Origin of the sequence: Aeromicrobium marinum DSM 15272 (assembly GCF_000160775.2) — a bacterium.
In the GTDB taxonomy this organism is placed as follows: Bacteria; Actinomycetota; Actinomycetes; order Propionibacteriales; family Nocardioidaceae; genus Aeromicrobium; species Aeromicrobium marinum.
Genome location: NZ_CM001024.1, coordinates 1,600,748 through 1,712,517, shown reverse-complemented (window position 1 = coordinate 1,712,517; position 111,770 = coordinate 1,600,748). Strand labels below are relative to the sequence as shown.

Genomic DNA, 111,770 nt, shown 5'->3' with positions numbered 1-111,770 from the left:
GCGGACGGCGTGGAACGTGGCCGGCCGGGTGCAGGGGCAGACCGACACCTCGCTGGACGACGTGGGACGTGAACAGGCTGCGGCTGCGGCCCGCCGCTTGGCGTCGCTCGCCCCCCACCGGATCCTGTGCTCGGACCTGGAGCGGGCCCGTCACACCGCCGAGGCGCTGGCGGAGCTGGTGGGCGTGCCGGCCGAGCCCGACCCGCGCCTGCGCGAGATGGACTTCGGTGCGCGGGAGGGGCTCACGTGGCAGGAGGCGTGGGACCGCTACCCCGACGGCATGCGCGCGTGGATGGAGGGTGACGAGACCCAGATCCCGGACTCCGAGACCCACGCCCAGGCGGGGGAGCGGTTCGCTGCCGGTGTGCGTGAGGCGCTGGAGGTCCTGCCCGCCGACGCGACGATGGTGGTGGTGGCGCACGGCGCGGTCATCCGCACCGGCGCCTGCACCTTCCTCGGGTTCCCCGAGGAGCACTGGCGGACCTTCGGTGCGCTGTCCAACTGCTCCTGGGCGGTCCTCACCGAGAGCGGACCGCCGCACCAGCGGTGGTGGCGGCTGACGGAGTGGAACGCGGGCAGTCTGCCCGAACCGGTCATGTCCGACGACTCCTGACCCGGTTTGTCGCCCGTCCCGGGCACGTACTAAGATCGGTGATCGGCCTTCGGGTCAGCACCCGCGGGGCATTGGCGCAGTTGGTAGCGCGCTTCCATGGCATGGAAGAGGTCAGGAGTTCGAATCTCCTATGCTCCACATCGACGAAGGAGGGTCCGGGCCATCGGCCCGGGCCCTTCGTCGTTCCCTGCGCCCCCGCTGACCGAGCCGAATCTTGCGTGGGGGTCGCCTCGGGCTCCGCCCTCACGGTCGCTGCGCTCCCTGGCGACCGCGCGCGGCTCCGTGTTCGCCAGCCCGAGCTGGCGAGGGCGTGAGCGCAGCGAGGCGAACCTCGCGTGAGGGCCGCCTCGGGCTCCGCCCTCACGGTCGCTGCGCTCCCTGGCGACCGTAGGCACCGTTCGCCAGCCCGAGGAACGAGGGCGTGAGCGAAGCGAGGCGAACCTTGCGTGAGGGTCGCCTCGGGCTCCGCCCTCACGGTCGCTGCGCTCCCTGGCGACCGCAGTCTCGCGCGCCACGGTCAACTGGCGCGGCCTGTGTTCGCCAGCCCGAGCTTGCGAGGGCGTGAGCGGAGCGAGGCGAACCTTGGGTGAGGGTCGCCTCGGGCTTCGCCCTCACGGTCGCTGCGCTCCCTGGCGACCGCAAGGGGGCGTGGTTTCGAGGCTGCTCGTTCCTCGCAGCACCTCAACCACCGAGATCGCTCGCGAGCTGGTGTTCGCCAGTCCGCGAGGGACGAGCGGACGTGAGCGCAGCGAGGCGAACCTTGCGCGAGGGTCGCCTCGGGTTTCGCCCTCACGGTCGCTGCGTTCCCTGGCGACCGCCAGCCAGCGCAGCGAGGCGAACTCGGTGTCCGGTCGACGTCGAGGTATACCGTGTGCGCGTGTCCTGGCCGAGTCTGCGTACGACGTTCGTCGCGGCCGCCGTGGTCACGGCCGGTGTCCACCTGACGGCGGTGACGATGGAGTCGCTGCCGCCGAACCGCTACTCCGCGGCCGTCGCCGACCAGACCGGCTACCTCGACCCGTTCTTCACTCAGAACTGGCGACTGTTCGCGCCGAACCCGGTCTCGGAGGACCGCGCAGTCCTGTTCCAGGGCGCCTACCGCGACGAGGACGGCGACATCGTCGAGACCGAGTGGATCGACTGGACCGAGGTCGAGCTCGACCTCGTCCGGCACCAGCTCGTGGGCGGCCGGGCCGGCTACATCACCAACAAGCTGTACTCCCCGCTGCGTGCCCGATTCGGCGCGCTGCCGCCGGACCAGCAGCAGGTCGTCGACGCCACGTCGGTCGAGGATCCGCCGGAGTGGGCCGAGCTCCGACTGGACCTGGCCGAGGACGGTCGGGTGTCGCGGGCCGCCGACTCCTTCCTGCGGTACGAGCGCGCCACGGCCCAGCTGGCCACCAACGTGCTGCTGTCGCGCCACCCCGGTCGTGAGTTCGTCGCGGTCCGGTACGCCACGCGCAGCCAGGGTGTCACTCCCTACGACGCCCGGAGTGGTGACGACGAGGAACGGGCCGCAGCGCGACCGCCGGCCTCGCAGAGCACCGGCGGCTGGCGGGTGCCGACGCCGGGCTCCGACGCCGAGCGCCGGGCAGTCGCGGACTTCGATGCGAGGCACCGATGATCGGCGCCGGCCTGCAGTGGCTGACCGAGGACAAGCGCTCGACCTACGGGCTGGCCGTCACCCGGATGATCCTGGGCTTCATCGTCGCCAGCCAGCTGATCACCAACTGGCCCGACCGCAGCTACACCTGGGGCGACGGCGCCGACTGGACCGACCAGGTGCGCCAGACGCGGGCGTGGCCGGAGTTCCTCGGCCTGTTCCAGCAGCTGTCCGGACCGGCGTTCGACCTGGCCTACGTGGTGACGATCCTGTTCGGCCTGGCCCTGATGGTCGGATTCTCGACCCGCGCCTCCACGATCATGACCTTGTTCCTGTGGATGTCGCTGTACGTGACCGACCCGTTCGTGGGGTCCGGCGGCGACTCCGTCCTGCGGATGGTGCTGTTCTACCTGTGCTTCACCGACGCGGGCCGGGTGTGGTCGGTCGACGCCCGGCTGCGCAGCCGTCGCGGTGAGGTGCGCCCGTGGTTCCCGGTCTGGTTCCCCGCGACGTTGCACAACCTCGCGACGATCTTGATCATCCACCAGGTCGTGATGGTCTACGTGGCCTCGGCGTTGTGGAAGGTGCAGAGCTCGGTCTGGCTCGACGGGACAGCGGTGTACTTCCCGCTGCAGACCGATGCCTACTCACCCTGGGGCGACTGGTTGCAGCCGCTGATCTCCAACGGCCCGGTCATCGCGGCGTCGACCTACCTGGCGATCGCCATCCAGCTGTTCTTCCCCGTGCTGCTGATCTATCGGCCGACCAGACTGGTGGCGCTGGTCCTGGTGACGGGGATGCACGTGGGCATCGGCGTCCTCATGGGCATCCTCTACTTCTCGCTGGTGATGATCGCCGTCGACATGATCCTGGTGAGCGACGCCTCCTGGCGCAACGGCCAGCGGATGGTCTCGCGCTGGTGGCAGCACCGTCGTGCCCGATCGCGCAAGACCATCTCGGTGTGACGTACCCGATACGCCTGTTGGCCGTCCGATGACGCCGGAGTGTGCGGCGAAACCTGAGAGTGTGGTTAGAATGGCGACCGGCAGTCCACGACTGCCCTCAGTCGTGTGCGGGGGAGACACCGTCATGGCGGGACACACACCACAGTTTGCAAGGAGTAGTCCTCGATGAAGAACAAGCTCGCCAAGAATTCCTTGGCTCTCGGGCTGACGACGTTGATCGTCACGACGGGCCTGTCGTTCTCGGCCAACAGTGCGCCGGGCGACGTCATCGCACGGGCCGAGTCCAGCGCCATCACCGCGACCGGTCTGACCGGCATCGTCGACACCTCCGTGTGCCGCGTCGAGTCCACCGGCCCGGCCACCGAGGGCACCCTCGACATCTGCGGCACGGGCCTCGCGACCCAGGGCACCGGCACCTTCAACCAGACGGCGTCGACCGGTCTGGACGGGATCAACGGCACCTCGACCGCGAGCTCGTCGGTCGAGTCCATCGACATCCCCGCCCTGACCACGATCGACCTGTCGACCCTGGGTGGCGATCTCGACGCCATCAACACCGGCACGATCCTCGACGACGTGCTCGCCGGGCTCGACCCGATCACCGGCCCGCTGTTCGAGCTGGCGCTGACCCCGCTGCTGGCCGGCATCCAGGACGCGGCTCTCAGCCCGATCCTGGAGGCGCTCCAGGGCGCCATCCCGGTCTCGATCGAGATCGGCGCCGTCAGCAGCACCTGCTCGGCCGTGGCCGGAAGCCCCGCCACCATGAGCTCCTCGGTCGCCGGCATCGACATCGTCGTCGGCCCGTCGGACGACCCGCTGCTGGTCGTCCCGATCCAGCTCGGCACCGACCCCAACTCCCCGCTGGTCGGTCAGGTCGCCATCTCGCAGCTCGCCACCGGCGCGCTCGAGGGCATCGAGGCCACGCTGCGCGAGAGCTTGGGTGGTGCGCTCGGCACCCTCGCCGACCTCGTGCCGCTGATCGAGGACATCCTGGTCGAAGGCGTCCTCGCGGCGCTCGGCCCGGTCATCGACACCCTCGGTGAGGCGATCGTCCCGATCCTCACCGGCACCGTCAACGGCCAGGTCACCAACCCCGACGGCTCGGTGGAGGTCACGGCGCTCAGCCTCGACATCCTCGGCACCGTCGCCACCCTCGACGTGGCCCGCTCGGCCTGTGGCCCCAACGGCTTCTTCGAGGTCGCCGACGACAACAACGTCGACGCCGTGAGCGACGCCGACGCGGTGGCCGACGCCGACGCGGTGGCCGACGCCGACGCGGTGGCCGACGCCAACGCCGACGCGGTCGCCGACGGCAACGCCGACGCCCAGGGCGGGTTCATCGACAGCCCCGTCGACACCCTGCCGGCCACCGGCTCGGCCAACCTGACGCCGTTCTGGCTGCTGGGTCTGGCGCTGATGATGTTCGGCGGCGCCGTGCTCATCAACGAGAAGCGACGCATGAGCAGCCTGGACGTCTGATTCCGGACTGACGACGACTGCCGGTGACCCTCGGGTCACCGGCAGTCGTCTGTTCCCAGCACCTTCGACGGCCCACCTAGGATGATCCCCATGCCCGAAACCGCGACGCCGCCCCGCGCGTGGCAGCGGTGGCTGATGCTCGTCCTTGGTGGTGCCGTCGTGGTGCACTCCGCCGTGGTGGGTCTCTGGCTCTCGCCGGACAACCCGATCCGGGAGTCCGTCGGCGGGCGGACCCTCGCGGCGTACGTCAACCCGTACTTCCAGCAGTCACCGAGGGCACTGGACCCCGGCGCCCAGTTCGCCGACGAGTCACTGGAGCTGCGCGCGCGGATCCGTGGGGAGTCCGGAGAGCTGGAGGAGACGGCCTGGGTCGACCTCACGGCCGAGGAGCTCGAGCGTCACGGGACCGTCGGCCCGCGCATCCTCCGTGCACCCCGCTCGCTCGCGACCAACCTCAATGCCGCGGTGCGCGAGATCCCCGAGGAGCTGCAACCGCTGCTGGCCGAGGACTACGGCGAGATCGACCTGGTCGAGCTGGAGGGCCTGCTGTTCGAGGGCGGCGCCACGTCCGACGAGACACGCCGGTACTTCGCCTCCCACTTCATGGCCACGCGGTACGGCACGCTCTACGCGACGGCGCGATGGGGTGGCATCGTCGAGCAGATCCAGGTGCGGATCGGCCTGCGCCGGGTCCCCGACTACGACGAGCGGGGAGACACCGAGCTCACCGACCTGGAGTTCGAGAGCATCGACCTGGGCTGGCGACAGGCCGTGCCCGCCGGCGAGGGAGCCCAGAGGGCGTTCAACGACTACGTGGAGAGGGAGACCGCATGAATGCCTGGTGGGCCCTGCTGGACCTCCTCACGCGCCTCCGCGAGGGTGCGGAGGAGTGGCTGTTCACCGAGCGGCACGCCTCGTTCGCCCTCGCGCTGTGCCGGATCGGGCTCGGGCTGTCCGTCCTGGGCGTCCTGGTGGTCAACTTCGGCGACCGGGCCCTCTGGGTGGGCGAGGCCTCGGTCTGGGCCGACCCCGCACGCGACGTCAGCGACTTCCCCGAGCTGGCGCTCATGCGTGACGCGAGCGACGACGTCGTCACGCTGGTCTACGGGGCGACCCTGCTGGCCTCTGCGGCGCTCGTGGCGGGGTGGCGCACCAGGGCTGCCAACCTGGTGACCCTGGTCGGGTTCATCGCGATCGTCGGCCAGAACCCCATGGTCGGCAGCCCCAGCGACAACGCCGTCCGGCTGTCGCTGCTGTGGCTGCTGCTGACCCACGCCGGTGCAGAGCTGTCCCTGGACTCGCGCCGGGTGGCCCGGTCCGAGGCGCGGGGTCGCGACTGGTCGGCCGAGGCTGCGCTGCCGCCGTGGCTGTTCACGGGGTTGCACAACATCGGCCTCCTCGGCCTGCTCGTGCAGACGGTGCTGCTGTACACCACGGCCGGTCTCGACAAGATCGCCCGCAGCGTGTGGCGGCAGGGCGAGGCGTTGTACGCCACCACGCAGCTGCCGGAGTTCCGGCCGTTGCCGTGGCTCTCGGACCTGGTCAGTGCCAGTCCCGTCGTCCTGGCCGTCCTGACCTACACCGTGCTCGTGGTCCAGCTGTTCTTCGCCCCGCTGCTGCTCACCCGCACCTCGCGGATCATCGTCGGTGTGCTGGCGATCGGCACGAACGTCTTCTTCGCGGTGGTGTTCGGCTCGGTCACCGCCTCCCTCGCGATCATCGCGGTGACCCTGCTGGTGGTGCCCGAGGACGTGCTGGACCGGTGGTTCTGGTGGTGGGTCGACCTGGTCTCGCCGGTGACCGACCGCCTGAGTCCGGTGACCGATGCGGTCACCGACCGCGCCTACACCCTCGTCGACGTCGGGACCGACGCCAGGGCCAGGGTGCGCGACTGGGTCCGGCACGACCTGCTGAGGCGCTAGTCAGGCCACCCGGTCGGCGGCGGCCAGCTCGGCCGCTGCACGCCGTCCGGCGAGCACCAGACCCGCCACCGGCAGGGTCAGGGCCGCCGCGGCGGCGTTGAGCGCGCCGAAGCCGCTCCATGCCATCACCAGCCCCGCCAGGAGCCCCCCGCCGGCACCCGCGAGGTTCATGGCCAGGTCGGCGAAACCCTGTACCGCGGGCCGGGCCTCGGCGTCGACCACGAGCGTCAGCAGGGCGGCGCCGGCGATGACCGACGCGGACCAGCCCAGGCCGAGCAGCACCAGACCGATCGTGACCCAGAGGTGGGAGTCGCCGGCCGTGCCGGCCACGGCCACCGCGAGGACCAGGACGATCTGGCCGGCCACGATCATGGGCACCGGTCCGAGGCGGTCACTGAGCCACCCGAACACCGGGGACAGGGCGAACATGCCGGCGATGTGCAGACTGATCGTCAGACCGATCAGCTGCAGCGACGCGCCGTGGTCGGCCAGGTGCACGGGGGTGAGCGACATGACGCCGACCATCACGGCGTGGGAGGCGGCGATGGCGCCGACCGCGGTGAGCGCGGGACCGTGGAGGTGGTCCAGCGCACGGACGCGTGGTCCCCGGTCGGCGGCGGTGCGCCGCACCAGAGGGTCCGGTCGCAAGGTCAGGAGGGTCAACATCCCGGCGAGGCCGAACGCGGCGACGGAGAACAGCATGGGGCCGGCGAGGTCCGGCACACCCACGCGCGCGGCGACCGCGGCGCCCGGTCCGGTGAGATTGGGGCCGGCGACCGCCCCGACCGTGGTCGACCAGACCACGATCGACAGCGAACGGCCCACCGTCGAGGGTGCGGCGCGGTCCACGGCGGCGAACCGGGACTGCAGGGTGGCGGCCGTGCTGGCACCGAAGAACAGCAGACCGAGCAGGACCAGCCACAGCGAGGCGCGGTCGGCCGCCATGACGGTGACGGCGGCACCGGAGGCGCCCAGCAGCCACCCGGTCGCGAGCGCCGGTCGCCGACCGGCCCTGACCGCGAGGCGTGACAGCGGGATGGTCGCGGCGGCGGCCCCCAGCGTCAGCATGACGGTGGCGGTCCCGGCCCATCCGGACGAGCCGCTGATGTCCTTGACGAGCAGGGCGCCGACGGCCAGGCCGGCGCCGTTGCCGATGCCGCCGACGACCTGGACGAGCGAGAGCACCGACAGGGTCCGGGCCTGGGGGAACTCCCGCAGGTCGGTGGTCATGGCCGTCGGGGCGTCATGACGACCAGACCGTGACCCGCAGCTCCGGGTCGAGCCAGAGCGCGTCGTCAGGGGTCACGTCGAAGGCGTCGTAGAAGGCGTCGAGGTTGCGGACCACCTGGTTGCAGCGGAACTCCGGCGGGGAGTGGGGGTCGACGGTGAGTCGCCGCAGGGTCTCCGCCGGCCGCACCTTGCTCTGCCAGGCCTGCGCCCACGAGATGAAGAACCGCTGGTCGGGGGTCAGGCCGTCGACCGGCTCGTCGGCCGGTTCGGTGAGCCGGAAGGCCCGGTGGGCGATCGACAGTCCGCCGAGGTCGCCGATGTTCTCGCCGATCGTGAGCGCACCGTTGACCGTCCTGCCGTCGACGCCCTCCGGGGTGAGGCCGTCGTACTGGGCCACGAGGGCCGAGGTCAGCTCGTCGAAGGCCGCACGGTCGGCGTCGGTCCACCAGTTGCGCAGCGCGCCCGTCCCGTCGTAGTGCGAGCCCTGGTCGTCGAACCCGTGACCGATCTCGTGACCGATGACCGCGCCGATGGCCCCGTAGTTGACGGCGTCGTCTGCGTCGGCATGGAAGAACGGCGGCTGCAGGATCGCCGCCGGGAACACGATCTCGTTCATCGTGGGGTTGTAGTACGCGTTGACGGTCTGGGGCGTCATGTACCACTCGTCGCGGTCGATCGGTGAGCCGATCTTCGCCAGCTCCCGTGCGGTCTCGACGGCGAGGGACCGGCGGGCGTTCCCGAGCAGGTCGGTGGGGTCGGTCACCAGGTCGGCGTACGACTTGAACCGCTCGGGGTGACCGATCTTCGGGGTGAACGCCTCGAGCTTCTCCAGCGCCCGTGCCTTGGTCTCGTCGCTCATCCACGGCAGCTCGGTGATGCTCTGCCGGTAGGCCTCGATCAGGTGGGCGATCAGGTCGTCCATGCGGGCCCGCGACTCCGGCGGGTACTCCGTCCGCACGTACAGACGACCGACGGCCTCGCCCATCGCCGACTCCACGAACCCGACGGCGCGCTTCCACCGGGGCCTCAGCTCGTCGGTGCCGCTCAGCGTGCGGCCGTAGAACTCGAAGTTCGCCTCGACGAACGCGTCGGACAGGTACGGCGCGCTGCTGTGGACGACCTGCCACCGCAGCCAGTCCAGCCAGTCGGGCAACCGGTCGACGGTCAGCAGCTGCTCCAGACCGGAGAGGAAGGACGGCTGGGCCAGCACGACCTCCGCGAGAGCTGCGTCGGGGACGTCACCGGCCTCGGCCCAGCGGGCGAGGTCGAACGTGGGCACGAGTGCCTGCAGGTCGGGCCGTGTCAGCAGGTTGTAGGTCTTCTGGGCGTCACGGCAGGCGACCCGGTCCCAGTGGTGCTCGGCGAGGGCGGTCTCGAGATCGAGCACGTTCGCGGCGCGGCCGGCCGCGTCCTCCAGACCCGCGAGGTCGAGCATGGTGGCGACGTGCTCGACGAACGCCGCGCGGAGCTCGGCGGAGTCGTCGCCGGAGTAGTAGGACTCGTCGGGCAGGCTGAGCCCGCCCTGGAACACGTGGGTCACGTAGCGGTCCGGCCGGCCGCGGTCGGGCGCCACGTAGAGGCCGATCACCCCCCGGGTGCCGGTGCGCTCGAGGTCGCCCAGCAGCCCCACGAACTCGTCGATCTCGCTGACCCGCGAGATGCGGTCCAGGTCGTCGGCCAGCGGCGTGGCGCCCAGCGCCTCGATGCGGTCGGGGTCGAGGAAGGAGGTGTACAGGTCGCCGATCTTGTCCGCCTCGCCCGTCTCGTCCTCGACCTCGCCGGCCACACAGGCCTCGATGATGCGACGGACCGTGACCTCGGCCTCGTCGACCAGGGCCACGAAGGAGCCGGCGGTGGCCCGGTCGGGCGCGATCGGTGCGTCGCGGAGCCAGGGCCCGTTGACGTGGCGGAAGAGGTCGTCCTGCACGCGGACACCCTGGTCGAACTGCGTGATGTCGATTCCCGGATTCACGTCAGTAGGCTACACAGCATGGGACACGGCAATCTGGCGCTGGGCGACACGCACCCGGGCGACGGGGCCGTGGCATGACGACCGTCGCCGTCCTGCTCGCGGGCGGCACGGGCACCCGCCTGGGCGCCGGTCGCCCCAAGCAGTTCCTTCCCCTGGGTCCGCACACCGTGCTCGAGCAGTGCCTCGAGGTGTTCGGTGGGTGCTCCGCCGTCGACGAGATCGTGCTGGTGATGGAACCGGACCATCTGGCCGAGGCGCGCCGGCTCGTGGGCGGTGGGGCCCACCCCCGGGTCGCGGCCGTCGTGGCCGGGGGAGCGACGCGTGCCGAGAGCACTCGTCAGGCCCTGGCCGTGATCGGCGAGGACGTCACCCACCTGCTCGTGCACGACGTCGCCCGACCGCTGGTCAGCCGGGCGCTGGTCGAGGCCTGCCGGACGGCGCTGCGGGAGTTCGGTGCCGTGACCCCCGTGGTCGCTCCGGCCGACACCGTGGTCGAGGCCTCCGCCGACGGTCGGACCCTCGAACGGGTGCTCGTGCGGGACCGCGTGCGACGGGTGCAGACCCCGCAGGCCTTCCGGGCCGAGGTGCTGCGAGCCGCCCACGCGGCCGCCGTCCGTGAGGGCGACGACACCGCGACCGACGACTGCGGGGTCGTGGCCCGCCATCTGCCGGACGTGACGATCGGCCTGGTCGACGGCGAGGAGACGAACCTCAAGATCACCCTGCCCGGCGACCTGGAGCTCGCGGAGCGTCTGCTCGCCGGTCGCTCCCCGGTGGTCCCGTGACCGGCCCCGCCCGCCCGACCCGGGTCGCCGCCGTCGTCGTCTCGTACAACCGGGGGCCGCTGCTGGCCGAGACGCTGGAGGCCCTGGCCGCCCAGACGCACCGGCCGGCGGCGGTCGTGGTCGTCGACAACGCGTCCACCGACGGGTCCGCCGAGGTCGCCGAGCGCGACGGGGTCGACCTCGTCCGGCTCGAGGTCAACACCGGCGGTGCGGGAGGCTTCGCCACGGCGATGGCGACCGCCCTGGCCCGGCACGACCCGACCTGGATCTGGGTCATGGACGACGACGTGGTGCCGGCCCCGGGAGCGTTGGCCGCGCTCCTGGCCGCCGCCGACGCCAGCGCGACGCCGGTCGACGCCCTGTGCTCGAGGGCCGAGTGGACCGACGGGCGCGAGCACCCGATGAATACCCCCCGGCCCTGGGCCCTCGCGTCCCGGACGGCGCGGGAGAACGCGAGCGCCGCAGGCGGTGTCGCGGTGCGGTCCGTCTCGTTCGTCTCCTCGATCTACCGGGTCTCGGCCGTCCGGGAGCGAGGGCTGCCCATCGCCGACTACTTCATCTGGAACGACGACTTCGAGTACTCGACCCGGATCATCGCGGGCTCGCTCGGTCTGGCCGTCCCGGCCAGTGTGGTCCTGCACCAGACCGCAGCGCTCGCCGACACCGATGCCGATCCGGGGCCGCGCTTCTACTTCGAGGTCCGCAACAAGCTCTGGGTGTTCCGCCACGCCCGCGGACTGCTGCCGCGCGAGAAGGCGGTGTTCGTGCTGTCGACGGCCCGGCGGTGGATCCGCACCTGGCGACGCTCGCAGGACCGCGCCGTCATCGCCGACGGTTGGCGGCGGGGGGTCGGCGACGCACGCAGCCGTCCGCCGCGCCCCAACGCGGTCGTGCTGGCCGGGGCCGGTGTCCCGCCCGACGTGCTCGACGTGGTCGCCGAGCTCGATCGGGTGCAGCAGGCCTGGGAGCACGGGCGATGAACGCCGATCTGCCGTCCTTCAGCGTCCTGATGCCGTTCTACGCCGGGGACAGGCCCGAGCAGGTCGAGCAGGCCTTCAGGAGCGTCACGGTCGACCAGCACCTGCGACCGGACGAGGTCGTCCTGGTCCAGGACGGGCCGGTCGGCGACGACCTGTCCGCCACCGTGGCCGGCATCGTCGCCGGGTCCGTCGTCCCCGTGCGGCTGGTGACCCTGTCCCGCAACAGCGGGCTCGCCGAGGCCCTGGCCGCGGGACTCGCCGAGGTCGCCCACGACGTGGTCGCGCGGATGGACGCCGACGACGTGTCGGTGCCCGAACGGTTCGCCGTCCAGATCCCCCGGATCGCGGCCGGGCTCGACGTGGTGGGCAGCGCCATCACCGAGTTCGGCGACGCAGCCGGCACGACCCGGACCCGACCGGTCCCGCAGGGTGCCGAGGCGATCGCGCAGCAGGCGCGGCTGAGGTCGCCGTTCCACCACCCGTCGGTGGTGTACCGGGCGAGCGCCGTCGCGGCAGCCGGCGGCTACCGCGACCTCGCGATGCTCGAGGACTACTGGCTGTGGGCGCGGATGCTGATGGCCGGCGCGCAGGTCGACAACGTCCCGGACGCGCTGGTCCTCTACCGGATCGGCGACGGGGCCTACGGCCGGCGCGGCGGCTGGGCCCTGCTGCGGTCCGAGCTGGCCCTGCAGGCCGCCTTCGCGCGGATCGGGTTCACGACCCCTGTCCAGCGCTGGCGCAACGTGGCCGTGCGGGGGATCTACCGGCTGGTGCCGGAACGGCTGCGCAAGCTGGCCTACCGGGCCGCCTTCGCCCGACGGTCCGGCTGACGGTCGGTCGGGCGTGCCGAGCGACGGGCTGGGGGATCCTGCCACGTCGACCCCGGGTCCGGTGTAGCGTCGCGGTGTGCGTCGACCGGCTATCCCGGCCGCGATCGCCCATCCGGTCCGGCTGCTTCCCCTGAGCTTCCTGGCTCTCATCACCCTCGGCACCCTGCTGTTGCTGATGCCGTTCGCCCGGTCCGGCGGCGGTGGACCGGAGTTCATGCCCGCGTTGTTCACCTCCACCTCCGCGGTGACCATCACCGGGCTCGCCTCGGTCGACACCTCCACCTACTGGTCGCCCGCCGGGCAGGGCATCATCCTGTTCCTCGTGCAGGTGGGAGGCCTCGGCATCGTGGCGATGGCCACCGTCCTCGGCCTGTTCATCGGCGGCCGGTTGGGTCTTCGCACCCAGATGGTCGCGCAGGTCGACATGCACGTGGTGAGCCTGGGGGAGGTGCGCCCGCTGTTCCGACGGGTCGCCATCACCATGCTGCTGTTCCAGACCGCGGTCACGATCATGCTGACGGCCCGGTACCGGGCGACCTACTTCGACGACTTCGGCACCTCCCTGTGGCACGGCGTGTTCCACGGGGTGATGGCCTTCAACAACGCCGGATTCTCGCTGAACAGCGACAGCCTCGTCGGGTACGCCGGCGACGGACTGATCATCCTGCCGATCTGCGTGGGGGTGTTCTTCGGCGCCATGGGTTTCCCGGTGCTGGCCGAGCTGTTCCGCGGGTGGCGACGACCGAGCCGGTGGACGATCCACGCGCGGTTGACGGTGTGGGGATCGCTCTTCCTGCTGGGGTCCAGCGCGGTGGCCTTCCTGCTGCTGGAGTGGGGCAACCCCGACACGCTGGGCCCGCTGTCGTGGGGACAGAAGCTGGTGTCCGGGCTCGAGGGGGGCATCATGCCGCGCTCGGGTGGCCTCAACAGCTTCGACTGGGGTGGTGTGCGGGGCGAGACCCTGACCCTGGGCACGATCCTGATGTTCATCGGCGGAGGCAGCGCCAGCATGGCCGGGGGCATCAAGATCACCACCTTCCTGCTGCTCGCCTACGTGATCCTGGCCGAGCTGCGCGGTGATCCCGACGTGACGGTCGGCGTCCGCCGGATCAGCGCACCGGTCATCCGCACGGCCCTCACGATCGCCCTGCTCGCCGTCATGTTGGTGACGTCGGCGACCATGGCGGTGATGCTGCTGTCCGGCGGCACGTTCGAGGACGTACTGTTCGAGTGCACGTCCGCCTTCGCGACGGCCGGGCTGAGCACCGGACTCACACCTGACCTACCCGCGAGTGCCCAGATGGTGCTCGTGGTCCTGATGTTCGTGGGACGCGTCGGTACGATCGCGGCAGCGTCGGCATTCGTGCTGCGTCGCCGGGTGCCGCGCTACCACCTTCCCGAGGAGCAACCGATCATTGGCTAAGTCAAAGGACACCTCACCCACCGCACCGGTCATCGTGCTGGGGCTGGGCCGGTTCGGCTCGGCGGTGGCGCGTTCGCTCGTGCAGCTGGGCCACGACGTGCTGGCCGTCGACGAGCGGGCCGACATCGTCCAGAAGTACGCCAGCGACTTCACGCACGTGGTCGCGGCGGACACGACCGACACCGAGGCCCTGCGCCAGATCGGTGCCGACCAGTTCAGCATCGCGGTCGTCGGCATCGGTACCGACATCGAGGCCAGCGTCCTCACGGTGCTGGGCCTGCTCGACCTCGGGGTCCAGGAGGTCTGGGCCAAGGCCATCAGCGGCAAGCACGCGGCGATCCTGGAGCGGGTCGGGGCGACGCACGTGATCCGGCCCGAGTCGCAGATGGGCAAGCGGGTCGCCCACCTCGTCACCGGGACGATGACCGACTTCATCGAGTTCGACGACGGCTTCGCCATCGCACGCACCAAGGCGCCGGAGTGCACGACCAACCGCACCCTGACGGAGTCCAACGTCCGTCAGAAGTACGGGGTGACGGTCGTGGGCCTCAAGACGCGGGGCGAGGACTTCACCTACGCGAAGGCCGACACCTACGTGACGGTCGGGGACGAGCTGATCGTGTCGGGGCCGACCCCGAAGGTCGAGGCATACTGCGCCCTGAGCTGACCCCCACCCCCCAGACCCCGACCCAGAAGTGCTCCCGAATCAACCGTTCTGACAGCGCGATCGGTTGATTCGGGAGCACTTCTGGGTCGGGGTGGGGGTCAGCGGGCGCGGAGGTGCTCGACCGCCTCGGTGGCGTCGCCGTCGAAGACGACCCGGCCCTCGCGCAGCACCACCCCGCGGTCGCACAGCCGCGCGACCATGTCCAGGTCGTGGCTCACGACCACGAGGGTCTTGCCGGCGTCGTGCAGCTCGCGGATGCGGGCGAGGCACTTGGCCTGGAACGGCTCGTCGCCCACCGACAGGATCTCGTCGACCAGCAGGATGTCGACCTCGGTGTGGATGGCGACCGAGAACGCCAGGCGCAGGAACATGCCCGAGGAGTAGTGCTTGACCTCGGTGTCGATGAACTTCTCGATCTCGCTGAACGCGACGATGTCGTCGAAGCGTTCGTCGATCTCGTCTCGACCCATGCCCAGGATCGCCGCGTTGAGGTAGATGTTCTCGCGGCCCGACAGGTCGGGGTGGAACCCTGCCCCGACCTCGATCAGACCGGCGATGCGACCGCGGGTGCGGATGCTGCCCGCGTCGGGGCGCAGGACGCCCGAGATCAGCTTCAGCAGGGTCGACTTGCCCGAACCGTTGAACCCCAGCAGCGCGACCGACTCACCCTCGCGGACGGTCACGTCGACCCCCTCGAGCGCGTTGAACGTCGAGCTGATCTGCTTCTTGCGGATCAGCGCGATGAACGACTCCTTGAGCGAGTGCGTGTGGCGCAGCAGGAAGGTCTTGCGCACCTCGCTCACGACGATGCACGCCCGGGGGTCGGTGACGACCACGGGCGCGTCAGAGGTCTTGGGCAAAGCGACCCTCCAGACGACGGAAGACGTACTGACCGGTCGCGAGCACGAGCAGCGAGGTCGTGAGGCCGATCGCCGCGAACAGCGCCGTGTCGGGTGCCGCGGTGCTGGCCTCACCCGTGGTGGGCTCCCAGAACCCCGAGTGCATCAGGTTGACCGCCGACGTGATCGGGTTGAGCTGGTACAGCGTGAACAACCACTGCGGCACGACGTCGCGCACCATGCTCCACTGGTAGAGGACCGGCGACGCCCACGGGGCGACCATGACGATCAGCTCGACGAAGTTCTGGGAGTCGCGGAACGAGACGTTCGCCGCGCCGAACAGCATGCCGAGCCCCAGGGCGAAGATCATGATGATCAACCCGGCGAGGAACAGACCGGCCACCTGACCGACGCTGGGGTCCCAGCCGTTGAACAGGCACACCCCCAGCAGGATCAGCATCTGCGGCAGGAAGTTGACCAGCGCCACGACGATCATGGACACCGGGAAGAGCTCGCGGGGCAGGTAGATCTTCTTGATCAGGGCCCCGTTGTCGACCAGCGCCTTGGTGGCGTTGGAGAACGCCTCGCTGAAGAAGTTGATGAGGATCAACCCGGAGAACAGGTAGATCGGGTAGTTCTCGATGCTCTGGTTGAGCCGCAGGAACACGCCCAGGGCGAAGTAGAACACCGTGAACTGAGCAGCGGGCTTGACGAACGACCAGGCCCATCCGAGCACCGAGCCGCGGTACCGGACCTGGACGTCCTTGCGGATCAGCAGGCTCAGCAGGTAGCGCCGACGCACCACGTCGACCAGCCCCGCACCGCGTCCCGGGTCGACGAGCTCGGTCGTGCCGGGTGTGGTTCGTTCCACCAACAGGGACTCCTGGGCTGCGTGGCTGCGGGACGTCGAGGCCCGCGGGATCGGAGCGAGTCTAGCCGGGGAGACCGTCCGGTACGGTGGTGCGTCGCGGTCCGATCCGGTCTGGGCCGCCCTCATGTCGTCGACGCAGCAAGGATTCACTCGTGGTCTCAGCAGATCTTCTCGTCGTGGGGTCGGGCTTCTTCGGTCTGACCGTGGCCGAACGGGCCGCCGAGCGTGGGCTGAAGGTGCTCGTGATCGACCGGCGCGACCACCTCGGCGGGAACGCCTACAGCGAGACCGACCCGGAGACCGGCATCGAGGTCCACCGGTACGGTGCGCACCTGTTCCACACCTCGAACGAGCGGGTCTGGGAGTACGTCAACCGGTTCACCGACTTCACCGACTACGAGCACCGCGTCTACACCACCCACCGCGGCGAGGTGTTCCCGCTGCCGATCAACCTGGGCACCGTCAACCAGTTCTTCCGCAGCGCCCACGGCCCGGACGCCGCGCGTGCGCTGCTGGCCGAGCAGGCCGACGAGTTCGACTCCTCCACGGCGCGCAACCTCGAGGAGAAGGGCATCAGCCTGATCGGCCGCCCGCTCTACGAGGCGTTCATCCGCGACTACACAGCCAAGCAGTGGCAGACCGACCCCACCGAGCTGCCGCCGGAGGTCATCAGCCGCCTGCCCGTGCGCTACACCTACGACAACCGGTACTTCAACGACACCCACGAGGGCCTGCCGGTCGACGGTTACACGGCCTGGCTGGAGCGGATGGCCGACCACCCGGGCATCGAGGTGCGCCTGTCGACCGACTTCTTCGACGAGGGCCAGGAGGCCAACAAGTCGGCCACCGTCGGCGTCGTGCCGGTGGTCTACACCGGACCCGTCGACCGGTACTTCGACTACGCCGAGGGCCGCCTGTCGTGGCGCACGCTCGACTTCGAGTCCGAGGTGCTGCCGATCGGTGACTTCCAGGGAACGCCGGTCATGAACTACGCCGACTCCGACACCGCCTACACCCGCATCCACGAGTTCCGGCACTTCCACCCCGAACGGGACTACCGGTCGGACAAGACCATCATCATGCGCGAGTTCTCCCGGTTCGCCGAGGGCGACGACGAGCCGTACTACCCGGTCAACACGCCGGAGGACCGCGAGCGGCTGCTGGCCTACCGGCGCCGCACCGAGAGCGAGTCGGGGGTCCTTTTCGGTGGCCGGCTGGGCACGTACCAGTACCTCGACATGCACATGGCGATCGGCTCGGCGCTGTCGATGGTCGACAACCAGCTGCCGGACCTCCTGCCGTCGCTCGCGGGGGACTGAGCCCGCGCCGGGGTCGCCGGCCGCGTCGATAGGATCGACCGGTGACCACCCCGCCGATGTCGTCCGTCCCGTCGCCGCAGCGCTACACCGCCGAGCTGGCCGCCGAGATCGAGGCGCGCTGGCAGGACCGCTGGGAGGCCGAGGGCACCTTCCACGCCGCGAACCCCGTGGGTGACCTCGCGGGCGACGCCTCGGCCCCCAAGTACTTCCTGATGGACATGTTCCCGTACCCCTCGGGCGCCGGACTGCACGTCGGGCACCCGCTCGGCTACATCGCGACCGACGTCGTCGGCCGTCACCGCCGCATGCTCGGCCACAACGTGCTGCACGCGCTCGGGTACGACGCGTTCGGACTGCCGGCCGAGCTGCACGCGATCTCGACCGGCGAGCACCCCCGTGCGAACACCGAGGCCAACATGGCCAACATGCGCCGGCAGCTGCGCCGGCTCGGACTCGGTCACGACGACCGTCGGTCGTTCGCGACGATCGACCCCGACTTCGTGCGGTGGACGCAGTGGATCTTCCTGCAGCTGTTCGGGTCCTGGTTCGATCCTGATCAGCAGCGTGCCCGCCCCATCGCCGAGCTCGTCGACCAGCTGGGGACCGACGACCCCGACGTCATCGACGGCCACCGGCTGGCCTACGTGAGCGACTCGCCGGTCAACTGGTGCCCCGGTCTCGGCACGGTGCTGGCCAACGAGGAGGTCACGGCCGAGGGCCGGTCGGAGCGCGGCAACTTCCCGGTCTTCAAGCGACGGATGCGGCAGTGGAACCTGCGCATCACGGCCTACGGCGATCGCCTGATCGACGACCTCGACCGCGTCGACTGGCCCGAGTCCGGCAAGCAGATGCAGCGCAACTGGATCGGTCGGTCGCGCGGCGCCGAGGTCGACTTCGCGACCTCGGTCGAGCCGGTGCGCGTGTTCACCACCCGACCGGACACCCTGTTCGGTGCCACCTACCTCGTGCTGGCCCCGGAGCACGAGCTGGTCGACGCCCTCGTCGCCGACGCCTGGCCCGACGACACCGACCCACGCTGGACGGGTGGCGCGAGTGATCCGGCGGAGGCCGTCGCGCAGTACCGGGCCCGCGCCGCCGCCAAGACCGAGGTCGAGCGGCAGGAGAACCGCGAGAAGACCGGCGTGTTCACCGGTTCGTTCGCCACCAACCCGGTCAACGGCGAGCAGGTCCCGGTCTTCGTGGCCGACTACGTGCTGACCGGCTACGGCACCGGGGCGATCATGGCCGTCCCCGCCCACGACGCGCGCGACTTCGAGTTCGCGACCGCCTTCGGGCTGCCCATGCCCGTCGTGGTCGACGGTGGCGACGGCTCGTTGCCCTGGATGGGCGACGGCGTCGCGACCGGGTCCCGCCACGGCGATCTCGACCTCGACGGACTGGCCGTCGCCGACGCCAAGGCCACCGTCGTGCAGTGGCTGGAGACCCACGGCCACGGCACCGGCACCACCACCTACCGGCTGCGGGACTGGCTGTTCAGCCGCCAACGCTACTGGGGCGAGCCGTTCCCCATCGTGTACGACGCCGCCGGGCACCCGGTCGCCCTCCCGGAGTCGATGTTGCCGGTGGAGCTGCCGGAGGTGCCGGACTACTCGCCCCGCACCTTCGAGCCCGAGGACGCGGGCAGCGAGCCCGAACCGCCGCTCGGCCGGGTCCGTGAGTGGGTCGAGGTCGACCTGGACCTCGGCGACGGCGTCCAGCGGTACCGCCGCGAGACCAACACCATGCCCAACTGGGCCGGCTCCAGCTGGTACGAGCTGCGCTACACCGACCCGCACCACCCCGACCGGATCGCCGACCCCGAGAACGAGCGGTACTGGATGGGCCCCCAGACCGACCGGCGGCCCGACGACGCCGGAGGTGTGGACTTCTACATCGGCGGCGTCGAGCACATGGTGCTGCACCTGCTCTACGTCCGCTTCTGGCACAAGGTGCTGTTCGACCTCGGCCACGTGAGCAGCGAGGAGCCGTTCCAGCGGCTGTTCAACCAGGGCTACATCCAGGCCTACGCCTTCACCGACGCCCGGGGCGCCTACGTGCCGGCCGACGAGGTCGAGGAGCACGTCGCCGGCGACGGCACGACCACCTGGACCCATGAGGGCAGTCCGGTGCAGCGCGAGTACGGCAAGATGGGCAAGAGCCTGAAGAACGTCGTGACCCCCGACGAGATGTACGAGGCCTACGGCGCCGACACGTTCCGGGTCTACGAGATGAGCATGGGTCCGCTCGACGTGTCCCGCCCGTGGGACACCCGCGCCGTCGTCGGGGCCCAGCGCTTCCTGCAGCGGGTGTGGCGCCTCACGGTCGACGAGGAGACGGGGGAGTCGGTCGTCACGGACACCGACACCGATCCCGCGACGATGCGGGTCGTCCACCGCACGATCGACGGGGTCGCGGCCGACATGGAGGCCCTGCGCTTCAACACCGCGATCGCCAAGCTCATCGAGCTGACGAACCACCTCACCAAGGTCGGCGGCGCGACCCGGGGTGCCGTGGAGCCCCTGGTGCTGATGCTGGCGCCGTTCGCCCCCCACCTCGCCGAGGAGCTGTGGGCGCGACTCGGGCACCACGACTCGCTCACCCGGGAGCCGTACCCGGTGGCCGACCCCGCCCTGCTGGTCGAGGACACCGTGACCTGCGTCGTGCAGGTCCGGGGCAAGGTGCGGGCCACGCTCGACGTCGCGCCCGACGCCGGCGACGACGAGCTGACCGCGCTGGCGCTCGCCGAACCGAACGTGCAACGGGCGATCGACGGCCAGGAGATCCGGCGGATCATCGTCCGCGCGCCGAAGCTGGTGAACGTGGTCGTCTAGGGGGCGCGACTCGCAGGCTCGCCGCACCACCGGCTCGTTCCTCGCCGGTGCTCAGGCTCGCCGCACCACCGGCTCGTTCCTCGCCGGTGCCGGGCTTCGCCCGGGCCCCTGCCTCGCTGCGCTCGGCCCATGGTCGCGTCGGCGTGGTCGCGTGGGCTGTGCACGCTCGGCCCGTGGTCGGGTTCGGTGGATCAGGTGCGTCGTGCTCGCTCGCTAGACTCCTCGCATGGCCGGGCGACGACGTACCCAGAAGTCCTCCGCGTTCCCCGGGGGAGTCGCGGTGGTCACCGACTCCACAGCGTCACTGTCGGCCGAGGACGCCCGGCGCGAGGGCATCGTGGTGGTGCCGCTGCGCGTCATCGTGGGTGCCAACACCTTCACCGAGGGTCACGACGTCTCCGCCGACGTCATCGCCGCAGCCCTGAAGGACTTCCTGCCGGTCAGCACGTCCCGGCCGAACCCCGAAGAGTTCGGCGAGGTGTACCGGCGGCTCGCCGACGACGGTGCGACGTCGATCGTCTCGGTGCACCTGTCCAGCCGGATGTCCGGCACGCTGGACTCCGCCGTGCTGGCCGCCAAGGATGCCCCCGTGCCGGTCACGGTGGTCGACTCCCGCCAGGTCGGACTGGCGACGGGATTCGCGGCTGGCCGCGCGGCCCGCGCCCGGGGTGAGGGAGTCACGCCCGAGGAAGTCGCCGAGGTCGCCCGGGCCGCCGGCGCGGCCTCGACCGCGCTCATCTACGTCGACACCCTCGACTACCTGCGCCGGGGCGGCCGCGTCGGCGCCGCTGCAGCGCTGCTCGGATCGGCGTTGGCCGTCAAGCCGCTGCTGACGATCTCCGACGGACTCGTGGTGCCGCTGGAGAAGGTGCGCACCAGCACGCGAGCGATGGCCCGCATGGAGGTGCTCGCCACCGAGGCAGCGGGCGACGGTCCCGCCGACATCGGTGTCCAGCACCTCGCCAACCCCCAGGTGGCCGAGGCCTTCGCGGCGCGTCTGGCCACATCGCTCGGGCGTGAGTCGGTGCCCGTCGACGAGGTGGGTGCCGTCATCGGGGCGCACGTCGGCCCGGGCACGGTCGCCGTCACCGTCACTCCGCACTGACCCGCTGAAGTTCGGGCCGTTGTCCTCAGGAGCGACCGCCCGCCAGACTGTCCACAGGCCGGCCGAGGGTCGTGGCCCCGAGCGTTGCGGAGGCCTAGCGTCGACCGCGTGTTCAGCGAACCGGAGGAGACCCGAGCCGAGGTGGCGCGGCGCCGGTTGGCCCGGCTCGCGGCGTCGTTCGACGCCCAGCTGCCGCCGCCGGACGACGAGGCGCCTGTGCACACCGACGAGCAGGTTCGCCGACGACTGACCGGCGGCCACGTCCGGGCGGTCGGGGTGCTGGCGACCGCGGCGGGCGTGCTGCTGGCGTGGCACCTGCTGGCCGGGCGCCCCAGCGAGGAACCGGCCGGGGGTCCGGTGGCGTTCGCGAGCTCGTCGGGCACGGTGGCCGAGTCCACCACCGCGGGCCCGACAGCTGCCGCGGGTCCCGACCTCGTCGTCGACGTGGTCGGCCGCGTCGCGCGGCCGGGCATCGTGACCCTGCCGCCGGGTTCCCGGGTCCACGAGGCGCTCGCTGCCGCCGGGGGAGTCGTCGGCGACGTCGACACCACCGCCCTGAACATGGCGCGGGTCCTGTCCGACGGCGAACAGCTGCTGGTCGGCATCGACCCGGTCGTGCCGGTGGTGCCCGGCGGAGGGCCTTCCGGCGCCACCGGTCCGGTGAACCTCAACACGGCCACGGCGGCCGACCTCGACGAGCTGCCCGGAGTCGGACCCGTCACGGCCGAGTCGATCCTCACGTGGCGTGCCGAGAACGGTCGGTTCACCTCCGTCGACGACCTGCTGGACGTCAGCGGCATCGGCGAGGCCACGCTCGACCGGCTCCGCGACCTCGTCACGGTGTGAGCACCGACCTGCGAGTGGTCGCGCCGGCCGTCGCCGGCTGGCTCACGGCGGCGCTGCTCGTCGGACCGGCAGGACCGTCCTCCCGCACGGCGGTGCTGGTCGCCGTCGTGGCGCTGCTCGTGGCGGGAGTGGCCGGTCGGCGCCCATGGCTCGTCCTGCTGTGCCTCGTGGTCACGGTGGTGGCCGCCTCGACCGGTTGGCGGTTGGCGACCGTCGAGTCCTCACCGGTCAGCGAGCTGGCATCGGAGGGCCGCGTCGTCACGGCCGAGGTGACGGTGCGACGCGACGCCCGGGTGTTCGAGGGCCAGGGTCGGCCGGGGGTGGTGGTGGGCCTGGTGGTCGATCGGGTGAGCGTCGACGGACGCACGATCGACGTCGACGGACGGGCGACCGGGTTCGGAGCCGGCGGCCCGGCAGGCCTCACAGCCGAGTCGTGGGTGGTCGGTCGGCGTGGTGTCGTCAGGGCCCGGCTTGCGCCGTCGGACTCGAGCGACGAGGTCGCCGTCCTGCGCGTCCTGCGGGCCGACGCCCCGCGGGACGCCCCCTGGTGGTGGGAGGGTTCCGAGCGGGTGCGCGAGGGGATCCGGCAGGGCATGTCGGCCGCCCCTGCCGGCCCTCGTGCGCTGGTGCCGGCGCTGGTCGACGGAGACGACTCGGCGGTGCCCGACGACCTCTCCGAGGACTTCCGGCGCAGCGGGCTCACCCACCTGCTGGCGGTCTCCGGCACCAACCTGACGATCGTGCTCGGTGCCGTGCTCGTGCTGGCCCGTCTGGCCGGTGTGCGGCGCCGGCTCCTGTGGCCGGTCGGCGTGCTCGCGATCGTCGGGTTCGTCTGTCTGGCCCGTCCCGACCCGAGCGTCGTCCGAGCGGCCGCGATGGGCGCCGTCGGGCTGGCCGCCCTCGGCTACGGCAGCCGAGGTGGCCTCCGCGCGCTCGGCTGGGCCGTGATCGCCCTGGTCTTCCTCGACCCCTGGTTGTCCCGTTCGGCCGGTTTCGTGCTGTCGGTCAGTGCGACCGCCGGGATCCTGGTGCTCGGACCGTCGCTGACGACGCGGCTCGCTGCCTGGCTGCCACGCTGGCTCGCGGTGGCCGTCGCCGTCCCGACCGCCGCCCAGCTGGCCGTGACGCCCGCACTGGCCCAGCTGACCGGCGAGGTGTCCCTGGTCGCCGTGGCGGCCAACCTCGTCGCCGGGCCCTTCGTCGCGCCGACCACCGTCCTCGGCCTCCTCGCCGGCCTGGTGGCCGTGGTGTCGGTTCCTGTCGGCTCGGCCATCGGGTGGGCGGCCGCGGCCCCGGCGGCGGCCATCATCGGGGTCGGTCGCGCCGCATCGGCGCTCGACGGCGCCTCGGTCGCGTGGCCCGGCCCGTGGTGGACCCTGCTGCTCGTCACTCCGGTGGCGGGGGTGGCCCTGTGGTGGACGGCCCGACGCCCGGTGCTGCTGCTCGGCCTCGCCGGCGGGCTGGCCGTGGCCCTGTGGCGACCGCCCGACCCCGGCTGGCCGCCGCCCGGCTGGTCGGTCGTGAGCTGCGACGTCGGCCAGGGCGACGCCACCGTCGTCGCGACCGGACCGGGCGAGGCCGTCGTGATCGACACGGGCATGGAGGACCGGCCGGTCGACCGGTGCTTGAGCCGACTGGGTGTCGAGCGGGTCCGCGCCCTGGTGCTCACCCACGCCGACGCCGACCACGTCGACGGGTGGGCGGGGGTGACGACCGGCCGGCAGGTGGACCTGGTGCTGGTGGGCAGCTCCGGCGGGCCCGAGGTCCCTGGCGTCCCCCGGCGTCCGGTGGCGGCCGGGGACGCCTTCACCGTCGGTGGGGTGCACTTCCAGGTCCTGTGGCCCCGCCCCTCGACGACCGGCCGGCAGGTCGACGCCGACCGCAACGACGTCAGCGTCGTGCTGTCGGTGACGGTCGACGGCACCCGCTTCCTGCTGACCGGCGACGTCGGGCCCACGGCCCAGCGAGCGCTCCTGCGGTCCGGGGTCGACCTCGCCGCCGACGTGCTGAAGGTGCCGCACCACGGCTCGGCCGACCAGGACCCGGGATTCTTCCTCGCGACCGGCGCGCGGGTCGCCCTGTTCAGCGCCGGTCGCGACAACACCTACGGACACCCTGCCCCGGCCGCCGTCGACCTGGTGGACGACCACGGCATGTCGTGGTGGCGCACCGACCGTCAGGGCGACGTGGCCGTGGTGGTGCACGACGGCGAGCTGGGTGTCCGGGCCCGCGGCTAGGATCACGACGTGGCGACGGTCTTCGGCAAGGTGCTCCTCATCTCCGGCAATGCCGAGTTCCTCGCCGAACGCACCAGGCGCCGCGCCGTCGACACGATCCGTTCCCAGCAGGCCGACTGCGAGATCGCCGAGTCCTCGGCCGCGGGGCTCGGGCCGGGGGAGCTGGCCGGGCTCACCAGTCCGTCACTGTTCAGCTCCGCCAGCGCGTTGGTGCTCACCGACCTGCAGGACCTGCCCGAGCAGCCCCAGGCCGAGCTGTTGGCCTACGTGGCCGACCCGTCACCCGACATCGCGGTCGTCCTCGTCCACGGCGGCGGCGCCAAGGGGCGCGGTCTGCTCGACAAGCTCCGCAAGCACCCGGCCGTGACCGAGGTGAAGGTCGAGGCACCCAAGTACGAGCGCGACGTCGTCCGGTGGCTCCGCGAGGAGCTGCGGGCGCTCGGAGCGGTCATCGACGAGCAGGCGGCCACGGTCCTGGTCACCTCGGTCGGACAGGACCTGCGCTCCTTGGCGGGGGCCGCCGACCAGCTCATCGCCTCGGTGCCGCCGGGGTCGGAGATCTCCGAGGAGGTCGTGCGCCGGTACTTCGGGGGACGGGCCGAGGTCCGCGGCTACGAGGTCGCCGACGCCACGCTGGACGGGCGCATCGACATCGCCATCGAGCGGGCGCGATGGGCGGCCACGGCGAAGGTCGCGCCGGTGCTCATCACCTCGGCCATGGCCGCCGGGCTGCGTCAGCTCGTCAAGCTCGCGACGGCGCCACCGGGTCTGCGAGACGCCGAGCTGGCCGCGCACGTCGGTGCACCGCCGTTCAAGCTCCGTGCCCTGCGCGGACAGCTGCAGACCTGGGATCCTGACGGGCTGCGCCAGGCCCTCGACCACGTGGCGCAGGCCGACCTCGACGTCAAGGGCGCGTCGGCCGATCCGGCCTACGCGGTCGAACGGATGGTGCTGCGGATTGCCGCCCTGCGCCGGCGTCCGGCCCGGGGCTGACCGGCCGGCCGGGGGACGACGAAGGCGCCGCCCCCCTCGCGGGTGACGGCGCCTCGTGCGGTGCGGCGGTGCTCAGAGAGCGGCGGCCCGCTTGGCGATCGACGACTTGCGGTTGGCCGCCTGGTTCTTGTGGATGACGCCTTTGCTGGCGGCCTTGTCGAGCTTGCGCGTGGCCTCGGCGGCCAGGACCTTGGCGTCCTCGTTGCCGGCGTCGGCGGCCTCGGTGAAGCGACGGATCGACGTCTTGAGCGCCGAGCGGACCGACTTGTTGCGCTCACGGGCCGCCTCGTTCTGGCGGTTGCGCTTGATCTGCGACTTGATGTTCGCCACGGGGCGTACCTGCTTCTTTCGTCTGGTGACTCGTCTGATGGAACTGCTGGGGTGAAGAGAGTGGGCGTGCGCGGGCACGCGACCGCTCACGTTATCACCCGCGGCGGTGGCGCCTCAAATCGACAGGGCACCTAGAATCAGGCCGTGGCCACCTTCTACGACGTCCTCGTCATCGTGCACATCCTCTGCTGGTTGGGTGCGCTCGTGCCGTGGGTGATGCGCCTTCGCGCGCCGCGGGTCGCCCCCGGCATGTGGCACGCCATCGCCGCAGCCCTGGTCACCGGCCTTGCGCTCACCGGGATCGCCTCCGCCAGCGACGTCGTGGCCGACCCGAACAACGCCAAGGTCGCGGTCAAGCTCGTCATCGGCACGGCGGCGATGGTGCTCGCCATCCTCGAGCAGAACAAGCCCGCACCCAACCCGCGGGTCCACGTCGTCGCCGGACTGGTCGTCGTCAACGTCGCGATCGCCCTGCTGTGGTGAACCGGAGCGCACCGGCGCCGGGATCGACCGACCCGTCGATCATCCGCAACTTCTGCATCATCGCGCACATCGACCACGGCAAGTCGACGCTGGCCGACCGGATGCTGCAGCACACCGGGGTGGTCGACGGTCGCGACATGAAGGCGCAGTACCTCGACCGCATGGACATCGAGCGTGAGCGCGGCATCACGATCAAGAGCCAGGCCGTGCGGATGCCGTTCACCAAGTCCAGCGGCGACGACGCCGGCACCGTGTACGTCCTGAACATGATCGACACCCCCGGTCACGTGGACTTCACCTACGAGGTCAGCAGGAGCCTGGAGGCGTGCGAGGGCGCGGTGCTGCTCGTCGACGCCGCGCAGGGCATCGAGGCGCAGACCCTCGCCAACCTGTACCTGGCGATCGACGCGGACCTCGACATCATCCCGGTGCTCAACAAGATCGACCTGCCCGGCGCGCAGCCGGAGAAGTACGCGGCCGAGATCGCCGGCATCATCGGCGGCGACCCCGACGACGTGCTCCGCGTCTCGGCCAAGACCGGCCAGGGCGTCGAGGAGCTGCTCAACCTCATCGTCGACGAGGTCCCGCCACCGAAGGGCGACCCCGATGCCCCGGCCCGCGCCCTGATCTTCGACTCCGTCTACGACACCTACCGGGGCGTCGTGACCTACGTGCGGGTGGTCGACGGTTCGCTCAGCCACCGCGACCGCATCAAGATGATGTCCACCGGGGCGGTGCACGAGATGCTCGAGGTCGGCGTCATCTCGCCCGAACCGGTCAAGTCCGCCGAGATCGGCGTCGGTGAGGTCGGCTACCTCATCACGGGCGTCAAGGAGGTCCGCCAGTCACGGGTCGGCGACACGGTGACCTCCGCGGTGCGGGGCGCGTCCGAGCCGCTCGGCGGGTACAAGAACCCCAACCCGATGGTGTTCTCGGGCCTCTACCCGATGGACGGCGACGACTACCCGACGTTGCGCGACGCCCTGGAGAAGCTGCAGCTGAACGACGCCGCGCTGGTCTACGAGCCGGAGTCCTCCGGTGCCCTCGGCTTCGGCTTCCGCATCGGCTTCCTCGGCCTGCTGCACCTGGAGATCGTCCGCGAGCGGCTCGAGCGCGAGTTCAACCTGTCGCTCATCTCCACCGCTCCGAACGTGGTCTACCGGGTCCGGATGGAGGACGGCTCGGAGGAGGTCGTCACCAACCCCTCGGAGTACCCCGGGGGCAAGATCGACCAGGTCTTCGAGCCGGTCGTGCGGGCGACGGTCCTGAGTCCCACCGACTACATCGGCACCATCATGGAGCTGTGCCAGGCCCGGCGCGGCCAGCTGATCGGCATGGACTACCTGTCGGAGGACCGGGTCGAGATCAAGTACACGCTGCCCATGGGCGAGATCATGTTCGACTTCTTCGACGCGCTGAAGAGTCGCACCAAGGGGTACGCCTCCCTGGACTACGAGCCCACCGGCGAGCAGGCGTCGGACCTCGTGAAGGTCGACGTGCTCCTGCAGGGTGAGGTGGTCGACGCGTTCAGCGCCATCGTCCACCGCGACAACGCCTACGCCTACGGCGTCTCGCTGGCGTCCAAGCTCAAGGAGCTCATCCCGCGGCAGCAGTTCGAGGTCCCCATCCAGGCCGCCATCGGTGCCCGGGTGATCGCCCGCGAGAACATCCGCGCGATCCGCAAGGACGTGCTCGCCAAGTGCTACGGCGGTGACATCAGCCGCAAGCGCAAGCTGCTGGAGAAGCAGAAGGAGGGCAAGAAGCGGATGAAGATGGTCGGTCGGGTCGAGGTGCCGCAGGAGGCCTTCATCGCGGCGCTGTCGACCGGCGAGACCGCCAAGAACTGACGCCTCGTGCCCGCATCCCTGGAGTCGGTCAACACCGGCGTCGTGCGACCCGTGCCGTGGGGGACCCTGCGCCGCTCCGGCATCGACAAGCGTCCGGTGGCCGGTCCGGTCCTGGTCGGCGAGACGGGCCTGGACGGCGACGGCATCGCCGACACCCAGCACCACGGCGGGCGTGACCAGGCGGTGTACGCCTACGCCCGTGAGGACCTCGACGACTGGGGGCGGGAGCTCGGTCGGCAGCTGCCCGCGGGGACGTTCGGCGAGAACCTGACCACTTTGGGTCTGGACGTCCAGGGCGCCCGACTGGGGGAGTGCTGGACCATCGGCGACGTCGTCCTGCAGGTCAGCGGGGTCCGCATCCCGTGCAGCGTGTTCCAGGGGTTCCTCGACGAACCCCGGTGGGTCCGGCGGTTCACCGAGCGAGGGGTCCCGGGCGCCTACCTGCGGGTGCTCCAGGGTGGCCGGATCTCGGCCGGCGACCGGGTCGACGTCACCTCCCGGCCGGCCCACGAGCTCACGGTCGGCCATGCCTTCCGCGCCCTCACCACCGAGCGTGGGCTGCTGCCCGGACTGGCCGAGGAGCCCGCGATCTCCGGAGCGATCCGTCGCGCGGTCGATGCGCGACGCAACGACTGATCGGTCGTCCGAGGGGTACGTTAGGGTGTTCTGCACCACATACCCCCCGTACGTTTTGGTGAGGATTTCATGACGGTCAACGTCCACACGCCCGAGCAGATCGAGCTCGTCCGCAACCGCGCCCGCAGCATCGGCGAGATGTTCTTCAACCGGGTCAAGGAGACTCCCCACCGGGAGGCCTTCCGCTACCCGGACGCCGACGAGAACTGGCACTCCCTGACGTGGGCCGAGACCGGTGACCACGTCACCCGTCTGGCTGCCGGCCTGGTGTCGCTGGGCATCGGTGCCGAGGAGCGCGTCGCCATCGCGTCGGGCACCCGCTACGAGTGGATCTTCGCCGACCTGGCCATCAACGCCGCCGGTGGCGCCACCACCACGGTCTACCCCACCACCGTGGCCGGCGACGTCGCCTACATCCTGGCCGACTCCGGCAGCAAGATCGTGTTCGCCGAGGACGACGAGCAGATCGCCAAGCTGGTCGAGCAGAAGGCCGAGCTGCCCGCGGTCGAGAAGGTCGTCACCTTCGACGGCGCCACCGACGGTGACTGGATCATCGGCCTCGACGACCTCGAGAAGCTCGGCGAGGCCTACCTGAGCGAGCACCCCGACATCGTCACCGAGCGGGTCGCGGCCACCGAGCCGAGCTCCCTGGCCACCCTCATCTACACCTCCGGCACCACCGGCCGTCCCAAGGGCGTCCGGCTGAGCCACGACGGGTGGACCTTCGAGGGCGCGTCGGTCGCGTCGCAGGGCATCCTCAGCGTCGAGGACCTGGAGTTCCGCTGGCTGCCGATGGCCCACTCGTTCGGCAAGGTGCTGCTCTGCACCCAGCTGCAGATCGGTTTCGCCGCCGCGATCGACGGTCGCGTCCCCCGGATCGTCGACAACCTCGCCGTCGTGAAGCCGACGTTCATGGGTGCTGCCCCGCGCATCTTCGAGAAGGCCTACGGCCGGGTCGTCGGCATGATGGAGGAGGAGGGCGGGGTCAAGCTCAAGCTCTTCCGCTGGGCCGAGAAGGTCGGCCTCGAGCACTCGCGTCTCGTCCGGGCCGGCAAGCCGGTCCCGAAGGCCCTGGCGATCCAGCACGGCATCGCCGACAAGCTGGTGTTCAGCAAGGTGCGCGACCGTTTCGGCGGTCGGGTCCGGTTCTTCATCTCCGGAGCGGCCGCGCTGTCGTCCGACGTCGCGGAGTGGTTCCACGCCGCGGGCGTCCTGATCCTCGAGGGCTACGGCCTCACCGAGACGTCAGCCGGTGCGTTCGTCAACCATCCCGACCGCTTCAAGCTCGGCACCGTCGGACACCCGTTCCCCGACGTCGAGGTCAAGATCGCGGGCGACGGCGAGATCCTGATCAAGGGCCCCAACGTCATGCTCGGGTACCACAACCTCGAGGCCGCCAGTGCGTCCGCGCTCGTCGACGGCGGGTGGCTCGCCACCGGCGACATCGGCGAGATCGACGCCGAGGGCTTCCTGCGGATCACCGACCGCAAGAAGGACCTGTTCAAGACCTCCGGCGGCAAGTACGTCGCCCCGTCGCACGTCGAGGGCGTCTTCAAGGGCGTGTGCCCGTTGGCCAGCCAGATGATCGTCCACGGCAACGACCGCAACTTCTGCTCGGCGCTCATCACGCTGGACCCCGACGCCGTCGCCATGTGGGCCGAGAGCCACGGCAAGTCCGGCCAGTCCTACACCGACATCGTCCTGTCGCCGGAGATGGAGAAGGTCGTCGACGGGTACGTCAAGGAGCTCAACTCCAAGCTCAACCAGTGGGAGACCATCAAGAAGTGGGCCATCCTGCCGAACGACCTCTCGGTCGAGGGCGGCGAGATCACCCCCAGCCTGAAGGTCAAGCGCAAGGTCGTCGAGGAGAAGTACGCCGACATCCTGAACGGCTTCTACGCTTAGGGCGTGAACCTTGACGAACGGCCGCCCACCCGACCCGGTGGGCGGCCGTCCGTCGTCGTGGGGCCGTCGGTAGCCGCCTTCGGCGTCGCGGAGCCTTCGGTAGCCGCCTTCGGCGTCTACGTCCACATCCCGTTCTGCACGGTCCGGTGCGGGTACTGCGACTTCAACACCTACACGGCCGACGAGCTGGGCGAGGGGGCGACGCGCGCGTCCTACGCCGACACCGCGATCGCCGAGATCCGCCGGGCCGCCGCCACCACCGGACCGCGGGAGATCAGCACCGTCTTCTTCGGTGGTGGAACGCCGACCCAGCTGCCGGCCGCCGACCTGGTCCGAGTCCTGCGGGCGATCGACGAGGCCTGGGGACTGGCCGACGACGTGGAGGTCACCACGGAGGCCAACCCCGACTCGGTCGACCCGCAGGCGTTGCAGACGCTGCGCGCCGGCGGGTTCAACCGCATCTCGTTCGGGGTCCAGTCCGCCGTCCCGCACGTGCTGGCGGTCCTGGACCGGACCCACGACCCCGCCCGTGTGCCCGACGCGGTGCGGTGGGCCAGGGCAGCGGGGTTCGAGCAGGTGAGCGTCGACCTCATCTACGGCAGCCCGACGGAGTCGGTCGACGACTGGCGACGCACCCTCGACCACGCCGTCGACCTGGCCCCCGACCACGTCAGCGCCTATGCGCTGATCGTCGAACGGGGCACGGCCTTCGCCCGGCGGGTCGCGCGGGGCGAGCTGGTCATGCCCGACGACGACGAGACGGCCGACAAGTACCTGCTGGCCGACGACGTGCTCGGTGCAGCAGGCCTGTCGTGGTACGAGCTGTCGAACTGGGCCCTCGACGACGCTGCCCGCTGCCGTCACAACGAGCTGTACTGGAACGGGGGCGAGTGGTGGGGCATCGGTCCCGGTGCGCACTCCTTCCTGCAGGGGAGGCGGTGGTGGAACGTCAAGCACCCCGCGGCCTACGCCCAACGGCTGGCGGCAGGGGAGACGGTCGAGGCGGGATCGGAGGCGATCGACGCCGACACGGCTCGCCTCGAGGACGTCATGCTCCGGATGCGGCTGCGTGAGGGCATCGCAGCCGACGGTCTGATCGGCGTCGACCAGCTGGTCCGGGACGACCTGCTGGAGCGACAGGGTGACCGCGTCACCCTGACGCTGACGGGCCGACTGCTCGCCGACCACGTCATCCGCACCGTCACCGCCTGACCCCCACCCAGATGTGCTCCCGAATCAACCGTTTCATGTCCGAAAACGGTTGATTCGGGAGCACATCTGGGTGGGGGTCAGGTGGGGGGAGCGGTGACGAAGTCGATGAGCTCCTCGACCCGGCCCAGGAACGACGGCTCGAGGTCGGTCCAGGAGTCGACCTGACGCAGGATCTGCTGCCACGCCCGGGCGATGTCGGCCTGCTCGGCGTGCGGCCACCCGAGGGCGGCACAGATGCCCTTCTTCCACTCCACCGAGCGGGGCACCTCCGGCCACTGCCGAAGACCGAGCCGGTCCGGCTTGACCGCCTGCCAGACGTCGACGTACGGGTGACCGACGACCAGCACGTGGGGGACACCCCGCAGGCCCGCGGCGATCCGGGACTCCTTCGAGCCGGGTACGAGGTGGTCGACCAGCACGCCCAGTCGGCGCCGGGCGGTGGGGGCGAAGGTCGAGACCTCGGCGGCCAGGTCGTCGATGCCGCCGAGGAACTCCACCGCGACCCCCTCCAGCCGCAGGTCGTCGCCCCACACCTTCTCGACCAGCTCGGCGTCGTGGCGGCCCTCGACCCAGATGCGGCTCGGCAAGGCCACCCGGGCCCGTTCGCCGTGCACCGCGACGGAGCCGGACGCCGTGCGGGAGGGCCGGCGCTCGGTCTTCGCCGGCGGGCGCAGCGCGACCGGTCGGCCCTCCAGCAGGTAGCCCGGGCCCATGGGGAAGCTCCGGCGGGTGCTGCGGCGGTCCTCCAGCACCACCATGCCCATCTGCGGATCGATGCCGACGACCTCACCGCGGAATCCCGTGGTGGCGTCCTCGACCACCTGACCGAGCTCGACGACGACGTCGGTGGTGCGCCCGCGCGACGGTCGGCGCCAGTCCCCGGCGAGGACGTCGCCGCCGTAGCGGTCAGGCATGCAGCGCACCGAGGAGCAGCTGGTGGAAGTCGACCAGCTCGTCGCGGTCGACGGGACCTCCCGTGGCGAGCACCCGGGTGCCGGGGCCGACCATGCCGATCAGCAGGTCGACGGCCACCGGCCAGGTCGGGTCGATCCGCTCGGGCAGCTGGGGCAGGTACAGGTCGCCGACCAGCACCTGGTCGGCGTCGGGCACCACCACGACGAGCTCGCCGCCCACGGGCCCGTGCCCGAGGTGCACGACCTCCACGAACCGGTCGCCCAGGTCGACCGCCCAGACCGAGGCCATCGATCCGCCGCGGGACTCGTGGGCCACCCAGGTGCCGTCGTCGAGGGTGACGCGCCGCGGCCGGTAGGTGAGTCGACGTTCGGCGCCGTCGACCACGACGGTGTCGCCGACCCTCCGGATCTCCCTCACCTCGCTAGACTGGCACCCTGCCACCGCGAGTGCCAGACCGACGCGCCGAAGGGAGACCCGATGTCCGACGAACGCCGCCTCGACGTGCTGCGCGCGATCGTCGAGGACTACGTGGCCACCCAGGAGCCGGTCGGCTCCCGGGCGCTCGTCGAACGTCATCACCTGGGCGTCTCGTCGGCCACGATCCGCAACGACATGGCGGCCCTCGAGGACGACGGCTACATCACCCAGCCGCACACGAGCGCCGGCCGGATCCCCACCGACAAGGGCTACCGGATGTTCGTCGACCGGTTGGCCACCGTCAAGGCCCTGTCGCCCCCGGAACGCCGGGCCATCGAGCAGTTCCTGACCGGCGCGGTCGACGTCGACGACGTCGTCCAGCGCAGTGTCCGGGTGCTGGCCCAACTCACCAACCAGGTCGCCATCGTGCAGTACCCGACCCTCACCCGGTCGACGGTCCGTCACATCGAGTTCGTGAGCCTCGAGGGCACCCGGGTGCTCGTCGTCGTCATCACGAGCTCCGGCCGGGTCGAGCAGCGGGTGGTCGAGCTCGCCGAGCCGCTGACCGACCACCTGTTGGCCGACCTGCGCTCGCGGATCGTGGCGGCCACGGTCGGCCGGCGTCTGGCCGAGGCCTCGCTCCAGCTGGCCGACCTCATCGCGGAGTTCGAGCCCCGCGACCGACCCGTGGTCACCACGATCGTCACGACCCTGACCCACGTGTTCTCCAACGAGCGCAGCGACGAGCGCATCATGGTCGGCGGCACCGCCAACCTCGCGCGGTACGGTGCCGACTTCGACTCGTCGATCCGCCCCGTGCTCGAGGCCATCGAGGAGCAGGTGGTCCTGCTGAAGCTGCTCGGCGAGGCCAGCAGCGGCCTGACCGTCCGCATCGGTGGCGAGACCGGCCACGAGGGACTCAGCGGCACCGCGCTCGTGGCCTCGACCTATGGTGGAGAGACCTCGCTGGCGACCCTCGGCACCGTCGGTCCCACGCGCATGGACTACCCCGGCACCATGGCGGCGGTCGCCGCCGTGGCCCGCTACGTCGGCCGCATGCTCGACGACTGACCCGTCCCACCCCCGACCCCAGGACCCGACCCGCACATGGCACAGGACTACTACGCGACACTCGGTGTCGAACGCACCGCCGCCGCCGACGAGATCAAGAAGGCCTACCGCCGGCTGGCTCGTCAGCTGCACCCCGACGTCAACGACGCGCCCGACGCCGCCGACCGCTTCAAGGAGGTCACCACGGCGTACGAGGTGCTGTCCGACCCCGCCAAGCGCCAACTGTTCGACCGTGGAGGCGACCCCATGGGCGGGGCCCGCGGGGGAGCCGGCTTCGGCCAGGGGTTCAGCTTCGACGACATCATGGATGCCTTCTTCGGCCAGAACGGCGGCGGTGGTCGTCAGCAGCGGTCGCGCGTTCAGCGCGGCCAGGACGCCCTGCTGAGGCTCGACGTCGACCTCGCCGAGGCGGTCTTCGGCGTGACCCACGACATCAAGGTCGACACGGCCGTCGTGTGCGAGCGGTGCGACGGCTCCGGGGCGTCGGAGGGTTCCGCGCCGGTGACCTGCACGACCTGCCGCGGCCAAGGCGCCGTGCAGCACGTGCAGCGCTCCCTGCTGGGCGACATCCGCACCTCGCGGCCGTGCCCGACCTGTCACGGCTACGGATCGGTCATCCCCGAGCCCTGCCCGGAGTGCGACGGCGAGGGGCGGGTGCGGTCGCGCCGGTCCCTGACGCTGGACATCCCTGCCGGCGTCGACCACGGCACCCGCATCCAGCTGGCGGGGGAGGGCGAGGTGGGGCCCGGGGGCGGACCGCCCGGTGACCTCTACATCGAGATCAACGTGGCGCGCCACCCGGTGTACTCGCGCAAGGGCGACCACCTCATGTGCCACGTCACCATCCCGATGACCGCCGCTGCGCTGGGCACCACCCTGGACCTGCCGACCCTGCGCGCCGACCTGGCCGGCCACGAGGGCTCCGACACGTTGTCGGTCGACATCGAACCCGGCGTGCAGTCGGGACAGGTCGTGACCGTCAGGGGCGAGGGCGTGCCGCGACTGCGGGGCGTCGGCCAGGGCGACCTGCAGGTCACGGTGGTGGTCGAGACGCCGTCCAAGCTCGACGGCGACCAGCGTGAGCTGATCCACCAGCTCGCGGCCCTGCGGGGTGAGCAGCGCCCCGAGGCGCGGCTGGGCACCACCCATCGCAGCGTCTTCGGGCGCATGAAGGACGCGTTCCGGGCGGGGGTCAACGATGAGCGGTGACTGCCTGTTCTGCCGGATCGTCGCCGGTGACGTGCCGGCCGACGTCGTGGCCGAGACCGAGCACAGCGTGGCCTTCCGCGACATCGACCCGCAGGCGCCGACCCACGTGCTGGTGATCCCACGGCGGCACGAGCCGGACGTGAGCAGCCTCGCGGCCGCCGACCCGGAGGCCACGATCGACCTGATCGGGCTCACCCGCACGGTCGCCGACCAGCACGGCAGCGGGTCCTACCGGCTGGTGTTCAACACCGGGGCGGACGCCCACCAGACGGTGTTCCACTGCCACGGCCACGTCCTGTCGGGTCGCCCCCTCGGCTGGCCGCCCGGGTGAGCCGTCCGGTCAGGACTCGCGCCCGGGTGACCACGGACCGTAGACTCGTCGCCGTATGACTGACGCCCCCCACTCGACCCACGTCTTCACGGTGCCGTCGAGCATCCCCCCCGTCGCGCTCTTCGGGAGCGCGGACGAGTTCCTCCGCCTGATCGAGGCCGACTTCGAGGCCGACATCCACCTGCGGGGTGACCGGCTCACGGTCACCGGCCCGCCCGGTGAGGTGGCCCTGGTCGAGCGTGCCCTCGACGAGCTCACCACCATCGTGCGCACCGGGCAGGGGCTGTCGCGCGAGATCGTCGAGCGCACGATCGGGATGCTGCGCACCGAGACGCAGGAGCGCCCCGCCGACGTGCTGAGCCTCAACATCCTGTCGAACCGTGGGCGGACCATCCGGCCCAAGACGCTCAACCAGAAGCGCTACGTCGACGCGATCGACAGCCACACCATCGTGTTCGGCATCGGGCCGGCCGGCACGGGCAAGACCTACCTGGCGATGGCCAAGGCCGTGCAGGCCCTGCAGGCGAAGGAGATCTCGCGGATCATCCTCACGCGTCCGGCGGTCGAGGCCGGGGAGCACCTCGGTTACCTGCCGGGCACGCTCAGCGAGAAGATCGACCCCTACCTGAGGCCGCTCTACGACGCCCTGCACGACATGCTGGACCCCGAGACGATCCCCAAGCTGCTGACGGCCGGCACGATCGAGGTCGCCCCGTTGGCCTACATGCGTGGCCGCACGCTCAACGACGCGTTCATCATCCTCGACGAGGCCCAGAACACCACCCAGGAACAGATGAAGATGTTCCTCACGCGGCTCGGGTTCGGTTCCCGGATGGTGGTCACCGGCGACGTCACGCAGGTCGACCTGCCCACCGGCGCGAAGAGCGGTCTGCGGGTCGTGCAGGACATCCTCGACGAGGTCGACGACGTGCACTTCAGCCGGCTCACCGCCCAGGACGTCGTCCGCCACCGGCTGGTCGGCCGGATCGTGGCGGCCTACGACACCTTCGAGGCCGAGGGGCAGGTGGGCGGGACCCGTGAACGTCGACGTCCTCAATGAGTCAGGGGTCGAAGCGGACGTCCTCGACCTCACCCGCCTCTGCCGGTTCGTCATGCGACGCATGCGCCTGCACCCGGCCACCGAGCTGACCCTGCGCCTGGTCGACGCCGACACGATCGCCGTGCTCAACCGGCAGTGGATGGGCAAGGACGGACCCACCGACGTGCTGTCGTTCCCGATGGACGAGCTGACGCCGGGTCGTGACGACGAGGAGTCCCCCGAGGGGTACCTGGGCGACATCGCCCTGTGTCCCCAGGTGGCGGAGCAGCAGGCTCCGGCAGCAGGCCACACGACGGCCGACGAGGTCGATCTGCTGACCGTCCACGGCATCCTGCACCTGCTCGGCTACGACCATGCCGAGCCTGACGAGCACCGCGAGATGTTCGGCCTGCAAGGGCGCCTGCTCGTGGAGTGGCAGCGCGCCGCGCTCGGTCTCGACCCCGAAGGAGCCTGAGTGTTCGACCCCACCACCTGGTGGCCCGTGATCGCGTCGGTCGTGCTGGCGGTGTTCGCGGGCGTGCTGACGAGCGTCGAGGCGGCGCTCTCGTCGTTCTCCAAGGCGCGCGCCGAGGAGCTCGACGACGAGGGCCGCGCCGGGGCCAACCGGCTGGTACGGGTGCTCGACGACCCGGCGCCCTTCCTCAACAGCGTCACCCTGGTCCGGATCCTGGCCGAGACCTCGAGCGTCGTGCTGGTGGCCCTGGTGGTGGCCGGTGAGGTCGAGGGCTTCTGGAACCGGTTCCTCGTCGCGTCGCTGCTGATGATGGTGGTCAGCTTCGTCCTGATCGGCGTGGGTCCGCGCACCCTCGGCCGTCAGCACGCCGAGCGCATCGCGCTGGGCTCGTCGGGTCCGGTGATCGCCCTGGAGTGGTTGCTGGGTCCGGTGCCCAAGCTGTTGATCCTGCTGGGCAACGCCGTGACGCCGGGCCGGGGCTTCAGCGAGGGCCCGTTCGCCTCCGAGGTCGAGGTCCGCGAGCTGGTCGACCTGGCGGCGGCGAGCTCGCTGATCGAGTCCGACGAGTCCAAGATGATCCAGTCGGTGTTCGAGCTGGGTGACACCATCGTGCGCGAGGTGATGGTGCCGCGCACCGACATCGTGTTCATCGAGCAGCACAAGACCCTGCGGCAGTCGATGTCGCTGGCGCTGCGGAGCGGCTACTCCCGGCTGCCGGTCGTGGAGGACAACCTCGACGACGTCGTCGGCATGGCGTACCTCAAGGACGTCACGAAGCGGGTCTTCGACAACCACACCGCCGAGCACGCCGAGCGGGTTTCGTCGATCCTGCGGCCGTGCCTGTTCGTGCCCGACACCAAGCACGCGGACGAGCTGCTGAAGGAGATGCAGGCCCAGCGCACGCACGTCGCGATCGTCGTCGACGAGTTCGGCGGCACGGCGGGCATGGTCACGATCGAGGACATCCTGGAGGAGATCGTCGGCGAGATCACCGACGAGTACGACACCGAGCCCGACGAGCTGGAGGTGCTGGTCGACGGCTCGTGGCGGGTCAGCTCGCGCTACGACGTGGACGACCTCGCCGAGCTCACGGGTGTCGACCTGCAGGACGAGGACGTCGACTCCGTCGGCGGCCTGCTCGCCAAGCACCTCGGCAAGGTGCCGATCCCCGGCAGCGCCATCGTGATCGAGGGTCTGCGGCTGGTGGCCGAGGCGCCGTCGGGCCGGCGCAACCGCATCGGTCGCGTCCTGGTCACCCGCCTCACCGAGGACGACGACCCCGAGTCGGTAGCCTCTGCCCATGACTCCCGCACCTGAGGACGCCAAGCTCGTCACCCTCGCCCGCGCAGCGCGGGCCCGGACGTCGGCCCACCAGGGCGCGGCGGTCCGTGACCGTGACGGCCGGACCTACGCGGCGTCGACGGTCTCGCTGCCGTCCTGGTCGGTCGACGCGCTCGACCTGGCCGTGGCGATGGCGATCTCGTCCGGTGCGACCGGCGTGGAGGCCGGAGCGGTCGTGGGCGACCCCGACCGTCTGGTGCACCTGGAGGTGCTGCGCGACTTCGCCGGTGACGACGTGGTCGTCCACCTGGCCGACCCGACCGGACAGGTCGTGGGGGTCAAGCGCACGTGAGCGGCTTCCGGTCCGGATTCGCCTGCTTCGTCGGCCGACCCAACGTAGGCAAGTCGACGCTCACGAACGCCCTCGTCGGCGGGAAGGTCGCGATCACCTCGTCGCGCCCGCAGACCACCCGGCACGCCATCAGGGGGCTCGTGCACCGTCCGGACGCGCAGATCGTCCTGGTCGACACCCCCGGCCTGCACCGGCCGCGCACCCTGCTCGGTCAGCGGCTCAACGACCTCGTCCGCACGACGTGGGCCGAGGTCGACACCATCGGCCTGTGCCTGCCGGCCGACGAACGGATCGGCCCGGGTGACCGCTTCCTGATCCGCGAGATCGCCGCGTTGCGGGGCAAGCCGGTCATCGCCGTGGCCACCAAGACCGATCTGGTGTCGCCCCAGCGGGTCGCCGAGCACCTGATGGCGATCCAGGCCGCGGGGGAGGAGGCGGGGCTGAGGTGGCACGAGATGGTGCCGGTGTCGGCGGTGGCCGACGACCAGGTCGGCCTGCTCGCGGACCTCATCGTGGCGACCCTGCCCGAGGGCCCCGCGCTGTATCCCGAGGGCCAGCTGACCGACGAGCCGGAGGCGACGCTGGTGGCCGAGGTGATCCGCGAGGCGGCGCTCGAGGGAGTGCGCGACGAGCTGCCGCACTCGTTGGCCGTGGTGGTCGACGAGATGGTGCCGCGGGAGGGCCGGTCGGCCGACAACCCGCTGATCGACGTCCGCGTCAACGTGTACGTGGAGCGCGACAGCCAGAAGGGCATCATCATCGGCAAGCAGGGCTCGAGGTTGCGCGAGATCGGCACCACCTCGCGGGCCCAGATCGAGAAGATCCTCGGCACGCCGGTCTACCTCGATCTGCACGTCAAGGTCGCCAAGGAGTGGCAGCGCGATCCCAAGCAGCTGCGCAAGCTGGGGTTCTGACCCCGGTCACGCGGGCGGGGGTGGCTGGGACCTCCACGGTCCGCCACCGATGAGGTCCTCGACACTGCGCACGAAGTTCGGGCAGGTGGTCATGTCGTGCTGGTCGCACTCGAAGGCGTGCATCGTCATCTCCCGTGACCGCTGCATCTCGGCCATGCGGCGGTCGAGATCGGCGACGTGCTCGGTGAGGATCGCGTGCCGGTCCGGCGCTCCCTGGTCGAGCAGGACCCGGATCTGCTCCAGCGACATGCCGGCCGCCTTGTTGCGCAGGACGGCCGCGATCCGCACGACGTCGTTCTCCCCGTAGCGCCGCCGTCCTCCGCCGTCGCGCCCCGGACGCAGCAGTCCGACCTCCTCCCAGTGCCGCAGGACGTGGGCGGGCAGGCCGAAGCGGGTCGCCGTGTCACCGATCGACCACGAGGTGGCGCTTGACTTCATGTTGACATGAAGTCACACGATGACGTGGACAGCAACCCTCGGACCCAGGAGACCACCATGCACGACGTCCTCGTCATCGGCGCCGGCCCCGCCGGCCTGCAGGCCGCACTCACGATCGGCCGGGTCCACCGGACCGCGTTGGTCGTCGACTCCGGTGAGTACCGCAACGCGGCGACGGCCCACCTGCACAACCTGATCGCCCACGACGGGTGGGACCCGGAACGGCTGCGCGCCGCGGCCCGCGCCGACCTCGAGCGGTACGACACCGTCTCCGTCCTGCGGGGACGGGTCACGTCGGTCGCGGGCAGCTCGGGCGACTTCGTCGCCGAGCTGGCGGACGGATCGACCCGCCGGGCCCGGCGGATCGTGCTCGCGACCGGTGTGCGCGACGAGCTTCCGGACGTGCCGGGCCTCGCGCAGATGTGGGGTCGCCAGGTGGCGCACTGCCCCTTCTGCGACGGCCACGAGCTGAGCGGGCGACGGGTCGGGGTGCTGGGCGCCTCTGCGCCGCACCTCGGGCACGTGGCGGCCCTGCTGGCTCCGATCGCGGCCGACTGCGTGCTGCTGGCCGGCGATCTGGAGTTCGACGAGCAGGTGCTGGCCCAGGCGTCGGCCGACGGCGCCAGGGTCCGCGGGGGGCTGGTCGAACGGGTCGCCCCCCGCGGCGACGGCCTGACCGTGCACCTGGTCGACGGGGAGACGCTGGAGCTCGACGGGCTCTTCGTCGCTCCGGCCGTGGTGCAGTCGGCTCCGTTCGCCGAGCAGCTCGGCGTCGAGCTGAATCCGTCGGGCGGGGTCGCGATCGACGCGACGGGCCGGACCAGCGTCGCCGGGGTCTACGCGGCCGGCGACTCCGCCCACCACCGGGAGCTCCCGATGCCGATGGCGTCGGTGGCAGGGGCGATCGGGTCGGGCATGGTGGCCGGCGCCGCCAGCGTGGGTGACCTGGTGATGCAGCGGGACCCCGTGCCGAGCGCTGCCTGACGCCTCAGGCCTCGACCACGGCCGCCACCGTGCCACCGAGCTCGGTGGCGGCCTCGGTGTGGGTGTCGCCGACCTCGCCGGTCATGACCAGCGGGTCGGCCGCCAGCCGCCAGCCCAGCCCGGTCGTGATCGACTCCATCGCCCGCTCGGCGCCCGTCGTGTCGTAGCCGCCGTGGATCCAGTACGAGAAGGGACGACGCGCCGTCTCGTCGCGCACGTGGTCGTAGACGGTGTCGAAGAAGTGCTTCAACGCTCCGCTGATGTACCCGAAGTTCGCGGGGGTCCCCAGGACGAACCCGTCGGCGCCGAGCACGTCCTCCACGCCGGCGTCGAGCGCGGCGAGCTCGACGACCTCGACGTCCGCGATCAGCGGGTCCCGTGCTCCTGCCAGCACGGCGTCGCCGAGGCGTCGCAGGGTCGGGGTGGGGGTGTGGTGCACCACGAGCAACCGGGGCATGCCACGAGCCTAGCCAGCCGGCGCGACCGTGCCGAGTCCCCGGCGCGGTTGGCCGGATGTGCCTACCATCAGGCATGGAGTTCCGCGACGCGGCCCGCGCCGTCTGCGCCAACATCGAGACGGTCCTGGGCGGCAAGCCCCAGGCCGCGGAGACCGCCGTGGTCGTGCTCCTCGCCGAGGGGCACCTGCTGATCGAGGACGTGCCCGGGGTCGGCAAGACCGTGCTGGCCAAGGCGCTGGCGCGATCGGTCAGCTGCTCGGTGCGACGGATCCAGTTCACCTCCGACCTCATGCCGTCGGACGTCACCGGGGTGTCGGCCTTCAACCCGGCCACGACGGAGTTCGAGTTCAAGCCGGGACCGGTGTTCGCCAACATCGTCGTCGGTGACGAGATCAACCGCGCGTCACCCAAGACCCAGTCCGCGCTGCTGGAGGCCATGGAGGAACGTCAGGTCACCGTCGACGGCACGACCTACCGCCTCGCCAGCCCGTTCACCGTGGTCGCGACCCAGAACCCGCACGAGATGGAGGGCACCTACGCCCTGCCCGAGGCGCAGCGCGACCGGTTCATGGCCCGCATCGAGATCGGCTACCCCGACGCGGCGGCCGAGGTGGACATGCTCGCCGACCGGGACGAGGAGAACCCGTTCGACCGGCTGCGTCCGGTCGTGTCGGTCGAGGACGTGCAACGGATGATCGCCCAGGCCCGGGGAGTGCACGTGTCGGGCGCGGTGCAGCGCTACGTGGTCGACCTCGTGCAGTCGACCCGGCGCGACCACCGGATCCGGCTCGGGGCCAGCCCTCGCGCGAGCCTGCAGCTCGTGCGGGCCGCGAAGGTGCGCGCCGCGGTGGCCGGACGGTCCTTCGTGCTGCCCGACGACGTCGACACCCTGGCGGTCCCGGTGCTGGCCCACCGTCTGCTGGCGGTCCGAGGGGCACCGTCGGCCGACGACCTGGTCCGGGAGGTCGTGGCGTCGGTCGCGGTCCCCGCCGGCGACCTCCGGCCCACCTGATCGTCGTCTGATGGGACGGATCCGCACCTCACCGCTCGGAGCGGGCTTCGTGGTCGCGGCCGTGGTCTGTCTCGCGGCCGCCGCGGTGGCCTCGGTGCCGACGCTGCTCTACGTGACCGGCCTGCTGCTCGGGCTGGTCGGCGCCGCTCTGGTGCTGGTGGTGCTGGCTCCCGTCCGACTCGCCGTGGCGCGGGAGTTCTCGCCCGAGGAGGTCGCCGTCGGCGACGAGGCGACGGTCCGGCTCACGTTCACGCGGTCGTCCCGGCTGGTGCCGACGTCCGGCACGTGGTCCGAGATCCTCCCTCGCGGGGTGCGAGGCGTCGCCCGAGGAGACCTGCCCCCGCTCAGCCGTGCGAACCCCGTGGCCACGGCCGCGTACACCGTCCGGCCGACCCGCAGGGGGCGACCGGAGGTCGGACCGGTCGTCCTGGAGGTCACCGACCCCTTCGACCTCGTCCGCCGCCGGGTGCAGGTCGGCGGGACCGACGAGATGCTCGTCGTCCCGGCGCGTGTCGACCTGCAGCAGACGTCGGCGGGACCGCACCGCCGCGAGGAGGACTCGCGGTGGGTGTCGGTACGGCCCGGTCGTGGCGAGGACGACGTCGTCGCCAGACCGCACCGGCCGGGGGACTCCCTGGCCCGCACCCACTGGAAGGCCACCGCGCGTCGGGGCTCGTTGATGGTGCGGCAGGAGGAGGAACCGTCGGACGTCCGCTCGGTGGTCGTGCTCGACGTGGGAGCCGGCGCCCATGCCGTCCAGCGAGACGCGGACGGCGTGGACGAACTCTCGGACAGCCTGGAGTGGGCCGTGGTCGCCGCGGCGTCGATCCTGACCGAGCTGCTCCGGACGGGCCACGGGGCCGAGCTGCTGACGAGTGACGGTCGGGTGCGCCGGACGATCGGGGACGGGCACGACGACGTGTCCGACGCGCTCGTCGACCTCGCGCTCGTCGAACCCGACCGCGGACGGGGGCTGTCGGTGCGGCTCGACCAGCTCCCGGGCGGCGGCCCCGTGCTGGTCCTCGGCGACCTCGACGCCCGGTCCGCCGCCGACTGGCTGACGCTCGTGCCCGGCCCGGCCCGGGCGCTGGTGGGTGCGGCGAGCGAGCGCGACGCCCGGCGGCTCCTGCGGGACGCAGGGTGGCACACGGTGACCTACCGCCCGGGCGACGACCTCCTCGAGGCCTGGACGCGACTGGTCGGGAGCGGTGCACCGTGACGCCCACGTCGACGGCGTGGTCCACGGGGCGGTCCAGCGGGCGGCCTGCCGAGCTCTGGTTGCGCCGGGCGGTGCTGCTGATCGGCACGGGTGTCGCCCTCGCCGGGTTCTCCACCGTGATCTCCGGACGCTCCTGGTGGACGACCTCGATGGTCGTCGCCGCCGCGGTGTGCCTGGCCGGAGCCGTCCTGCGGACCTTCGGCGGCCGGTTCGTGCCGGTGTTCACCACGGTTCTGGCGGTGCTGGCCGTGGGATGGATCTTCGTGCCGTCGACCCTCTGGGTGGTCCTCCCGACGCCCGACTCGGTCCGAGCGCTGGGCGACCTCGCCGATCGCGCCTTCCTCCTGATCGCGGAGGAACCTCCTCCTGTCGTCGACGTGCCCGCCGTCGTGCTCGTGCTGACGGCCGGCGTGGCCGTGCTCGCCGTGCTCGGTGAAGCCGTGGTCGGCCGACGCCACGGGGTGCTGCTCGTCGGTCTGGGCTGGCTGGTGCTGCTCGTCATCCCCTCGGTGGTCGTCGGACGCGTGCCGTCGGCCTGGTGGTTCGTCGCGACCGCTGTCCCGTGGCTGGTGCTGCTCGGGGCCGCCCGGGCGCGCGACGCGTCGTGGTGGCGGCGTCCGACGGCTGCTGCGATCGCCGGACTGGCGGTGGTCAGCGCGGCCGTCGGACCGGCCGTGCTGCCCGACATCTCTGCCGTCGCCACCACGTGGGGCCGGCCGGTCGGGCCGGTCTTCGGCACGGGCATCAATCCGCTGGTGGAGCTGGGTTCGAACCTGCGCCGCTCCACCCCGGTGACCGCGTTGTCCTACACGACGACCCTCGATGCACCGCCCTACCTCAAGGTCGCGACCCTGCGGGACTTCAACGGCCGTACGTGGACCCCGACGGTGACCCAGCCGATCGACCCGCTCGAGGGGCAGGCGGGGCTGCGTGACGACGTCCGTCGCACCACCGAGACCACGACGGTGAGCATCGTGTCGCTGCGGTCCTCGATGCTGCCCGTGCCGTACCCGGTCGTCACGCTCGACGGCCTGGACAGCTCGTGGCGGGTCGAGGCCGCGGGTCTGACCGTGCGGTCGTCGGAGGACGACACCCGGGGGCTGGCCTACGTGGCACGCAGCCTGGACATCGCCCCGACGGCCACCCAGCTGCGTGCGGCCGATCCGATCGAGGGCACCGAGATGGCCGCCAACGTCGCCCTGCCCCCTGACCGTCCGGCCGTGATCGGTCGGACGGCCCGACAGGTCGCGGCCGGTGCGACCAACGACTACGACCGGGCCATGGCGCTGCAGGCGTTCCTGCGCGCCGGCGACTTCGAGTACTCCGAGGAAGCCCCGGTGCAGGAGGACTACGACGGCACCGGTCTCGACGTGCTCGAGGTGTTCCTGGAGCGTCGCGCCGGCTACTGCGTGCACTTCGCGTCGGTGATGGCCGTCATGGCTCGTGAGCTCGGGATCCCGTCGCGGGTCGCCGTCGGCTACGCGCCGGGCACGGGCTCGGGCACGACGGGCGACGAGACCCGCTACGTGGTGACCTCCGCCGACCTGCACGCGTGGACCGAGATCTACTTCGAGGGCGTCGGCTGGATCGGTTTCGAGCCGACGCCGGGCATCGGCCGTGCCACTCGCTTCCAGGAGCCGGCCGCGCCGGTGCAGGACGGGGGAGCGGCCGGTCAGGTGGTGCCGGACGTGATCCCGCCGGAGGTCCTCGACGCGCGCGAGGCCGAGGCCGAGGCAGCGGCACGCGATCGAGGCTCGCCCGCGGGCCGGTCGGCCGCCGCGGGAGCTGCGGTGTTGATGCTGCTCCTGGGGGCTCCCGCAGCGGTCCGTGCGGTCCGACGGCGACGACGTCTGGGCGCCGGGTCCTCGCCCGTGGATCACTGGGCCGAGATCGTCGACACCGCGGCCGACCTGTCCGTCGCCCTGCCGGCGGCCGGTACCCCGCGGCAGGTCGCCGACGAGCTCGCCGCCCGGGGGGACCCCGTGCTCGTCGACCGGGTGCTGCTGCGGGTCGAGTCCGCGTGGTTCGGGCCGGCCGGGGGCGCCGGGACCGACGACCCGGCCGCGCGCGCGGATGCGCGGCGACTGGTGGGCGAGCTCGCCCACGCGTCGCCGACGGTGGCGCGGATCCGGGCGCTGGTGCTGCCGGTCTCGCTCAGACCCGCTCGCGTCCGTGCGGGGTCGTCCACACCCGGGGGTCCGGTCCGGCCGGCACGATCTGCGTCGGGTTGATGTCGGTGTGCACCACGTAGTAGTGCGCCTTGATCTGGTCGAAGTCGATCGTCTCGCCGAACCCCGGGGTCTGGAACACGTCGCGTGCGTACCCCCACAGGTTCGGCATCTCGGTCAGCTTGTTGCGGTTGCACTTGAAGTGGCCGTGGTAGACGGCGTCGAAGCGGGCGAGGGTCGTGAAGAGACGCACGTCGGCCTCGGTGATGTGGTCGCCCATCAGGTAGCGCCGGTCGGTCAGACGGTCCTCCAACCAGTCCATGGCCGTCCAGAGCCGTTCGTAGGCAGCCTCGTAGGTCTCCTGCGACCCGGCGAACCCGCAGCGGTAGACCCCGTTGTTGACCTCGGTGAACACCCGCTTCATGACGTCCTCCATCTCGTCACGGACGTCGTCGGGCCAGAGGTCCGGAGCGTCCGGACGGTGGTGGTCGCGCCACTCGTGGAACAGGTCGTGGGTGATCCACGGGAAGTCGTTGGTGACCACGGCGCGGGTCGGTACGTCGACCATCGCCGGGACGGTGATGCCGCGCGGGTAGTCCGGGTAGCGGGCGAAGTACGCCTCCTGCAGGCGCTCGTACCCCAGCACCGGGTCGACGCCGCCGGGGTCGAGGTCGAAGGTCCAGCTGCGCCGGTCGTGCACGGGCCCGCACAGGCCCAGGCTGATGACGTCCTCGAGGCCGAGGATGCCGCGGACGATGATGGCCCGGTTGGCCCACGGGCAGGCCTTCGCGGCCACGAGCCGGTACCGACCCGGTTCGACCGGCCACTGCGAGGAGTCGCGGGTGATCCGGTCGGGGATGTAGTTCATGTCGCGGTCGAACTCCTGGCCGGTCGTGACGTAGGCACCCGTGGTCGATTCGTCGCTCATGCTGCTAGCCTAGGCGCATCATGCGGATCGCGAATCTTCTCCTTCGCTGCCGCGTCGAGGTCCTCTAGGTCGGACCCCTCGGCGCGGAGTTCGTCACGTCCCGGCCCCACCCGCCCGACGAACACACCCCGAGGAATCCCATGACCCGCTACGTCACCTCCCCGCAGCGCCCCAGCGGCATGCCGCACGACCGCTACCAGCCGTTCGCCCCCGTCGACCTGCCCGACCGGACCTGGCCGAGCCGCACCGCCACCGAGGCGCCGCGCTGGTGCGCGGTCGACCTGCGGGACGGCAACCAGGCCCTGATCGACCCCATGACGCCGGCCCGCAAGCTCGCCATGTTCCAGCTGCTCGTCCGCATGGGCTACAAGGAGATCGAGGTCGGGTTCCCCAGCGCGAGCCAGACCGACTTCGACTTCGTGCGCCAACTGGTCGAGGGCGACCACATCCCCGACGACGTCGTGATCCAGGTGCTGACCCAGTGCCGCGAGAACCTGATCGACCGGACCTTCGAGTCGCTGGTCGGTGCGAAGCGGGCGATCGTGCACTTCTACAACTCGACCTCGACGTTGCAGCGACGGGTCGTCTTCGGGCTCGACCGCGACGGCATCACCGACATCGCCACCCAGGGCGCCCGGCTGTGCATGAAGTACGCCGAGATCCACACGCCCGACACCGAGATCTCCTACCAGTACTCGCCGGAGTCCTACACCGGCACCGAGCTGGACTTCGCCCTGGAGATCTGCTCGGCGGTCATCGAGGTCATCGACCCCACGCCGGAGTGGCCCCTGGTCATCAACCTGCCGGCCACCGTCGAGATGGCCACGCCCAACGTGTACGCCGACTCGATCGAGTGGATGCACCGCCACCTGCCGCGCCGCGACAGCCTGGTGCTGTCCCTGCATCCTCACAACGACCGGGGCACGGGGGTCGCCGCTGCCGAGCTGGGTCACCTGGCCGGAGCGGACCGCATCGAGGGCTGCCTGTTCGGCAACGGTGAGCGCACCGGCAACGTCTGCCTGGTCACGCTGGGGCTCAACCTGTTCACCCAGGGCGTGGACCCCCAGATCGACTTCAGCGACATCGACGAGATCCGCCGCACGGTCGAGTACTGCAACCGGCTGCCCGTGCACGAGCGCCACCCCTACGGGGGCGACCTGGTGTACACGGCGTTCAGCGGGTCCCACCAGGACGCGATCAAGAAGGGGTTCGAGCACCTCGAGGCCGACGCGGCCGCTGCCGGTGTCCCCGTCGGCAGCGCCCCGTGGGCCGTGCCCTACCTGCCCATCGACCCCAAGGACGTCGGCCGCACCTACGAGGCCGTCATTCGGGTCAACAGCCAGTCGGGCAAGGGCGGCGTCGCCTACATCCTCAAGACCGACCACCAGCTGGACCTGCCCCGGCGTCTGCAGATCGAGTTCAGCCAGGTGGTGCAGGCGCTGACCGAGGGCGAGGCGGGCGAGATCGAGCCGGCCGAGATCTGGTCGGCCTTCCGGCGGGAGTACCTCGACCGTGAGGAGCCGTACTCGCTGACGACGTTCTCGTCCACCACCTCGGCCGACGGGCACGACCACCAGGTCGTGGAGCTGGTCGTCCGCGGTGAGCAGCAGTCGTTCACGGGGGAGGGCAACGGTCCGGTGGCCGCCTTCGTCGACGCGCTGCGGCAGGCCGGGGCCGAGATCCGGGTGCTCGACTACTCCGAGCACGCCCTGTCGGCCGGTGGCGACGCCGTGGCCGCCGCCTACGTGGAGTGCGAGATCGGCGACGAGGTCGTGTGGGGCGTGGGCATCCACGCCAACATCGTCATGGCGTCGCTGCGCGCCGTCGTGTCGGCGGCCAACCGTGCCGTCGCCGTGACGATCCCCGTCACCCGCAGCTGACCTCACCGTCGCGCTGATCCCACCCCGCGAGGACCTCACCTTCCCGCTGGGAGTGACGTTTCTGCCCTCGAATCGACGATCTCAGGGCCGAATCGTCACTCCCAGCGCGGACGGGAGGGAGGGGCTCGTCACCGAATCGACACCTGTGTACCGGCTGGACGGTATAGCCACCTGACCGGGCCGACTCCTACGATCGTGACCACCACCACACCCGGTGGCCGATCGATGTCCGCGGCGTGATCCGCCGCGGCCCAGGAGGTGTCATGGCGCGCAGCATCCGGACGGTCGCCGTCTTCGGGCTCGGCAAGGTGGGGGAGCTGGTCGCCGGCCTCCTGCGGGAGTCCGGCTTCGAGGTCGTCGGCCACGACCAGGTCGCCCGGGCCGGGCTCGAGGTGCCCACGACGGTGCTCGACGTGGCCGACGAGGCCGCGGTGCGAGCCGCCCTCGCGCACGTCGACGCCGTGGTCTCGTGCCTGCCCTTCCACCTCAACATCGCCGTCGCCGAGGCCGCCTACGACACGGGGGTCCACTACTTCGACCTCACCGAGGACGTGCCGACGACCAACCGGGTCATCGAGCTCTCCGCGCAGAAGCCCACCTCGGTGTTCGCCCCGCAGTGCGGTCTGGCGCCCGGACTGATCGGCATCATCGGCACGTCCATCGCCGAGACGTTCGAGGAGATCCGGTCGATCGAGCTCAAGGTCGGCGCTCTGCCCCAGCACCCCACCGGCCTGCTCGGCTACGCGGTCAACTGGTCGCCCGAGGGTGTGGTCAACGAGTACCTCAACGACTGCGAGGTGCTGCGTCAGGGACACCGCCAGATGGTGCCGGCGATGACCGAGAAGGAGCGCGTCGTCATCGGTGGTGTCGAGCTCGAGGCGGCCCTGACCTCCGGCGGGCTCGGCACGATGTGCTCGACCTACGAGGGACGCGTGCACCGGCTCGACTACAAGACGTTGCGGTACCCGGGGCACTTCGAGCAGATGCACTTCCTGTTCGACGAGCTGAACCTGCGGGACCGTCGTGAGCTGGTCGGACAGATGTTGGTCGACGCCAAGCCGCCGGTCAACGACGACGTCGTCTATGTCCACGCTGCGGTGGAGGGGCTGAAGAACGGTCAGCCGTTCCGCGAGAACCACGTCCGCGCCTACAAGCCGATCGACATCTCGGGCCGTACCTGGCGGGCGATCTCGTGGACCACGGCCGCCTCGGCCGTCAGCGTCGTCGAGCTCGTCGCCGACGGGGTGCTGCCGGATGCCGGCTTCATCCGCGCCGAGGACATCAGGTTGGAGGCGTTGTTCTCGACCCGCTCGGGTCGGCACTTCGTCGAACAGGGAAAGGTGTGACCATGACCGACATCGCCGAGCAGGCACGGGCCGTCCTCGGGCGGCTGGGAGTCGCCGACCCGTTCGACCCGGACGGGGACCTCGTCTGCCGGTCACCGATCGACGGGCACGAGATCGGCCGGCTCGTGTCCCACCGGCCCACCGAGGTGTCCGCCGCGGTCGACCGGGCCGTCGTGGCCTTCGAGCAGTGGCGCCAGGTCCCCGCGCCCGTCCGAGGACGGTTCGTGCGCGAGCTCGGCGAGCTCCTGCGCGAGCACCGGGACGACCTCGGCACGCTCGTGACGATCGAGGCCGGCAAGATCGTCTCGGAAGGCCGCGGCGAGGTCCAGGAGATGATCGACATCTGCGACCTCGCGGTCGGTCTGTCGCGCCAGCTGCACGGACTGACGATCGCCACCGAGCGGCCCGGGCACCGGATGATGGAGCAGTGGCACCCGTTGGGTGTCGTCGGGGTGATCTCGGCCTTCAACTTCCCCGTCGCGGTGTGGTCGTGGAATGCGGCCCTGGCGTTCGTGTGCGGTGACGCCGTCGTCTGGAAGCCGTCGGAGAAGACCCTGCTGACCGCACTGGCGTGTCAGGCACTCGCGGAGGAGGCAGGCCGTCGAGCCGGCGCCCCCGAGGGACTGAGCGCCGTGGTGCTGGGTGCGCGCGAGGTCGGCGAGGCGCTGGTGGACGATCCCCGGGTCCCGCTGGTGTCGGCGACCGGGTCGACCCGGATGGGCCGGCAGGTCGCGCCACGGGTGGCAGCGCGTCTCGGGCGCACCCTGCTCGAGCTCGGCGGGAACAACGCCGCCATCGTGGCACCGTCGGCCGACCTCGACCTGGCGGTGCGCGGCATCGTGTTCTCGGCGGTCGGCACGGCCGGTCAGCGGTGCACGTCGCTGCGGCGCGTGATCGTCCACGAGTCGGTCAAGGACGACCTGCTGACGCGGCTCGCGGCGGCCTACGAGTCGCTGCCGATCGGGTCGCCGCTGGACCCGGCCACGCTGGTGGGGCCACTCGTCGACGAGCAGGCGTGGGCGGCGTTCGACGCCGCCATCACGCAGGCGACGGCCGATGGTGGCGTCCTGGTCACCGGTGGTCGACAGGCAGCGGTCGACGGCGGCGGGTCCTACGTGGAGCCGGCGATCGTCGACATGCCGGACCAGACCGAGATCGTGCGCACCGAGACCTTCGCCCCCCTGGTGTACGTGCTCACCTACGACACGTTGGAGGAGGCGATCGCCCTGCACAACGGCGTGGCGCAGGGTCTGTCTTCGTCGATCTTCACTCTCGACGTGCGGGAGGCGGAGACGTTCCTGTCGGCGGTGGGGTCGGACTGCGGCATCGCGAACGTCAACATCGGTCCGTCCGGCGCCGAGATCGGTGGTGCCTTCGGCGGCGAGAAGGACACCGGCGGTGGTCGGGAGTCCGGATCGGACGCATGGCGGAACTACATGCGTCGCGTCACGAACACGGTCAACTACTCCACCGACCTGCCGTTGGCGCAGGGCGTGGAATTCGCGTGAACCGTCCGGGCGAGGCGCTGGTCGGACCCACCGACCTGCGCTCGCGCCTGGCGGCGGGCCTGTCGGCGCTCTACGGCAGCGAGGTGCCGGCCTACCGCACGCTCGTCGAGGTGTCGCAGCAGGTGAATGCCGAGGTGCTGGAGGACCGGACGGACGCTCAACGTCTCGGCAGCATCGATCGCGTCACGGCGGAGCGGCACGGGGCGATCCGGCTGGGCACGCCCGACGAGCTCGGCCAGGTCGCCTGCATCTTCGCCGCCTGCGGCATGAAGCCGGTCGGGTTCTACGACCTGAGGGACGCCACCCCGGCCATCCCGGTCGTCTCGACGGCCTTCCGGCCCACCGGTCGCGAGGAGCTGGCCGCCAACCCGTTCCGCGTGTTCACGTCGCTGCTGGTGGTCGACGACCGCCGGTTCTTCGACGAGCGGCTGGAGGCCGACCTGAGGAGCTTCCTGGAGGCGCGCACGCTCTTCCCCGACGAGCTGCTGGTGCTGGCCGACCGTGCCGAGCGTGGGGGCGGGCTGCCGTCGACCGACGCCGACCGGTTCATCGAGCTGGCGACCGCCGCCTTCGCCCTGTCGCCGGAGCCGGTGGACCGGGCCTGGTACACCCGGCTCGAGGCGGTCTCGGGTGTCGCGGCCGACATCGGGGGTGTCGCCTCGACGCACATCAACCACCTCACGCCGCGGGTGCTCGACATCGACCTGCTGTACGAGCGGATGGCCGACCACGGGATCGAGATGATCGACCGCATCCAGGGCCCGCCCCGCACCGACGGGCCGGACGTGCTGCTGCGCCAGACCTCGTTCCGAGCCCTGGCCGAGCGCCGCACCTTCCGGGAGGCCGACGGCTCCCTGACGTCCGGTGACCTGCGGGTCCGATTCGGGGAGGTCGAGGCTCGCGGGGTCGCCCTGACCCCGAAGGGCCGCGAGCTGTACGACGCCGAGGGCATCGGGGCGTTCCCGCGGACCGAGAGTGAGCTCGATGCAGCTGACCTGGCCTACTACCGGCGCGACGACGTCGGTGCGCTGTCGCCGGTCGTCTACGAGGACTTCCTGCCACGGTCGGCCGCCGGCATCTTCGCGTCCAACCTGACCGGCGACGGGACCGTCGACCGGACACGTGCCGGAACCACCCGAGATGTCACCTGGCTCCGGTCCGTGATCGGTCGCACCCTCCACGACCCCTACGCGCTCTACGAGGCGGAGCGCGGCTGAGCGACAGCCGCACTCCTCTCGAGGTGCTGCCCGGGCCGGGCCGCTTCAGTCTGGCGGCCGGCGCGGGAGTCGGACATACGTCGTTCGACGTAGTCGTGCCCGTGGGGCCACCGGCCGGCGGTCCCACGGGCACGACCCCTCGGTCAACGCACGATGGTGCTGCGACCGAACGTGAGCCCCGTGAAGGTGATGAGGAGCCACAGGCCGCTCACGACTCCGGGGAAGCCCGGCAGGCCGAACGCCACGACGGTGACGACGACGGGGAGCAGCACGATGATGCTCACCACGCCGATCCACCGTGAGATCAGCCGTTCACGCAGGGCCATCCACGCCACGGCGCCGGCCGCGACGCTGACGCCGAGGTACCCGATGAACGAGCCGAAGTCGTTCAGCACGAACAGGACGTACAAGCCGTCGCGGTCGAAGGAGCCGTCCTCGCTGCCGCCGTTGTACAGACCGAGTGCGCCCTTCCATCCGTACCCGAGCGACAGGGCACCGGCCGCGGCCGTGAGCCCGAGCGGTACGACCCGCGCCGCCGTGCTGGTCAACGCGCGCGGTTCGACGTGGCGGCGCCAGGCCGCCGCCAGGACGAGGAGCAACGCCACCGTCACGTATCCGGCGATGATGCTCACCTGGGCCGTGACGGAGCTGACGTCGTCAACGACGGCAGCGGTGTAGGTGTCGGGTCCGTCGACCGGGTGGAGGTCGGTGACGATCGTCGCGACGACCGCACCGATGCCGGCGACGATGCCCAGCACGGGCCATCGGGGCCGTCCCGCGTGGGCCGCAGAGGGTTCGGTTCGGAGGGCATTGATGTCGGTCATCGGGGGGTTCCTTCGTTGTCGTGGGTGGAGATGATGACCAGACCGTAGGAGGGGACCTGTCCCGGTCGGTAGGGACGAGTGCCCCGGTTCTTCGGGACCTCGAAGGCCCCCGGAATTGCTGACGACACGGCCCGGCCGGTGTGAGGATGTCTGCGTGACGACCGAGCTTCCCGCAGCCGCGCCGGTTGAGGCCACGCCGCCTCCGGCGACTCGCCTCGGTGACTCCCCGTTGCGATTGCTCGGTCTGGTGACCGCCGTCGTGGCAGTCCTGGCCGCTCTCGCCGCGGTCGTCGCGCACGCCATGATCGAGTCGCGCGTCGATGTCGAGCCGCTCTACCTGGCCAACATCGTGGTCGGCGCTGGATGGCCGCTGGCGGGGGCCGCGGTCGTGTGGGCCCAGCCGCGGAACCCCTGCGGCTGGTTGCTGGTGTCGACCGGCTCCTTGGCGCTGTACGAGTTGATGAGCCAGTACAGCCTGTGGAGCGAGCGGGTCGCGGACCGCCCGCTGCCCGGTGCGGCCGCCACCGACTGGGTGTCGATGTTCGGCTTCGGTGCCTACTTCTACGTGCTGCCGCTGCTGCCGCTGTTGTTTCCCGACGGCCGCGCGACAGGGTGGTGGCGATGGCTGGCCCGGACGGTCGTGGTCGTCGCCACCTGTGCGGTCATGGCGCGGATGGTGGTACCGGAACGGTCCGACACCGACGCGGGCATCGTGAACCCCATCGGTGTGCCGGGCCTGGAGTTCTTGAACTGGGTGGTGCTGGCGGGTTCGTACTTCTGCATCGTGGTCGCCACGCCGGCTGCGGTCGTCCACCTGGTGGCTCGGACCCGACGGTCGGTGGGTGTCGAACGTGCACAGCTGCAGTGGCTGATGCTCGGTGGCATCTGGCTCGTCGTGGGAATCATCGTCTCTCAGCTGGCCCGAGGCCTTCCGTCGGCCGACCTCATCTTCGCGCTCGGGCTCGTCGGTCCGCCGCTCGGCGTCGTGGTCGCGATGATTCGGCACCGGTTGTTCGACGTCGAGTTCGCGCTCAGCCGCACCCTCGTCCTCGTGGTGGTGCTGGGCGTGGTCGGGACCGTGTGGGCCGCGGCGGTTCTGCCAGCGGGTCCGGATCTGACGGGAACTCGCCCCGGGATCCTGCTCGTCGCCGCGTCGGGGGTGGCTGCCGTGGTGTCGTGGGACATCCTGCTGCGTCATGTCGACCGGTGGTGGTTCCCTCACCGGCGGGCTTCTGCAGCGCTGACGCGCAGGATCATGACCGCGGCCCGCACGGCGGCGGAGCCGCATGCGGCGATGCGGCTCCTGCTCGAGTCCTTGCGCCACGAGCTGAAGCTGCCCTACGTCGCCTTCGTCGGACCGGTGGGTGCGCAGGTCGGACATCGATCCGAACAGGTGGAGATGCTGGACGTGTCGGCTCTGGGCCGTGCCATCGGAGTGCTGGAAGTGGGACACCGCCGCGGGACGTCCGGATTCAGTGCGCAGGAACGGGATGTGCTCGAACAGCTCGCGGCCCACCTCGGTGTCCTGGCCCACACCTCGTCGCTGATCGCTGACGTTGCGGAGAGTCGGTCCCGGATCGTGATCGCCCGGGAGGAGGAGCGCCGCCGGCTCCGCAACGACCTGCATGACGGCGTCGGGCCGAGCCTGGCCGGTATCGCCCTCGAGCTGGATGCTCTGGCCGGCCGGCTGGAGCAACGAGAGGAACACGACCTGGTGACCGTGACACGACGCGTGCGTGACCGAGCACGGGCGGCCGTGGGTGAGGTGAGGGCGGTGGCACACGGGCTGCGTCCGCCGATCCTGGACCAGGTCGGGTTGGCCGGTGCGCTCGAGCAGCTCGTCGGATCCCTGGGCACGATCGAGGGGAGCGCCGATGTCGTCGACATCGGGCCGTTGCCGGCAGGTGTCGAAGTCGCTGCGTACGCGATCGCAGCGGAGGCGGTGGCGAACGTCGTGCGACACAGTGCGGCCAGCCGCGTACGGGTCGAACTGCATCGGACGGGCGAGGCGATCGTCGTGGGCATCGTCGACAACGGCCGCGGCATGCCGGGGCGCCCCCCGGCGGGCGTCGGGTTGGCGAGCATGCAGGCCCGCGCCGCCGAGGTCGGGGGACGGGTCGACCACGTCGACACCGACGGTGGTGGCACCACGGTCCGTGTGGTCCTCCCGTGGGACGGCCCGTTCCGGTCGACCGAGCAGGTCCGGCCGTGACGACCGTCCTGGTGGTCGACGACCATGCGATGTTCCGGGCGGGGATGATCGCGGTCCTGTCCGCGATGGACGGGATCACGGTGGTGGGGGAGGCGCCGGACGGTGCGACCGCGATCCGTCTCGTCGGTGAGGTGCGACCGGACGTGGTGCTGATGGATCTGCGGATGCCGGGCCTCGACGGGCTCACCGCGACCGCGCGCATCACCGAGCAGCACCCGGGGGTCGCCGTGGTGGTGCTGACGATGAATGACGACGGCGACTCGGTCTTCGCCGCACTGCGCGCGGGCGCCCGGGGGTACCTGCTGAAGGAGGCCGGGGCGGACGACGTCGAGCGGACCCTCGCGGCCGTCATGCGGGGTGAAGCGGTGTTCGGTCCCCGGGTCGCGGAGCAGGTCGTCGGATTCTTCTCGGGAATCGGTCGTTCGTCACCGCAGGCCTTCCCTCACCTCACCGTCCGGGAGGGTGAGGTGCTGGACCTGATGGCGCGCGGACTGGACAACGCCAGCATCGCTCGACGCCTGTTCGTGTCGGAGAAGACCGTCCGGAACCGTGTCAGTGACGTGTTGGCGAAGCTGCAGGCGCGGACACGCGCCGAGGCGGTGGCGCGGGCACGCGATGCCGGGATCGGCGGCGAGGCGGGCCGCTGACCCGCCGGGGACGCGGCACAATGGGTGGGTGAGCCTCTACCGCGACGTGGGCGTCGTCCTGCGTACCCACAAGCTGGGCGAGGCCGACCGCATCATCACGCTGCTCACCCGCGAGCACGGCCAGGTCCGTGCGGTCGCCAAGGGGGTCCGCAAGACGACCTCGCGGCTCGGCGGGCGGGTCGAGCCGTTCATGCACGTCGACGTGCAGTTCGCCGTGGGTCGCACCCTCGACATCGTGACCCAGGTCGAGACGATCACGCCGTTCGCGCAGCACCTCGGCGCCGACTACGGCGCCTACACCGCCGGGACCGCCATGCTGGAGACCGCTGAACGGCTCGTCGACGACGGGGGCGAGCCGGCCGTGCAGCAGTACCAGCTGCTCGTCGGGGCGCTGCGGGCCCTCACCGAGGGTCGCCACAACCCGGGGATGATCCTGGACTCCTACCAGCTGCGGGCCCTGGCCATCGCCGGCTACGCGCCCAGCTTCGGCCTCTGCGCCCGGTGCGGTGCCCCGGGTCCACATCGCAACTTCCACGCGCCGTCGGGCGGCATCCTGTGCGACACGTGCCGCATGCCGGGGTCGGCCGCGCCGTCACCGTCCGCCGTCACCCTGCTGGCGGCGCTGCTGAGCGGCGACTGGGAGACCGTCGACGTCTCCGACGACCGGGCACGGCGGGAGTCGACCGGCATCGTCAATGCCTACCTGATGTGGCATCTCGAGCGGTCGTTGCGCTCGTTGGTCCACGTGGACCGCTGATGGCCGCCCCGACCCCGCGCCGTCCGACCCCGCACCCGTCCGGGGCCACGCCCCCCGACCTCCCCGCCGACCAGGTGCCGGGACACGTCGCCATCGTCATGGACGGCAACGGCCGCTGGGCCAAGGCTCGCGGTCTGCCCCGCACCGCCGGCCACGAGATGGGAGAGGCGGCCCTGTTCGACGTGGTCGAGGGCGCCATCGAGGTCGGGGTCACGGCCGTCTCGGCCTACGCGTTCTCGACCGAGAACTGGAAGCGGTCGCCCGAGGAGGTCCGCTTCCTCATGGGGTTCAACCGCGACGTGATCCGTCGACGCCGCGACCAGATGCACGAGCTGGGGGTCCGGGTCCGGTGGGCCGGTCGTCGTCCTCGCCTGTGGCGCAGCGTCATCAAGGAGCTGGAGGCCGCCGAGGAGCTCACCCGCGACAACCGGGTGCTCACCCTCACGATGTGCGTCAACTACGGCGGGCGGGCCGAGGTCGCCGACGCTGCCGCCGCCCTCGCGCGCGATGTCGCGGCCGGCCGGGTCAACCCGAACCGGGTCGACGAACGGGTCTTCGCGCGCTACCTCGACGAACCCGACATGGCCGACGTGGACCTGTTCTGGCGCACGTCCGGCGAGCAGCGCACCAGCAACTTCCTGCTGTGGCAGTCCGCCTATGCCGAGATGGTGTTCAGCGACATCGCCTGGCCGGACGTCGACCGGCTGGCCCTCTGGGCCGCGATCGAGGAGTACGCGGCGCGCCACCGTCGCTACGGCAGCGCCTGACCGGCCGGTCGGGCGCCAGCGGCGCCGAGGATCGGGATGCGCCGCACCGCTAGGGTCGGGTCCATGCGTGTAGCCAGGTTTGCGGGAGAGGACGACCCCCAGTTCGGCGTCGTCGGGGACGACGACGGAGTGCCCACCATCGCGGTGCTGAAGGGCGATCCCCTGTACGCAGGGTTCGAGCTCACCGGCCAGAAGGTCGCCGTCGAGGACGTGCGCCTGCTCGCGCCGGTCATCCCGCGCAGCAAGGTCGTGGGGATCGGCAAGAACTACGCCAAGCACGCCGCCGAGATGGGCGGCGAGGTGCCGGCGGAGCCGCTGGTGTTCCTCAAGCCCAACACCAGCGTGGTCGGGCCGGGCGAACCCATCGTGTACCCGCCGCAGACCTCGGAGCTGCACTTCGAGGGCGAGCTCGCCGTGGTGATCGGCCGCATCTGCAAGGACGTCCCCGTGGATGACGTCGACAAGGTGGTCTTCGGGTACACCGTCGCCAACGACGTCACGGCGCGCGACCTGCAGGCGCGCGACGGACAGTGGGCCCGCGCCAAGGGGTTCGACTCGTTCTGCCCGCTCGGGCCGTGGATCGAGACCAACCTCGATCCTTCCGACCTGCGGGTGCGCACCGCCCTCAACGCGGAGACGAAGCAGGACGGACGCACCTCCGACATGGTGTTCAGCGTCGCCGAGATCATCGCGTACGTGTCGAGCTTCATGACCCTGCTGCCGGGCGACGTCGTCCTCACCGGCACTCCCGACGGCATCGGCCCGATGCAGGTCGGTGACACCGTCAGCGTGACGATCAGTGGCATCGGCACCCTCGTCAACCAGGTGGTCTCCCATGACTGAGACGTCCAAGCCCGTCGTCGCGAGGTTCTGCCCGTCGCCGACCGGCAACCCGCACGTCGGCATGGCCCGCACGGCGCTCTTCAGCTGGGCCTTCGCCCGCCACCACGGGGGCCGGTTCGTGTTCCGGATCGAGGACACCGACACGTCGCGCGACAACGAGGAGTCCTACCGTCTCCTGGTCGACGTCATGCGGTGGCTCGGCCTGGACTGGGACGAGGGCGTGGAGGTGGGGGGCCCGCACGGCCCCTACCGGCAGAGCGAGCGGATGGACGTCTACGCCGACGTGGCGGCCCGCCTCGTCGAGGCGGGTCTGGCCTACCCGGCCTACGACACCGCCGAGGAGCTGGAGGAGCGACGCGAGAAGGCCAGGGCCGAGGGCCGCCCGAGCGGCTACGACGGCCTGCACCGCGACCTGACGCCGGAGCAGTGCCGGGCCTTCGAGGCCGAGGGGCGGCAGCCCGTGATCCGGTTCCGGATGTCCGACCGCGACTACACCTTCGACGACCTCGTCCGCGGTCCGATCACGTTCGGCTCCGACAACGTGCAGGACTTCGTGATCGTCCGGGCCAACGGACAGCCGCTGTACACCCTGACCAACCCGACCGACGACGCCCTCATGGGCATCACCCACGTGCTGCGCGGCGAGGACCTGCTGAGCTCCACCCCGCGACAGATCGCGCTGTACGAGGCGTTCGCCCAGATCGGGGTCGGCGACGGCTCGGTGCCCCGGTTCGGACACCTGCCGTACGTCACCGGCACAGGCAACCGCAAGCTGTCGAAGCGCGATCCGGAGTCGAACCTGCTGGGGTACCGCGACTCCGGCTTCCTGCCGGAGGGCCTGTTGAACTACCTGGCGCTCCTGGGCTGGTCGCTCGACGCCGAGCGCGACGTGTTCAGCCTCGCCGAGATGGTCGAGGCCTTCGAGATCGGTCGGGTCAACCCGAACCCCGCACGCTTCGACCTGGACAAGGCACGCGCGATCAACGGGGACCAGGTCCGCCTCCTCGCCCCCGAGGACCTCGCCGCACGGTTGGTGCCGTACTTCCGGGCGGAGGGCCTGGTGGCCGAGCCGCCGACCCCCCAGCAGTCCGACCTGCTGGCCGCGGCCACGCCGCTCGTGCAGGAGCGCATCGCCGTCCTGACCGAGGCGGTCGACATGCTGCGCTTCCTGTTCGTCGACGACGGCGCCTTCACGATCGACGAGGCCGATCGGGCGAAGAATCTCGACGAGTCGGGTCTGGTCACCGCTGCGGCGGCCCATGCGGCGCTGTCCGGCGTGGGGGAGTGGACCACCGAGGGGATCGAGGCGGCCCTGCGTGCCGCACTGATCGACGGACTCGGGCTCAAGCCGCGGGTGGCGTTCGGCCCGGTGCGCGTCGCGATCACCGGCAGCCGCGTCTCGCCCCCGTTGTTCGAGTCGCTCGAGCTGCTGGGGCGCGAGCGCTCGCTGGCCCGGCTGGCGGCCGTGCTCTGATCGTCCGTGCCGCTCCGCCCGGTTTGGGACCGGCCGACGGCATCCGGTAGAGTCGGTCCTCGGTTCGGAACCGGTTCGCAAGATCTGGATCCGATACCCCTTGGGGTATGGTGTAATTGGCAACACGGCTGATTCTGGTTCAGTTGTTCTAGGTTCGAGTCCTAGTACCCCAGCGACACCGTGGCAGGTCTTTCCTGATACGGTTTCACCGGCCTTCGGGCCGTGGCCCCGTTGTGTAGCGGCCTAGCACGTCGCCCTCTCAAGGCGGTAGCGCGGGTTCGAATCCCGTCGGGGCTACCCGTGAGAAGACCCCCTGATCAGCAGCGATGCCGGTCAGGGGGTCTTTCGCATCCGGTCTGCATGGACGCTGCCGAGTCGGGTACCGCGCCGCCATGACATCACCCGCCGAGCGCGATCCGGAGCATCAGGACGACCCGTCCACCGGTGGACAGACGGCCGGACAGGGGCCGGTCCCGGCCGAGCCCGAGGACGTCCCGGACGCCGGCGAGGGCCGGCTCGGGCCCCAGCCGGGAGGGGACCGCCTGGAGGAGGAGTCGGACTGACCGGCCGCGCCACCGCGCGACCTCCGGTGAGCACGGCGGTCCTGACGGCCACGTCCGATCACCGCTAGCCAGCGCCGCTCCGGGCCCTCAGGATGAGGGAGTGACCTCACTCCACGACGCCCGCTACCGCGCGGTGCTGGCGCGCGACGCCCGGTTCGACGGGGTCTTCTACACCGGGGTCCTGACCACCGGGATCTACTGCCGCCCGTCGTGCCCTGCGGTGACGCCGAGGTCCGGCAACGTCGCCTTCCACGCATCGGCTGCGGCGGCCCACGAGGCAGGATTCCGCGCCTGCCGCCGGTGCCGTCCGGACACCACGCCGGGCTCGCCGGAGTGGGACGTCCGCGGCGACACGGTGGCCCGCGCGATGCGACTGATCGGCGACGGCGTCGTGGACCGCGACGGTGTCGAGGGGCTCGCGCGTCGCCTGGGCTACAGCACCCGGCACGTGCACCGCGTCCTCGTCGAGGAGCTCGGTGCGGGTCCGTCGGCCCTGGCCCGCAGCGCCCGCGCGCAGACGGCGCGGCTGCTGATCGAGACGACGGTCATGCCGATGTCCGAGGTGGCGTTCGCGGCAGGCTTCGCCTCGATCCGCCAGTTCAACGACGCCGTTCGCATCGTGTACGACCGCACCCCGAGCGAGCTGCGCCGAGCGGCCACCCCGACGAGGGTGGCGACCCCCGGCCGGTTGGAGCTCCGCCTCGCCGTGCGGCAACCGTTCTGCGCGGACGCGTTGCTCGACTACCTTGCCGCCCACGTGGCTCCGGGCCTGGAGTCCGTCGACGGGCGCACCTATGCGCGCGTCGTCGACCTGCCGCACGGGCGCGGGGTCGTGGCCCTCACCGTGCACCCCGACCGGGTCGACTGCCGGCTCGAGCTGGACGACCTGCGTGACACCGCCACCGCCGTGCACCGGAGTCGTCAGCTGTTGGACCTCGACGCCGACCCCGTCGCGGTGGACGCGGCGCTCGGGGCCGACGCGGTGCTGGCGCCCCTCGTGGCCGCCGAGCCGGGGCTCCGGGTGCCAGGGGCCTTCGGCGGCTTCGAGAACGCGGTGCGCACGATCGTCGGCCAGCAGGTGTCGGTGGCGGGCGCGTGCACGGTCACCGGACGGCTCGTGCGACGCCTCGGTCACGCGGTGGCCGGTCACGCGGAACTGACCCATGCGTTCCCCACGCCGGAGAGCATCCTCGCCGCCGATCCCACGACCTTCGGCATGCCGCGGTCGCGCGCATCAGCCGTGGTCGGGCTCGCCGAGGCGGTCCTGCGCGGCGACGTCGACCTGGAGCCGGGGGCGGACCGCACCCACACCCGTCGCCAGCTGCTCGGACTGCGCGGCGTCGGACCCTGGACCGCCGACTACGTCGTCATGCGGGCGCTCGGCGACCCCGACGTGCTGCTCTCGACCGACCTGGTCCTGCAGCGCGCCCTCGCCCGCCGGGGGCTCGACCTCGACCACACCGACCAGTGGCGACCCTGGCGGGCGTACGCCGGCATGCACCTGTGGCGCGCGAGCGCCACCGACGAAAGGCCCACGACATGAGGACCCGGTTCATCGACACCCCGATCGGCGGGCTGCGCCTGCACGTCTCGGCCGGCCTGCTGACCGCGATCGACTTCGACGCCACGCCGCGAGGGGTCCCGGTGGCCGACCCGGTCCTGGACGACGCGGAGCGCCAGCTCACGGAGTACTTCGCGGGGGAGCGGACGGGGTTCGACCTGCCGCTGGCGCAGGACGGCACGGAGTTCCAGCGCAAGGTCTGGAGCGAGCTGCAGACCATCGGGTACGGGCAGACCGCCACCTACGGCGAGATCGCCCGGAGACTCGGCTACACGGCGGGCATCTCGCGGGCCGTCGGCGCCGCCAACGGAGCCAATCCGCTGCCGGTCGTGGTGCCGTGTCACCGCGTCATCGGGGCGGACGGCACGCTCACGGGCTACGCCGGCGGTGTCGAGCGCAAGCGGATCCTGCTCTCCCTCGAACAACCCGGTCTCTTCTGACCCGGAAGGTTTCCCAGGAAATCCCAGAAAACTGACACCGGGCACAGGTTGCAACCGGGGTGAAGTGCCAGTTTTCTGGGATTTCCTGGGAATCAGCGGGTCAGACGGCCTTGGCGAAGACGACGCGGTTCTCGGTGTAGCGACCGATCGACCGGTCGTAGTCCCCGATGCAGGTGATGAGGCGGATCTCGTCGGCCAGGGCCGCGCCGTAGACCTCGTCGGTCGGGAAGTTGGCGTCCTGCGGCACGTCCTTCACCTCGTAGACCACGTAGGTGAACTCGGTGCCGCGCTCGTCGAACACCGTGACCTGTTCACCGACCTGCACCTCGGCCAGTCGCGCGAAGACGGCCGGTCCGGTGCGGGAGTCCACGTGTCCGGCCATCACGGTAGGCAGGAAGTCGCCGGGGCGTCCGCCTCCGGTGAACCAGCCGACCCGGTCGTAGTCCTGAGGCACCTCCAGCTCGCCGTTGCTGGCATCGATCCCGAGGTCGATCAGCTCCTCGTCGATGCCGATCGACGGCACGACGACCCGTGCGGGGTCGGCGGGGGCGGCCGGCGGCTCGGCAGCGGCCGGGGACGGTTCTGCCGAGGGGGCTGCAGGAGGTGACGGCGACACGACGACGTCCTGCCCGCCGCACCCCGTGAGGAGTGCGGCGAGCAGGACGAGTCCAGCGAGCCGTGGGAGCTCAGGCACCCTGACGACGACGCAGGGCGACGGCGCCGGTGACGCCGAGACCGGCGACGGCGGCAGCAGCGAGCAGACCCATGGGCAGGGTGGAGGCAGCTCCGCCCTCACCCGTTCGGACGCCACCGGACGGGGCCGGGGTGGCGGGCTGCGCGTTGGCGGCGGCCAGTCCGGCCGGGTCGGCCACCAACTGGCCGCGGACGGCTCCGGGGCGGAAGTCGTTGGTGTGGATGTTGGCGTAGTAGCCGCTCGGATCCTCTTCGATGTCCGAGAGTTCGAAGCCGGTCGAACTGCCGGCTTCGTTGGGGTTCCCGGGCGCGTGGGTGGTGAACGGTCCGGCAGAGCAGCCGCTGGAGGTCAAGGTGTCGCCGTCACCCGTGAGGTCGGGGAAGGCAATACGCGGCGGGCCCTGCATTCCGGCAGGGGCATCGTGCAGGTGGTTGGCGGTCTTGGCCGGGCTCGCGCCGACGAAGTCGTTGTCGACGCCGTTGGTCGTCATGTCCCAGCAGATGACGTCCAGGTCCGTGTTGATCAGGAACTTGAACGTGCCGGTCGCACCGGGCTGGCCGGGCGCCGGCTCCGAGCCCATGAAGACCTGGTCGGGGGTTCCGTTGGCGATGAACGCACTCGTGAAGGTGGCCGGACGCTCGACCTGGTCCGGGGTGTCGGCGTTGGCCGGGGCGGCCAGGGCGGTCAGGATCAGGGGGCTGACGGCGGCGAGTGAAGCCGCGCCGGCCAGTCGGGTCGATCGCTTGCTGGTCATGAGATTCCCTTCGAGAGATGGCGCCTGAGGGCGTCTTTCCGAGAGTGATACGCCTCACGGCGCGCACTCGTTCACCGATCGTCACACTTCTTTCGCGGGTCCGCTCGGTGGCCGCCCGTCGACGGTCGTGATGAACGCACACGGCCGGTCCGGCGTACCCCTTGCATGACCTCGACCGTGGCGTTCGCCTTGTCGCCCGGCCGCGTCGGGGCGACACTGGAGCGCGACCGCGGACGGCGGTCCGGCCGATCGCGGGAGGCGATGTCGACGATGGCGCGTGACCCGCGGACCTTCGACGTCGCGCGCGCCTACCGCGACCACGGCCCGGCCATCTTCGGTTTCGCCGTCAATGCGGTGCGTGACCGGTCCTTGGCCGAGGAGTGCCTGCAGGAGACGTTCGTGCGCGCCTGGCGTCACCGCGAGCGCTTCGACGAACGACGCGGCAGCGAGCGCACCTGGTTGTTCACCATCGCCCGTCGGGTCCTGGTCGACCTGATCCGGTCCCGTGACCGCCGGACCGCCTTGGTCGTGCGGGCGGGGGACCCGGTGGAGCACGATGGCCGGCCGATGGAGCAGGCGGTCGACCGGTTGGCGCTCGTCGAGGCCCTGGCCCGGCTGACCGACGCCCACCGCGAGGTCGTCGTGGCCGTCACGATCGGCGGCGCGTCCTACCAGGACGTCAGCGACCGCACCGGGGTCCCGGTCGCCACCCTGCGGACCCGCATGTTCCACGCACTGCGCGCCCTGCGCACCCACCTTCAGGAGGAGGACGACGATGACCGATGACCGCGACCGACGCCACGACCTGATCGCCGCTGCGGCATCGGGCGACCTGACCGAGTCCGAGCGGCAGGAGCTCGCGCTGCTGGCCGCCGCCGACCCGACCGTGTGGCAGGAGGTGGACGAGCTGCGAGGCGTCGTCGAGCAGCTGAGGGGGCTCGACCACTGGGACCCGTCGCTGCCCCGGCCCGACCTTGCCGACCGCATCGCCGAACGGGTTCGGTCGGGCGACGAGGCCGCCGCACCCGGCCGGTGGCGTCGCTCGGCCCTCCTCGCGACCGCGGCTGCCGTGCTCCTGCTGGCCGGTGCCGCCGGCGGGCTCGCCGTCCAGGACATCCGTGAGGCGCCGCCGATCGGACCGCCGGGGACCCTGGGCGCCGTCGAGGTGGTCGACTTCGACCGGGCTCCGGCGGGGGTCGACCTGACGGCGTCCGTGGTGGCCCACACCTGGGGCACCGAGGCCATCATCGACGTGAGCGGGCTGGCGCCGGGGGAGACCTACGAGATCGTCTTCGTCGACGAGACCGGTGCCGACGTGTCCGCCGGCGCCTTCCTGGGGTCCGACGTCGTCATCCACTGCCGGATGAACGCCGCCGTGCTGCGGGACGACGTGATCGCCCTGCGGATCGAGCTGGACGACGGCACCGTCGTGGGGGCCGCCCGGCTCCCCGAGGTGGCGGGCTGACCCGAGCCCGTCTGGGACCACCGGCTGTTCACCCGGATCGTGCATGATGTGCCCGTGAGTCACACGGAGGAGCACTGATGGCCAGGTCGAAGGCGTCCAGCGGCACCGGGGTCGAGCCCGACAGCGGCGCGGGCAAGAAGGAACTGAAGGCCAGGGTGGCTGCCCTCGAGAAGACCGTGGCCAAGCTGGAGTCCAAGCTCCAGAAGCAGCGTGACAAGGTCGTCGCCGCGGAGAAGAAGGCCGCCAGGTCGGCCCGGGAGGCTGCCGCCGAGATCGAGAAGTACCGCGCCAAGGCGGCGAAGGCCCGGCGCCGGGCCCGTGCCGCGTCCGAGCAGCCCGCCGCGGTCGATGCGGTCGATCCCGACACCGCCTTCGGCGACCTGCCGGTGCGCCTTGGCGGCGGTCCGGTCCGGGTCGCGTCGGTCGACTCCGAGAAGGTGCCGCAGAAGCCGGTCCTCGCACCGGCGGTGGCCGGGTCGTCGGTCCCGGACGAGACGTGGACGGTCACCCGCCTGCGCGCCGAGGCCAGGTCGCGGGCGGTGCCGGGCTACTCGCGCAAGTCCAAGGCCCAGCTCCTCGAGGCGCTCGCCGCCTCCTGAGTCGGCGGCTCTGCGTCAGGCGGGGACGTCAGGCGTGGCGCCGCAGGCTCTGCGAGAGGCGTTCGCCGGCGGCGACGACCGCCGGTGCGTGCATGCGGCCGGGCTGGCGGGTGAGGCGCTCCAGCGGTCCGGAGACCGAGACGGCGGCCACGACCTTGCCCGAGGGTGAGCGCACGGGCGCCGACACCGACCCGACACCGGTCTCCCGCTCGCCGATGCTCTGCGCCCACCCGCGCCGCCGGACCGCCGAGAGCTCGGCGGCGGAGAAGGTCGCCTTCAGCAGCCCCTTGTTCATCCGCTCGGGGTCCTCCCACGACAGCAGGATCTGCGCGGCGGAGCCCCCCGTCATCGTGAGCTGGCTGCCGACCGGGATCGAGTCGCGCAGGCCGGTGGGGCGGTCGGCGGCGGCGACGCAGACCCGGTGCTCACCCTGCCGGCGGAACAGCTGCGCCGACTCGCCGGTGATGTCGCGCAGGCGGGCCAGGACCGGTCCGGCGGCGGCGAGCAGGCGGTCCTCGCCGGCGGCGGAGGCCAGCTCGCCGAGCCGCGGCCCGAGGATGAAGCGCCCCTGCAGGTCGCGCGCGACCAGGCGGTGGTGCTCCAGCGCGACGGCGAGGCGATGAGCGGTGGGGCGGGCGAGTCCCGTGCTCGCGACCAGGCCGGCGAGGGTGGCCGGACCCGGCTCGAGCGCGGCCAGCACGAGAGCCGCTTTGTCGAGGACCCCGACTCCGCTAGAGTTGTCCATGAGTTGATACTGCCGTATCGCATGGTGAGACGCAAGCGACCGGAACCGCAGGCGACACACCCCGGGCACCGCACAGTAGGGACGACACATGGGCAAGACGCTGGCCGAGAAGATCTGGGACGAGCACGTGGTGCGCAGCGCCGCGGGCGAGCCCGACCTGCTCTACATCGATCTGCACCTCATCCACGAGGTCACCAGCCCGCAGGCCTTCGACGGACTCCGTCTCGCCGGGCGTACCGTGCGGCGTCCCGACCTGACCCTGGCCACCGAGGACCACAACATCCCGACCACCGATCTCGACCAGCCGATCGCCGACCTGGTGTCGCGCACGCAGGTCGAGACGCTGCGTCGCAACTGCGAGGAGTTCGGCGTCCGACTCCACCCGATGGGCGACATCGACCAGGGCATCGTGCACGTCGTCGGCCCGCAGCTGGGTCTGACGCAGCCCGGCATGACCGTCGTGTGCGGCGACTCCCACACCTCGACCCACGGCGCGTTCGGGTCCATCGCCTTCGGTATCGGCACGTCCGAGGTCGAGCACGTCCTGGCGACCCAGTCGCTGTCCCAGGCCCGTCCGAAGATGATGGCCGTCGAGGTCGTGGGTGAGCTGCCGGTCGGCTCCACGGCCAAGGACCTGATCCTCTCGCTGATCACGCAGGAGACCACCGGCGGTGGGCAGGGCTACATCGTGGAGTACCGGGGCGAGGCCATCCGGGCGCTGTCGATGGAGGCCCGCATGACGATCTGCAACATGTCGATCGAGTGGGGCGCCAAGGCCGGTCTCATCGCGCCCGACCAGGTCACCTACGACTACCTGCAGGGCCGTCCGCACGCGCCGACCGGCGCCGACTGGGACGCTGCCGTGGCGCACTGGGACAGCCTGGTCACCGACGACGACGCCGTGTTCGACAAGGTCGTCACCATCGACGCCGCCACGATCACGCCCTTCGTCACCTGGGGCACCAACCCCGGTCAGGGCGTGCCGCTGTCGGGCAGCGTGCCCGACCCGGCCTCCTTCGAGGACGACAACGAGCGCATCGCCGCCGAGAACGCCCTGCGCTACATGGGCCTCGAGGCCGGCACCCCGATGAAGGACATCAAGGTCGACACGGTGTTCATCGGGTCGTGCACCAACGGCCGGATCGAGGACCTCAGGGTGGCCGCGTCCCTGATCGACGGTCACCACGTGGCCGACGACACCCGCATCCTCGTGGTGCCGGGCTCGGTGCGGGTGCGGCTGCAGGCCGAGGCCGAGGGGCTCGACCAGATCTTCCTCAAGGCGGGCGCCGAGTGGCGCGGCGCGGGATGCTCGATGTGCCTGGGCATGAACCCCGACCAGCTCGCACCGGGGGAGCGCAGCGCGTCGACCTCCAACCGCAACTTCGAGGGACGTCAGGGCAAGGGCGGACGCACCCACCTCGTGTCGCCCGACGTGGCGGTCGCCACCGGCGTGCTCGGTCACCTGGCCGGCCCCGCCGACCTCGCCCAGCTCTCGACGGCAGGAGCCTGACATGGAGAAGTTCACCCGCCACACCGGCGTCGGCGCCCCGCTGCGCCGCAGCAACGTCGACACCGACCAGATCATCCCGGCGGTCTGGCTCAAGAAGGTCACCCGCGACGGGTTCGAGGAGGGTCTGTTCTCCGCGTGGCGCAACGACCCCGAGTTCGTCCTCAACCAGGACGCCTACCGCGAAGCAACCGTGCTCGTCGCCGGACCCGACTTCGGCACCGGGTCCTCGCGCGAGCACGCGGTCTGGGCCCTGCAGAACTACGGCTTCAAGGTCGTCATCTCGCCGCGCTTCGGTGACATCTTCCGCGGCAACTCCGGGAAGGCCGGGCTGCTGGCGGCCCAGGTCGACGACAAGGTCGTCCAGCGGCTCTGGGACCACCTCGACGAGCACCCGGGCGCGACGATCTCGGTCGACCTCGAGGAGCGGACCGTCCGAGCCGGCGAGGGCCCGGACGCGATCGAGGACTCCTTCACGATCGACGACTACACGCGGTGGCGGCTGCTGGAGGGTCTCGACGACGTGGGCATCACGTTGAGCCACGAGGCCGACATCGCGGCGCACGAGGCGGCTCGCCCCGCCTTCAAGCCCGCCACCCTCTGATGGGCCGGCAGCACGTCGTCACGCGGGAGTCCGTGGTGCCGGCAGCTGCCGACGACGTGTGGTCGCGCGCCGTGACCTTCGACGGGATCGACCACGAGCTGCGGCCCTGGCTGTCGATGACGGTCCCGGCCGGGGCCGACGGGCTCAGCCTCGACTCCGTCGTGCCACCGCACCGGGTCGGGCGCTCCTGGGTACGGATGTTCGGTGTCGTGCCGGTCGACTTCGACGACATCACGATCGCCGAGGTCGGTCCCGGGCGACGATTCCTGGAGCGCTCACGCATGTTCAGTGCCCCGGTGTGGCAGCACGAACGGACCGTGGAGCCGGTCGACGACCACTCCTGCCGGGTGCGGGACGAACTCACCTTCGAGCCACGGCGCGGTGCCGGGTGGGTGGCCCCGCGCGTGGTCGGGGCCCTGTTCACCCACCGGCACCGACGGCTCGTCGCGCACTGGTCGGTCCGACCTTCCGGCTGAACGGAGTCAACGGCACCGGCTGTACTCGGCGATCACGACGCCTGAATCGCAGGCTCGGGTCGAGGTGAGGGCAAAGCCACGGGGCATGTGGGTCGTCTTGCCGAAGAGGCGGATGCCGTCGCCGAGCAGCAGCGGATTGATCTTCAGGACCAGGTGGTCGATCTCGTCGATGACGGTGGCGGCCAGCTGACCACCGCCCGCCAGGTAGACGCCGGTGCCGTGGGTGTCCGCCTTGAGTGCCCGGACCGTCTCGAGTGGGTCCGCGGTCACCGTGATCCCAGCCGGCACCGTGCGAGACCGGCGGGACGCCACGACCTGGCGCAGGTGTCTGTACGGATTGTCGATCCCGACCGAGAGCGCGGGCAGGTAGGTGTCCCACCCCATCACGACGGTGTCGAAGCGTGACTGGTCTGAGGTGATGCCGACAGCGTCCTGCACGTGAGTCGGGATGGTGTCGGCGTACTCGTCGAACAGCACGTCCATGTGGTCGCCCTCGGTCGAGAAGGCGTCGTAGCTCCCGTCGGGCGCGGCGATCAGGCCGTCGAGACTGACGGCGACGAGGTAGGTCAGTTCACGCATGCGATCTCCCATCACAACATCTGTAGTGAGTTCGAGACTACTACAGATGTTGTGCATGAACTAGGGTGTCGGTCATGGCCCCCAATGCCGAACGCCGACGTGACCTCGCCGATGCCGGTCTGCGGGTCATGGCCGGCGAGGGTGCTCGAGGCCTGACCCACCGAGCGGTCGATGCCGAGGCCGGCGTCCCGGTGGGCACGACGTCCAACTACTTCCGGACCCGGGACTCGTTGGTGGCGGCGCTCGTGGACCGGATCGGCGAGCGGATCGCTCCGGACCCCGAGATCCATGCGCGTCTCGCGGTCCGGCCGCGTGACCGCGAGACGTTCGCGGACTACCTGCGGGACATCGTCGCCCGCCTGACGGCTGAGCGGGACGTGACGCTGGCGCTGTTCGAACTTCGTCTCGAGGCTGCGAGGCGCCCCGAGGTCGCGGATCGTCTCGGCGAGTGGCTACGGGCCGGATTCGACGCCGACGTCGAGTTCAACCTCGGTGCGGGGCTTCCCGGCGGCCGTGAGGAGATCGCCTTGTTCCACTACGCGATCGACGGCCTGATGCTCGACCGGCTCACCACGCCGATCGACCCCGGTACCTCGAGCGAGGACATCGTCGAGCGACTGGTCGCCGGACTCCTTCCCGGCAGCTGACCGCCCCCGGCCCACGCCGGCGATTCGTGGAGTTTGGTGGGCGTTCTCTCGGCGGAATCCGACCAGAATCCCGCGCATCCGGTGGGGGCTAGCCCTTCGACGTCACCGCCGCGTGGATGGCGGCGACCTGCTCGGCGATCTGCGGGACCTGCTTGATCAGCTCCAGCTCACCGGCCAGCTCGGTCAGCAGGTCCTTGACCTGGGTCAGCACCTCGTGGGTCTCGGTGAGGGTCCCGCTGACCGTGGTCAGGGTGCTGTCGACCGAGCTGAGCGTGCCGTCGACACGTCCCAGCACCACGTCGACGTTGTTGATGGTCTTGTCGGCGCGGCTGATCAGCGCAGCGGGGTTGCCGGGGAGCAGGGCCATGGGTCCTCCTGAGCGAAAAGATGTCGTGTCAGAAGCGACCGTAGTCGCTCCCGGTGATGCTCGTCACGGTGGGTCCGGGCAGGGACTAGGGTCGGGGCATGAGCAGGTGGTCGGGCATGCCGCGGACGACGCGGTGGGTCGTGCGGGTGATCCGGCCCTTCCTGCAGGTCTTCACCCGTCGGGACTGGTCCGGCGCCGACCGGCTGCCGACCGGTGGGTACGTGCTCGCGCCCAACCACCTCTCGCACCTCGATCCGTTCCTGATCTCCCACTTCATGGTCGACCACGGCATCGCGCCGAGATTCCTGGCCAAGGACACGCTGATGACGCTGCCGGTCGGCGGCCGGCTGCTGCGGGGCACCGAGCAGATCCCCGTCTACCGCAACACCGAGGGCGCGGCGGAGTCGCTGCAGGCAGCCGTGCGCGCCGTCGAGGCAGGCCAGGTCGTGACCATCTACCCCGAGGGCACCCTCACCCGTGATCCCGACGCCTGGCCCATGTCCGGGAGGACCGGGGCGGTGCGGGTCGCGCTGGCCACCGGGCGCCCTCTGGTCCCGATGGCGCAGTGGGGAGCACAGGAGATCCTGTGGCCCTACTCGCGCCGCCTCCGGCTCCTGCCGCGCAAGACGGTGCGGATCCGCATCGGAGATCCCGTCGACCTCAGCGACCTCGAGGGGCGCCCGCTCACCGAGGACCTCCTGCACGAGGCGACCGACCGGTTGATGGACACCCTCACCACCATGCTGGCCGAGGTGCGCGGCGAGCTGCCGACCCGGCCGCGACTGGACGTCCGCACCCTCGAGCCACCCCGGACCACCTACAAGAGACTGGAGCCCTAGATGGCCACGATCGCCGTGATGGGTGCCGGATCATGGGGCACCGCGTTCGCGCTGGTGCTCGCCGATGCCGGCAACGACGTGACGATGTGGGGGCGTCGCGCCGAGCTGTGCGAGGCGATCTCGACGACCCACGAGAACCCTGACTACCTGCCCGGGATCGAGCTGCCGGACGCCGTCCGTGCGACGTCGGACCCCGCCGAGGCGCTGGCCGGTGCCGAGGTCGTGGTGCTCGCCGTCCCGTCCCAGCAGCTGCGGGCCAACCTCACCGACTGGGGGCGGCACATCGGACCCGACGCCGTGCTGGTGAGCCTCATGAAGGGCGTCGAGCTGGGCACCCACCTGCGCATGAGCGAGGTCATCGCCGAGCTCACCGGTGCCGGGCCCGAACGGATCGCGGTCGTGAGCGGACCGAACCTCGCCCGCGAGATCGCCGAGCGGGAACCGGCCGCGAGTGTCGTCGCCTGCGCCGACCGGCAGGTGGCCGAGTCCCTGCAGCGGATCTGCCACTCGCCGACCTTCCGGCCGTACACCAACGACGACGTCGTGGGGTGCGAGCTCGGCGGCACCACCAAGAACGTCATCGGGCTGGCCGTCGGCGTGGCGGTCGGCCTCGGCTTCGGCGACAACGCCAAGGCGTCGATCATCACCCGTGGCCTCGCCGAGACCGCCCGGCTGGGTGCCGCGCTGGGCGCGGACCCGCTGACGTTCTCGGGGCTGGCCGGCATGGGCGACCTGGTGGCCACGTGCTCCTCGCCGTTGTCGCGCAACCGCAGCTTCGGCGAGAAGCTCGGCCAGGGGTTGACGGTCGACGAGGTCGTCGCCCAGACCCGGCAGGTGGCCGAGGGGGTCAAGTCCTGCACCTCGGTCAAGGAGCTGGCCGAGCTGCACGGTGTCGACATGCCGATCGTCCAGGGGGTCAACGCGCTCGTGAAGGGCGAGGTCGGCCCGCGGGAGCTGGTCGCCGCGATGATCTCGCGGGCCACCCAGCCGGAGGTGCGCTGAGCCGGGCCGGTCAGCCCACCACGTCGAGCGCGGCCGCCAGGTCGTCCCACAGGTCGTCGACGTGCTCGATGCCCACCGAGAGCCGCACGAGCGACTCCGGCACGTCGACCGGCTCGTTGGTGTGGCGGCGTCGCCGCTCCCAGGTGGACTCCACGCCGCCGAGGCTCGTCGCGTAGGTGATCAGCCGGCTGACCTCGGTCATCTTCTGGGCCGCCACCGGTCCCGCGGCCACCTCGAACGCGATGATGGTGCCGAACCCCGGGTAGCGCAGGCCCGTGACCTGCGGCGCGAGGGCCAGTCGTGAGCTGAGCTCCCGGGCGTTCTGCTCGGCGCGGTCGAGCCTCACGTGCAGGGTGCGCAGGCCGCGCAGGGCCAGGTAGGTCTCCAGGGCCCCCGGGATCGCCCCGTGGCTGCTGCGTCGTGACGCGAGGGCCCGGTACGCACGGTCGTCGTTGGTGACGACCGCGCCCAGGACCACGTCGCTGTGTCCGGCGATCAGCTTGGACGCGGAGTGCACCACGAAGTCCGCTCCGAGCTCGAGCGGCTTCTGGCGCAGGGGGGTGGCGAAGGTGTTGTCGACGGCGACGGCGGTCCCCGCGGCCGAGACGGTGGAGGCGATCGTGCGGATGTCGGCGACGTCGAGACCGGGATTGGTCGGGGACTCCAGCCACAGCAGCGCCGCATCCTCCGAGGCTCGCACGACCGCCTCGGTGTCGGTCACGTCGACCAGACGCAGGTCCACCTGGCCGCGACGGACGCGTTCGGACAGCTGGCTGGTGGTGCCGTAGTACGAGCCGGCAGCCGCCACGACGGTCCCCCCGGGTGGCACCAGCTCGAGCAGCGCGGTGGTGGCGGCCATGCCGGAGGCGAACGCCAGCGCGCGACCGCCCTCGAGCGCCCCCAGCGCCGCCTCGAAGTCGGTCCAGGTCGGGTTGCCGTGGCGCGCGTACTCCGAGTCGCCTCCCGGGACCAGCGCGCTGGCCAGCGTGATCGGTGAGTTGAGCGGACCCCCGGGGGTCGCGGCGGGGCGACCCGCGGCGACGGCGACGGTCTCGGGCGCACGTGGTCGAGATCGCATGCGTCCATTGTGCAGGTCGACCCCGGTGCGGGCTATAGGCTCCGGTGTGATGTCCCCGAACCCCGGTACCAGCGTCCGCCGCCCCCGGCTCGCCGTCGTGTTCGGCGGCAGGTCCAGCGAGCACGGCGTGTCGTGCCTGACCGCTCGTGAGGTGCTCGCGGCCCTCGACCCCGATCGCTACGACGTCCGACCGATCGGCATCACGACCGACGGTGCCTGGGTCGAGGAGACCGCTCGGTGGGACGACCTGGCCCCCGGCACCCTGCCGGCGGTCCGTGCCGACGGTCCGGTCTTCGCGTGGGAGCGGTTGGCGGAGTTCGATGCCGTGTTCCCGCTGCTGCACGGTCCGTGGGGCGAGGACGGAACGGTCCAGGGGCTGCTGGAGATGGCCGACATCCGGTACGTCGGCGCCGGCGTGCTGGCGAGCGCGGTCAGCATGGACAAGCCGTTCACCAAGACCGTCTTCTCTGCGGCCGGTCTCCCGCAGATCCCGTACGTCACCATCCGGCCGTGGGAGTGGAACCGCGAGCGGTCCCGGGTCGAGGCCCGCATCCGCGCGCTCGGGCTGCCCGTGTTCGTGAAGCCGGCGAGAGCGGGGTCCAGCTCGGGGGTCGCGATGGTCGAGTCGTGGGACGACCTGGACGCTGCCGTCGTGGCCGCTCGGGCCTTCGACCCCAAGGTCATCGTCGAGGCGTTCGCCCGGGGCAAGCGTGAGCTGGAGTGCGGCGTCCTGCAGGGCCCGGACGGCCGGCCGGTGGCCAGCGTCGTCGGCGAGATCACCGTCGCCGCGGAGTCCGACCACGACTTCTACGACTTCGAGGCCAAGTACCTCGACGGGACCAGCGTCAACCTGGTCCCGGCCGACATCCCGGTCACGCTCAGCGAGCGGATCCGGACCTACGCCGTGCAGGCCTTCGAGGCCGTCGGCTGCGAGGGCCTGGCGCGCGTCGACTTCTTCCTCACCGACGACGGTCTGGTCGTCAACGAGATCAACACGATGCCGGGCTTCACCCCGTTCTCGATGTTCCCGCTGCTGTGGGAGGCGTCAGGCGTGCGGTACGAGGACCTCGTCGACCGGCTCGTGCGCCTGGCGCTCGACCGCGACACGGGTCTGCGCTGACGTGGCCGGGCGGCTCAGATCCGGACGACGGGGCAGGTCAACGTCCGGGTGATCCCGGGGACCTTCTGGATGGTGCCGACGACGAGGGTCCCGAGCTGGTCCATCGACGTGCCCTGGGCCCGCACGATCACGTCGTAGGGACCGGTGACGTCCTCGGACGTCGTCACCCCGTCGATCCCGGCGATCGCCTCGGCGACCTCGGCCGCCTTGCCGACCTCGGTCTGGACCAGGACGTAGGCCTGCACGGTCATCGGGGCTCCTTCGGGGCGGTACGGGGACCTGCCCACGCTACCGGACGGGCGCGCGGGCCCGAGGGCCGCGTGCGTCAGAATGGGGTGATGGAGCCATCTGCGGGTCGACCTGACGACGTGTCCGTCCTGACCGTGGGCGAGCTGGGGGAGTTCGGGCTGATCGACCGGGTGCGCCGGATCATCGGGTCCGATCCCCGGGTCCTGATCGGACCGGGTGACGATGCCGCCCAGGTGGCCACCCGTGACGGGCACGTGCTGGTCACGACCGACCTGCTGATCGAGAACCGCCACTTCAGGCGCGACTGGTCCACGGCCGCGGAGGTCGGTCGCAAGGCCGCGGCGTGCAACCTGTCGGACATCAACGCGATGGGTGGCATCGCCACGGCCCTCACGATCGGTCTCGGGGCGCCGGCGAGCCTGCCCGTCGCGTGGGCCGAGGAGTTCACCCGCGGCTTCGTCAGCGAGTGCGACCTCGTCGGCGCCCAGGTCGTCGGCGGCGACGTGACCGCGGCCGAGGTCGTCGTGGTGGCGGTGACGGCGATCGGCGACGCTCCGCGGCCCGTGCGCCGGGCGGGTGCACTTCCCGGTGACGTCGTCGCGGTCGCCGGCACGCTGGGGCTGGCCGGCGCCGGCTTCGCGGCGCTGAGCCGTGGGTTCCGCTCGCCCCGGGCAGCCGTCGACGCCCACCGGGTGCCTCATCCGCCGTACGCGGCGGGCCCGCAGGCGGCTGCTGCCGGCGCGACCTCGCTGGTGGACGTCAGTGACGGGCTGCTCGCCGACCTCGGCCACGTGGCGCGGGCCAGCGGGGTGCGGATCGAGCTGGAGTCCTCACGACTGACCGTCCCGGAGGCCGTCGTCACGGTGGGGGAGGCCCTCGGCCGCGACCCGGTGTCGTTCGTGCTGACCGGGGGCGACGACTACGCGTTGGCGGCGACCTTCAGCGCCGAGACCCCGCTGCCCGACGGGTGGACGCAGATCGGCCGGGTGTCCGACGGCGAGGCCGCCGTGCTCGTCGACGGATCACCGTACGACGGCGACCCGGGCCACCAGCACTTCCGCTGATCCCAACCCAGAAGTGCTCCCGGATCAACCGTTTCGAGGACGAAAAGGGTGCGTTCGGGAGCACTTCTGGGTCGGGTTTCAGGGGTGGATGCGGGCGAAGGGTCGGGCTTCCTCGAGCTCGAAGGCCAGCTCCAGCAGGGTGCGCTCGTCCCCGAGGTCGGCCGACACGTGGATGCCCAGCGGCAGCCCGGTCGAGGTCTGCGCGAGCGGCAGCGAGATGGCCGGCCCGCCGCTGGCGTTGTTGGCGGGCGTGAAGCCCACGTACTGCAGCAGGCGGGGGAACAGCACGTCGAAACCGTTCGCCGGTGACAGGTGCCCGAGCAGCGGCGTGGTGTGCGCCAGCACCGGGGACATGATCACGTCGACGTCCCGGAAGGCCTCGCGGTAGATCTGCGTCGAGCGCCGCAGACCCGCGATCGTGCCCGGCAGGGTCCAGGGACGCCGTGAGAACTCGCGCGCCAGCCCTTTGGTCAACGCGTCGTTGCGGCTGCGGTCGTAGCTCGGGTCCATCAGCCGGGGACCGAACCGGTGCAGCGAGAAGCCCAGCAGGGCCCAGTAGTTCGAGAAGTGCTTGACGAACTCCGGACCGACCGGGAGCGGCCGTTCGACGACCCGGTGGCCCAGGCCACGAGCCAGTTCGGCCACGTCCAGCACCGCGGCGCGGGTCTCGTCGTCGGTGGGCTCGGGGGTCAGCGAGTCGAGGATGAGCCCGATCCGCAGGCGGCGGGTCGACGGACCCGTCACGTGACCGATGCGCGGCAGGCGGGCGACCGGGCGGTACTGCTCGATCGCCGCAGCGAAGGCGGCACTGTCCCGGACGGAGCGGCTCACGATGCCGTTGGACACGATGTTGACCGGCATGCCCTTGGCGTCCGCGCCGATCTCCTCGCGGCCGCGGGTCATCTTGAGCCCCACCAGACCGCAGGCGGCGGCCGGGATCCGGATCGAGCCGCCACCGTCGTTGGCGTGGGCGAAGGGCACCACCCCGGACGCGACCATCGCCGCTGATCCACCGGACGACGCCCCGCACGAGTAGTCGGTGTGCCAGGGATTGCGGGTCGGTCGGCCGTCCTCGAACTCCGTCGAGGCGTTGAAGCCGAACTCCGGCAGGGTCGTCTTGCCCAGCACCACGGCACCGGTCGAGCGGTACTGACGCGTGAACGGTTCGTCGGCGGGGGCCGGGCGGGCCACGAAGGCGCGGGTGCCGTGGTTGGTCGGCATCCCGGCCACGGCGGTGTTGTCCTTGATGAAGGTGGGCACGCCGGAGAAGACCCCGGGAGCGGGGGCTGCCGCTTCGGCCAGGGCCGCGTCGAACGCGCGGTGCACGATGCCGGAGAGGTGCGGCTCGACGGACTCGGCCCGGGCGATCGCCGCCTCGGTGGCCTCGACGGCCGTGATGGTGCCGCTGGCAATGGCATCGGCGACCCCGACAGCGTCGAGATCGCCGATCGCGTCGTCACCGAAGGCGTGGACGCGGGTGTCGGAGGTGTTCTTCACACCCCGGACTGTAGTGACTAGCGCGAGACCTTGCCGGCCTTCAGGCAGGACGTGCACACGTTGACCCGCTGCGGCGTGCCGTTGACGACCGCGCGCACCCGCTGGATGTTCGGGTCGAAGCGGCGCTTGGTGCGCCGGTGCGAGTGGGAGACGTTGTGACCGAAGCCGGGTCCCTTGCTGCACACATCACAGACGGCTGCCACGGTGACCACTCCTGAAGTTCATTCTCGAAAGTACGGGGACGATGGGCCCGCCGGCGAGGACGCCGGAGAGCAACCGCTCAAGAATAGCCGACCTCCCCGCCGTGAGGCGAATCGGCTCGGCGCACGCCCGGACGGGCCTGGTTCGACGCCTCCCACCCGCAGCCCTGGTCGGGCGATAACCTCTAGCGCATGGTCCTGCGTATCGATGCCGCGGCATTCACCGCGTGGACCGAGCTGTGCGTCGCGTCGCTGTCGTCGACCCGGGCCGAGATCGACGCGATGAACGTGTTCCCGGTGCCGGACAGCGACACCGGCACCAACGCCTACCTGACCTTCGTGTCCGGTGCGGAGGCGGTCGCCGACGCTCCGGCGGATCTCGAGCTGCCGGCCCTGGTCCGGCACTATCTCGACGGCCTCCTGACCGGCGCGCGGGGCAACTCCGGCGTCATCCTGTCCCAGCTGGTGCGGGGGTGCTTCGCTGGCCTGCCGCTGGACGGCGAGGTCGACGCGGCGCACGTGGCCGAGGCCTTTGAACGGGCCACCGACGCCTCGTACGTGGCGGTCGGCGACCCGAAGGAGGGCACGATCCTGTCGGTGGCGCGCGCCGCCAGCGAGGGTGCGCGCCGCGCGGCCGAGGAGGGGCGCGACGCCCGTGACGCGTTCACGATCGCCGCCGCCGCCGCCCGCAAGGGTCTGCGGCGCACCCCCGAACAGATGGAGGTCCTGGCGCGGGCCGGGGTGGTCGACGCCGGCGGCCGAGCGCTCGTCGTGGTGCTGGACGCGACCGAGCAGGCGCTCACCGGCCGCATGCCGGACCCGGTGAGCGCGACGGTGCCCGTGCCGGTGGCCGCGGGTGACGACCTGGTCGAGGGAGGACCCGGCTACGAGGTCATGTACCTGCTCGACGCCGACGACGACCGCATCGCCGAGCTGCGCCGGGCCCTCGCTCCGCTGGGCGACTCTCTCGTCGTGGTGGGCGGCGACGGGTTGTGGAACGTGCACGTGCACGTCGACGACGTCGGAGCCGCCATCGAGGCCGGGATCGCCGCGGGGCACCCGCGCCGCATCACCGTGACCCACTTCGCCGACCAGGTCGCCCGCCAGCGCCGCTCCGCCGGCCGACGCGTCGTCGTGGTCGCCACCACGGGGCCGGGCATCACCGCCCTGTGCGAGCAGGCCGGGGCGGTCGCGGTGCCGTTCACCCGCGACGAGCCCCTGGGCGGCGACCTCGTGCGGCGGACGATCCTCGGCACCGACGCCGACGAGGTCATCGTGCTGCCGAACAACCAGCGGTACGTGGGTCTGTTCGAGGCGGCGGCCAAGGAGGCCCGGCAGTCGGGGGTGCGGGTCGCGGTCATCCCCACCGCGGCGCAGGTGCAGGGTCTTGCGGCGCTGGCCGTCCACGACGCGGGCATCGACTTCGACGACGACGTGGTCGCGATGTCGAGCGCGGCCGGGCACACGGCGCACGGCGCCGTGACGGTGGCCACCGAGCCGGGCATGACGATGGTGGGTCCGTGCGTGGCCGGTGACGTGCTCGGCGTCGTCAGCGGCGACTTCGCCGTCGTGGGAGGTGGCCAGCTCGAGGTGGCCGCCGCGGTCCTCGAGCGGCTGCTCTCGCCGGCCTCCGAGCTCGTCACCGTCGTCACCGGGCACGGGGCGGAGGAGGACCTCGGTCCGGCGCTGGTCCGTCACCTCGCGCGGTCCCGGCCCGACGTCGACGCCGAGGTGCACGAGGGTGGCCAGGAGAACTACCCGCTGTTCCTCGCGGTCGAATGAGGAGGACGCGCCCGGCGGGGTCGGGGCGGGCGGTCGACGCGAGCCGTGCCGCGGCGGGTGCACCGTGACGTCCGGCCTGACACCGTCGGCCCGCCTGAGCGCGGCGATCGGCGACACGTCGGCCCGGGCCCTCGAACGGGCCTTCGGCATGCGGACGGTCGACGACCTGCTGCGGCACTACCCACGCCGCTACCTGGAGGTGGGGGCGCTGACGCCCCTGGGCGACCTCGTCGAAGGCATGCACGTGACCGTCATGGCCCGGGTGAAGTCGGCCCAGAACTTCCGGTTCGGTCCCGGTGGGCGGCGCACGCGCAGCGAGGTCGTCGTCACCGACGACACCGGCGAGCTGTCCCTGACGTTCTTCAACCAGGCGTGGCGCGGCACGATGCAGCCGGGCCAGGTGGGGCTGTTCGCGGGGGTCGTCGGATCGTTCCGCAACCGTCTTCAGCTGACCCAGCCCGACTACGACGCCGTCGGTGACCGTCTCGCGCGAGGCGTGGTGCCCATCTACCCGGCCACGGCGAAGGTGTCGTCGTGGGCGATCGAGCGCGCGGTGGGCACGTGCCTGGACGTCGTGGTCGACCTGCCCGAGACCCTGCCCGAGTCGGTCCGGACCGAGCACGGCTTCGTGCCGGTGGCCGAGGCGTTCGAGGCCGTGCACCGGCCGCACGACGTCGCTGCCGCCTACCGGGCACAGGCCCGGTTCCGGTTCGAGGAGGCGTTCGTGATCCAGACCGTGCTGGCCCAGCGGCGCCGCGCCGCGGCCGAGGCGTCGGCGACCGCGCGTCCGCCGCGGACCGGGGGACTGCTCGACCGGTTCGACGCCCGGCTGCCCTTCGCCCTCACGGCCGGGCAGCTGGAGGTGGCGGCACAGATCGAGGCGGACCTCGCGGCCCCCCATCCGATGCACCGCCTGCTGCAGGGCGAGGTCGGGTCGGGCAAGACGGTCGTCGCCCTGAGGGCCATGCTCCAGGTGGTGGACGCCGGAGGGCAGGCGGTGCTGCTCGCCCCCACCGAGGTGCTGGCCGCCCAGCACCACCGCAGCATCTCGTCGATGCTCGGCGACCTGGCGGCCTCGGGCCTGCTGGGTGGCGCGGAGGGGGCGACGCGGGTCCGTCTGCTGACCGGGTCGATGGGCGCGAAGGCCCGCCAGGCCTCCCTGCTCGACGCCGTCTCGGGCGAGGCGGGGATCGTCGTCGGCACCCACGCCCTGCTCTCCGACGGCGTCGACTTCGCCGACCTGGGCCTGGTCGTGGTCGACGAGCAGCACCGGTTCGGCGTCGAGCAGCGGGCAGCGCTGGTCGACCGTGCCGCGACGCGCCCCCATGTGCTGGTCATGACGGCGACCCCCATCCCCCGCACGGTCGCCATGACGGTGTTCGGCGATCTCGAGACGTCGGTGCTGCGCGAGCTGCCCGCGGGCCGGCAGCCGATCCAGACCACGGTCGTCCCGGTCGCCGACCGGCCAGCCTGGCTCGACCGGGTGTGGCAGCGGGTCCGCGAGGAGGTCGGTCGGGGCCGCCAGGGGTACGTCGTGGTCTCGAGGATCGGGGAGTCCGAGGCCACCACCACCACTCGTTCGCTGACGGACCTGTTCGCCGAGCTCGAGGTCGGTCCGCTGCTCGGACTGCGCCTCGGTTTCCTGCACGGCCGGTTGCCGGCGGACGAGAAGGACGCCGTGATGCGAGCCTTCGCCGCCGGCGACGTCGACGTGCTCGTGGCCACCACCGTCATCGAGGTCGGGGTCGACGTCCCGAACGCGACCGTCATGGTCGTGATGGACGCCGACCGGTTCGGCATGTCGCAGCTGCACCAGCTGCGAGGACGGGTCGGGCGCGGCCAGGAGCCGGGTCTGTGCCTGCTGGTGACGACGACCGACGCCGCTTCGTCCGCCGCCGAACGACTCGTCGCGGTCGCCTCGACGACCGACGGGTTCGAGCTGTCCCGGCTCGACGTCGAGCTCCGCAGCGAGGGCGACGTGCTCGGGACCCGGCAGTCCGGCTTCCGGTCGAGCCTGCGTCTGTTGTCCGTCGTCAGGCACGAGTCAGTGATCACCGAGGCGCGGACCGCGGCCGAGGCCGTCGTCGCAGCCGATCCCTCGCTCGCGAGCAGCCCGGCGCTCGCCGCGGCGGTGGAGGCGCTCGAGGCCAGCGAGCGCGCCGAGTACCTGGAGCGCACATGACGCGGATCGTGGCCGGCCGGTTCAAGGGTCGCCGTCTGCACACCCCGGCCGGTGACGTGACCCGCCCCACGAGCGACCGGGTGCGGGAGTCCCTGTTCGCCTCGCTGGTGTCGGAGTTCGGAGGGTTGGAGGGTCTGCGGGTGCTCGACCTCTTCGCCGGGTCCGGCGCCATCGGGCTGGAGGCGGTGTCCCGTGGCGCGACCCTCGTGGACCTGGTGGAGCACGACCGCAGGGCCGTCCAGGTCGTCCGCCGCAACGCCACGGACCTCGGTGCCGGCGTGGCCCGGGTGCACCTCTCGACGGCGCAGAGGTTCCTCCGCACCGCGCCCGCGGAGCCGTACCACCTGGTGGTCCTCGACCCGCCGTACGGCATGGCGACGCAGGACGTCACGGGGCTGGTCGAGGTGCTGGCCGACCCGTCGTGGTGCGTCCCCGACGGACTCCTCGTGGTGGAGCGGTCCACCCGCGACCCGTTCGTGTGGCCGGCCTCTGTCACCCCGCTGCGCGACCGGGCGTACGGCGAGACGACGCTTTGGTACGGTCGCTGACATGCCGTCCGTGGTGTGCCCCGGGTCCTTCGACCCTGTGACCAATGGTCACCTCGACATCATCGAGCGCTCGGCCCGACTCTTCGACGAGGTCGTCGTGGCGGTGCTGGTGAACGAGAACAAGCGCGGCCTGTTCGACATCCCCGAGCGGCTCGATCTGCTGCGTGAGGCCACCGCGCACCTGCCCAACGTCTCGGTCGACACCTTCTCGGGTCTGCTGGTGGACTTCTGCACGCAGCGCGGCATCGCCGCCATCGTCAAGGGCCTGCGCGCGGTCAGCGACTTCGACTACGAGCTGCAGATGGCCCAGATGAACGGCAGCCTCACCGACGTCGACACCGTCTTCGTGCCCACCAGTCCGGAGTGGTCCTTCCTGGCGTCGAGCCTGGTCAAGGAGGTCGCCCGCCACGGGGGCGACGTCTCCAGCCTGGTGCCGGCGCATGTCCTCGCCCGCCTGCACGAGGCCTACGGCACCGCCTGACCCCCGCCCTCCCCGGGTCAGTCGGGCAGGATCGGCTGGGGAGCGCGCTCGGGTCGGTCGAGCTGTCCGGCGCGGCGCACCGACGCCGCTCCGAAGCGCTCGCGGACCGCGTCGATCGTGCGGTCGAGCTCGGGATCGGGGGCGTCGTCGAGGGGCAGGCTCAGCTGCGCGGCATGGTCGTCGAGGCCTCCCACGGACACCCCGACCAGCGTCAGCCCGCGGGTCTCGACCTCGGGCCACCGTGAGGCCAGGAGGCGTCGGGCGACGTCGAGCACCACGGCCGTCTGCGCGGTGGGTCGCGCCAGCGTGTGTGCCGTGGTGGAGGCACCGAAGTCGCCGAACCGGAGCCTGACGGTGACGACGTCGCCGACCCGGTCGGCCGCACGGAGCCGGCGGGTGACCCGGTCGACGAGGCCCAGCAGGATCGTCTCGACCTCGGCGCGCGGACGCGGACGGGACCCGAGGGCGTGCTGCGCGCCCATGGATCGTCGTCGGCGACCGGTGTCGACCCGCCGTGGGTCCTCCCCGCGGGCCAGGGCGTGCAGGTGTCGGCCGCCCCCGGACCCGAGCAGGGCGACCAGCTCGCGCTCGTCGAGAGCGGCGACCTGGCCGACGGTGCGCAGGTGTGCCGCGTGCAGCCGTCCGGCCGTGACGGCTCCGACCCCCCACAGCCGCTCGACCGGCAGCGCGTGCAGGAACTCCCGCTCGGTCTCGACCGGCACGACCAGCAGGCCGTCGGGCTTGGCCGACCCGCTGGCGACCTTGGCCAGGTACTTGGTGCGGGCGACGCCCACCGAGATCGGCAGGCCGACCCGGGCGGCCACGGCGGCACGCAGGTCGGCCGCGATGCGCGACGGCTCGCCGCGGATGCGGCGCAGCCCCCCGACCTCGAGGAACGCCTCGTCGATCGAGACGGCCTCGACGAGCGGACTGGTGTCGGCGAACACGGCGAACACGTCGCGGCTGGCCCGGGTGTACGCCTCGAACCGCGGCGGCACCACGATCGCGGCCGGGCAGGCTCGCCGTGCCTCCCGCAGGCTCGAGGCGGTGCGGACGCCGAAGGCCTTGGCCTCGTAGGACGCCGCGAGCACGACCCCGCCGCCGACGATGATCGGCCGACCCCGCAGACGGGGGTCGTCGCGCTGCTCGACCGACGCGAAGAACGCGTCGAGGTCGGCGTGCAGGACGGTACCCTCGGTCACGACGGCAGCCTGCCACCGTCCGCCGACGTTTCCGGTGGCGGACGGGGGAGCGGGCTCGCCCCGTCCGGCCGATTGGCTCCGGCGCTCCCGCACGGGTTACCATGATCGTCGGCCTGCTTGCGGGCCGAGATGTGTTGTGCACTTCGACGGATGGACAGGCGTGCAGTCGGGACCGCTGGTGGTTGACACCTACGAACTGGGTCGGCGACCGGGCAACGAGCGCACGTACCACCTGTCGGTCGAGGCGCCGGTGCGTCTGGGCTACGACGTCTACGGCGTGGCCGAGGGTTCTGAGCTGGACATCGAGCTGCGGCTCGAGGCAGTGATGGACGGTGTCCTGGCGACAGGAACGGCCTCGGCCCGTGCCACCGGCGAGTGTGTGCGGTGCCTGGACGACGTGGAGGAGGATCTCGACGTCGACTTCCAGGAGCTGTACCTCTACGACCGGCCCTCCAGCCAGGAGGAAGCCGACGACGTGGTGGCCCTCGAGGGCGACCTGCTCGACCTCGAACCCGTACTGACCGACGCGGTGGTGTTCGCCCTGCCGCTTCACCCGTTGTGTGGTCCGGAGTGTCCGGGACTGTGCCCCGATTGCGGTGCACGGCTCGCGGATGATCCCGATCACACGCACGGCGAGCCGATCGACCCCCGGTGGACGGCCCTGACCCGATTGACCGAGCAACCCGAGGAGTAACCGTGGCAGTCCCGAAGCGGAAGATGTCGCGCAGCAACACGCGCCACCGTCGTTCGGCGTGGAAGACGACCAAGACCCCCTTGGTCGACTGCGCCAGCCCCACGTGCGACAGCAAGGTCGTCCCGCACCGCGCCTGCACCGAGTGCGGCCAGTACGGGGCCCGTGGCGAGCGTCGTCAGGTCCTCTGACGGACCTCGCTCCCGTGGATGCCCTGCGGGACGTGCTGGGAGTTCCGGATCTTGATCCGGAACTCCTTCGTCATGCCCTGACCCACCGCTCGTACGCCTACGAGAACGGTCAGATCCCGAACAACGAACGGCTGGAGTTCCTCGGCGACTCCGTCTTGGGCCTCGTCGTGACCGACTCGCTGTTCCGCGCCCACCCGGACCTGCCCGAGGGCCAGCTGGCGAAGCTGCGCGCGGCGGTCGTCAGTGCCAAGGCGCTCGCCGTCGTGGCGCGGACGCTGGGGATCGGCGACGTCGTGCGTCTCGGTCGCGGTGAGGAGACCACCGGCGGTCGCGACAAGGCGTCGATCCTGTCCGACACGGTCGAGGCCGTCATCGGGGCGGTGTTCCTGCAGTTCGGCATCGAGCGGGCCGCCGAGGTGGTGCACCGGGTGTTCGACCCCGTGATGGCCGACGCGGCCTCGCTCGGCGCGGCCCTTGACTGGAAGACCTCCCTGCAGGAGATGGCGGCCCACCACGGGCTCGGGGTGCCGCGCTACCACCTCGAGGGCACCGGGCCCGACCACGCCCGTTCCTTCACCGCCGAGGTCCACCTGGGGGAGCGGGTGTTCGCCGGAGGCGCGGGCCGGTCCAAGAAGGAGGCCGAGCAGGAGGTCGCCGAGATCGCCTGGCGCACCCTCGCCGACGAGCTCGAGGACGCCTCCGCCCGTGCCTGAGCTGCCCGAGGTCGAGGTGGTCCGCCTCGGCCTGGTGGACCACGTCGTGGGGCGCACGGTGTCGGACGTCCGGGTGCTCGACGCGCGGTCCCTGCGCCGGCACCTGCCGGGGCCCGTCGACTTCGCCGATCGGCTGCGCGGTCGCACCGTCGTCGACGCCTGCCGCCGGGGCAAGTACCTGTGGCTGCCGCTGGACGACGGCTCGGCGCTCACCGCGCACCTCGGCATGAGTGGTCAGATGCTGATCGGCACCGAGCAGACCCCGGACCCGCGGCACCTGCGCGTCGGTCTGGACCTGGACGACGGCACCCGGCTGCACTTCGTCGACCAGCGGATCTTCGGCGGGCTGGCCGTCAGCGATCAGGTGTCCGACGGGGTGCCGGCGGCGATGGCGCACATCGCCCGTGACCCGCTCGACCCGGCGTTCGATGCCGAGGAGTTCTCGGCGAGGCTGCGACGCCGGCAGACCGGGGTCAAGCGCGCCCTGCTGGACCAGACCCTCGTGTCGGGCATCGGCAACATCTATGCCGACGAGGCGCTGTGGCGCGTGCCGCTGCACTACGCGCGCAACACCCGGCACCTGCGAAGGGCCGAGATCGACGCACTCGTCGAGCACGTCACCGACGTCATGCGGGCGGCCCTGGAGCAGGGCGGCACCTCCTTCGACGCCCTCTACGTCAACGTCAACGGGCAGAGCGGCTACTTCGACCGGTCGCTGCACGCCTACGGCCGCGAGGGTGAGCCGTGCGACCGGTGCACCACGCCGATGCGCCGCAGCCCCTTCATGAACCGCTCGTCCTTCTGGTGCCCCGCCTGCCAGCCACGCCCCCGCCAGGGCCGCTGGTGACCCCCGTCCGGGCGGTGGATCCGCGACCGAATGGTGGTGACCATCGGTGGGAGGTGTGCCTGCGACCGAATGAGCGCCCAGACGGTCGCACATCCACCGCCCGACGGGGGAGTCGCCGCGGGGCGCCCCGGCGACTACGGTGCTGCAGGTGACGACGAGCTACGGCGCCGAGGCGCGCGCCCGCTACGTCGCCGAGCCGCCCAAGCGCGCGGGACGGACCGCGTTCGAGCGCGACCGCGGCAGGATCGTGCACTCCTCGGCGCTGCGACGGCTGTCGGCCAAGACGCAGGTCATGGGGGCCGGCTTCGACGACTTCGTGCGCAACCGGCTCACGCACTCCCTCGAGGTCGCGCAGGTCGCCCGCGAGCTCGGTGCGTCGCTCGGGTGCGACCCCGACGTGGTCGACTCCGCGGCCCTGGCCCACGACCTCGGGCACCCGCCGTTCGGACACAACGGTGAGGTGGCGCTCGACGCTGTGGCCGCGGCGTGCGGCGGGTTCGAGGGGAATGCCCAGACCCTGCGACTGCTCACCCGGCTGGAGGCCAAGACCATCACGGCCGGCGGGGTCGGCGTCGGCCTCAACCTGACCCGCGCCACCCTGGCCGCGTGCGTCAAGTACCCGTGGGAGCGGGGCGCCGCTCCCGACGGGAGCGGCAAGTTCGGGGTGTACGCCGACGACCGCCCGATCTTCGACTGGGTGGTGGCCGGAGCGCCGGCGCCCCGGCGACCGGTCGAGGCGCAGGTGATGGACCTCGCCGACGACATAGCCTACTCCGTGCACGACGTCGAGGACGGCGTCGTGGGGGGCTGGTTCGACCTGCTCGACGTCGACGGACCGGCCGTGCTCGGCGTCGCCCGGGACTGGTACGACCCGAGCCTGCCCGACGACCGGTTCTCGGCGGCCTGGGATCGGCTGCAACGTCTCCCGGAGTGGCCGACCCGGCCGCTCGGTGCCGGACGGGAGTCGATGGCGGCGCTGAAGGGTCTCACCAGTGCCCTCATCGGGCGGTTCGCCACCGCTGCCCACGCGGCGACCGTCGAGCGGTGGGGACGAGGTCCGCTGGTGCGGTACGAGGCCGACCTGGAGGTCCCGGACGCCACGCGGGACGAGATCACCGTCCTGAAGTCGGTGGCGGCCCACTACGTCATGCGGGCGACCGACCGGGCCGAGGACCTGCGCGCCCAGCGGGACCTGCTCGCGGGTCTGGTCGCCGCACTCGCCGCGCGCGAGGGACGCGACCTCGAACCGGACCTGGCGCAGGACTTCGCCCGGGCCACGGACGACGCAGCCCGACTGCGGGTCGTCATCGACCAGGTCGCGAGCCTCACCGACCTCTCCGCACCCGTGTGGGCGGAGCGCCTGCGGCTGTGACCGGTCGGCCTAGGATGCGCGCATGGCGCTGATCAAGGACGAGGACATCCAGCTCGTCCGCGAACGCGCGCGCATCGACGAGGTCGTCGAGCAGTACGTCACGCTGCGCAACGCCGGCGGCGGCGCCCGCAAGGGGCTGTGCCCGTTCCACGACGAGAAGACCCCGTCGTTCAACGTGCGCCCGGCCCAGGGCTTCTACCACTGCTTCGGCTGCGGTGCCGGCGGCGACTCGATCAAGTTCCTCATGGAGATCGAGGGCCTGCCCTTCGCCGAGGCGGTCGAGCGGCTGGCCGGCCGGTACGGCATCCAGGTGCGCTACGAGGAGGACGGGCAGCGGTCCGGCCCGCGCCGCGACCCTCGCCAGCGCCAGCGGCTGCTGGAGGCACACCGGATGGCCGGCGAGTTCTACGCCGCCGCCCTCACCACGAGCGCGGAGGCGCAGCCCGGTCGCCAGCTGGTCACCGACCGGGGGTTCACCTCCGCCCACGCCGAGACCTTCGGCATGGGGTGGGCGCCGCGCAGCGGAACCGCCCTGACGGCGCACCTCACCGGTCGCGGGTTCACCGAGGAGGAGCTGCTCGTCGGCGGACTGGCCCGGCGCTCCTCCCGCGGGATGTTCGACGTCTTCCAGGGCCGCCTGCTGTGGCCGATCCGCGAGATGACCGGCGAGATCATCGGGTTCGGCGCTCGTCGCATGTTCGAGGACGACTTCATGAGCGGCAAGTACGTCAACACCTCGGAGACGCCGATCTACAAGAAGAGCCAGGTGCTCTACGGCATCGACCTGGCGCGTCGGCAGATCTCCGGGTCGAGCCAGGCCGTCGTCGTCGAGGGCTACACCGACGTGATGGCGTGCCACGTCGCCGGTGTCACCACGGCGATCGCGACCTGCGGCACCGCGTTCGGCGAGGGCCACACCCGCATCCTGCGCCGCATCATGCTCGACCACGACGCGTTCCGGGGGGAGGTCATCTTCACCTTCGACGGCGACGAGGCCGGCCAGCGGGCGGCGGTCAAGGCCTTCGAGGGAGACCAGGAGTTCGCCGGTCAGACGTACGTGGCGATCGAACCGCGGGGCATGGACCCGTGCGACCTGCGGATGGCCGACGGCGATCCCGCGGTGCGCGAGCTGATCGCCTCGCGGGTCCCGCTGTACCGGTTCGTGCTCGACAGCATCCTGGAGCGCTACGACCTCGACCGTGGAGACCAGCGGGTCGACGCCGTCCGTGAGGCGGTCGGTCTGGTGGTGGCCATCCGCGACCACGCGAAGGTCGAGGCCTTCCTGCGCGAGATCGCCGGTCGGGTCGGGGTCGAGGTCGACCAGGTACGGACCGAGCACCGCCGTTCGGCGGCATCGGGAGCCAGGCCGGCGGCCCGCCCGGCGCCACGTCGCTCGTCCGTCGACGCACCCGACGACACCCCCGTCCCCGCGGTCCCGGCAGGTCCACCCTTCGGAGCCCCGGAGTTCACCGACGAGCGTGAGGCGCTGAAGGCCATCGCCCAGTACCCGCACCTCGTCGGCTCGGTCGCCGACGACCTCGGCGAGAACGACTTCACCCATCCGGTGGCCCGGCGCCTGTGGGCGGCGCTCGCGGCCGAGCCCTGGCCGACGGCCGAGGACGCCTCGTGGATCCCGAAGGTGGCGGAGTCCCTCGACGAGGACCTCCGACCGATCCTGGCGGTCGCCGCCGTCGAACCGCTGCGCGCCCGCGAGACCTCCACGGCGGCGATGGTCGCGGTCTCGGTGTTCCGACTGCAGGCGCTGACGCTCGGACGTCAGGTCGCCGACCTCAAGAGCAAGCTGCAACGGACCAACCCCGTCGACGAGGCGGAGTCCTACAACCGGATGTTCGGCGAGCTGATCGCGCTGGAGCAGCAGCACCGGGTCCTGCGGGACAGGGCCGTCGACGGCACCGTCGCGGACTGACCTCCTCGTCCCCAGGGCCGGGCCGCGGGCACGCCGTCCACAGGCCCCGGCGGACGGTCGACCCTGAGGGTGGAGCGTCGGCACGGTGGACCCATGTCGTCCACCACGCACTACGTCCACCGGATCCTGGAGCTGCCGGTGCTGGATCGCGAGCGGGAGGTCGAGCTCTCCCGGGCTGCCCGAGCCGGCGACGCGGCGGCGCGGGAGCAGCTGATCGTCTCGGGGCTGCGACTGGTGGCGATGCGGGCCCGTCTGCTCGGCTTCACCGGTGATGCGCTGGGCGACGCGATCCAGTGCGGCACCGTGGGACTGATCGCGGCGGTCGACCGGTTCGACCCCGACCGTGGGGTGCGGCTCGGCACCTACGCCTGGTGGTGGATCGGCGACGCCATGCGAGCCGCCGTCCCCGTCGTCGAGCCCGAGCTGCCGCGAGACCTCGCCGGGACCACCACACCGGCCTCGGCCCTGGACGGGATCGATGTGCCCGAGGTGCTCCGCCTGCGGTACCGGATCGGCGAGCTGCCGGGTCCGCCGCGCGCCCGGCACGAGGTGTCGCAGCTGCTCGGGATCAGCGTCCACCAGGTACGCGTCCTGGAGACCCGGGCCATGCACCGCCTCCGTCGAGGACTTGCTAGGGTGGTGCACCGTGCTCCTGGTTCAGGAGCCGATCCCCTGTAGCTCAATTGGCAGAGCATTCGACTGTTAATCGAAGGGTTGCTGGTTCGAGTCCAGCCGGGGGAGCACCGAACGACCACGGGCCGGGAACGTCATGTTCCCGGCCCGTCGTCGTCACGGCTCGGGCTACAGTCCGGAGCGTGACCGACGAAGCGTTCTACGTGCCGGTGGGCGACGACGAGTTCGAGGCGACCCGGGCCACCGAGAGTCCGTGGGACCGCAGCCAGCAGCACGGTGGCCCGCCGTCCGCCCTGCTGGCGCGTGCCATGGAGCGGACCGGCGACGACGACGCGATGGCGATCAGCCGCATCACCGTCGACCTGCTCGGACCGGTCCCGCGGGGACCGGTCCGCACCACGGTCGAGGTGGTGCGTCCGGGTCGTCGGGTCGAGATGCTGCGGGCCGAGCTGTGGGCCGGCGACCGGGTGGCGGCGTCGGCCACGGCCTGGCGGATCCGCCGGACGTCCGGGTCCACCGCACCCCTGGCCCGGGCGGAGCCGGTCCCGGCGCGGCCGGAGGTCGCCTCGACGAGCTTCGCACCCGGCTTCCCCGACGACTGGGGGTACGGGCACGCCGTCGAGTGGCGGTACGTGAGCGGCGGTCCGGACGCCCCCGGGCCTGCGGTGGTGTGGACCCGCGTGCGGGTGCCCCTGGTGGCCGGGGAGACGATCTCGCCGCTGCAGCGGCTGCTGGTGGTGGTGGCCGACTCCACCAACGGGCTGTCCGGCGGCCTGCCCATCGACGAGTGGTGGTTCATCCCGCCGACCCTGACGGTGACGCTGCAGGGTGAACTGGCGGGCGAGTGGATGCTGCTGGACGCCCGCACGACCTTCGGTCCCGATGGCCTCGGTCTGGCCGAGGGTCGCATCAGCGACGACCACGGGCTCGTCGGCCTGGCCGCTCAACCCCTGCTGGTCGCGCGGCGCTGAACCGGCGGCGGGCGCAGCCTCAATCGCCCCACGTGCGGCTGTGGACCTCGAAGGTGGTGGCATGGGTGACCCCGAGCCGGGACCCGGCCGGCCGCGACTGACCCTCCAGCATCTCGGCGGGATCGAAGTTCTCCCACCCCAGTCCGTCGATGTAGGCGCGGTGCGCCTCGAGCGACGCGACCCCCCGGTCGAAGGTGTCCGTGATGTCGGCCGCGTGTCCGGCCTGCGGTGAGCCGGCCGCCCAGACCTGCCGGACGTCGCCCCAGGGCTGCAGTCCGTCGGTGAGCTGTTCGGTGAAGATCCACCGGTTGCCCGCGTCGCCGGCCGCGTCCAGGGTCGCCCGACCCACGGCGATGTGGTCGGGCTGGTTCGGTGTGGAGCCGCCCCACGTGTCGTGGAAGTTGCCGGTCACCAGGATCTCGGGACGGTGCCGCCGGATGACGGCACAGATCTCCCGCCTCAGCGGCACCCCGTACTCCACGATGCCGTCGGGCAGGCCGAGGAACTCCACCACGTCGACCCCCACGATGCGGGCCGACTCGATCTCCTCGGCCTCGCGGACCCGACGGGCCTCGTCGGGGTGCATCGCGTCGATCCCTGCTTCCCCGCTGGTGACCATGCAGTACACGACCTCCTTGCCCTGCCCGGTCCAGCGGGCGACGGCGGCGGCAGCACCGAACTCGACGTCGTCGGGGTGCGCGACCACCACGAGGGCGCGCTGCCAGTTCTCGTCGACGTGCTCCAGGGGAGAGGGTTCCATGTCGCTACGCTAGCGGCTCCGGGGAGGTAGCTCAGCCGGTCAGAGCAGGGGACTCATAATCCCTGGGTCGTGGGTTCGAGCCCCACCCTCCCCACCAGTGGTGGTTCCCCCGTCGCGCACCAGCCCTCCCGTACAGTGGCCGGATCCCGCCTCGAGCATCCGGCGGGACCACCGGTGCCAAGGGGGTTGGTATGTCCGTCACGTTCGTCGTCCGTCAGCTCGTGCTGCGGGTCCGTCAGGTGTTCACGCACTTCGACAACCCGTGGGCCATCCTGTGGTCCATCGCGACCCGGCGGCAGGACGTGGTGTTCGAGGTCGACGGTCTGCGCGTCCGCACCCTGAACTCACCGGCCGCCTGGGGCCCCGTGCTCGAGGTGTTCGTCGAGGACGAGTACGCGTTCGAGTGGTTCACCGGCGACCTGCGGTCCGATGCCGTCGCGGTCGACATCGGTGCCCACGTCGGGTGCTTCGCGATGGCCTTCGCCCGTCGGTTCCCCGGTGGCTCGGTGGCGTCGTACGAGCCCACGCCGTCGACGGGGGAGTACACCGTCGGCAACGTCGAGACCAACGGGCTCGCCGAGCGCGTCACCGTGCACCGGATGGCGGTCGCGGCTCGCACCGGGTCGTTCCGCATGGCCGACAACGGGCCCGGGCGGGCGCACAACGGCGTCCTCTACCTGGGACAGGCCGGCAGCACGACCATCGAGGTCGCGGCGCGCAGCTTCGTCGAGGTCATGGCCGACGCCGGCGACACGGTCGACCTGGTCAAGCTCGACGCCGAAGGGGCCGAGTACGACATCCTGCTCGGCACCGACCCGGGCCTGCTGGCGCCGGTCCGCCGCTTCGTCCTGGAGTTCCACCCGTCGCCGGACCACCACTTCGGCGAGCTGCGGACCCACCTGGAGTCGGCCGGCCTGGAACTGGTGAGGGAGACCAGCCTCGGTCCGGACCTGGGCCTCGCGTGGTTCTCGCGCGATCCGCTCGACCGCACGGCCTGATCGCGCGTCGGTCAGGCGTCCGCGTCCGCGGCCAGCGTCTCCAACGTCGCGTGGGGCACCTCGCGGGCGATCGACTGCATCCTCCACCGGTCCGTGAACAGGATCAGGTCGGTGCCGTCGCTGCGGGTGAACGTCTCGGCGCCGCGATGGCCGGCGAGGTCCTCCCGGAACGTCGGGTCGAAGCTGCGCGCCATCGTGTAGGGCAGGTGGTCCAGTCGCGTCTCGGTGGAGAACTCCCGCAACAGCCGGTGGGTGACCACCTCGAACTGCATCGGGCCGACCGCCGCCAGCACCGGCGCCTGGTCGCCACGGGCGGGGGAGCGCAGCACCTGCACGACCCCCTCGCGGTCGAGGTGCTCGATGCCGCGCCGGAACTGCTTGTAGCGGGAGGGGTCGCGGGCGCTGATGACGGCGAAGTGCTCCGGCGCGAACTTCGGGATCGGCGGGAAGGTGACCGGGTCGCCCGCGTGCAGGGTGTCGCCGATGGCCAGGTGGGAGGCGTTGACCAGGCCGATGACGTCGCCGGGGTAGGCCTGGTCGGCCGTCTCGCGGTCGCGTCCGAACATGCTGAGGGCGTACTTGGTGGCGAACGGTCGCCCTGACTGCGCGTGGGTGACGACCACGCCGCGCTCGAACACCCCGGAGCAGACCCGGGCGAAGGCGACGTGGTCGCGGTGGTTGCTGTCCATGCCCGCCTGGACCTTGAACACGACGGCACTGAAGTCGTCGTCGACCTCACGGCGTCCACCGCCGACGGCGGGCCGGGGTCGGGGCGCCGGTCCGAGCTCGACGATGCAGTCGAGGAGCGGATGGACACCGAGGTTGAGGGCTCCGGAGGTGAAGAGCACGGGAGTGGTCTCGCCGGCGAGGAACCGGTCGTGGTCGTGGGTGTGGCCGCCGCTCTCCAGCAGCTCGACCCCCTCGAGCGCGTCGGCGTGGTCGACGCCGAAGCGCTGCGCGGCCTCGTCGGCGGTGAGGTCGTCCTCGCCCGCCCGCGTGGCCCCGCCCGCGGTCCGGGTGTACGCCACGGCGGTGTCGCGGCGCCGGTCGATGACGCCGTGGAACTCCCCGGCGATCCCGATCGGCCACGTGACGGGGGTGGGGACGATCTTGATGCGTTGCTCGATCTCGTCGAGCAGCTCCAACGGGTCCATGCCGGGCCGGTCCCACTTGTTGACGACCGTGATCACCGGGATGCCACTGCGGTGGCACACGTTGAACAGCTTCAGGGTCTGCGGCTCCAGCCCTTTCGCCGCGTCCAGGATCATCACCGCGAAGTCGACCGCCGACAGCACCCGGTACGTGTCCTCGCTGAAGTCGGCGTGACCGGGGGTGTCGACCAGGTTCACGATGTGGTCGCGGTACTCGAACTGCAGCGCCGTGGACGCGATCGAGATGCCGCGCTCCTGCTCCATGTCCATCCAGTCCGACACCGTCGCGCGCCGACCGGCCTTGCCGTGGGTGACCCCGGCCTCGCCGATGGCCCGGGCGTGCAGGGCCAGGGCCTCGGTCATGGTCGACTTGCCCGCGTCGGGGTGCGAGATGATCGCGAAGGTCCGTCTGCGAGCCGCTTCGTCGCCGACCGAGCGGGTCGTGGGTGCAGTGCTGATGAGGGACTCCGCGGATCGGGGAAAGGGCGAACCTCACCCTACGGCAGGGCGGTCCGCGCCTCCCACCTCCGACCGCCGGTGTGAGTCTGCCCACTTCGGGGCCGTCCACGGCCACATCGGATCGAACCAACCCTTCCGTGAGGATAGAGTTGCCCCCGAGGTCGTCGCGGCATCCTTCGCGCCCGGCGGGCTCCTCGCGCGGTGGCCTCATGGCCGCTCCCGCGGGGCCGTCCCTCCCTCCCTGTTCTTCGGGCTCCGCGGAGCCCCGCCCCGCCATGGTCTGGAGCCGCATGTCGTTCATCCCCGCGCCCGAGCCGGACACCGGTCGTCCCGCGACCGTGCGAGCAGCGCTGGCCTCGCCACGAGCCCTGCGGACGGAGGTGCTGGCCGGCCTGGTCGTCGCACTGGCCCTCATCCCCGAGGCCATCTCCTTCTCGATCATCGCCGGGGTGGATCCGCGCGTGGGCCTGTTCGCGTCCTTCACGATGGCCGTGACCATCGCCTTCGTGGGCGGGCGTCCGGCCATGATCTCGGCGGCCACCGGCGCCATCGCGCTCGTGATCGCCCCGTTGGTGATGCAGCACGGGCTCGACTACCTGATCGCGACCGTGCTGCTGGCGGGTGTCCTGCAGATCGTGCTGTCCCTCATCGGCGTCGCGCGGCTCATGCGCTTCATCCCGCGATCGGTGATGGTGGGCTTCGTCAACGCGCTCGCCATCCTGATCTTCCTCGCCCAGGTGCCCTACATGGTCGACGTGCCGTGGGTGGTGTACCCCATGATCGGCGCGGGCCTGCTGGTCATGTTCGGCCTGCCCCGACTCACCACGGTGGTCCCCGCCCCGCTGGTCGCGATCGTGGCGCTGACCTTCCTCACCGTCGCCGCCGGCATCGCGGTGCCGGACGTCGGCGACGAGGGCGAGCTGCCCAGCAGCCTTCCGCAGTGGTTGATCCCCGACGTGCCCTTCACCCTGGAGACCCTGCAGATCATCGCGCCGTACGCCGTCGCGATGGCCCTGGTGGGCCTGCTGGAGTCGTTGATGACCGCGAAGCTCGTCGACGACATCACCGACACCCGGTCCGACAAGACCCGTGAGGGGTGGGGCCAGGGCGTCGCGAACATCGTCACGGGACTCTTCGGCGGCATGGGCGGTTGCGCCATGATCGGCCAGACGATGATCAACGTGAAGGCGTCGGGAGCCCGCACCCGGATCTCCACCTTCCTGGCCGGCGTCTTCCTCCTCGTCCTCGTCGTCGGGTTCGGTGACGTCGTGGCGATGATCCCGATGGCTGCCCTGGTCGCGGTCATGATCGTCGTCGCCGTCTCGACGTTCGACTGGCACAGCGTCCGTCCGGCCACCCTGCGCCGCATGCCCAAGAGCGAGACCGCCGTCATGGCGATCACGGTGGCGGCGACCGTCCTGACCCACAACCTCGCGATCGGCGTGGGCGCCGGTGTCGTGACCGCGATGGTCATGTTCGCCCGGCGGGTCGCCCACTTCACGCAGGTCGTCGTCGTGGACCACCCCGACGAGGACACCTGCGTCTACAAGGTCGTCGGTGAGCTGTTCTTCGCCTCCAGCAACGACCTGGTGTACCAGTTCGACTACGCCGGGGACCCGCAGAACGTCATCATCGACATGTCCGAGTCACACATCTGGGACGCCTCCACGGTGGCGGCGCTCGACGCCGTCGAGACCAAGTACCGCGCCAAGGGCAAGAACGTCGACATCCAGGGTCTCAACGAGTCGAGTCTGCACCGTCACACGCGGCTCGCGGGTAACCTCGGCACCGGTCACTGACCGGCGGAGCGCAGGACCTCCCCGACCTCGTCGGCCAGGACCTTGGCCCGCTCGACCTTGGCGAGCAGGGCGGAGATCCGGTCCTTCAGGTCGTCGTGGATCGTCGCCAGACGGTCCAGCTCCTCGCGGCCCGCGCCGACGGCCGCGGCGTCGAGGAGGTCCAGGAACTCGGCGATCTCCTCGACGGAGTAGCCGAGGGGCTTGACCCGCTTGATCAGCTCGAGCCGCTCGACCGAGACGTCGGTGTACAGGCGGAACCCGCCGTCGGTCCGTGCCACCGGCAGCACCAGGCCGGCCTCCTCGTAGAACCGGATGGTGCGGAGGCTGAGCCCGGTGCGCTCGGCGACCTCGCCGATCTGCATGTGCGCCACCGTGGCTCCTCGGTCTCGTCGCTGTCCGACGCCGCGCGCCGGGCTACGTTTGTACCAGAGCCACCGCGGCGCGGCGGCAGCGTCCGCCGGACGACCGGTCCTGACGGGCACACTGGTGCCATGCGCGACGCGGCGATCTTCGACCTCGACGGCACGCTCTGCGACACGTCGGGCGTCGTCCACCTGCTGGAGACCGAGGGTGGGTTCGCCGCGTTCCAGGCCGCGGCGGTGGGCTGTCCGCCGAACCCCGACGTGGTGCGGGCTGCGCGACAGGCGGCCGCGGACGGTCTGGCCGTGCTGGTCGTCACCTCGCGTGAGTTCGTGTGGCACGACGTCACCCTGGACTGGCTGGTCGAGCACGAGATCCCGCACGAGAACGTCCGCATGCGGATCGTGGGCGACTACCGCAAGGACGTCGCCGTGAAGGCCGACATGCTGACCGGGCTCGTCTCGGACGGGTACCGGGTGGTGGCGGCGTGGGACGACAAGCCCGCCGTGCTCGACCTCTGGCGTGAGCACGGCATCGAGGTCCATCCGGTCGGGTGCTGACCGGGCGTCAGAGGCCGAACTCGGCGCGCCGCGCCTCCGGCACCAGTGCGGCCAGGTCGGGTCGGTCCCGCATGACCCACGGCACGAACGAGCAGTACGGCAGCACCTGTCCGCCCTGCTCGGCGATCTGCTCCAGAGCACCCACCACCAGCACCGTCCCGAGGCCCCGGCCGCCGAACTGGTCGAGCACGCGGGTGTGCGGCAGTGCGTACTCGCTGCCGGACACGCGGTAGTCGACGTACCCGGCGAGCACGCCGTCGACGTGGAGCTCGAACCGTCGGTCGGCGGGTCGGTCGGTCACGATCTCGGCCATGCTCCCACTGTGCCACGGCGGCCCACCGTGGGCCTGCTCTTGGAACGACGGGTGTTCTGGTGCACAATGGACGCAACTTCACACCCGCTCGTGCGGGCCGAGGGACCGATGACGCTGGGGAAGGCGCACCATCGAGATCCAGGAGGCCTGATGAGCGTTCCCACCCGCGGCGTGCTGTACGTCCACTCCGCGCCCTCAGCGTTGTGCCCGCACGTCGAATGGGCCGCCGCCGGGGTCCTCGGCGACGCCCCCGACGTGGCCTGGCACCCTCAGCCGGCCGCCGCCGGTTCGTACCGGGCCGAGGTCTCGTGGCAGGCCCCCGTGGGAACCGCCGCGGCGCTGGCCAGCGCCCTGCGCGGCTGGCAGATGCTGCGGTTCGAGGTGACCGAGCACGCCACCGCGGCGTCCGAGGGCGCCCGGTACTCGTACACGCCCGATCTGGGGATCTTCCACGCGGTCACCGGGACGCACGGCGACATCCTGATCCCGGAGGACCGGATCAAGGCGTTCCGGGTCAAGGCGGCCCGCGGGGAGATCACGATGGACCAGGCCCTCGACGGACTGCTGGGATCGCGCTGGGACGCCGAGCTCGAACCGTTCCGCCATGCCGGCGACGGGGCGCCCGTGCGCTGGCTGCACCAGGTGGTGTGACCGTCACCCGATGGTGACGACGACCTCCGGAGTGGTCCCTCCGGTGGGCACGTGGACCAGGCGGAACCGGCGTTCGCCCGTCCGTGTGGTGAACACGAGCGTGCGGAACGTCTCGTCGGCGGCCGTGGTGGCCGTGACCGGGAAGTCGCTCCACTCCGTGGTGGGCTCCTTGGCCTGCACCTGCAGCACGGCGCCCTCACCGAGTCCCGGGAACGTCCCGGCGAGCTCGATCCGCTCGCCCGGCGCTGCGCGGGGCGCGGGCTGCTGCAGCGTGGGCTGAGGCACGTCCGGGTCGACCGGGGCCGGTTCCTCCTCGGGGGGAGGAGCCTCCGAGGTCGGCGTCGGCGCCGGGGTGGCCGACGGCAGTGGCGGCAGGGCGGCCTCGTCGAGCCCGGCCGCGTCGACCAGGGCGGAGCCGCCGATGCCGATGAGGCCACCGATCACGACGCCCACCACCACCATGACCGCCGCGGCCCCGGCGAGACGGGAGCCCGACGGTCGAGGGTCGGGCAGTGGCTCGGACGACGACGCGACCACGGCCGTCGCCGGCACGCGGGCGGCGGTGGACGGGTGGTGCGCCACCGAGCGCACGACATCGGCGACGGTGCGGTACCCGTCGACCACCTCGTCGGCCACGTAGACGTCGAAGCGGCGGCCGATCTCGTCGGCCATCTCGACCGTCATCAGGGAGTCGACCCCGAGGTCACGCAGCGGCGTCGAGGGGGCCACCTCGTCGGCTTCGCAGTCGACGAGCCGCACCAGGATGTCGGTGAGGGCCTCGTGGACTGCGGTGCTGGTGGCCATGGGGGTGAGTTTATCCACGTCGAGGAAGCCCAGGTTTTCACCTCGCTGCAACACAGCGCCCCTACGATGGGGTGATGCCGACAGCCGAGCTGCAGTACGTCGTGGTCCATGGCTATCGGCGGGCCTACCGCACCGCCGGCACCGGGCCGGCGCTCCTGCTGGTGCACGGCCTGGCCTGCGACTCCAGCACCTGGGACGAGGTCATCGCCCCCCTGGCCGAGCACTTCACGGTCATCGCGCCCGACCTGCTCGGGCACGGTGAGTCCGACAAGCCCGACGCCGACTACTCCCTCGGCGGCTACGCCAACGCCATGCGCGACCTGCTGACGATCCTGGGCGTCGACAAGGTGACGGTGATCGGTCACAGCTTCGGTGGAGGCGTCGCGATGCAGTTCGCCTACCAGTTCCCCGAGCGCACCGAGCGGGTCGTCCTGGTGTCCACCGGCGGTCTCGGACGCGAGGTCACGCCGATGATCCGGATGCTGACCCTGCCCGGCAGCGGGACCATGCTCGCGGTCGCGACGGCGAAGCCGTGGCGTCCCTTCGTCCGCACGGGCCTGCGCGCCCTCGCCGGCACCGGCTGGTCGGTGACCCGCGACCTCGGCGAGGTCGCCCGCATCTACGACGCGATGGCCGAGCCCGGGGCCCGCAACGCGATCCGCCGGCTGACCGGCAACGTCCTGGACTGGCGGGGTCAGTTCGTCACCATGACCGACCGCACCTACCTCGCCCAGCTGATGCCGGTGCTGGTGGTCTGGGGTCGCCAGGACCAGGTCATCCCGGTCGCGCACGCCGCCCACGCGGCGAGCCATTCGTTGTCGGACGTCCGCGTCTTCGACGACTCGGGGCACTTCCCCCACAAGGACCACCCGGCGGAGTTCGTCGCGATGGTCACTGCCTTCGTGCAGGACAACCCACCCGCGATTTACCATCGCGGCAAGTGGCGGGCGATGCTGCGACGCGGCGATCAGGCGGTGCTGACGACCGTCCCGCCGGCGCCCTCGTCGCCTGCCGTGCTCTGACTCCCGCCCGGTGGACCCTCGCCCGACCCGGCCTCCGCGCGTTCGCGCGCCCGACGCTCCTTCTTGAGGTTGCGTCCGCTGTTGCCGGTGGCCCAGGCGCCCAGCGACACCGAGGCCCAACCGATCACGAGCCCGCCGATGTCGTCGAGCACGTAGTGCCAGCCGAAGTACACCGTGGCCAGGACGGTGCCGGCGAAGTACGTCCACGCGACGACGCGCAGCGTGCGAGGGATGCCGGTGCGCTCGAAGAACAGGCAGGCGGTGAACACGACCGACACGTGCAGTGATGCGAACCCGGCGATGCCGTAGATGCTGTCGCCCGTGGGGTCCTCGCGGAACGCCGACCCGTTGCGGAACAGTGACTGCTGCAGCGCCGAGGCGCCCGAGCCGTCCAGCTCGCGGAACAGCTGCGGCTGGAAGAACGCCGGCCCCTGGGTCGGCAGCATGTAGTAGCTGGCGGTGCCGAGCACCCAGTTGAGGCTCAGGGCCGTCGCGTACCAGGCGCCGATCGACGCGTCCTTGTGCAGGACCAGGTAGGCACCGAGCGTGATGGGGATCAGCATCAGGTAGCTGATGTAGATCGTCGCGAGCACCTGCGCCGACACGCCCGTGCCGAGGACGTCGTGCATGATCGTCGCGGGGTAGTTGCCGAAGAACATCCAGTAGTCCATGCGCTGCAACGCGTTGTCGTACAGGTCCTCGCGCAGCAGCGGCAGGTAGCTCTTGAGGTTGCGGTAGCTGACGTAGCAGGCGTAGAACGCCAGGAGCCCGACCGCGATGTGGCTGAACCGGTACCACGTCCACTCGGTGCGGATGATCTCGCGCACCCCGTGCGGGATCCGCTTGATGCCGTAGCGGTGGATCGCCTGCGGCACGATGCCGGCCGAGAACATGAGGACGGCGATCAGCGGCAGCCGCACGTACGCCGGCCCGAGAAAGCCTTCGGGGTCCTTGAGGGACAGGCCGACGTGGTTCGACGCGACCAGGACCGTGATCCCGATGGCGACCGACACGCCGACGATGAACGTGTAGGGCCACCGACGCATCTGGACATCCTAGAACAGGAGCCCCACGGATCCGAGCGGTCGTGACCGATCCCTCAGGCGTCGGCGCCCTCCTGGGGCACGTCGGCGACCGCGGTCGGGTCGTCGATGCGGAAGCGCCGGGCCGCGTCCACGACGACGGAGCGGTCCAGCTCACCCCGGCGCGCCAGCCCGTGCAGCGTCGACACCACGATCGACTCGGTGTCGATCTGGAAGAACCGCCGGGCCGCCGGGCGGGTGTCGGCGAACCCGAATCCGTCGGCGCCGAGCGACTGCCAGGTGCCGGGCACCCAGCGGGCGATCTGGTCGGGCACCGCTCGCATGTAGTCGCTCACCGCCACCGTCACGCCCACGGCGTCGCCCAGCGCGCCCGTGACGTACGGGGTGCGCTCGGTCTCGCCGGGGTGGTTGAAGTTCCAGTCCTCGACGGCCAGGGCCTCGCGGGACAGCTCGTTCCACGAGGTGACCGACCAGACGTCGGCGGCCACACCGAAGTCGGCGGCGAGGATCTGCTGCGCGGCCAACGCCCACGGCACGGACACGCCGGACGCCAGGATGCGGGCCGTGGCGGTGCCGTCGGCGGCCGGCCGCAGGAGGTAGCCGCCCCGCAGGATGCCGTCGACGTCGACGTCGTCGGGCTCGACCGGCTGCGTGATCGCCTCGTTGTAGACCGTGAGGTAGAAGACGATGTCCTCGCCGTGCGGGTGGGACTCCGTGGAGCCGTACATGCGCTCCAGGCCCGACTGCACGATGTGGCTGATCTCGTAGCCGTAGGCCGGGTCGTAGTGCACCACGGCGGGGTTGGTCTGCGCGAGGAGCGGGGAGTGGCCGTCGGCGTGCTGCAACCCCTCGCCGGTCAGGGTGGTGCGACCGGCCGTGGCCCCGACGAGGAAGCCCCGGGACAGCTGGTCGGCCATCGCCCAGATGGAGTCGCCCGTGCGCTGGAAACCGAACATCGAGTAGAAGAGATAGACCGGGATCATCGGCTCGCCGTGCGTGGAGTACGAGCTGCCGGCGGCGATCGCCGACGCCATGGCGCCGGCCTCGCTGATGCCCTCGTGCAGGAGCTGACCCTGCGCCGACTCCTTGTAGGCGAGCAGGAGCTTGCGGTCGACCGCGTCGTAGGTCTGACCCGCGGGGTTGTAGATCTTCGCCGACGGGAACATCGAGTCCATGCCGAAGGTGCGGTACTCGTCCGGTGCGATCGGCACGATCCGCCGTCCGATCTCGGGGTCCTTCATCAGGTCGCGCAACAGCCGCACGAACGCCATCGTCGAGGCGATCTGCTGCTTGCCCGAGCCCTTCTTCAGCTCGGCGTAGGCCGACGCGGCGGGTAGCGTGACCGGTGCGGGGTCGACGACCCGCCGCGGCAGCGAGCCGCCCAGCGCCTCGCGCCGGGCCACCATGTACCGGATCTCCTCGCTCTCCGGACCGGGGTGGTAGAACGGCGCGAGCGCGTCGCCGTCGATCTGCTCGTCCGACACCGGGATGTTCAGCCGGTCGCGGAACCCCTTGAGGTCGTCCTTGGTCAGCTTCTTCATCTGGTGGGTGGCGTTGCGACCCTGGAAGGACTCCAGCAGCCAGCCCTTGATCGTGTGGGCCAGGATCACCGTCGGCTGCCCGGTGTGCTTGCTCGCCGCGTCGAACGCCGCGTACACCTTGCGGTAGTCGTGACCGCCGCGCGGGAGCCGCTCGATGTCGGTGTCGCTGAGGTGCTCGACCATCGACCGCAGACGGGGGTCGGGCCCGAAGAAGTTCTCGCGGTTGTAGGCACCGGACTCCACCGAGAGGGTCTGGAACTCGCCGTCGGGGGTGCGGTTCATCTGGTTCACCAGGACCCCGTCGGCGTCACGCGCGAGCAGGTCGTCCCACTCCCGGCCCCACACCACCTTGATGACGTTCCAGCCGGCACCGCGGAAGAACGACTCCAGCTCCTGGATGATCTTGCCGTTGCCGCGGACCGGGCCGTCGAGCTGCTGCAGGTTGCAGTTGACGACGAAGGTGAGGTTGTCCAGCTCCTCCCGGGCCGCCAGGCCGATGGCACCGAGCGACTCCGGCTCGCCCATCTCGCCGTCGCCCAGGAACGTCCAGACGTGCTGCTGGCTGGTGTCCTTGATGCCGCGGTTGTGCAGGTAGCGGTTGAACCGCGCCTGGTAGATCGAGTTGATCGCCCCGAGGCCCATCGAGACCGTCGGGAACTCCCAGTAGCCCGGCATCAGGCGGGGGTGCGGGTACGACGAGAGCCCGTTGCCCGCACCGTGCGAGTGCTCCTGACGGAAGCGGTCGAGCTGCGTCTCGGTCAGTCCGCCCTCGAGGAAGGACCGCGCGTAGATGCCGGGCGCCGCGTGACCCTGGAAGTAGATCTGGTCGCCGCCCCCGGGATGGTCCTTGCCCCGGAAGAAGTGGTTGAAGCCGACCTCGTACAGGCTGGCCGCCGACTGGTACGACGCGATGTGGCCGCCGACGCCCAGGCCGGGACGGTTCGCGCGCGACACCATGACGGCGGCGTTCCAGCGGATGTAGGACCGGATGCGTCGCTCGATCGCCTCGTTGCCGGGGAACCACGGCTCACGCTCGGGCGGGATGGTGTTGATGAAGTCTGTACTGCGCAGCGCGGGCACACCGACCGCTCGTTCACGGGCCCGCTCCAGCAGTCGCAGCATCAGGTACCGGGCCCGCGACCGCCCGCTGCTGTCGACCATGTCGTCGAGCGAGCTGAGCCACTCCGCGGTCTCCTCGGGGTCGATGTCGGGCAGCTGGGTGGGCAGACCCTCGTGGATGACGGGCTGGCGGTCGGACGGGCCGGATGACGGCATGGTGTCTCCCTCGGTGTCTCGTGGACGTGTCCATCCTTCCACGACAAGTTCGCTAGGGTGAGACCGGTAAACGTGCAGGAGACCCTACTTTTCAGTAGGTTTTCGGTACACCGACGAGCAAGGAGGATCGTGGACGCGGCCAAGTGGGGATTCATCCCCGACACCGTCATCCAGGAGCTGGGCTGGGACGAGGACACCGATGACGAGCTGCGGGACGCGATCGAAAAGGTCACGGGCAGTGGCCTCGTCGGCGGGGACATCGGAGATGTCGTCGACGGCGTGATCCTGTGGTGGCGCGACGGTGACGGCGACCTGGCCGACGACCTGATGGATGCGCTGCAGGACCTGGTCGAGGGCGGTTCGATCTGGCTGCTCACCCCCAAGGTCGGGCAGCCCGGCTACGTCGAAGGTGCCGAGATCGGCGAGGCGGCACCCGTGGCCGGACTCTCGACCACGACCACGTCGTCGACCGGCGGCAACTGGGCGGTCACGAAGCTGTCGACGCACAAACGCTAGGGCGCGCGGCTCCTTCGTCGCCGCACCACCGGCTCGTTCCTCGCCGGTGCCGGGCTTCGCCCGGGCGCCTGCCTCGCTGCGCTCGGCCCAGGGGTGCGACCCGTGGGTGCGTTGCGTGGTTGCGCTCGGTGGTCGCGCCGTCGCGAGCGGGCGGGCCTAGGCTGGGGGCATGACGATCGAGATCGGTTCCCCGGCCCCTGACTTCACCCTCAAGAACCAGCACGGCGAGGACATCTCGCTGTCGTCCTTCCGCGGCGAGAGCGCCGTGGTGCTCGTGTTCTTCCCCTTCGCGTTCAGCGGCATCTGCACCGGTGAGCTGTGCGAGATCAGGGACAACCTCGCCGACCTCGAGGGCGACGCCGGCGGCACCACCGTGCTGGCGGTGTCGTGCGACCACTTCTTCTCCAACCGGGCGTTCGCCGAGCGCGACGGCTACACCTTCTCGATCCTCTCGGACTTCTGGCCGCACGGCGACGTCTCCCGCGCCTACGGGACCTTCAACGAGGGCGCCGGCGCCCCGGACCGCGGCACCTACGTGATCGACCGCGAGGGAGTCGTGCGCTGGAAGATCGAGAACGGCATCCCCGACGCCCGGTCGCTGCAGGAGTACCGGGCGGCGTTGGCCGACCTCGCCTGAACCGGCGCCGATTGGTTCATTTCCCTGCGAGCTGAACCTTCGGTGCGGTTGAATGGACCAGCACGGCCGCCCGGGACCCGAGACCTTGGCGGCCGTGCCTCTTTCCCCGCCGGATGCGATAGCGTGGCGCGCTGTTGCACCCGTTCCAGGGCGAATAGCTCAGTTGGTCAGAGCGTCCGGCTTACACCCGGAAGGTCGGGGGTTCGAGACCCTCTTCGCCCACCGACCCCCGGCGGCACCTTGCCTCGGCAGCCGGCAGAGGACCGATCGGGTACGGTCTCCCGGGTGACGACCCGGCGCCGTGAGGCCACTCGAGACCGCCTCCTGGAGGCCGCTCGGGCGCTGCTCGCCGAGACCGGCATCCAGGGTGCCACGGTCGAGATGCTGTGCGAGCGGGCCGGCTTCACCCGCGGGGCGTTCTACTCCAACTACGAGTCGAAGGACGAGCTCATCCTCGACCTGTTCGACCGCGAGAAGAACGCCATGCTGCAGATGGTCCAGGACGCCATGGAGTCCGAGCTCACCGCCGAGGACGACATCGGCTCGATCATGCGCGCGGCCGACCACTTCCTCGCCGCCTACCCGAAGGACCGCACCAGCTTCCTGGTGCACCAGGAGTTCGTGACCCACGGCATCCGGGGACGCCAGATCGCCGAGGTCTACCGCGAGCTGTGGACCGAGACCCGGCGCGACTTCACCGAGCTGCTCGAACGCGGACTCGGTCTGCTGGACCGGCGCCTGATCGTCCCCATCGACCAGGCCGCCGTCGTCCTGATCGGCGCGTGGGAGATGACCATGCGCGACGCGTTCCTCGAGACCGACGCGGACGAGGCGGACCTGGCGCTGCTGGCCGAGATGATCCCGGCCCTCCTGACGGCCTTCCTCGAGCCGGCCTGACCCGTCCGCGTCGCTCGCCCGCGCTTCGCCGGACGCGGTGTCCGACCCGGCTGACACGATGAGCCCATGAGCACATCCGAGGCCGCCCTGTCGACGCTGCGTCGCCTGACCGGCCGCGGCGACGCGGTGTTCCACGACGGACAGCTCGAGGCGGTCACGGCGCTGGTCGACGACCACCGGCGCGCCCTGGTCGTGCAGCGCACGGGATGGGGCAAGTCCGCGGTCTACTTCATCGCCACGTCGCTCCTGCGGGCCGCGGGAGCCGGGCCCACCCTGCTCGTGTCACCCCTGTTGGCCCTCATGCGCGACCAGGTGGCGGCGGCCGAGCGGGCCGGTGTGCGCGCCGTGGCGATCAACTCGGCCACCGCGCACGAGTGGGACGAGGCCCGGGCCCGCCTCGACGCCGACGACGTCGACGTGCTCCTGGTCTCGCCCGAGCGCCTGAACAACCCCCGGTTCCGGGCCGAGCAGCTGCCGGCGCTCGTCGACCGGCTGGGGCTCCTGGTGGTCGACGAGGCGCACTGCATCTCCGACTGGGGGCACGACTTCCGTCCCGACTACCGCCGGCTCGCGGACCTCATCGGACAGCTGCCGGCCGGCGTCCCGGTGCTGGCGACCACGGCCACCGCGAACGCCCGGGTCGTCGCCGACGTCGCCGACCAGCTGGGCGACGACGTCCTCACCCTCCGCGGGTCGTTGGCACGGCAGTCGTTGCGTCTCGGGTCGCTCAGCCTGGCCAACCAGCGTGAGCGGCTCGGGTGGCTGGTGGGGCATCTCGCCGAGCTGCGGGGGAGCGGGATCATCTACACGCTCACCGTCGCCGCAGCCGAGGACACCGCACGGGTCCTGGCCGAGGCGGGTCACCAGGTGCGTGCCTACACCGGCCGCACCGACCCGGCCGACCGCGAGAGACTCGAGCAGGCGCTGAAGGCCAACGAGGTCAAGGCGCTCGTGGCCACCAGCGCCCTCGGCATGGGGTTCGACAAGCCCGACCTCGGCTTCGTCGTGCACCTCGGCGCCCCCTCGTCGCCGGTCGCGTACTACCAGCAGGTCGGCCGCGCCGGCCGCGCCACCGCGGCGGCCGACGTGCTGCTGCTGCCCGGGCAGGAGGACACCGACATCTGGCGCTACTTCGCCACCGCGTCGATGCCCGACCCCGAGCGGGCGCAGGCCGTCATCGCGGCCCTGGGCGCCGATCCGCTGTCGACCCCGGCGCTGGAGGCCCGGGTCGACCTCAAGCGCACCCGCCTCGAGCTGCTCCTGAAGGTGCTCGACGTCGACGGCGCCGTGCAGCGGGTCTCGGGCGGATGGGTCGCGACCGGTCGCCCCTGGGTCTACGACGCCGACCGGTACGAGCGCATCGCGCGCGCCCGCGACGCGGAGGCGCAGGCCATGCTCGAGTACGAGCGCGGCACCGTCTGCCGGATGGAGTTCCTGCAGCGCCAGCTCGACGACCCCACGGCAGCGGCCTGCGGCCGGTGCGACGTGTGCACCGAGGCCTGGTACCCCAGCGAGGTGGCGGAGGGGGCCACCACGGCGGCGGCAGGGGTCCTCGACCGGGTCGGGGTCCCGGTCGAACCGCGGGCCATGTGGCCGCAGGGCGTCGCACGGCTCGGCGTCGAGGTGGGCGGCAAGCTGCCGCCGGCCGAACGGGCCGAGACCGGCCGGGTGCTGGCCCGGCTGACCGACCTGGGGTGGGGCGGACCCCTGCGCGAGGTGTTCGCGGCCGGGCGGGCCGACGGCCCGGTCGGTGACGACCTGCTCGCTGCGTGCGTGCGGGCCCTGCGGGACTGGGGCTGGGCCGAACGACCGGCCGCCGTCGTGGCGATGCCGTCGGTGGGGCGCCCCCTGCTGGTCGAGTCCCTCGCGCAGGGTCTGGCCCGCATCGGACGGTTGCCCCTCATCGGCGCCCTCGACGTCGACCCGGACGTGCCGGTGGTGGGTCCCGGTGGCAACAGTGCGTTCCGCCTGGCCTCGGTGTGGGGTCGCTTCAGCGTCGGTGGTCCGCTCGCCGCCGAGCTCGCCGGACTGTCCGGGCCGGTCCTGCTGGTCGACGACCTCGTCGACAGCCGGTGGACCCTCACCGTCGCCGCCCGGGAGCTGCGGCTCGCCGGCGCGTCGGGCGTGCTGCCGTTCGCCCTGGCCCAGGTCGGCTGAGCGACGGGTCCGGCCGCCCGCCCCGGGCCAGCGCGGCCGTTAGGCTGCATCCATGACGACCCTGCGAGACGTCGTGGCCGTGCTCGACGGCCTGTACGACCCCCGGTGGGCCGACGACTGGGACGCCGTCGGCACCGTGACCGGTGACCCCGACGCGCAGGTCTCGAGCATCCTGTTCGCCGTCGACCCGGTGCAGGCGGTCGTCGACGAGGCCGTCGCTGCCGGTGTCGACCTGCTGGTCACCCATCACCCGTTGTGGCTGAAGGGGGTCACCTCGATGGCCGCCAGCACCCCCAAGGGGCGGGTCGTCCACGACCTGATCCGGCACGGCATCGCCCTGCACACCTGTCACACCAACGCCGACTGCCCGCCGCTCGGGGTGTCGGAGGCCATGGCGTCGGCCCTCGGGCTCCAGGACGTGCGACCGCTCGACCCCGATCCTGCCGACCCGCTCGACGCCTGGGCGGTGCACGTCCCGGTCGGCGACGCATCGGCCGTCGCCGCGGCCATGCACGCCGCCGGGGCGGGGAAGGTGGGCGACTACGACCAGGCGGTGTTCGGCACGACGGGCATCGGATCGTTCCGGCCCCTCGCCGGGGCCCGACCGGCCATCGGCACCGTCGGCGAGATCGAGCACGTCGAGGAGGCCAGGCTCGAGCTGGTCGCCCCCCGCACTGTCCGCGAGGCCGTCCGGGAGGCGCTGCGCACCGCCCATCCGTACGAGGAGGTCTCGTACCGACTGGTCGAGACGGCGGCAGCGCCGTCGGACCGGGGCAGCGGCCGCATCGGTGTCCTGCCCGAGCCGATGGAGCTGTCGGCGTTCGCCGAGCACGTCACGGCATCGCTCCCGGCGCACCGCAGCGCGACCCGGGTGGCGGGGGACCCGCAGCGACTCGTCCGCACGGTCGCCCTCTGCGGGGGTTCGGGCGACTTCCTCCTGGGAGCCGCCGGAGCCGCCGGAGCCGACGTGTACGTCACGTCCGACCTCAAGCACCACGTCGTCAGTGAGCACCTGGAGACCCCCGGCGCCTGTGCGGTGGTCGACGTGCCGCACTGGGCTGCGGAGTGGACCTGGCTGCCGGTGGCGGCCCGCGAGGTTGGGGCCCGGCTGGGCGCTACGGTGAGCACCCAGGTCTCGACCCTCGTGACCGACCCGTGGACGGCTTCCGTCCGCCCCGACTCCAGGAGCTCCCGCTGAACGCCGATCCGTCCGCCCAGCTCGTCCTGCTCGACCTCCAGGGACAGGACGCGACCCTCGCGCAGCTGGCCCACCGCCGACGCACCCTGCCCGAGCTGACCGTCATCGCCGAGCTCGAGCAGCGTGCCCACGAGCTCGACAGCCGGCGGATCGAGCTCCAGACACGGGTCGACGACCTCGGTCGTGAGCAGCGCAAGGCCGACGCCGAGGTCGAGCTGGTCAAGACCCGTCGCACCCGCGACGAGGAGCGACTGAACTCCGGACAGGTCTCCAACCCCAAGGACCTCGAGAGCCTCCAGCACGAGCTGGTCGCCCTGGAGCGGCGGATCGGCACCCTGGAGGACGCCGAGCTCGAGGTGATGGAGAGCCTGGAGTCCGCCGAGACCGAGCTCGCCGTCGTGCTCGAGGACCTGGCCGGTGTCGCCGCCGAGATCACCACCCACGCCGTCACCCGCGACGCGGCCTTCGCCGACATCGATGCCCGGACCACGGAGGCCGCCGAGGAGCGCGCCGTGCTCGCCGTCTCGGTCCCCGACGACCTCCTGGCCCTGTACGAGAAGCTGCGGACCCAGTACGGCACCGGAGCCGCTGCCCTGCGCGCCCGTCGTTGCGAGGGCTGCCGGTTGGAGATCAACGGAGCCGACCTGCGGGAGATCGCGACCAAGCCCGACGACGAGGTGCTGCGCTGCCCCGAGTGCAGCCGGGTGCTGGTGCGCACCGCCGAGTCCGGGTTGTGACCAGCCCGACGAGCCCGGTCGCGGGGTGGCGGGGCCGAGGCGATGCCGACCCCCTGACCCTGGTGCTCCTGCGGCACGGGGTCACCACCAACACCGTCGGCAAGCTGTTCTGCGGGAGCGGCGGCACCGACCCAGGGCTCACGGCCGAGGGTGAGGCGCAGGCCGAGCGGGCCGCGGAACACCTGCACCGGCTCGGCCAGGTCGAGGCGATCGTGTCGTCACCGTTGCGCAGGACCCAGGAGACCGCAGGCATCGTGGCCCGGCGTCTCGGGATGGACGTGGAGCTCGAACCGGGGTTGGCGGAGGCCGCCTTCGGGGAGTGGGACGGGCACGGTTTCACCGACATCATGCAGAAGTGGCCCGCAGAGATGGACGCCTGGCTCGGGTCGACGAGCGTCGCTCCGCCCGGCGGCGAGTCGTTCGACGACGTCTCCGCCCGTGCCGAGGAGGCGCTCACCGGGCTGGTCGACCGGTTCGCCGGGAAGACCGTGGTGGCGGTCAGCCACGTCACGCCCATCAAGCTGCTGGTGCGGCTGGCGCTGGACTCACCGATGCACGTGATCCACCGGATGGAGCTGGCGCCGGCCTCGCTCACCACGATCGCCTGGTGGCCCGGAGGTGCCCCGAGCCTGCGGGCGTTCTCGCACGTCCCCTGACGCTCGCGTCAGTGCGTGCGGACCTCGGTCACCACGA

111 protein-coding genes and 6 tRNA genes (2 of these 117 running past the window's edge) are annotated in these 111,770 nt (G+C 71.4%); 88 read left to right on the top strand and 29 right to left on the bottom strand.

Annotated elements, in window-relative coordinates:
• The 7 genes from HMPREF0063_RS08730 to HMPREF0063_RS08700 all read left to right on the top strand — a co-directional run.
• Window positions 1–613, top strand: the 3' portion of a protein-coding gene (locus tag HMPREF0063_RS08730; RefSeq protein ID WP_007078301.1) for a histidine phosphatase family protein. 32 nt of this gene lie to the left of the window's left edge; the window shows 613 of its 645 coding nt (coding positions 33–645); the start codon falls outside the window, past its left edge; the stop codon is at window positions 611–613.
• 65 nt (window positions 614–678) lie between these two features.
• Window positions 679–751: transfer RNA gene (locus HMPREF0063_RS08725), tRNA-Ala, on the top strand.
• Between the two features lie 739 nt (window positions 752–1,490).
• Window positions 1,491–2,237, top strand: coding sequence for a DUF5819 family protein (locus HMPREF0063_RS08720; protein WP_156794076.1), 747 nt, complete (start codon window positions 1,491–1,493; stop codon window positions 2,235–2,237).
• Entirely contained in the window at window positions 2,234–3,181 is a 948-nt protein-coding gene (locus tag HMPREF0063_RS08715) for an HTTM domain-containing protein (protein ID WP_007078299.1), read from the top strand. The genes HMPREF0063_RS08720 and HMPREF0063_RS08715 overlap by 4 nt, the downstream gene beginning before the upstream one ends.
• Before the next feature lie 165 nt (window positions 3,182–3,346).
• Window positions 3,347–4,660: a hypothetical protein gene (locus HMPREF0063_RS08710; RefSeq protein WP_007078298.1), complete on the top strand. Its 1,314-nt coding sequence runs from the start codon at window positions 3,347–3,349 to the stop codon at window positions 4,658–4,660.
• 90 nt (window positions 4,661–4,750) lie between these two features.
• Window positions 4,751–5,494 (top strand): DUF5819 family protein, encoded by a 744-nt coding sequence (locus HMPREF0063_RS16795; RefSeq protein WP_040320207.1) that lies wholly within the window; start codon window positions 4,751–4,753, stop codon window positions 5,492–5,494.
• Window positions 5,491–6,582 carry an HTTM domain-containing protein gene (locus HMPREF0063_RS08700; RefSeq protein ID WP_007078296.1) on the top strand — a complete coding sequence of 364 codons (1,092 nt, stop codon included), beginning with the start codon at window positions 5,491–5,493 and terminating at the stop codon, window positions 6,580–6,582. Before HMPREF0063_RS16795 ends, HMPREF0063_RS08700 begins: the two co-directional genes overlap by 4 nt.
• Here the strand turns inward: HMPREF0063_RS08700 and HMPREF0063_RS08695 are convergent, their stop codons facing one another.
• Together HMPREF0063_RS08695 and HMPREF0063_RS08690 are read right to left on the bottom strand one after the other, a co-directional pair.
• Window positions 6,583–7,812 (bottom strand): MFS transporter, encoded by a 1,230-nt coding sequence (locus HMPREF0063_RS08695; protein ID WP_007078295.1) that lies wholly within the window; start codon window positions 7,810–7,812, stop codon window positions 6,583–6,585.
• A 13-nt stretch (window positions 7,813–7,825) separates the two neighbouring features.
• Entirely contained in the window at window positions 7,826–9,784 is a 1,959-nt protein-coding gene (locus tag HMPREF0063_RS08690) for a M13 family metallopeptidase (protein WP_007078294.1), read from the bottom strand.
• Between the two features lie 74 nt (window positions 9,785–9,858).
• On the opposite strand from HMPREF0063_RS08690, the gene ispD reads away from it, so the two are divergent.
• From ispD to HMPREF0063_RS08665, 5 genes are all read left to right on the top strand, one after another.
• Window positions 9,859–10,569, top strand: coding sequence for a 2-C-methyl-D-erythritol 4-phosphate cytidylyltransferase (gene ispD, locus HMPREF0063_RS08685; RefSeq protein WP_007078293.1), 711 nt, complete (start codon window positions 9,859–9,861; stop codon window positions 10,567–10,569).
• Entirely contained in the window at window positions 10,566–11,549 is a 984-nt protein-coding gene (locus tag HMPREF0063_RS16960) for a glycosyltransferase (RefSeq protein ID WP_007078292.1), read from the top strand. Before ispD ends, HMPREF0063_RS16960 begins: the two co-directional genes overlap by 4 nt.
• Entirely contained in the window at window positions 11,546–12,379 is an 834-nt protein-coding gene (locus tag HMPREF0063_RS16955) for a glycosyltransferase (RefSeq protein ID WP_007078291.1), read from the top strand. The genes HMPREF0063_RS16960 and HMPREF0063_RS16955 overlap by 4 nt, the downstream gene beginning before the upstream one ends.
• A 76-nt stretch (window positions 12,380–12,455) precedes the next feature.
• Window positions 12,456–13,802, top strand: a complete 1,347-nt coding sequence (locus tag HMPREF0063_RS08670) for a TrkH family potassium uptake protein (protein WP_007078290.1) — start codon at window positions 12,456–12,458, stop codon at window positions 13,800–13,802.
• A complete protein-coding gene (locus HMPREF0063_RS08665) occupies window positions 13,795–14,469 on the top strand; it encodes a potassium channel family protein (RefSeq protein WP_040320206.1) in 675 nt (224 codons plus the stop codon). Before HMPREF0063_RS08670 ends, HMPREF0063_RS08665 begins: the two co-directional genes overlap by 8 nt.
• A 98-nt stretch (window positions 14,470–14,567) precedes the next feature.
• Here HMPREF0063_RS08665 and HMPREF0063_RS08660 read toward each other — a convergent pair whose 3' ends face one another.
• Window positions 14,568–15,329 (bottom strand): ABC transporter ATP-binding protein, encoded by a 762-nt coding sequence (locus tag HMPREF0063_RS08660; protein WP_040320205.1) that lies wholly within the window; start codon window positions 15,327–15,329, stop codon window positions 14,568–14,570.
• Entirely contained in the window at window positions 15,313–16,179 is an 867-nt protein-coding gene (locus tag HMPREF0063_RS08655; protein ID WP_245527699.1) for an ABC transporter permease, read from the bottom strand. The genes HMPREF0063_RS08660 and HMPREF0063_RS08655 overlap by 17 nt, the downstream gene beginning before the upstream one ends.
• Window positions 16,180–16,331: 152 nt before the next feature.
• On the opposite strand from HMPREF0063_RS08655, the gene glf reads away from it, so the two are divergent.
• From glf to holA, 6 genes are all read left to right on the top strand, one after another.
• A complete protein-coding gene (gene glf, locus HMPREF0063_RS08650) occupies window positions 16,332–17,498 on the top strand; it encodes a UDP-galactopyranose mutase (RefSeq protein WP_007078286.1) in 1,167 nt (388 codons plus the stop codon).
• Window positions 17,499–17,539: 41 nt separating this feature from the next.
• Complete coding sequence (gene leuS, locus HMPREF0063_RS08645) at window positions 17,540–20,329, top strand: leucine--tRNA ligase (protein ID WP_007078285.1); 2,790 nt, start codon at window positions 17,540–17,542, stop codon at window positions 20,327–20,329.
• Between the two features lie 226 nt (window positions 20,330–20,555).
• A complete protein-coding gene (locus HMPREF0063_RS08640; protein WP_007078284.1) occupies window positions 20,556–21,434 on the top strand; it encodes a DegV family protein in 879 nt (292 codons plus the stop codon).
• Window positions 21,435–21,542: 108 nt separating this feature from the next.
• A complete protein-coding gene (locus HMPREF0063_RS08635) occupies window positions 21,543–22,280 on the top strand; it encodes a ComEA family DNA-binding protein (protein ID WP_040320203.1) in 738 nt (245 codons plus the stop codon).
• Window positions 22,277–24,517 carry a ComEC/Rec2 family competence protein gene (locus HMPREF0063_RS08630; protein WP_007078282.1) on the top strand — a complete coding sequence of 747 codons (2,241 nt, stop codon included), beginning with the start codon at window positions 22,277–22,279 and terminating at the stop codon, window positions 24,515–24,517. Before HMPREF0063_RS08635 ends, HMPREF0063_RS08630 begins: the two co-directional genes overlap by 4 nt.
• A gap of 9 nt (window positions 24,518–24,526) precedes the next feature.
• A complete protein-coding gene (holA, locus tag HMPREF0063_RS08625; protein WP_007078281.1) occupies window positions 24,527–25,510 on the top strand; it encodes a DNA polymerase III subunit delta in 984 nt (327 codons plus the stop codon).
• Window positions 25,511–25,582: 72 nt separating this feature from the next.
• Here holA and rpsT read toward each other — a convergent pair whose 3' ends face one another.
• Complete coding sequence (rpsT, locus tag HMPREF0063_RS08620; RefSeq protein WP_007078280.1) at window positions 25,583–25,840, bottom strand: 30S ribosomal protein S20; 258 nt, start codon at window positions 25,838–25,840, stop codon at window positions 25,583–25,585.
• Between the two features lie 144 nt (window positions 25,841–25,984).
• Between rpsT and HMPREF0063_RS08615 the strand changes: the two genes are divergently transcribed.
• The 5 genes from HMPREF0063_RS08615 to hemW all read left to right on the top strand — a co-directional run bounded on the left by HMPREF0063_RS08615 (window position 25,985) and on the right by hemW (window position 31,923).
• Window positions 25,985–26,323, top strand: coding sequence for a hypothetical protein (locus tag HMPREF0063_RS08615; RefSeq protein ID WP_007078279.1), 339 nt, complete (start codon window positions 25,985–25,987; stop codon window positions 26,321–26,323).
• On the top strand, window positions 26,317–28,170 hold the full coding sequence (gene lepA, locus HMPREF0063_RS08610) for a translation elongation factor 4 (RefSeq protein ID WP_007078278.1): 1,854 nt from the start codon (window positions 26,317–26,319) through the stop codon (window positions 28,168–28,170). Before HMPREF0063_RS08615 ends, lepA begins: the two co-directional genes overlap by 7 nt.
• 6 nt (window positions 28,171–28,176) lie before the next feature.
• Window positions 28,177–28,806 (top strand): MOSC domain-containing protein, encoded by a 630-nt coding sequence (locus HMPREF0063_RS08605; protein ID WP_007078277.1) that lies wholly within the window; start codon window positions 28,177–28,179, stop codon window positions 28,804–28,806.
• A gap of 69 nt (window positions 28,807–28,875) precedes the next feature.
• Window positions 28,876–30,711: an AMP-dependent synthetase/ligase gene (locus HMPREF0063_RS08600; protein WP_007078276.1), complete on the top strand. Its 1,836-nt coding sequence runs from the start codon at window positions 28,876–28,878 to the stop codon at window positions 30,709–30,711.
• 3 nt (window positions 30,712–30,714) lie between these two features.
• The gene (hemW, locus tag HMPREF0063_RS08595; RefSeq protein ID WP_007078275.1) at window positions 30,715–31,923 is read left to right on the top strand and encodes a radical SAM family heme chaperone HemW; all 1,209 of its coding nucleotides are present in this window, start codon (window positions 30,715–30,717) and stop codon (window positions 31,921–31,923) included.
• Window positions 31,924–32,000: 77 nt separating this feature from the next.
• Here hemW and HMPREF0063_RS08590 read toward each other — a convergent pair whose 3' ends face one another.
• Together HMPREF0063_RS08590 and HMPREF0063_RS08585 are read right to left on the bottom strand one after the other, a co-directional pair.
• Window positions 32,001–32,837 (bottom strand): DUF3097 domain-containing protein, encoded by an 837-nt coding sequence (locus HMPREF0063_RS08590; protein ID WP_007078274.1) that lies wholly within the window; start codon window positions 32,835–32,837, stop codon window positions 32,001–32,003.
• On the bottom strand, window positions 32,830–33,255 hold the full coding sequence (locus HMPREF0063_RS08585; RefSeq protein ID WP_040320202.1) for an MBL fold metallo-hydrolase: 426 nt from the start codon (window positions 33,253–33,255) through the stop codon (window positions 32,830–32,832). The genes HMPREF0063_RS08590 and HMPREF0063_RS08585 overlap by 8 nt, the downstream gene beginning before the upstream one ends.
• Before the next feature lie 60 nt (window positions 33,256–33,315).
• On the opposite strand from HMPREF0063_RS08585, the gene hrcA reads away from it, so the two are divergent.
• Genes hrcA through era form a run of 8 tightly spaced genes read left to right on the top strand, consistent with a single transcriptional unit; the run spans window position 33,316 to window position 39,927 of the window.
• On the top strand, window positions 33,316–34,326 hold the full coding sequence (gene hrcA / locus HMPREF0063_RS08580; protein ID WP_007078273.1) for a heat-inducible transcriptional repressor HrcA: 1,011 nt from the start codon (window positions 33,316–33,318) through the stop codon (window positions 34,324–34,326).
• Between the two features lie 36 nt (window positions 34,327–34,362).
• A complete protein-coding gene (gene dnaJ, locus HMPREF0063_RS08575) occupies window positions 34,363–35,535 on the top strand; it encodes a molecular chaperone DnaJ (RefSeq protein ID WP_007078272.1) in 1,173 nt (390 codons plus the stop codon).
• Entirely contained in the window at window positions 35,525–35,866 is a 342-nt protein-coding gene (locus HMPREF0063_RS08570) for an HIT domain-containing protein (RefSeq protein WP_007078271.1), read from the top strand. The genes dnaJ and HMPREF0063_RS08570 overlap by 11 nt, the downstream gene beginning before the upstream one ends.
• Window positions 35,867–35,921: 55 nt before the next feature.
• Window positions 35,922–36,926, top strand: coding sequence for a PhoH family protein (locus HMPREF0063_RS08565; RefSeq protein WP_007078270.1), 1,005 nt, complete (start codon window positions 35,922–35,924; stop codon window positions 36,924–36,926).
• Window positions 36,904–37,380: an rRNA maturation RNase YbeY gene (gene ybeY / locus HMPREF0063_RS08560; protein WP_007078269.1), complete on the top strand. Its 477-nt coding sequence runs from the start codon at window positions 36,904–36,906 to the stop codon at window positions 37,378–37,380. Before HMPREF0063_RS08565 ends, ybeY begins: the two co-directional genes overlap by 23 nt.
• Window positions 37,381–38,697 carry a hemolysin family protein gene (locus HMPREF0063_RS08555; RefSeq protein WP_007078268.1) on the top strand — a complete coding sequence of 439 codons (1,317 nt, stop codon included), beginning with the start codon at window positions 37,381–37,383 and terminating at the stop codon, window positions 38,695–38,697.
• Complete coding sequence (locus tag HMPREF0063_RS08550) at window positions 38,681–39,013, top strand: cytidine deaminase (protein WP_007078267.1); 333 nt, start codon at window positions 38,681–38,683, stop codon at window positions 39,011–39,013. The genes HMPREF0063_RS08555 and HMPREF0063_RS08550 overlap by 17 nt, the downstream gene beginning before the upstream one ends.
• Window positions 39,010–39,927, top strand: coding sequence for a GTPase Era (era, locus tag HMPREF0063_RS08545; protein WP_007078266.1), 918 nt, complete (start codon window positions 39,010–39,012; stop codon window positions 39,925–39,927). The genes HMPREF0063_RS08550 and era overlap by 4 nt, the downstream gene beginning before the upstream one ends.
• 6 nt (window positions 39,928–39,933) lie before the next feature.
• On the opposite strand, the gene HMPREF0063_RS08540 is transcribed toward era, so the two are convergent.
• On the bottom strand, window positions 39,934–40,365 hold the full coding sequence (locus tag HMPREF0063_RS08540; RefSeq protein ID WP_007078265.1) for a helix-turn-helix domain-containing protein: 432 nt from the start codon (window positions 40,363–40,365) through the stop codon (window positions 39,934–39,936).
• 57 nt (window positions 40,366–40,422) lie between these two features.
• On the opposite strand from HMPREF0063_RS08540, the gene HMPREF0063_RS08535 reads away from it, so the two are divergent.
• Complete coding sequence (locus HMPREF0063_RS08535) at window positions 40,423–41,349, top strand: NAD(P)/FAD-dependent oxidoreductase (protein ID WP_040320696.1); 927 nt, start codon at window positions 40,423–40,425, stop codon at window positions 41,347–41,349.
• 4 nt (window positions 41,350–41,353) lie between these two features.
• On the opposite strand, the gene HMPREF0063_RS08530 is transcribed toward HMPREF0063_RS08535, so the two are convergent.
• The gene (locus tag HMPREF0063_RS08530; RefSeq protein WP_007078263.1) at window positions 41,354–41,806 is read right to left on the bottom strand and encodes a flavodoxin family protein; all 453 of its coding nucleotides are present in this window, start codon (window positions 41,804–41,806) and stop codon (window positions 41,354–41,356) included.
• Window positions 41,807–41,880: 74 nt separating this feature from the next.
• Here HMPREF0063_RS08530 and HMPREF0063_RS08525 point away from each other — a divergent pair, with 74 nt between their 5' ends.
• Genes HMPREF0063_RS08525 through HMPREF0063_RS15775 form a run of 3 tightly spaced genes read left to right on the top strand, consistent with a single transcriptional unit; the run spans window position 41,881 to window position 46,269 of the window.
• A complete protein-coding gene (locus HMPREF0063_RS08525; protein ID WP_007078262.1) occupies window positions 41,881–42,819 on the top strand; it encodes an AAA family ATPase in 939 nt (312 codons plus the stop codon).
• 10 nt (window positions 42,820–42,829) lie between these two features.
• A complete protein-coding gene (locus HMPREF0063_RS15780; RefSeq protein ID WP_007078261.1) occupies window positions 42,830–44,038 on the top strand; it encodes a DUF58 domain-containing protein in 1,209 nt (402 codons plus the stop codon).
• Entirely contained in the window at window positions 44,035–46,269 is a 2,235-nt protein-coding gene (locus HMPREF0063_RS15775; RefSeq protein ID WP_007078260.1) for a transglutaminase TgpA family protein, read from the top strand. The genes HMPREF0063_RS15780 and HMPREF0063_RS15775 overlap by 4 nt, the downstream gene beginning before the upstream one ends.
• Here the strand turns inward: HMPREF0063_RS15775 and HMPREF0063_RS08510 are convergent.
• A complete protein-coding gene (locus HMPREF0063_RS08510) occupies window positions 46,193–47,134 on the bottom strand; it encodes a glutathione S-transferase family protein (RefSeq protein ID WP_007078259.1) in 942 nt (313 codons plus the stop codon). The two genes, HMPREF0063_RS15775 and HMPREF0063_RS08510, sit on opposite strands and share 77 nt — an antisense overlap.
• Before the next feature lie 140 nt (window positions 47,135–47,274).
• Here HMPREF0063_RS08510 and leuA point away from each other — a divergent pair, with 140 nt between their 5' ends.
• From leuA to hglS, 4 genes are all read left to right on the top strand, one after another.
• A complete protein-coding gene (leuA, locus tag HMPREF0063_RS08505) occupies window positions 47,275–49,014 on the top strand; it encodes a 2-isopropylmalate synthase (protein ID WP_007078257.1) in 1,740 nt (579 codons plus the stop codon).
• 263 nt (window positions 49,015–49,277) lie between these two features.
• The gene (locus tag HMPREF0063_RS08500) at window positions 49,278–50,360 is read left to right on the top strand and encodes a saccharopine dehydrogenase family protein (RefSeq protein ID WP_007078256.1); all 1,083 of its coding nucleotides are present in this window, start codon (window positions 49,278–49,280) and stop codon (window positions 50,358–50,360) included.
• Window positions 50,361–50,362: 2 nt separating this feature from the next.
• A complete protein-coding gene (amaB, locus tag HMPREF0063_RS08495) occupies window positions 50,363–51,868 on the top strand; it encodes an L-piperidine-6-carboxylate dehydrogenase (protein WP_040320200.1) in 1,506 nt (501 codons plus the stop codon).
• Window positions 51,865–53,085: a 2-oxoadipate dioxygenase/decarboxylase gene (gene hglS / locus HMPREF0063_RS08490; RefSeq protein ID WP_007078254.1), complete on the top strand. Its 1,221-nt coding sequence runs from the start codon at window positions 51,865–51,867 to the stop codon at window positions 53,083–53,085. The genes amaB and hglS overlap by 4 nt, the downstream gene beginning before the upstream one ends.
• A gap of 143 nt (window positions 53,086–53,228) precedes the next feature.
• Here hglS and HMPREF0063_RS08485 read toward each other — a convergent pair whose 3' ends face one another.
• Complete coding sequence (locus HMPREF0063_RS08485; protein WP_050760933.1) at window positions 53,229–53,909, bottom strand: hypothetical protein; 681 nt, start codon at window positions 53,907–53,909, stop codon at window positions 53,229–53,231.
• Window positions 53,910–54,063: 154 nt separating this feature from the next.
• Here HMPREF0063_RS08485 and HMPREF0063_RS08480 point away from each other — a divergent pair, with 154 nt between their 5' ends.
• The 11 genes from HMPREF0063_RS08480 (at window position 54,064) to HMPREF0063_RS08435 (ending at window position 63,173) form a co-directional block, all read left to right on the top strand.
• Window positions 54,064–56,121, top strand: coding sequence for a sensor histidine kinase (locus HMPREF0063_RS08480; protein WP_007078251.1), 2,058 nt, complete (start codon window positions 54,064–54,066; stop codon window positions 56,119–56,121).
• A complete protein-coding gene (locus HMPREF0063_RS08475; protein WP_007078250.1) occupies window positions 56,118–56,768 on the top strand; it encodes a response regulator in 651 nt (216 codons plus the stop codon). The genes HMPREF0063_RS08480 and HMPREF0063_RS08475 overlap by 4 nt, the downstream gene beginning before the upstream one ends.
• A gap of 28 nt (window positions 56,769–56,796) precedes the next feature.
• Window positions 56,797–57,525 carry a DNA repair protein RecO gene (recO, locus tag HMPREF0063_RS08470; RefSeq protein WP_040320199.1) on the top strand — a complete coding sequence of 243 codons (729 nt, stop codon included), beginning with the start codon at window positions 56,797–56,799 and terminating at the stop codon, window positions 57,523–57,525.
• Window positions 57,525–58,292: an isoprenyl transferase gene (locus HMPREF0063_RS08465; protein ID WP_007078248.1), complete on the top strand. Its 768-nt coding sequence runs from the start codon at window positions 57,525–57,527 to the stop codon at window positions 58,290–58,292. The genes recO and HMPREF0063_RS08465 overlap by 1 nt, the downstream gene beginning before the upstream one ends.
• A 63-nt stretch (window positions 58,293–58,355) precedes the next feature.
• Entirely contained in the window at window positions 58,356–59,135 is a 780-nt protein-coding gene (locus tag HMPREF0063_RS08460; protein ID WP_040320198.1) for a fumarylacetoacetate hydrolase family protein, read from the top strand.
• On the top strand, window positions 59,128–60,609 hold the full coding sequence (gltX, locus tag HMPREF0063_RS08455; RefSeq protein WP_007078246.1) for a glutamate--tRNA ligase: 1,482 nt from the start codon (window positions 59,128–59,130) through the stop codon (window positions 60,607–60,609). Before HMPREF0063_RS08460 ends, gltX begins: the two co-directional genes overlap by 8 nt.
• 101 nt (window positions 60,610–60,710) lie before the next feature.
• Window positions 60,711–60,782 (top strand) — tRNA-Gln (locus HMPREF0063_RS08450).
• Between the two features lie 51 nt (window positions 60,783–60,833).
• Window positions 60,834–60,906: transfer RNA gene (locus HMPREF0063_RS08445), tRNA-Glu, on the top strand.
• Between the two features lie 95 nt (window positions 60,907–61,001).
• Window positions 61,002–61,172 carry a hypothetical protein gene (locus HMPREF0063_RS16590; RefSeq protein WP_007078245.1) on the top strand — a complete coding sequence of 57 codons (171 nt, stop codon included), beginning with the start codon at window positions 61,002–61,004 and terminating at the stop codon, window positions 61,170–61,172.
• A 100-nt stretch (window positions 61,173–61,272) separates the two neighbouring features.
• A complete protein-coding gene (locus HMPREF0063_RS08440; protein WP_007078244.1) occupies window positions 61,273–62,715 on the top strand; it encodes an AlkA N-terminal domain-containing protein in 1,443 nt (480 codons plus the stop codon).
• Window positions 62,712–63,173, top strand: coding sequence for a methylated-DNA--[protein]-cysteine S-methyltransferase (locus HMPREF0063_RS08435; protein WP_007078243.1), 462 nt, complete (start codon window positions 62,712–62,714; stop codon window positions 63,171–63,173). Before HMPREF0063_RS08440 ends, HMPREF0063_RS08435 begins: the two co-directional genes overlap by 4 nt.
• 100 nt (window positions 63,174–63,273) lie before the next feature.
• On the opposite strand, the gene HMPREF0063_RS08430 is transcribed toward HMPREF0063_RS08435, so the two are convergent.
• Together HMPREF0063_RS08430 and HMPREF0063_RS08425 are read right to left on the bottom strand one after the other, a co-directional pair.
• Window positions 63,274–63,867 carry a class F sortase gene (locus tag HMPREF0063_RS08430; RefSeq protein WP_007078242.1) on the bottom strand — a complete coding sequence of 198 codons (594 nt, stop codon included), beginning with the start codon at window positions 63,865–63,867 and terminating at the stop codon, window positions 63,274–63,276.
• Window positions 63,860–64,621, bottom strand: a complete 762-nt coding sequence (locus HMPREF0063_RS08425) for a CHRD domain-containing protein (RefSeq protein ID WP_007078241.1) — start codon at window positions 64,619–64,621, stop codon at window positions 63,860–63,862. Before HMPREF0063_RS08425 ends, HMPREF0063_RS08430 begins: the two co-directional genes overlap by 8 nt.
• Before the next feature lie 165 nt (window positions 64,622–64,786).
• On the opposite strand from HMPREF0063_RS08425, the gene HMPREF0063_RS08420 reads away from it, so the two are divergent.
• The 3 genes from HMPREF0063_RS08420 to HMPREF0063_RS08410 all read left to right on the top strand — a co-directional run bounded on the left by HMPREF0063_RS08420 (window position 64,787) and on the right by HMPREF0063_RS08410 (window position 66,685).
• Entirely contained in the window at window positions 64,787–65,407 is a 621-nt protein-coding gene (locus HMPREF0063_RS08420; protein ID WP_007078240.1) for an RNA polymerase sigma factor, read from the top strand.
• Window positions 65,397–66,086 (top strand): anti-sigma factor domain-containing protein, encoded by a 690-nt coding sequence (locus HMPREF0063_RS15770; protein WP_050760932.1) that lies wholly within the window; start codon window positions 65,397–65,399, stop codon window positions 66,084–66,086. Before HMPREF0063_RS08420 ends, HMPREF0063_RS15770 begins: the two co-directional genes overlap by 11 nt.
• A gap of 77 nt (window positions 66,087–66,163) precedes the next feature.
• Entirely contained in the window at window positions 66,164–66,685 is a 522-nt protein-coding gene (locus HMPREF0063_RS08410) for a hypothetical protein (protein WP_007078239.1), read from the top strand.
• 28 nt (window positions 66,686–66,713) lie between these two features.
• On the opposite strand, the gene HMPREF0063_RS08405 is transcribed toward HMPREF0063_RS08410, so the two are convergent.
• Entirely contained in the window at window positions 66,714–67,430 is a 717-nt protein-coding gene (locus tag HMPREF0063_RS08405) for an IclR family transcriptional regulator (protein ID WP_007078238.1), read from the bottom strand.
• A gap of 88 nt (window positions 67,431–67,518) precedes the next feature.
• On the opposite strand from HMPREF0063_RS08405, the gene leuC reads away from it, so the two are divergent.
• Genes leuC through HMPREF0063_RS08390 form a run of 3 tightly spaced genes read left to right on the top strand, consistent with a single transcriptional unit; the run spans window position 67,519 to window position 70,017 of the window.
• The gene (gene leuC / locus HMPREF0063_RS08400; RefSeq protein ID WP_007078237.1) at window positions 67,519–68,940 is read left to right on the top strand and encodes a 3-isopropylmalate dehydratase large subunit; all 1,422 of its coding nucleotides are present in this window, start codon (window positions 67,519–67,521) and stop codon (window positions 68,938–68,940) included.
• Window position 68,941: 1 nt separating this feature from the next.
• Window positions 68,942–69,541 carry a 3-isopropylmalate dehydratase small subunit gene (gene leuD, locus HMPREF0063_RS08395; RefSeq protein WP_007078236.1) on the top strand — a complete coding sequence of 200 codons (600 nt, stop codon included), beginning with the start codon at window positions 68,942–68,944 and terminating at the stop codon, window positions 69,539–69,541.
• Window positions 69,541–70,017 (top strand): hypothetical protein, encoded by a 477-nt coding sequence (locus HMPREF0063_RS08390; RefSeq protein WP_007078235.1) that lies wholly within the window; start codon window positions 69,541–69,543, stop codon window positions 70,015–70,017. The genes leuD and HMPREF0063_RS08390 overlap by 1 nt, the downstream gene beginning before the upstream one ends.
• A gap of 6 nt (window positions 70,018–70,023) precedes the next feature.
• Here the strand turns inward: HMPREF0063_RS08390 and HMPREF0063_RS08385 are convergent, their stop codons facing one another.
• Window positions 70,024–70,596 (bottom strand): dihydrofolate reductase family protein, encoded by a 573-nt coding sequence (locus HMPREF0063_RS08385; protein ID WP_007078234.1) that lies wholly within the window; start codon window positions 70,594–70,596, stop codon window positions 70,024–70,026.
• Window positions 70,597–70,670: 74 nt separating this feature from the next.
• Between HMPREF0063_RS08385 and HMPREF0063_RS08380 the strand changes: the two genes are divergently transcribed.
• Window positions 70,671–71,243, top strand: coding sequence for a TetR/AcrR family transcriptional regulator (locus HMPREF0063_RS08380; RefSeq protein ID WP_040320197.1), 573 nt, complete (start codon window positions 70,671–70,673; stop codon window positions 71,241–71,243).
• 88 nt (window positions 71,244–71,331) lie between these two features.
• Here the strand turns inward: HMPREF0063_RS08380 and HMPREF0063_RS08375 are convergent, their stop codons facing one another.
• Window positions 71,332–71,610, bottom strand: coding sequence for a hypothetical protein (locus HMPREF0063_RS08375; protein ID WP_007078232.1), 279 nt, complete (start codon window positions 71,608–71,610; stop codon window positions 71,332–71,334).
• 98 nt (window positions 71,611–71,708) lie between these two features.
• Here HMPREF0063_RS08375 and HMPREF0063_RS16585 point away from each other — a divergent pair, with 98 nt between their 5' ends.
• Window positions 71,709–72,449, top strand: coding sequence for a lysophospholipid acyltransferase family protein (locus HMPREF0063_RS16585; RefSeq protein WP_007078231.1), 741 nt, complete (start codon window positions 71,709–71,711; stop codon window positions 72,447–72,449).
• Window positions 72,450–73,451, top strand: coding sequence for an NAD(P)H-dependent glycerol-3-phosphate dehydrogenase (locus HMPREF0063_RS16580; RefSeq protein ID WP_007078230.1), 1,002 nt, complete (start codon window positions 72,450–72,452; stop codon window positions 73,449–73,451).
• 10 nt (window positions 73,452–73,461) lie between these two features.
• Here HMPREF0063_RS16580 and HMPREF0063_RS08360 read toward each other — a convergent pair whose 3' ends face one another.
• Entirely contained in the window at window positions 73,462–74,529 is a 1,068-nt protein-coding gene (locus tag HMPREF0063_RS08360; RefSeq protein WP_007078229.1) for a trans-sulfuration enzyme family protein, read from the bottom strand.
• A 49-nt stretch (window positions 74,530–74,578) separates the two neighbouring features.
• Here HMPREF0063_RS08360 and HMPREF0063_RS08355 point away from each other — a divergent pair, with 49 nt between their 5' ends.
• Entirely contained in the window at window positions 74,579–75,649 is a 1,071-nt protein-coding gene (locus HMPREF0063_RS08355) for a D-alanine--D-alanine ligase family protein (protein ID WP_007078228.1), read from the top strand.
• A 14-nt stretch (window positions 75,650–75,663) separates the two neighbouring features.
• Here HMPREF0063_RS08355 and HMPREF0063_RS08350 read toward each other — a convergent pair whose 3' ends face one another.
• On the bottom strand, window positions 75,664–75,900 hold the full coding sequence (locus HMPREF0063_RS08350; RefSeq protein WP_040320196.1) for an Lrp/AsnC family transcriptional regulator: 237 nt from the start codon (window positions 75,898–75,900) through the stop codon (window positions 75,664–75,666).
• An 87-nt stretch (window positions 75,901–75,987) separates the two neighbouring features.
• Here HMPREF0063_RS08350 and HMPREF0063_RS08345 point away from each other — a divergent pair, with 87 nt between their 5' ends.
• Window positions 75,988–76,962 carry a thiamine-phosphate kinase gene (locus HMPREF0063_RS08345; protein WP_050760931.1) on the top strand — a complete coding sequence of 325 codons (975 nt, stop codon included), beginning with the start codon at window positions 75,988–75,990 and terminating at the stop codon, window positions 76,960–76,962.
• Between the two features lie 78 nt (window positions 76,963–77,040).
• Here HMPREF0063_RS08345 and HMPREF0063_RS08340 read toward each other — a convergent pair whose 3' ends face one another.
• The gene (locus tag HMPREF0063_RS08340) at window positions 77,041–78,459 is read right to left on the bottom strand and encodes an amidase (protein ID WP_007078226.1); all 1,419 of its coding nucleotides are present in this window, start codon (window positions 78,457–78,459) and stop codon (window positions 77,041–77,043) included.
• A gap of 17 nt (window positions 78,460–78,476) precedes the next feature.
• Window positions 78,477–78,662 (bottom strand): 50S ribosomal protein L28, encoded by a 186-nt coding sequence (rpmB, locus tag HMPREF0063_RS08335; RefSeq protein ID WP_040320687.1) that lies wholly within the window; start codon window positions 78,660–78,662, stop codon window positions 78,477–78,479.
• Window positions 78,663–78,851: 189 nt separating this feature from the next.
• On the opposite strand from rpmB, the gene HMPREF0063_RS08330 reads away from it, so the two are divergent.
• The 4 genes from HMPREF0063_RS08330 (at window position 78,852) to coaD (ending at window position 83,652) form a co-directional block, all read left to right on the top strand.
• Window positions 78,852–80,441 (top strand): DAK2 domain-containing protein, encoded by a 1,590-nt coding sequence (locus tag HMPREF0063_RS08330; RefSeq protein ID WP_007078223.1) that lies wholly within the window; start codon window positions 78,852–78,854, stop codon window positions 80,439–80,441.
• Window positions 80,442–80,505: 64 nt separating this feature from the next.
• Entirely contained in the window at window positions 80,506–82,623 is a 2,118-nt protein-coding gene (locus HMPREF0063_RS08325) for an ATP-dependent DNA helicase RecG (RefSeq protein ID WP_007078222.1), read from the top strand.
• Window positions 82,620–83,171 carry a 16S rRNA (guanine(966)-N(2))-methyltransferase RsmD gene (rsmD, locus tag HMPREF0063_RS08320; RefSeq protein ID WP_007078221.1) on the top strand — a complete coding sequence of 184 codons (552 nt, stop codon included), beginning with the start codon at window positions 82,620–82,622 and terminating at the stop codon, window positions 83,169–83,171. Before HMPREF0063_RS08325 ends, rsmD begins: the two co-directional genes overlap by 4 nt.
• Window position 83,172: 1 nt before the next feature.
• A complete protein-coding gene (gene coaD, locus HMPREF0063_RS08315) occupies window positions 83,173–83,652 on the top strand; it encodes a pantetheine-phosphate adenylyltransferase (RefSeq protein WP_007078220.1) in 480 nt (159 codons plus the stop codon).
• Between the two features lie 17 nt (window positions 83,653–83,669).
• Here the strand turns inward: coaD and dinB are convergent, their stop codons facing one another.
• Window positions 83,670–84,854 (bottom strand): DNA polymerase IV, encoded by a 1,185-nt coding sequence (gene dinB, locus HMPREF0063_RS08310; protein ID WP_040320195.1) that lies wholly within the window; start codon window positions 84,852–84,854, stop codon window positions 83,670–83,672.
• A 178-nt stretch (window positions 84,855–85,032) separates the two neighbouring features.
• Here dinB and HMPREF0063_RS08305 point away from each other — a divergent pair, with 178 nt between their 5' ends.
• From HMPREF0063_RS08305 to HMPREF0063_RS08270, 9 genes are all read left to right on the top strand, one after another.
• On the top strand, window positions 85,033–85,548 hold the full coding sequence (locus HMPREF0063_RS08305) for a YceD family protein (RefSeq protein WP_245527697.1): 516 nt from the start codon (window positions 85,033–85,035) through the stop codon (window positions 85,546–85,548).
• Window positions 85,549–85,550: 2 nt separating this feature from the next.
• Complete coding sequence (gene rpmF, locus HMPREF0063_RS08300; RefSeq protein WP_007078217.1) at window positions 85,551–85,736, top strand: 50S ribosomal protein L32; 186 nt, start codon at window positions 85,551–85,553, stop codon at window positions 85,734–85,736.
• Between the two features lie 14 nt (window positions 85,737–85,750).
• A complete protein-coding gene (gene rnc / locus HMPREF0063_RS08295) occupies window positions 85,751–86,449 on the top strand; it encodes a ribonuclease III (RefSeq protein ID WP_007078216.1) in 699 nt (232 codons plus the stop codon).
• Window positions 86,442–87,296, top strand: a complete 855-nt coding sequence (gene mutM, locus HMPREF0063_RS08290; protein WP_007078215.1) for a bifunctional DNA-formamidopyrimidine glycosylase/DNA-(apurinic or apyrimidinic site) lyase — start codon at window positions 86,442–86,444, stop codon at window positions 87,294–87,296. Before rnc ends, mutM begins: the two co-directional genes overlap by 8 nt.
• A gap of 148 nt (window positions 87,297–87,444) precedes the next feature.
• Window positions 87,445–88,668 carry a deoxyguanosinetriphosphate triphosphohydrolase gene (locus tag HMPREF0063_RS08285; RefSeq protein WP_040320685.1) on the top strand — a complete coding sequence of 408 codons (1,224 nt, stop codon included), beginning with the start codon at window positions 87,445–87,447 and terminating at the stop codon, window positions 88,666–88,668.
• 22 nt (window positions 88,669–88,690) lie between these two features.
• The gene (gene dnaG / locus HMPREF0063_RS08280) at window positions 88,691–90,595 is read left to right on the top strand and encodes a DNA primase (RefSeq protein WP_007078213.1); all 1,905 of its coding nucleotides are present in this window, start codon (window positions 88,691–88,693) and stop codon (window positions 90,593–90,595) included.
• Window positions 90,596–90,688: 93 nt separating this feature from the next.
• On the top strand, window positions 90,689–91,273 hold the full coding sequence (locus HMPREF0063_RS16220; protein WP_083788888.1) for a sigma factor: 585 nt from the start codon (window positions 90,689–90,691) through the stop codon (window positions 91,271–91,273).
• Window positions 91,264–91,336 (top strand) — tRNA-Asn (locus HMPREF0063_RS08275). The genes HMPREF0063_RS16220 and HMPREF0063_RS08275 overlap by 10 nt, the downstream gene beginning before the upstream one ends.
• A gap of 74 nt (window positions 91,337–91,410) precedes the next feature.
• Window positions 91,411–92,199: a thioesterase family protein gene (locus HMPREF0063_RS08270; protein WP_007078212.1), complete on the top strand. Its 789-nt coding sequence runs from the start codon at window positions 91,411–91,413 to the stop codon at window positions 92,197–92,199.
• 19 nt (window positions 92,200–92,218) lie between these two features.
• Here the strand turns inward: HMPREF0063_RS08270 and HMPREF0063_RS08265 are convergent, their stop codons facing one another.
• Window positions 92,219–92,959 (bottom strand): PIG-L deacetylase family protein, encoded by a 741-nt coding sequence (locus tag HMPREF0063_RS08265; RefSeq protein ID WP_007078211.1) that lies wholly within the window; start codon window positions 92,957–92,959, stop codon window positions 92,219–92,221.
• A 20-nt stretch (window positions 92,960–92,979) separates the two neighbouring features.
• Between HMPREF0063_RS08265 and HMPREF0063_RS08260 the strand changes: the two genes are divergently transcribed.
• Both HMPREF0063_RS08260 and HMPREF0063_RS08255 read left to right on the top strand, forming a co-directional pair.
• Window positions 92,980–93,056 (top strand) — tRNA-Met (locus tag HMPREF0063_RS08260).
• Window positions 93,057–93,150: 94 nt separating this feature from the next.
• Window positions 93,151–93,957, top strand: a complete 807-nt coding sequence (locus tag HMPREF0063_RS08255) for an FkbM family methyltransferase (protein ID WP_007078210.1) — start codon at window positions 93,151–93,153, stop codon at window positions 93,955–93,957.
• 11 nt (window positions 93,958–93,968) lie between these two features.
• Here the strand turns inward: HMPREF0063_RS08255 and HMPREF0063_RS08250 are convergent, their stop codons facing one another.
• On the bottom strand, window positions 93,969–95,501 hold the full coding sequence (locus HMPREF0063_RS08250) for a peptide chain release factor 3 (RefSeq protein WP_245527757.1): 1,533 nt from the start codon (window positions 95,499–95,501) through the stop codon (window positions 93,969–93,971).
• A gap of 356 nt (window positions 95,502–95,857) precedes the next feature.
• Between HMPREF0063_RS08250 and HMPREF0063_RS08245 the strand changes: the two genes are divergently transcribed.
• Window positions 95,858–97,366 carry a SulP family inorganic anion transporter gene (locus HMPREF0063_RS08245; RefSeq protein ID WP_211208723.1) on the top strand — a complete coding sequence of 503 codons (1,509 nt, stop codon included), beginning with the start codon at window positions 95,858–95,860 and terminating at the stop codon, window positions 97,364–97,366.
• On the opposite strand, the gene HMPREF0063_RS08240 is transcribed toward HMPREF0063_RS08245, so the two are convergent.
• Window positions 97,360–97,728, bottom strand: a complete 369-nt coding sequence (locus HMPREF0063_RS08240) for a MerR family transcriptional regulator (RefSeq protein WP_007078207.1) — start codon at window positions 97,726–97,728, stop codon at window positions 97,360–97,362. The two genes, HMPREF0063_RS08245 and HMPREF0063_RS08240, sit on opposite strands and share 7 nt — an antisense overlap.
• A gap of 129 nt (window positions 97,729–97,857) precedes the next feature.
• Between HMPREF0063_RS08240 and HMPREF0063_RS08235 the strand changes: the two genes are divergently transcribed.
• The gene (locus HMPREF0063_RS08235) at window positions 97,858–98,286 is read left to right on the top strand and encodes a phosphatase domain-containing protein (protein WP_007078206.1); all 429 of its coding nucleotides are present in this window, start codon (window positions 97,858–97,860) and stop codon (window positions 98,284–98,286) included.
• Between the two features lie 7 nt (window positions 98,287–98,293).
• Here the strand turns inward: HMPREF0063_RS08235 and HMPREF0063_RS08230 are convergent, their stop codons facing one another.
• Window positions 98,294–98,599, bottom strand: coding sequence for a GNAT family N-acetyltransferase (locus HMPREF0063_RS08230; protein WP_007078205.1), 306 nt, complete (start codon window positions 98,597–98,599; stop codon window positions 98,294–98,296).
• A gap of 150 nt (window positions 98,600–98,749) precedes the next feature.
• Here HMPREF0063_RS08230 and HMPREF0063_RS08225 point away from each other — a divergent pair, with 150 nt between their 5' ends.
• Window positions 98,750–99,250 (top strand): DUF3145 domain-containing protein, encoded by a 501-nt coding sequence (locus tag HMPREF0063_RS08225; protein WP_040320194.1) that lies wholly within the window; start codon window positions 98,750–98,752, stop codon window positions 99,248–99,250.
• Window positions 99,251–99,253: 3 nt separating this feature from the next.
• Here the strand turns inward: HMPREF0063_RS08225 and HMPREF0063_RS08220 are convergent, their stop codons facing one another.
• Window positions 99,254–100,054, bottom strand: coding sequence for an acyl carrier protein (locus HMPREF0063_RS08220; RefSeq protein ID WP_040320193.1), 801 nt, complete (start codon window positions 100,052–100,054; stop codon window positions 99,254–99,256).
• Window positions 100,055–100,128: 74 nt separating this feature from the next.
• On the opposite strand from HMPREF0063_RS08220, the gene HMPREF0063_RS08215 reads away from it, so the two are divergent.
• Complete coding sequence (locus HMPREF0063_RS08215; protein ID WP_040320192.1) at window positions 100,129–101,076, top strand: alpha/beta fold hydrolase; 948 nt, start codon at window positions 100,129–100,131, stop codon at window positions 101,074–101,076.
• Here the strand turns inward: HMPREF0063_RS08215 and HMPREF0063_RS08210 are convergent.
• Both HMPREF0063_RS08210 and aceE read right to left on the bottom strand, forming a co-directional pair.
• Window positions 101,022–102,122 (bottom strand): phosphatase PAP2 family protein, encoded by a 1,101-nt coding sequence (locus tag HMPREF0063_RS08210; protein WP_007078201.1) that lies wholly within the window; start codon window positions 102,120–102,122, stop codon window positions 101,022–101,024. The genes HMPREF0063_RS08215 and HMPREF0063_RS08210 overlap by 55 nt on opposite strands.
• Before the next feature lie 53 nt (window positions 102,123–102,175).
• Window positions 102,176–104,935 (bottom strand): pyruvate dehydrogenase (acetyl-transferring), homodimeric type, encoded by a 2,760-nt coding sequence (aceE, locus tag HMPREF0063_RS08205; protein WP_007078200.1) that lies wholly within the window; start codon window positions 104,933–104,935, stop codon window positions 102,176–102,178.
• Window positions 104,936–105,064: 129 nt separating this feature from the next.
• On the opposite strand from aceE, the gene HMPREF0063_RS08200 reads away from it, so the two are divergent.
• The 8 genes from HMPREF0063_RS08200 (at window position 105,065) to HMPREF0063_RS08165 (ending at window position 111,733) form a co-directional block, all read left to right on the top strand.
• Window positions 105,065–105,451, top strand: a complete 387-nt coding sequence (locus HMPREF0063_RS08200) for a DUF3052 domain-containing protein (RefSeq protein WP_007078199.1) — start codon at window positions 105,065–105,067, stop codon at window positions 105,449–105,451.
• Between the two features lie 169 nt (window positions 105,452–105,620).
• A complete protein-coding gene (locus tag HMPREF0063_RS08195; RefSeq protein ID WP_007078198.1) occupies window positions 105,621–106,088 on the top strand; it encodes a peroxiredoxin in 468 nt (155 codons plus the stop codon).
• A 148-nt stretch (window positions 106,089–106,236) separates the two neighbouring features.
• Window positions 106,237–106,310: transfer RNA gene (locus HMPREF0063_RS08190), tRNA-Val, on the top strand.
• 63 nt (window positions 106,311–106,373) lie between these two features.
• Window positions 106,374–106,985: a TetR/AcrR family transcriptional regulator gene (locus HMPREF0063_RS15765; protein ID WP_007078197.1), complete on the top strand. Its 612-nt coding sequence runs from the start codon at window positions 106,374–106,376 to the stop codon at window positions 106,983–106,985.
• A 66-nt stretch (window positions 106,986–107,051) separates the two neighbouring features.
• On the top strand, window positions 107,052–109,142 hold the full coding sequence (locus tag HMPREF0063_RS08180) for a RecQ family ATP-dependent DNA helicase (protein WP_007078196.1): 2,091 nt from the start codon (window positions 107,052–107,054) through the stop codon (window positions 109,140–109,142).
• Between the two features lie 52 nt (window positions 109,143–109,194).
• Window positions 109,195–110,340 (top strand): Nif3-like dinuclear metal center hexameric protein, encoded by a 1,146-nt coding sequence (locus HMPREF0063_RS08175; protein ID WP_007078195.1) that lies wholly within the window; start codon window positions 109,195–109,197, stop codon window positions 110,338–110,340.
• The gene (locus HMPREF0063_RS08170) at window positions 110,298–111,077 is read left to right on the top strand and encodes a zinc ribbon domain-containing protein (RefSeq protein WP_007078194.1); all 780 of its coding nucleotides are present in this window, start codon (window positions 110,298–110,300) and stop codon (window positions 111,075–111,077) included. The genes HMPREF0063_RS08175 and HMPREF0063_RS08170 overlap by 43 nt, the downstream gene beginning before the upstream one ends.
• A complete protein-coding gene (locus HMPREF0063_RS08165; RefSeq protein ID WP_007078193.1) occupies window positions 111,074–111,733 on the top strand; it encodes a histidine phosphatase family protein in 660 nt (219 codons plus the stop codon). The genes HMPREF0063_RS08170 and HMPREF0063_RS08165 overlap by 4 nt, the downstream gene beginning before the upstream one ends.
• Window positions 111,734–111,741: 8 nt before the next feature.
• Here HMPREF0063_RS08165 and HMPREF0063_RS08160 read toward each other — a convergent pair whose 3' ends face one another.
• Window positions 111,742–111,770, bottom strand: the 3' end of a protein-coding gene (locus HMPREF0063_RS08160; protein WP_007078192.1) for a YaaA family protein. Its footprint extends 745 nt past the window's final position; only the last 29 of its 774 coding nucleotides appear in the window; its start codon lies beyond the right edge, outside the window; the stop codon is at window positions 111,742–111,744.

What these genes read in the sequence shown, in the direction of transcription:
- HMPREF0063_RS08715 (WP_007078299.1), top strand. Translation starts at nt 2,234, where the DNA reads ATGATCGGCGCCGGCCTGCAGTGGCTGACCGAGGACAAGCGCTCGACC.
- HMPREF0063_RS08710 (WP_007078298.1), top strand. Translation starts at nt 3,347, where the DNA reads ATGAAGAACAAGCTCGCCAAGAATTCCTTGGCTCTCGGGCTGACGACG.
- HMPREF0063_RS16795 (WP_040320207.1), top strand. Translation starts at nt 4,751, where the DNA reads ATGCCCGAAACCGCGACGCCGCCCCGCGCGTGGCAGCGGTGGCTGATG.
- HMPREF0063_RS08700 (WP_007078296.1), top strand. Translation starts at nt 5,491, where the DNA reads ATGAATGCCTGGTGGGCCCTGCTGGACCTCCTCACGCGCCTCCGCGAG.
- HMPREF0063_RS08695 (WP_007078295.1), bottom strand. Translation starts at nt 7,812, where the DNA reads ATGACCACCGACCTGCGGGAGTTCCCCCAGGCCCGGACCCTGTCGGTG.
- ispD (WP_007078293.1), top strand. Translation starts at nt 9,859, where the DNA reads ATGACGACCGTCGCCGTCCTGCTCGCGGGCGGCACGGGCACCCGCCTG.
- HMPREF0063_RS16955 (WP_007078291.1), top strand. Translation starts at nt 11,546, where the DNA reads ATGAACGCCGATCTGCCGTCCTTCAGCGTCCTGATGCCGTTCTACGCC.
- HMPREF0063_RS08640 (WP_007078284.1), top strand. Translation starts at nt 20,556, where the DNA reads ATGGCCGGGCGACGACGTACCCAGAAGTCCTCCGCGTTCCCCGGGGGA.
- HMPREF0063_RS08600 (WP_007078276.1), top strand. Translation starts at nt 28,876, where the DNA reads ATGACGGTCAACGTCCACACGCCCGAGCAGATCGAGCTCGTCCGCAAC.
- HMPREF0063_RS08590 (WP_007078274.1), bottom strand. Translation starts at nt 32,837, where the DNA reads ATGCCTGACCGCTACGGCGGCGACGTCCTCGCCGGGGACTGGCGCCGA.
- hrcA (WP_007078273.1), top strand. Translation starts at nt 33,316, where the DNA reads ATGTCCGACGAACGCCGCCTCGACGTGCTGCGCGCGATCGTCGAGGAC.
- dnaJ (WP_007078272.1), top strand. Translation starts at nt 34,363, where the DNA reads ATGGCACAGGACTACTACGCGACACTCGGTGTCGAACGCACCGCCGCC.
- HMPREF0063_RS08570 (WP_007078271.1), top strand. Translation starts at nt 35,525, where the DNA reads ATGAGCGGTGACTGCCTGTTCTGCCGGATCGTCGCCGGTGACGTGCCG.
- HMPREF0063_RS08565 (WP_007078270.1), top strand. Translation starts at nt 35,922, where the DNA reads ATGACTGACGCCCCCCACTCGACCCACGTCTTCACGGTGCCGTCGAGC.
- HMPREF0063_RS08550 (WP_007078267.1), top strand. Translation starts at nt 38,681, where the DNA reads ATGACTCCCGCACCTGAGGACGCCAAGCTCGTCACCCTCGCCCGCGCA.
- HMPREF0063_RS08540 (WP_007078265.1), bottom strand. Translation starts at nt 40,365, where the DNA reads ATGAAGTCAAGCGCCACCTCGTGGTCGATCGGTGACACGGCGACCCGC.
- HMPREF0063_RS08535 (WP_040320696.1), top strand. Translation starts at nt 40,423, where the DNA reads ATGCACGACGTCCTCGTCATCGGCGCCGGCCCCGCCGGCCTGCAGGCC.
- HMPREF0063_RS08530 (WP_007078263.1), bottom strand. Translation starts at nt 41,806, where the DNA reads ATGCCCCGGTTGCTCGTGGTGCACCACACCCCCACCCCGACCCTGCGA.
- HMPREF0063_RS08525 (WP_007078262.1), top strand. Translation starts at nt 41,881, where the DNA reads ATGGAGTTCCGCGACGCGGCCCGCGCCGTCTGCGCCAACATCGAGACG.
- HMPREF0063_RS15780 (WP_007078261.1), top strand. Translation starts at nt 42,830, where the DNA reads ATGGGACGGATCCGCACCTCACCGCTCGGAGCGGGCTTCGTGGTCGCG.
- HMPREF0063_RS08510 (WP_007078259.1), bottom strand. Translation starts at nt 47,134, where the DNA reads ATGAGCGACGAATCGACCACGGGTGCCTACGTCACGACCGGCCAGGAG.
- leuA (WP_007078257.1), top strand. Translation starts at nt 47,275, where the DNA reads ATGACCCGCTACGTCACCTCCCCGCAGCGCCCCAGCGGCATGCCGCAC.
- HMPREF0063_RS08500 (WP_007078256.1), top strand. Translation starts at nt 49,278, where the DNA reads ATGGCGCGCAGCATCCGGACGGTCGCCGTCTTCGGGCTCGGCAAGGTG.
- amaB (WP_040320200.1), top strand. Translation starts at nt 50,363, where the DNA reads ATGACCGACATCGCCGAGCAGGCACGGGCCGTCCTCGGGCGGCTGGGA.
- HMPREF0063_RS08485 (WP_050760933.1), bottom strand. Translation starts at nt 53,909, where the DNA reads ATGACCGACATCAATGCCCTCCGAACCGAACCCTCTGCGGCCCACGCG.
- HMPREF0063_RS08465 (WP_007078248.1), top strand. Translation starts at nt 57,525, where the DNA reads ATGGCCGCCCCGACCCCGCGCCGTCCGACCCCGCACCCGTCCGGGGCC.
- HMPREF0063_RS08460 (WP_040320198.1), top strand. Translation starts at nt 58,356, where the DNA reads ATGCGTGTAGCCAGGTTTGCGGGAGAGGACGACCCCCAGTTCGGCGTC.
- gltX (WP_007078246.1), top strand. Translation starts at nt 59,128, where the DNA reads ATGACTGAGACGTCCAAGCCCGTCGTCGCGAGGTTCTGCCCGTCGCCG.
- HMPREF0063_RS16590 (WP_007078245.1), top strand. Translation starts at nt 61,002, where the DNA reads ATGACATCACCCGCCGAGCGCGATCCGGAGCATCAGGACGACCCGTCC.
- HMPREF0063_RS08435 (WP_007078243.1), top strand. Translation starts at nt 62,712, where the DNA reads ATGAGGACCCGGTTCATCGACACCCCGATCGGCGGGCTGCGCCTGCAC.
- HMPREF0063_RS08425 (WP_007078241.1), bottom strand. Translation starts at nt 64,621, where the DNA reads ATGACCAGCAAGCGATCGACCCGACTGGCCGGCGCGGCTTCACTCGCC.
- HMPREF0063_RS08420 (WP_007078240.1), top strand. Translation starts at nt 64,787, where the DNA reads ATGACCTCGACCGTGGCGTTCGCCTTGTCGCCCGGCCGCGTCGGGGCG.
- HMPREF0063_RS15770 (WP_050760932.1), top strand. Translation starts at nt 65,397, where the DNA reads ATGACCGATGACCGCGACCGACGCCACGACCTGATCGCCGCTGCGGCA.
- HMPREF0063_RS08410 (WP_007078239.1), top strand. Translation starts at nt 66,164, where the DNA reads ATGGCCAGGTCGAAGGCGTCCAGCGGCACCGGGGTCGAGCCCGACAGC.
- HMPREF0063_RS08405 (WP_007078238.1), bottom strand. Translation starts at nt 67,430, where the DNA reads ATGGACAACTCTAGCGGAGTCGGGGTCCTCGACAAAGCGGCTCTCGTG.
- leuC (WP_007078237.1), top strand. Translation starts at nt 67,519, where the DNA reads ATGGGCAAGACGCTGGCCGAGAAGATCTGGGACGAGCACGTGGTGCGC.
- leuD (WP_007078236.1), top strand. Translation starts at nt 68,942, where the DNA reads ATGGAGAAGTTCACCCGCCACACCGGCGTCGGCGCCCCGCTGCGCCGC.
- HMPREF0063_RS08390 (WP_007078235.1), top strand. Translation starts at nt 69,541, where the DNA reads ATGGGCCGGCAGCACGTCGTCACGCGGGAGTCCGTGGTGCCGGCAGCT.
- HMPREF0063_RS08385 (WP_007078234.1), bottom strand. Translation starts at nt 70,596, where the DNA reads ATGCGTGAACTGACCTACCTCGTCGCCGTCAGTCTCGACGGCCTGATC.
- HMPREF0063_RS08380 (WP_040320197.1), top strand. Translation starts at nt 70,671, where the DNA reads ATGGCCCCCAATGCCGAACGCCGACGTGACCTCGCCGATGCCGGTCTG.
- HMPREF0063_RS08375 (WP_007078232.1), bottom strand. Translation starts at nt 71,610, where the DNA reads ATGGCCCTGCTCCCCGGCAACCCCGCTGCGCTGATCAGCCGCGCCGAC.
- HMPREF0063_RS16585 (WP_007078231.1), top strand. Translation starts at nt 71,709, where the DNA reads ATGAGCAGGTGGTCGGGCATGCCGCGGACGACGCGGTGGGTCGTGCGG.
- HMPREF0063_RS16580 (WP_007078230.1), top strand. Translation starts at nt 72,450, where the DNA reads ATGGCCACGATCGCCGTGATGGGTGCCGGATCATGGGGCACCGCGTTC.
- HMPREF0063_RS08360 (WP_007078229.1), bottom strand. Translation starts at nt 74,529, where the DNA reads ATGCGATCTCGACCACGTGCGCCCGAGACCGTCGCCGTCGCCGCGGGT.
- HMPREF0063_RS08355 (WP_007078228.1), top strand. Translation starts at nt 74,579, where the DNA reads ATGTCCCCGAACCCCGGTACCAGCGTCCGCCGCCCCCGGCTCGCCGTC.
- HMPREF0063_RS08350 (WP_040320196.1), bottom strand. Translation starts at nt 75,900, where the DNA reads ATGACCGTGCAGGCCTACGTCCTGGTCCAGACCGAGGTCGGCAAGGCG.
- HMPREF0063_RS08345 (WP_050760931.1), top strand. Translation starts at nt 75,988, where the DNA reads ATGGAGCCATCTGCGGGTCGACCTGACGACGTGTCCGTCCTGACCGTG.
- HMPREF0063_RS08330 (WP_007078223.1), top strand. Translation starts at nt 78,852, where the DNA reads ATGGTCCTGCGTATCGATGCCGCGGCATTCACCGCGTGGACCGAGCTG.
- rsmD (WP_007078221.1), top strand. Translation starts at nt 82,620, where the DNA reads ATGACGCGGATCGTGGCCGGCCGGTTCAAGGGTCGCCGTCTGCACACC.
- coaD (WP_007078220.1), top strand. Translation starts at nt 83,173, where the DNA reads ATGCCGTCCGTGGTGTGCCCCGGGTCCTTCGACCCTGTGACCAATGGT.
- dnaG (WP_007078213.1), top strand. Translation starts at nt 88,691, where the DNA reads ATGGCGCTGATCAAGGACGAGGACATCCAGCTCGTCCGCGAACGCGCG.
- HMPREF0063_RS16220 (WP_083788888.1), top strand. Translation starts at nt 90,689, where the DNA reads ATGTCGTCCACCACGCACTACGTCCACCGGATCCTGGAGCTGCCGGTG.
- HMPREF0063_RS08265 (WP_007078211.1), bottom strand. Translation starts at nt 92,959, where the DNA reads ATGGAACCCTCTCCCCTGGAGCACGTCGACGAGAACTGGCAGCGCGCC.
- HMPREF0063_RS08255 (WP_007078210.1), top strand. Translation starts at nt 93,151, where the DNA reads ATGTCCGTCACGTTCGTCGTCCGTCAGCTCGTGCTGCGGGTCCGTCAG.
- HMPREF0063_RS08245 (WP_211208723.1), top strand. Translation starts at nt 95,858, where the DNA reads ATGTCGTTCATCCCCGCGCCCGAGCCGGACACCGGTCGTCCCGCGACC.
- HMPREF0063_RS08240 (WP_007078207.1), bottom strand. Translation starts at nt 97,728, where the DNA reads ATGCAGATCGGCGAGGTCGCCGAGCGCACCGGGCTCAGCCTCCGCACC.
- HMPREF0063_RS08235 (WP_007078206.1), top strand. Translation starts at nt 97,858, where the DNA reads ATGCGCGACGCGGCGATCTTCGACCTCGACGGCACGCTCTGCGACACG.
- HMPREF0063_RS08230 (WP_007078205.1), bottom strand. Translation starts at nt 98,599, where the DNA reads ATGGCCGAGATCGTGACCGACCGACCCGCCGACCGACGGTTCGAGCTC.
- HMPREF0063_RS08225 (WP_040320194.1), top strand. Translation starts at nt 98,750, where the DNA reads ATGAGCGTTCCCACCCGCGGCGTGCTGTACGTCCACTCCGCGCCCTCA.
- HMPREF0063_RS08220 (WP_040320193.1), bottom strand. Translation starts at nt 100,054, where the DNA reads ATGGCCACCAGCACCGCAGTCCACGAGGCCCTCACCGACATCCTGGTG.
- HMPREF0063_RS08215 (WP_040320192.1), top strand. Translation starts at nt 100,129, where the DNA reads ATGCCGACAGCCGAGCTGCAGTACGTCGTGGTCCATGGCTATCGGCGG.
- HMPREF0063_RS08210 (WP_007078201.1), bottom strand. Translation starts at nt 102,122, where the DNA reads ATGCGTCGGTGGCCCTACACGTTCATCGTCGGCGTGTCGGTCGCCATC.
- aceE (WP_007078200.1), bottom strand. Translation starts at nt 104,935, where the DNA reads ATGCCGTCATCCGGCCCGTCCGACCGCCAGCCCGTCATCCACGAGGGT.
- HMPREF0063_RS08195 (WP_007078198.1), top strand. Translation starts at nt 105,621, where the DNA reads ATGACGATCGAGATCGGTTCCCCGGCCCCTGACTTCACCCTCAAGAAC.
- HMPREF0063_RS08180 (WP_007078196.1), top strand. Translation starts at nt 107,052, where the DNA reads ATGAGCACATCCGAGGCCGCCCTGTCGACGCTGCGTCGCCTGACCGGC.
- HMPREF0063_RS08175 (WP_007078195.1), top strand. Translation starts at nt 109,195, where the DNA reads ATGACGACCCTGCGAGACGTCGTGGCCGTGCTCGACGGCCTGTACGAC.